At 73.1% G+C, this 115343-nt stretch carries 86 protein-coding genes, 1 tRNA gene, 1 rRNA gene and 1 other RNA gene (1 of these 89 running past the window's edge); 52 read left to right on the forward strand and 37 right to left on the reverse strand.

What is annotated here, in order from left to right:
- Window positions 1-95 (forward strand): 5S ribosomal RNA (rrf, locus tag ACFYU0_RS33980); the annotation flags it as partial.
- A gap of 93 nt (window positions 96-188) precedes the next feature.
- Here the strand turns inward: rrf and ACFYU0_RS33985 are convergent.
- From ACFYU0_RS33985 to ACFYU0_RS34005, 5 genes are read right to left on the reverse strand one after another with little or no spacing between them, the layout of a single operon-like run.
- Entirely contained in the window at window positions 189-1499 is a 1311-nt protein-coding gene (locus tag ACFYU0_RS33985) for a DUF58 domain-containing protein (RefSeq protein WP_389306200.1), read from the reverse strand.
- Window positions 1499-2488, reverse strand: coding sequence for an AAA family ATPase (locus ACFYU0_RS33990; RefSeq protein WP_389306307.1), 990 nt, complete (start codon window positions 2486-2488; stop codon window positions 1499-1501). Before ACFYU0_RS33990 ends, ACFYU0_RS33985 begins: the two co-directional genes overlap by 1 nt.
- On the reverse strand, window positions 2488-3684 hold the full coding sequence (locus tag ACFYU0_RS33995) for a DUF4350 domain-containing protein (RefSeq protein WP_389306202.1): 1197 nt from the start codon (window positions 3682-3684) through the stop codon (window positions 2488-2490). Before ACFYU0_RS33995 ends, ACFYU0_RS33990 begins: the two co-directional genes overlap by 1 nt.
- Window positions 3681-4466, reverse strand: a complete 786-nt coding sequence (locus tag ACFYU0_RS34000; RefSeq protein ID WP_389306204.1) for a DUF4129 domain-containing protein — start codon at window positions 4464-4466, stop codon at window positions 3681-3683. Before ACFYU0_RS34000 ends, ACFYU0_RS33995 begins: the two co-directional genes overlap by 4 nt.
- A gap of 4 nt (window positions 4467-4470) precedes the next feature.
- Window positions 4471-5835 (reverse strand): hypothetical protein, encoded by a 1365-nt coding sequence (locus tag ACFYU0_RS34005; RefSeq protein ID WP_389306206.1) that lies wholly within the window; start codon window positions 5833-5835, stop codon window positions 4471-4473.
- A 140-nt stretch (window positions 5836-5975) separates the two neighbouring features.
- Between ACFYU0_RS34005 and mtnA the strand changes: the two genes are divergently transcribed.
- The 7 genes from mtnA to ACFYU0_RS34040 all read left to right on the forward strand — a co-directional run bounded on the left by mtnA (window position 5976) and on the right by ACFYU0_RS34040 (window position 14888).
- On the forward strand, window positions 5976-7118 hold the full coding sequence (gene mtnA / locus ACFYU0_RS34010; RefSeq protein WP_351665394.1) for an S-methyl-5-thioribose-1-phosphate isomerase: 1143 nt from the start codon (window positions 5976-5978) through the stop codon (window positions 7116-7118).
- Between the two features lie 253 nt (window positions 7119-7371).
- Complete coding sequence (mtrA, locus tag ACFYU0_RS34015; protein ID WP_202485207.1) at window positions 7372-8061, forward strand: two-component system response regulator MtrA; 690 nt, start codon at window positions 7372-7374, stop codon at window positions 8059-8061.
- A 1-nt stretch (window position 8062) separates the two neighbouring features.
- On the forward strand, window positions 8063-10159 hold the full coding sequence (mtrB, locus tag ACFYU0_RS34020) for an MtrAB system histidine kinase MtrB (RefSeq protein ID WP_351665391.1): 2097 nt from the start codon (window positions 8063-8065) through the stop codon (window positions 10157-10159).
- On the forward strand, window positions 10149-11984 hold the full coding sequence (locus ACFYU0_RS34025; RefSeq protein ID WP_389306209.1) for an LpqB family beta-propeller domain-containing protein: 1836 nt from the start codon (window positions 10149-10151) through the stop codon (window positions 11982-11984). The genes mtrB and ACFYU0_RS34025 overlap by 11 nt, the downstream gene beginning before the upstream one ends.
- 79 nt (window positions 11985-12063) lie before the next feature.
- The gene (locus tag ACFYU0_RS34030) at window positions 12064-12930 is read left to right on the forward strand and encodes a ComF family protein (RefSeq protein ID WP_389306211.1); all 867 of its coding nucleotides are present in this window, start codon (window positions 12064-12066) and stop codon (window positions 12928-12930) included.
- Window positions 12931-13244: 314 nt separating this feature from the next.
- On the forward strand, window positions 13245-13937 hold the full coding sequence (gene hpf, locus ACFYU0_RS34035) for a ribosome hibernation-promoting factor, HPF/YfiA family (RefSeq protein WP_389306309.1): 693 nt from the start codon (window positions 13245-13247) through the stop codon (window positions 13935-13937).
- Window positions 13938-14141: 204 nt separating this feature from the next.
- Window positions 14142-14888: a response regulator transcription factor gene (locus ACFYU0_RS34040; protein WP_351665383.1), complete on the forward strand. Its 747-nt coding sequence runs from the start codon at window positions 14142-14144 to the stop codon at window positions 14886-14888.
- 6 nt (window positions 14889-14894) lie between these two features.
- Here ACFYU0_RS34040 and ACFYU0_RS34045 read toward each other — a convergent pair whose 3' ends face one another.
- A complete protein-coding gene (locus ACFYU0_RS34045; protein WP_389306213.1) occupies window positions 14895-16094 on the reverse strand; it encodes a winged helix-turn-helix domain-containing protein in 1200 nt (399 codons plus the stop codon).
- Between the two features lie 63 nt (window positions 16095-16157).
- The gene (locus tag ACFYU0_RS34050) at window positions 16158-16730 is read right to left on the reverse strand and encodes a GNAT family N-acetyltransferase (protein WP_351665379.1); all 573 of its coding nucleotides are present in this window, start codon (window positions 16728-16730) and stop codon (window positions 16158-16160) included.
- 252 nt (window positions 16731-16982) lie between these two features.
- Here ACFYU0_RS34050 and secA point away from each other — a divergent pair, with 252 nt between their 5' ends.
- Window positions 16983-19793: a preprotein translocase subunit SecA gene (gene secA, locus ACFYU0_RS34055; protein ID WP_351665377.1), complete on the forward strand. Its 2811-nt coding sequence runs from the start codon at window positions 16983-16985 to the stop codon at window positions 19791-19793.
- A 125-nt stretch (window positions 19794-19918) separates the two neighbouring features.
- Here the strand turns inward: secA and ACFYU0_RS34060 are convergent, their stop codons facing one another.
- The gene (locus ACFYU0_RS34060) at window positions 19919-20392 is read right to left on the reverse strand and encodes an Rv3235 family protein (protein WP_389306216.1); all 474 of its coding nucleotides are present in this window, start codon (window positions 20390-20392) and stop codon (window positions 19919-19921) included.
- Window positions 20393-20683: 291 nt separating this feature from the next.
- On the opposite strand from ACFYU0_RS34060, the gene ACFYU0_RS34065 reads away from it, so the two are divergent.
- Both ACFYU0_RS34065 and ACFYU0_RS34070 read left to right on the forward strand, forming a co-directional pair.
- Window positions 20684-21196, forward strand: coding sequence for a DUF6912 family protein (locus tag ACFYU0_RS34065; protein ID WP_351665373.1), 513 nt, complete (start codon window positions 20684-20686; stop codon window positions 21194-21196).
- 78 nt (window positions 21197-21274) lie between these two features.
- Window positions 21275-21940: an HAD family hydrolase gene (locus ACFYU0_RS34070; protein ID WP_351665371.1), complete on the forward strand. Its 666-nt coding sequence runs from the start codon at window positions 21275-21277 to the stop codon at window positions 21938-21940.
- A gap of 40 nt (window positions 21941-21980) precedes the next feature.
- Here the strand turns inward: ACFYU0_RS34070 and ACFYU0_RS34075 are convergent, their stop codons facing one another.
- Entirely contained in the window at window positions 21981-22547 is a 567-nt protein-coding gene (locus ACFYU0_RS34075; protein WP_351665369.1) for a DJ-1/PfpI family protein, read from the reverse strand.
- Window positions 22548-23187: 640 nt separating this feature from the next.
- Between ACFYU0_RS34075 and ACFYU0_RS34080 the strand changes: the two genes are divergently transcribed.
- Together ACFYU0_RS34080 and ACFYU0_RS34085 are read left to right on the forward strand one after the other, a co-directional pair.
- The gene (locus tag ACFYU0_RS34080; protein ID WP_389306219.1) at window positions 23188-28137 is read left to right on the forward strand and encodes an NAD-glutamate dehydrogenase; all 4950 of its coding nucleotides are present in this window, start codon (window positions 23188-23190) and stop codon (window positions 28135-28137) included.
- Window positions 28138-28312: 175 nt separating this feature from the next.
- Window positions 28313-29809 (forward strand): hypothetical protein, encoded by a 1497-nt coding sequence (locus tag ACFYU0_RS34085; protein ID WP_389306311.1) that lies wholly within the window; start codon window positions 28313-28315, stop codon window positions 29807-29809.
- Between the two features lie 410 nt (window positions 29810-30219).
- On the opposite strand, the gene ACFYU0_RS34090 is transcribed toward ACFYU0_RS34085, so the two are convergent.
- The 4 genes from ACFYU0_RS34090 to ACFYU0_RS34105 form a co-directional block, all read right to left on the reverse strand.
- Window positions 30220-31884, reverse strand: a complete 1665-nt coding sequence (locus ACFYU0_RS34090) for a glycosyltransferase family 2 protein (RefSeq protein WP_389306221.1) — start codon at window positions 31882-31884, stop codon at window positions 30220-30222.
- The gene (locus ACFYU0_RS34095) at window positions 31881-34076 is read right to left on the reverse strand and encodes a CDP-glycerol glycerophosphotransferase family protein (RefSeq protein ID WP_389306223.1); all 2196 of its coding nucleotides are present in this window, start codon (window positions 34074-34076) and stop codon (window positions 31881-31883) included. Before ACFYU0_RS34095 ends, ACFYU0_RS34090 begins: the two co-directional genes overlap by 4 nt.
- Before the next feature lie 152 nt (window positions 34077-34228).
- On the reverse strand, window positions 34229-35089 hold the full coding sequence (locus tag ACFYU0_RS34100) for an ABC transporter ATP-binding protein (RefSeq protein WP_389306225.1): 861 nt from the start codon (window positions 35087-35089) through the stop codon (window positions 34229-34231).
- Window positions 35082-35990 (reverse strand): ABC transporter permease, encoded by a 909-nt coding sequence (locus tag ACFYU0_RS34105; RefSeq protein WP_351665359.1) that lies wholly within the window; start codon window positions 35988-35990, stop codon window positions 35082-35084. Before ACFYU0_RS34105 ends, ACFYU0_RS34100 begins: the two co-directional genes overlap by 8 nt.
- A gap of 201 nt (window positions 35991-36191) precedes the next feature.
- On the opposite strand from ACFYU0_RS34105, the gene ACFYU0_RS34110 reads away from it, so the two are divergent.
- Complete coding sequence (locus ACFYU0_RS34110) at window positions 36192-36818, forward strand: TetR/AcrR family transcriptional regulator (RefSeq protein ID WP_389306227.1); 627 nt, start codon at window positions 36192-36194, stop codon at window positions 36816-36818.
- A 79-nt stretch (window positions 36819-36897) separates the two neighbouring features.
- Here the strand turns inward: ACFYU0_RS34110 and galE are convergent, their stop codons facing one another.
- The 3 genes from galE to ACFYU0_RS34125 all read right to left on the reverse strand — a co-directional run bounded on the left by galE (window position 36898) and on the right by ACFYU0_RS34125 (window position 40865).
- Window positions 36898-37878 (reverse strand): UDP-glucose 4-epimerase GalE, encoded by a 981-nt coding sequence (gene galE / locus ACFYU0_RS34115; RefSeq protein ID WP_389306229.1) that lies wholly within the window; start codon window positions 37876-37878, stop codon window positions 36898-36900.
- 61 nt (window positions 37879-37939) lie between these two features.
- On the reverse strand, window positions 37940-39550 hold the full coding sequence (locus tag ACFYU0_RS34120) for a glycosyltransferase (protein WP_389306231.1): 1611 nt from the start codon (window positions 39548-39550) through the stop codon (window positions 37940-37942).
- A gap of 43 nt (window positions 39551-39593) precedes the next feature.
- The gene (locus ACFYU0_RS34125; RefSeq protein ID WP_351665351.1) at window positions 39594-40865 is read right to left on the reverse strand and encodes a glycosyltransferase 87 family protein; all 1272 of its coding nucleotides are present in this window, start codon (window positions 40863-40865) and stop codon (window positions 39594-39596) included.
- Window positions 40866-41094: 229 nt separating this feature from the next.
- Between ACFYU0_RS34125 and ACFYU0_RS34130 the strand changes: the two genes are divergently transcribed.
- On the forward strand, window positions 41095-42555 hold the full coding sequence (locus ACFYU0_RS34130) for a glycosyltransferase family 39 protein (RefSeq protein ID WP_351665426.1): 1461 nt from the start codon (window positions 41095-41097) through the stop codon (window positions 42553-42555).
- Here ACFYU0_RS34130 and ACFYU0_RS34135 read toward each other — a convergent pair.
- Window positions 42503-43012 carry a MarR family winged helix-turn-helix transcriptional regulator gene (locus ACFYU0_RS34135; protein WP_389306234.1) on the reverse strand — a complete coding sequence of 170 codons (510 nt, stop codon included), beginning with the start codon at window positions 43010-43012 and terminating at the stop codon, window positions 42503-42505. The genes ACFYU0_RS34130 and ACFYU0_RS34135 overlap by 53 nt on opposite strands.
- 126 nt (window positions 43013-43138) lie before the next feature.
- Between ACFYU0_RS34135 and ACFYU0_RS34140 the strand changes: the two genes are divergently transcribed.
- On the forward strand, window positions 43139-43552 hold the full coding sequence (locus tag ACFYU0_RS34140; RefSeq protein ID WP_351665347.1) for an organic hydroperoxide resistance protein: 414 nt from the start codon (window positions 43139-43141) through the stop codon (window positions 43550-43552).
- Window positions 43553-43561: 9 nt separating this feature from the next.
- Here the strand turns inward: ACFYU0_RS34140 and ACFYU0_RS34145 are convergent, their stop codons facing one another.
- From ACFYU0_RS34145 to ACFYU0_RS34175, 7 genes are all read right to left on the reverse strand, one after another.
- A complete protein-coding gene (locus ACFYU0_RS34145; RefSeq protein ID WP_389306236.1) occupies window positions 43562-45802 on the reverse strand; it encodes a CDP-glycerol glycerophosphotransferase family protein in 2241 nt (746 codons plus the stop codon).
- Between the two features lie 3 nt (window positions 45803-45805).
- Window positions 45806-48007: a CDP-glycerol glycerophosphotransferase family protein gene (locus tag ACFYU0_RS34150; RefSeq protein WP_389306238.1), complete on the reverse strand. Its 2202-nt coding sequence runs from the start codon at window positions 48005-48007 to the stop codon at window positions 45806-45808.
- A gap of 143 nt (window positions 48008-48150) precedes the next feature.
- The gene (locus tag ACFYU0_RS34155) at window positions 48151-50406 is read right to left on the reverse strand and encodes a CDP-glycerol glycerophosphotransferase family protein (protein WP_389306240.1); all 2256 of its coding nucleotides are present in this window, start codon (window positions 50404-50406) and stop codon (window positions 48151-48153) included.
- A gap of 169 nt (window positions 50407-50575) precedes the next feature.
- Entirely contained in the window at window positions 50576-51487 is a 912-nt protein-coding gene (locus ACFYU0_RS34160) for a carbohydrate ABC transporter permease (RefSeq protein WP_389306242.1), read from the reverse strand.
- 91 nt (window positions 51488-51578) lie between these two features.
- A complete protein-coding gene (locus ACFYU0_RS34165) occupies window positions 51579-52922 on the reverse strand; it encodes a carbohydrate ABC transporter permease (protein ID WP_389306244.1) in 1344 nt (447 codons plus the stop codon).
- A gap of 7 nt (window positions 52923-52929) precedes the next feature.
- On the reverse strand, window positions 52930-54309 hold the full coding sequence (locus tag ACFYU0_RS34170) for an ABC transporter substrate-binding protein (RefSeq protein ID WP_389306246.1): 1380 nt from the start codon (window positions 54307-54309) through the stop codon (window positions 52930-52932).
- 164 nt (window positions 54310-54473) lie between these two features.
- A complete protein-coding gene (locus ACFYU0_RS34175; protein WP_389306248.1) occupies window positions 54474-58076 on the reverse strand; it encodes an FHA domain-containing protein in 3603 nt (1200 codons plus the stop codon).
- A 394-nt stretch (window positions 58077-58470) separates the two neighbouring features.
- On the opposite strand from ACFYU0_RS34175, the gene ACFYU0_RS34180 reads away from it, so the two are divergent.
- The 4 genes from ACFYU0_RS34180 to ACFYU0_RS34195 all read left to right on the forward strand — a co-directional run bounded on the left by ACFYU0_RS34180 (window position 58471) and on the right by ACFYU0_RS34195 (window position 63831).
- Window positions 58471-60156: a serine/threonine-protein kinase gene (locus ACFYU0_RS34180; RefSeq protein ID WP_351665333.1), complete on the forward strand. Its 1686-nt coding sequence runs from the start codon at window positions 58471-58473 to the stop codon at window positions 60154-60156.
- A 174-nt stretch (window positions 60157-60330) separates the two neighbouring features.
- Window positions 60331-61557, forward strand: a complete 1227-nt coding sequence (locus ACFYU0_RS34185) for a serine/threonine-protein kinase (protein WP_389306250.1) — start codon at window positions 60331-60333, stop codon at window positions 61555-61557.
- A gap of 91 nt (window positions 61558-61648) precedes the next feature.
- Window positions 61649-62755 (forward strand): peptide chain release factor 2, encoded by a 1107-nt coding sequence (prfB, locus tag ACFYU0_RS34190; protein WP_351665329.1) that lies wholly within the window; start codon window positions 61649-61651, stop codon window positions 62753-62755.
- Between the two features lie 290 nt (window positions 62756-63045).
- The gene (locus ACFYU0_RS34195) at window positions 63046-63831 is read left to right on the forward strand and encodes a hypothetical protein (protein WP_389306253.1); all 786 of its coding nucleotides are present in this window, start codon (window positions 63046-63048) and stop codon (window positions 63829-63831) included.
- A 92-nt stretch (window positions 63832-63923) separates the two neighbouring features.
- Here ACFYU0_RS34195 and ACFYU0_RS34200 read toward each other — a convergent pair whose 3' ends face one another.
- Window positions 63924-64115 carry a hypothetical protein gene (locus tag ACFYU0_RS34200; protein WP_351665325.1) on the reverse strand — a complete coding sequence of 64 codons (192 nt, stop codon included), beginning with the start codon at window positions 64113-64115 and terminating at the stop codon, window positions 63924-63926.
- A gap of 231 nt (window positions 64116-64346) precedes the next feature.
- Between ACFYU0_RS34200 and ftsE the strand changes: the two genes are divergently transcribed.
- From ftsE to ssrA, 5 genes are all read left to right on the forward strand, one after another.
- Window positions 64347-65036, forward strand: a complete 690-nt coding sequence (ftsE, locus tag ACFYU0_RS34205) for a cell division ATP-binding protein FtsE (protein WP_031159396.1) — start codon at window positions 64347-64349, stop codon at window positions 65034-65036.
- A 44-nt stretch (window positions 65037-65080) separates the two neighbouring features.
- A complete protein-coding gene (gene ftsX, locus ACFYU0_RS34210) occupies window positions 65081-65998 on the forward strand; it encodes a permease-like cell division protein FtsX (protein WP_351665323.1) in 918 nt (305 codons plus the stop codon).
- Between the two features lie 68 nt (window positions 65999-66066).
- Complete coding sequence (locus ACFYU0_RS34215; protein WP_351665321.1) at window positions 66067-67245, forward strand: S41 family peptidase; 1179 nt, start codon at window positions 66067-66069, stop codon at window positions 67243-67245.
- A gap of 56 nt (window positions 67246-67301) precedes the next feature.
- Window positions 67302-67781, forward strand: a complete 480-nt coding sequence (gene smpB / locus ACFYU0_RS34220) for an SsrA-binding protein SmpB (protein ID WP_143638372.1) — start codon at window positions 67302-67304, stop codon at window positions 67779-67781.
- A 136-nt stretch (window positions 67782-67917) separates the two neighbouring features.
- Window positions 67918-68304: a transfer-messenger RNA gene (ssrA, locus tag ACFYU0_RS34225) on the forward strand.
- 131 nt (window positions 68305-68435) lie between these two features.
- On the opposite strand, the gene ACFYU0_RS34230 is transcribed toward ssrA, so the two are convergent.
- The 3 genes from ACFYU0_RS34230 to ACFYU0_RS34240 all read right to left on the reverse strand — a co-directional run bounded on the left by ACFYU0_RS34230 (window position 68436) and on the right by ACFYU0_RS34240 (window position 71776).
- Entirely contained in the window at window positions 68436-69707 is a 1272-nt protein-coding gene (locus ACFYU0_RS34230; protein ID WP_389306257.1) for an amidohydrolase, read from the reverse strand.
- A 63-nt stretch (window positions 69708-69770) separates the two neighbouring features.
- The gene (locus ACFYU0_RS34235; protein WP_351665315.1) at window positions 69771-70439 is read right to left on the reverse strand and encodes a trimeric intracellular cation channel family protein; all 669 of its coding nucleotides are present in this window, start codon (window positions 70437-70439) and stop codon (window positions 69771-69773) included.
- A 77-nt stretch (window positions 70440-70516) separates the two neighbouring features.
- On the reverse strand, window positions 70517-71776 hold the full coding sequence (locus ACFYU0_RS34240; RefSeq protein ID WP_351665313.1) for an MFS transporter: 1260 nt from the start codon (window positions 71774-71776) through the stop codon (window positions 70517-70519).
- 97 nt (window positions 71777-71873) lie between these two features.
- Here ACFYU0_RS34240 and ACFYU0_RS34245 point away from each other — a divergent pair, with 97 nt between their 5' ends.
- From ACFYU0_RS34245 to ACFYU0_RS34300, 12 genes are all read left to right on the forward strand, one after another.
- Window positions 71874-72842, forward strand: coding sequence for a LysR family transcriptional regulator (locus ACFYU0_RS34245; RefSeq protein ID WP_389306260.1), 969 nt, complete (start codon window positions 71874-71876; stop codon window positions 72840-72842).
- Window positions 72843-73193: 351 nt separating this feature from the next.
- Window positions 73194-74072 (forward strand): hypothetical protein, encoded by an 879-nt coding sequence (locus tag ACFYU0_RS34250; RefSeq protein WP_389306262.1) that lies wholly within the window; start codon window positions 73194-73196, stop codon window positions 74070-74072.
- Between the two features lie 16 nt (window positions 74073-74088).
- On the forward strand, window positions 74089-76266 hold the full coding sequence (locus ACFYU0_RS34255; RefSeq protein WP_389306264.1) for a glycosyltransferase: 2178 nt from the start codon (window positions 74089-74091) through the stop codon (window positions 76264-76266).
- Window positions 76266-77630 (forward strand): acyltransferase, encoded by a 1365-nt coding sequence (locus ACFYU0_RS34260; protein WP_389306266.1) that lies wholly within the window; start codon window positions 76266-76268, stop codon window positions 77628-77630. The genes ACFYU0_RS34255 and ACFYU0_RS34260 overlap by 1 nt, the downstream gene beginning before the upstream one ends.
- 158 nt (window positions 77631-77788) lie before the next feature.
- Window positions 77789-79159, forward strand: coding sequence for a nitrate/nitrite transporter (locus tag ACFYU0_RS34265; protein WP_389306268.1), 1371 nt, complete (start codon window positions 77789-77791; stop codon window positions 79157-79159).
- An 85-nt stretch (window positions 79160-79244) separates the two neighbouring features.
- Entirely contained in the window at window positions 79245-80396 is a 1152-nt protein-coding gene (locus tag ACFYU0_RS34270; RefSeq protein WP_351665303.1) for a uroporphyrinogen-III synthase, read from the forward strand.
- A 132-nt stretch (window positions 80397-80528) separates the two neighbouring features.
- Window positions 80529-81122 carry a CGNR zinc finger domain-containing protein gene (locus ACFYU0_RS34275; RefSeq protein WP_351665302.1) on the forward strand — a complete coding sequence of 198 codons (594 nt, stop codon included), beginning with the start codon at window positions 80529-80531 and terminating at the stop codon, window positions 81120-81122.
- A gap of 278 nt (window positions 81123-81400) precedes the next feature.
- Window positions 81401-81985: a sigma-70 family RNA polymerase sigma factor gene (locus tag ACFYU0_RS34280; protein WP_037932079.1), complete on the forward strand. Its 585-nt coding sequence runs from the start codon at window positions 81401-81403 to the stop codon at window positions 81983-81985.
- 62 nt (window positions 81986-82047) lie between these two features.
- A complete protein-coding gene (locus ACFYU0_RS34285; RefSeq protein WP_389306271.1) occupies window positions 82048-82821 on the forward strand; it encodes a zf-HC2 domain-containing protein in 774 nt (257 codons plus the stop codon).
- Window positions 82822-82889: 68 nt separating this feature from the next.
- Window positions 82890-85217: a HelD family protein gene (locus tag ACFYU0_RS34290; RefSeq protein ID WP_389306273.1), complete on the forward strand. Its 2328-nt coding sequence runs from the start codon at window positions 82890-82892 to the stop codon at window positions 85215-85217.
- 353 nt (window positions 85218-85570) lie between these two features.
- Window positions 85571-86986: an NAD-dependent malic enzyme gene (locus ACFYU0_RS34295; RefSeq protein WP_351665299.1), complete on the forward strand. Its 1416-nt coding sequence runs from the start codon at window positions 85571-85573 to the stop codon at window positions 86984-86986.
- A gap of 272 nt (window positions 86987-87258) precedes the next feature.
- Complete coding sequence (locus tag ACFYU0_RS34300) at window positions 87259-87540, forward strand: HU family DNA-binding protein (RefSeq protein WP_067001509.1); 282 nt, start codon at window positions 87259-87261, stop codon at window positions 87538-87540.
- A 184-nt stretch (window positions 87541-87724) separates the two neighbouring features.
- Here ACFYU0_RS34300 and murA read toward each other — a convergent pair whose 3' ends face one another.
- Window positions 87725-89065, reverse strand: coding sequence for a UDP-N-acetylglucosamine 1-carboxyvinyltransferase (gene murA, locus ACFYU0_RS34305; protein ID WP_351665298.1), 1341 nt, complete (start codon window positions 89063-89065; stop codon window positions 87725-87727).
- Between the two features lie 264 nt (window positions 89066-89329).
- On the opposite strand from murA, the gene ACFYU0_RS34310 reads away from it, so the two are divergent.
- The 7 genes from ACFYU0_RS34310 to ACFYU0_RS34340 all read left to right on the forward strand — a co-directional run bounded on the left by ACFYU0_RS34310 (window position 89330) and on the right by ACFYU0_RS34340 (window position 98500).
- Window positions 89330-89902: a YqgE/AlgH family protein gene (locus ACFYU0_RS34310; RefSeq protein WP_389306276.1), complete on the forward strand. Its 573-nt coding sequence runs from the start codon at window positions 89330-89332 to the stop codon at window positions 89900-89902.
- A 29-nt stretch (window positions 89903-89931) separates the two neighbouring features.
- On the forward strand, window positions 89932-90210 hold the full coding sequence (locus ACFYU0_RS34315; RefSeq protein WP_143638399.1) for a DUF3039 domain-containing protein: 279 nt from the start codon (window positions 89932-89934) through the stop codon (window positions 90208-90210).
- A 219-nt stretch (window positions 90211-90429) separates the two neighbouring features.
- A complete protein-coding gene (locus ACFYU0_RS34320; protein WP_389306278.1) occupies window positions 90430-92055 on the forward strand; it encodes a beta-N-acetylhexosaminidase in 1626 nt (541 codons plus the stop codon).
- Window positions 92056-92334: 279 nt separating this feature from the next.
- Window positions 92335-93228, forward strand: a complete 894-nt coding sequence (locus tag ACFYU0_RS34325) for an FAD binding domain-containing protein (RefSeq protein WP_351665297.1) — start codon at window positions 92335-92337, stop codon at window positions 93226-93228.
- Window positions 93225-94835: a 2Fe-2S iron-sulfur cluster-binding protein gene (locus tag ACFYU0_RS34330; protein ID WP_389306281.1), complete on the forward strand. Its 1611-nt coding sequence runs from the start codon at window positions 93225-93227 to the stop codon at window positions 94833-94835. The genes ACFYU0_RS34325 and ACFYU0_RS34330 overlap by 4 nt, the downstream gene beginning before the upstream one ends.
- Window positions 94832-97144, forward strand: a complete 2313-nt coding sequence (locus ACFYU0_RS34335; protein WP_389306283.1) for a xanthine dehydrogenase family protein molybdopterin-binding subunit — start codon at window positions 94832-94834, stop codon at window positions 97142-97144. Before ACFYU0_RS34330 ends, ACFYU0_RS34335 begins: the two co-directional genes overlap by 4 nt.
- A 195-nt stretch (window positions 97145-97339) precedes the next feature.
- Entirely contained in the window at window positions 97340-98500 is a 1161-nt protein-coding gene (locus ACFYU0_RS34340; RefSeq protein WP_389306285.1) for an SUKH-4 family immunity protein, read from the forward strand.
- 1 nt (window position 98501) lies between these two features.
- Here the strand turns inward: ACFYU0_RS34340 and ACFYU0_RS34345 are convergent.
- Window positions 98502-98576, reverse strand: a tRNA-Cys gene (locus ACFYU0_RS34345).
- 182 nt (window positions 98577-98758) lie between these two features.
- On the opposite strand from ACFYU0_RS34345, the gene ACFYU0_RS34350 reads away from it, so the two are divergent.
- The 4 genes from ACFYU0_RS34350 (at window position 98759) to ACFYU0_RS34365 (ending at window position 104042) form a co-directional block, all read left to right on the forward strand.
- Window positions 98759-100198 carry an MFS transporter gene (locus tag ACFYU0_RS34350; protein WP_389306287.1) on the forward strand — a complete coding sequence of 480 codons (1440 nt, stop codon included), beginning with the start codon at window positions 98759-98761 and terminating at the stop codon, window positions 100196-100198.
- Between the two features lie 269 nt (window positions 100199-100467).
- The gene (locus tag ACFYU0_RS34355) at window positions 100468-102258 is read left to right on the forward strand and encodes a DEAD/DEAH box helicase (protein ID WP_351665292.1); all 1791 of its coding nucleotides are present in this window, start codon (window positions 100468-100470) and stop codon (window positions 102256-102258) included.
- Window positions 102259-102566: 308 nt separating this feature from the next.
- Window positions 102567-103208 (forward strand): helix-turn-helix domain-containing protein, encoded by a 642-nt coding sequence (locus ACFYU0_RS34360; RefSeq protein ID WP_351665291.1) that lies wholly within the window; start codon window positions 102567-102569, stop codon window positions 103206-103208.
- A gap of 42 nt (window positions 103209-103250) precedes the next feature.
- Window positions 103251-104042, forward strand: coding sequence for a S16 family serine protease (locus ACFYU0_RS34365; RefSeq protein ID WP_389306290.1), 792 nt, complete (start codon window positions 103251-103253; stop codon window positions 104040-104042).
- A gap of 83 nt (window positions 104043-104125) precedes the next feature.
- Here the strand turns inward: ACFYU0_RS34365 and ACFYU0_RS34370 are convergent, their stop codons facing one another.
- The 5 genes from ACFYU0_RS34370 to ACFYU0_RS34390 form a co-directional block, all read right to left on the reverse strand.
- Window positions 104126-105085, reverse strand: coding sequence for a glycine betaine ABC transporter substrate-binding protein (locus ACFYU0_RS34370; protein ID WP_389306292.1), 960 nt, complete (start codon window positions 105083-105085; stop codon window positions 104126-104128).
- Entirely contained in the window at window positions 105082-105861 is a 780-nt protein-coding gene (locus tag ACFYU0_RS34375) for an ABC transporter permease (protein ID WP_389306313.1), read from the reverse strand. The genes ACFYU0_RS34370 and ACFYU0_RS34375 overlap by 4 nt, the downstream gene beginning before the upstream one ends.
- A gap of 56 nt (window positions 105862-105917) precedes the next feature.
- A complete protein-coding gene (locus ACFYU0_RS34380; RefSeq protein ID WP_389306294.1) occupies window positions 105918-107159 on the reverse strand; it encodes a betaine/proline/choline family ABC transporter ATP-binding protein in 1242 nt (413 codons plus the stop codon).
- Window positions 107152-107799 (reverse strand): ABC transporter permease, encoded by a 648-nt coding sequence (locus ACFYU0_RS34385; protein WP_351665284.1) that lies wholly within the window; start codon window positions 107797-107799, stop codon window positions 107152-107154. The genes ACFYU0_RS34380 and ACFYU0_RS34385 overlap by 8 nt, the downstream gene beginning before the upstream one ends.
- Before the next feature lie 63 nt (window positions 107800-107862).
- Window positions 107863-108333 (reverse strand): Lrp/AsnC ligand binding domain-containing protein, encoded by a 471-nt coding sequence (locus ACFYU0_RS34390; protein ID WP_199210734.1) that lies wholly within the window; start codon window positions 108331-108333, stop codon window positions 107863-107865.
- A 123-nt stretch (window positions 108334-108456) separates the two neighbouring features.
- Here ACFYU0_RS34390 and hppD point away from each other — a divergent pair, with 123 nt between their 5' ends.
- The gene (gene hppD, locus ACFYU0_RS34395; protein WP_351665281.1) at window positions 108457-109602 is read left to right on the forward strand and encodes a 4-hydroxyphenylpyruvate dioxygenase; all 1146 of its coding nucleotides are present in this window, start codon (window positions 108457-108459) and stop codon (window positions 109600-109602) included.
- A gap of 9 nt (window positions 109603-109611) precedes the next feature.
- Here the strand turns inward: hppD and ACFYU0_RS34400 are convergent, their stop codons facing one another.
- Window positions 109612-111105, reverse strand: coding sequence for a tetratricopeptide repeat protein (locus tag ACFYU0_RS34400; RefSeq protein WP_389306295.1), 1494 nt, complete (start codon window positions 111103-111105; stop codon window positions 109612-109614).
- Between the two features lie 93 nt (window positions 111106-111198).
- Here ACFYU0_RS34400 and ACFYU0_RS34405 point away from each other — a divergent pair, with 93 nt between their 5' ends.
- Window positions 111199-112605: an FAD-binding oxidoreductase gene (locus ACFYU0_RS34405; protein ID WP_389306296.1), complete on the forward strand. Its 1407-nt coding sequence runs from the start codon at window positions 111199-111201 to the stop codon at window positions 112603-112605.
- Window positions 112606-112619: 14 nt separating this feature from the next.
- Here the strand turns inward: ACFYU0_RS34405 and ACFYU0_RS34410 are convergent, their stop codons facing one another.
- A complete protein-coding gene (locus ACFYU0_RS34410; protein ID WP_351665278.1) occupies window positions 112620-113033 on the reverse strand; it encodes an SsgA family sporulation/cell division regulator in 414 nt (137 codons plus the stop codon).
- Window positions 113034-113264: 231 nt separating this feature from the next.
- On the opposite strand from ACFYU0_RS34410, the gene ACFYU0_RS34415 reads away from it, so the two are divergent.
- Together ACFYU0_RS34415 and ACFYU0_RS34420 are read left to right on the forward strand one after the other, a co-directional pair.
- Window positions 113265-114767 carry an RDD family protein gene (locus ACFYU0_RS34415; protein WP_389306298.1) on the forward strand — a complete coding sequence of 501 codons (1503 nt, stop codon included), beginning with the start codon at window positions 113265-113267 and terminating at the stop codon, window positions 114765-114767.
- A 126-nt stretch (window positions 114768-114893) separates the two neighbouring features.
- On the forward strand, window positions 114894-115343 hold the 5' portion of the coding sequence (locus ACFYU0_RS34420; RefSeq protein ID WP_389306300.1) for an RDD family protein. The gene runs 324 nt beyond the window's last position; 450 of the gene's 774 nt are visible here — the first part of the coding sequence; it begins with the start codon at window positions 114894-114896; the stop codon falls past the right edge of the window.

Raw genomic sequence — 115343 nt, forward strand, 5'->3', positions numbered from 1 at the left:
AAACGCCCGGTTACATTCCGAACCCGGAAGCTAAGCCTCACAGCGCCGATGGTACTGCAGGGGGGACCCTGTGGGAGAGTAGGACGCCGCCGAACAATCATTGGGAAAACCCCCGCATCGAAAGATGCGGGGGTTTTCTGCGTTCCGGACCTTTTCAGGTCCCCGAGGGGACCGAAGAGATACGAGCGTCAGAGACGGCCGGCCGCCTTAAGAGCCAGATAGGCGTCCGCCAAGGCCGGGGCCAGTTCGTCGGGCGTCTCGTCCACTACGGTCACGCCGTGCCGACGCAACTGCTCAGCCGTGCGCTGCCGTTCGGCCTGCGCCTGCGCCCCGGCAGCGGCCTCGTACACGGCCTCCGCGTTCCCTCGGGCCTGCGCCATTCGCGCGATATGGGGATCGGCGACCGAGGCCACCAGAACCGTATGGCGCTGGGTGAGTTGCGGAAGCACCGGCAGCAGGCCCTGTTCCACAGGAGCCGGGTCGAGCGTCGTGAGCAGCACGATCAGGGAGCGGCGCGGGGCCGTACGCAGAGCGGTCGCCGTCAGACCGCGCGCATCCGTTTCCACGAGTTCCGGTTCCAGCGTGGCCAGCGCATTGACCAAGGACGGCAGGACGTCGCCAGCGGCGCGGCCCTGGACCCGGGCCCGTACTCGGCGGTCGTAGGCCAGGAGTTGGACGCGGTCGCCGGCACGGGAGGCGAGCGCCGCCAGAAGCAGTGCCGCGTCCATCGAGGCGTCCAGACGCGGGACGTCACCCACGCGGCCGGCCGACGTGCGGCCGGTGTCGAGGACCAGGAGGATGTGACGGTCGCGCTCGGGGCGCCAGGTGCGCACCGCGACCGCGGACTGCCGGGCGGTGGCGCGCCAGTCGATCGAGCGAGTGTCGTCACCGGGGACGTACTCCCGCAGGCTGTCGAACTCGGTGCCCTCGCCCCGGGTCAGCACGCTGGTGCGACCGTCGAGCTCGCGCAGTCGGGCGAGCTTGGACGGCAGATGCTTGCGGCTGGTGAACGGGGGCAGGACCCGCACCGTCCAGGGAACCTTGTGCGTGCCCTGGCGGGAGAAGAGACCGAGCGGGCCGTAGGAGCGGATCGTGACGCGGTCGGCCCGGCGGTCGCCGCGCCGGGTGGGGCGCAGTCGGGTCGTGACGCGGCGGCGTTCGCCGGCCGGCACGGTGACGCGGTGCCGTGAGCCCTCGCCCTCGGTCCCGGGCTGCCAGCTGCTGGGCGGCCATGCGTCCCTCAGGTGCGCCCGCAAAGGGCGGCTGGTCGGGTTGGTGACGGTGAGAGTGACGTCGGCGGTCTCGCCTAGGCGTGCGGAGGTGTCGCCGGAGCGGGACAGGCCGAGCCGTCGTACCGGAGCCGCCAGGGCGAAGTCGCAGGCGCAGGCCAGAGCGACGGAGCCGTTGACGGCGATGATGCCGGTCCAGCCCGGCTCCAGGATGCCGACGGGGATCGAGCCGAGGGCCGCCAGGAGGGCGGCGCGTCCCGTGACGGCCATCAGCGGGGGACCGGGACGTGGGCGAGGATGGCGTTGATGACGGAGTCGGTGGTCACGCCCTCCATCTCGGCCTCGGGCCGGAGCTGGATCCGGTGGCGCAGGGTGGGCAGGGCGAGGGCCTTGACGTCGTCGGGGGTGACGTAGTCGCGGCCGGTCAGCCAGGCCCAGGCGCGCGAGGTCGCCAGTAGGGCGGTCGCACCGCGCGGGGAGACGCCGAGGGTGAGGGAGGGCGACTCGCGGGTGGCGCGGCAGATGTCGACCACGTAGGCGGTGATCTCGGGGGAGATGCTCGTCTTGGCGACCGCGGCGCGGGCCGCCTCCAGGTCGGCCGGGCCGGCGACCGGGCGTACGCCGGCGGCGCGCAGGTCGCGCGGGTTGAAGCCGGCGGCGTGGCGGGTCAGGACGTCGATCTCGTCCTGGCGCGAGGGCAGCGGGATGGTCAGCTTGAGCAGGAAGCGGTCGAGCTGGGCCTCGGGGAGGGGGTAGGTGCCCTCGTACTCCACCGGGTTCTGGGTCGCGGCGACGAGGAACGGGTCGGGGAGCGGGCGTGGTGTGCCGTCCACCGTCACCTGGCGTTCCTCCATCGCTTCCAGGAGGGAGGACTGGGTCTTGGGAGGGGTGCGGTTGATCTCGTCCGCGAGCAGCAGGTTCGTGAAGACCGGGCCGGGCTGGAAGGAGAACTCGGCGCTCCGCGTGTCGTAGACCAGGGAGCCGGTGACGTCGCTCGGCATCAGGTCGGGGGTGAACTGGACCCGCTTCGTGTCGAGTTCCAGCGCGGACGCGAGTGCGCGGACGAGCAACGTCTTGGCGACCCCGGGCACTCCTTCCAGCAGAACGTGTCCGCGGCACAGGAGGGCGACGACGAGGCCGGTCACGGCGGGATCCTGGCCGACCACGGCTTTGGCGATCTCGGCGCGCAGGGCTTCCAGGGAGGCTCGGGCCGCGTCCGGGTCCCCGGTGGTCCCGGCGTTGTCAGTGGTCGGGTCCATCATGAACGGCGAACCTCTCTTTCGAGGGCGTCGAGTTGGTCGGTGAGTGCGATGAGGGCCGCGTCGTCGCCGGGGGGCGGTCCGAACAGCAGGGGGTGCAGGTTCTTCCCGTCGCCGTGGAGTTGGGCGGACAGGGCGGGGAGCAGGGCTTCGGGTGCGTGCGCCTGGGCGGCGGGGACGCCTACGAGCGGGGCGAGACGCGTGCGGGTGGCCGCGCGGAGCGCCGCGGCCGCGCGGTCGCGGGCGTCGGCCTTCCGGTAGAGGCGGGCGCGGCCTTCGGCGGTCTCGGAGGCGCGGATGGCCACGGGGAGGTTCTCGGGCACGAGCGGCCCGAACCGCCGTGCCCGCCAGAACGCGGCGAGCACGGCGGCGACGAACAGCTGCAGGGTGCCCCAGAGCCAGCCGGACGGAAGCAGGTCGAGGAACGTCTTCTGGTCGCCGGAGTCGGCGGCCGAGCCGTCGGAGAGCGAGGGGAGGTACCAGACCAGATGGGGACGGGAACCGAGGAGCTGGAGGGCGAGCGAGGCATTGCCCTGCTCGTCGAGGCGCTTGTTGTAGAGGATGTCGGGCGCGCCGAGCACCACGGTGTCGCCGCTTCCGGATTTCGCCGGGACGCGGAGCAGGGTGGCGAGGCGTTCGCTGGGGTAGCAGGAGTCGGCGCCCAGGTGGGTGGTGGTGTAGCGGATGCCGCCGGTGTCGGCGCTGCCCGCGCGCCGGGCTTCGGGAAGGGCGCAGCCGGGTGCGAGCGTCGAGTCCGTGCTGGTGGCGGGGTCCGCGGTGACCCCGGGCACGAGCCGTTCGACGGACCAGCCGCCGGCCGCGACGAGGACGGTGCGTCCGCCGGAGGCCGCGGTGGCGGAGTGCAGCCGGGTCTGTTGCCGGTGGGTCAGCAGGTCGGGTACGGCGACCAGGAGCGTGGTGTTCGGTCCGGCCGCGGCGCGTGCCGCGCCGAGTGTGGTGACGACGCGCGTGGAGACGCCCCGGTCGGCGAGGAGTTCGGCGACCGCCCGGCTGCCGTAGGGGTCGGCCGAGCGCGGGTCGAGCGCGCCGTGGCGGGTCTGGGAGCGGACGGCGGCGATCGCCACGGCCGCGACCAGGACCAGCAGCACGGCGAGTGCGATGCCTCGCGAGCGGGTCCAGACGTGGCGGGCGGTGGGCGATGCCGAGGTGGCCGGCAGCGAGGTCCCGGTACTCATTCGGCGACCCCCTGGCGGGCGCCGTGGGCCGTGCCGGTGGCGCTCTTCGTCAGGTCGGGCCTGCTGCGTTCCAGGTCGCGGTCGAGTTCGGCGATGCGCCGGTACGCCTGCTCGTCGGAACGGCGGCCGCCGTACGTGACGTCGTCGAACTCCCGGGCGGCGGAGCGCAGCCGGTCGGAGTGCGCGGGGAGGGTGCGGCCGGCCTCGGCGGCGGCCTCGTCCGCGGTGCGGCCGGGGCGCACGTCGAGCAGGGCCCGCTCCTCCAGGGAGCGGACGATGGCCCGCATGCGTTCCTGGACGGCCTGGCTCCAGTGGCCCTGGGCGGCGTGCGCCTCGCCGGCCGCCCGGTGTTCGGCGGCGCTGCGGGGGCGGTCGTCGAACAGGGCGGCGGCGGAGACGGGGGTGCGGCGCGGGGTGCCCAGGCGCCACCAGAGGGCGGCCAGGACGGCCACGACGACCACGACCACCACGACGAGGCCGAGCGCCCCGCCGGGCGTCGCGGACGCCGCGGTGTCCAGCAGGTGGCCGGCCCAGTCCCAGAAGGCGTTCAGGGCCCGCTGGACCAGCCCGGGATCGTTCTCGTGGTACATCCGCTTGGACAGTTCGCGGCGCGCCGCTTCCCGCGCCGGGTCGCGCGGGATGGTGACCGGCGGCTCGTCGCCCGAACCGCCGGCCGTCAGGACGCCGGCGCGGGCTGTGACGCCCAGCAGGCCGCGTACGGCCGATCCGGCGGCGCCCGGCAGCGCCGGTACCGCCGTGAGAACTCCCCCCGTCAGGTTCACCGCATCAGCTCCCCGGTACGGGGCCGGGGGCAGGGGTGGCGGGGCCGTCTCCCTGGACACCGGCGGCGCGGGCCAGCTCGATGTCGAGGGCCTCGCGGCGGATGCGCTGGTCGATGTACAGCAGCACGGTGACGCCGGCGGTGATCGGCAGCGTGATCATGGCGCCGATCACCGAGCCGATGCCGCTGATGATCAGGAAGGTCCAGCCGGCGTTCTGGGCGCCGGTGGTGAAGAACGTGGCCATGCCCCCGCCTGCGGTGGCGCCGGCGATGAGGGCGAAGGGGATGACGACGAGCGACGAGACGATGTTGGCGATGAGCCCGGCCAGCATCTGGATGCCCAGCACGCGCCACCACGAGCCGCGGACCAGCTTCGCGGAGCGGCTCATCGACTTCACGATGCCCTGCCGCTCCAGCATCAGCGCGGGCGAGGCGAGGGAGAAGCGGACGGTCAGCCAGATCGCGACGACGAGGGCGGCCAGCATGCCGAGGACCAGCAGGGCGATGCCGGCTCCCTCGTTCCCGCCGAGGGCGAGGACGATGATGCCGGGCAGCGCGCCGCCGAACATCACGCCGGCGGAGATGAGGCCGAGCAGGATGAGGAGGCCGAACAGCTTGGGCACCTGGGAACGGGCGTCCCGCCAGGCCTCGCCGGTGGTGACCGGCCTGCCGAGAACGGCGCGGCTGGTGACGGTCGTCAGCAGGGCGGTCGCGACGATGGAGCCGATGACGGAGATCACGGCGACGACGAAGGTGCCGGCCATGAGCGTGCCGAGCGCCCGGAGTATCTCGCTTCCGGAGGCGCTGGGGTCGCTGAGGGCGTCGGCGGTCGCGCTGTCGTTCAGCAGGAGGCCCTGCAGCAGGATCAGGCCGAGCTGGGTGACCACCGCGACCGTCAGCGAGATGCCGAGAACCGTGCGCCAGTGGGTGCGCATGGTGGAGACGGCACCGTCGAGGATCTCGCCGACGCCGAGCGGGCGCAGCGGGATCACGCCGGGCTTGGCCGCGGGCGGGGGCCCGCCCCAGCCGCCGCCCCAGGCCGCGCCGTAGCCGCCGGGAGCGCCGTAACCGCCGGGCGGGCCGCCGTACCGGCCTCCTCCGGGGCCGCCGCCCCAGCCCATGCCGGGCGGCGGCGGTGGCGGCGGAGCCTGGCCGGGACTCGATGCGCCCGTGGGCGCGGACCACTGGCCGGGCGGGGGCTGCTCGTTGGACCACTTCGCGCCCGGCGCCTGCGTGTCCGGGCCCGGCTGTGCGGTGGGCTCGGCGGGGCCAGGGCGGTCGGCGGGCTCGGCGGGGCCGGACGCGCCGGGTTCCCGCCCGTCGGGCGACGGGGCGGATCCGGGCGAGGCCCAGCCCGGAGTGTCAGTCATCGAAGCTCCTTCACGGTGCCCGTCCGCGGACGCGGCGGCAGGTTGGCAGACATCGTGCCATGGGGTGGTGATCGGACGACCGGCCGCGGTAGGCGCTGGACTCCTTCAATTGTCCGCCGGTTCCGGGGCAGACTGACCGCATGGCTGATCAGTACGCGCAATCCGGCGAGGACAAGCGGCCGGCCGAGATACCTGCGATCCGATGGGAGGAACCGCCGGAAGGCCCCGTGGTGGTCCTCCTCGACCAGACGAGGCTGCCGGCCGAGGAGGTCGAGCTGGTGTGCACGGACGCACCGGCGCTGGTGGAGGCGATCCGCTCGCTGGCCGTGCGCGGGGCACCGCTGCTCGGGATCGCCGGGGCGTACGGCGTCGCGCTCGCCGCCGCGCGGGGCTTCGGCGTCGAGGAGGCCGCGGCGGCGCTCGAGAGCGCCCGGCCCACCGCCGTGAACCTGTCCCTCGGGGTTCACAGGGCGGCGTCCGCCCATCGCGAGGCGCTCGCCACCACCGGCGACCCGACGGCGGCGGCGATGGCGGCGCTGGCCACGGCACGCCGCCTGCACCAGGAGGACGCCGAGGCCAGCGGGCGGATGGCGGTGCACGGGCTCGCGTTGCTGGACGAGCTGCTGCCCGGCGGCGGGCACCGCATCCTGACCCACTGCAACACCGGGTCGCTGGTCTCGGGCGGGGAGGGGACGGCGTTCGCGGTGGCCCTCGCCGCTCACCGGGAGGGGCGGCTGCGCAGGCTGTGGGTGGACGAGACGCGTCCGCTGTTGCAGGGCGCGCGCCTGACGGCGTACGAGGCGGCGCGGCGCGGGATGGCGTACACCCTGCTCACCGACAACGCGGCCGGGTCGCTGTTCGCGGCGGGTGAGGTGGACGCGGTGCTGGTCGGCGCGGACCGGATCGCGGCCGACGGTTCGGTGGCGAACAAGGTGGGGAGCTATCCGCTCGCGGTGCTCGCCCGGTACCACCATGTGCCCTTCATCGTGGTGGCGCCGGTGACGACGGTGGATCCCGGCACTGCGGACGGGGCGTCCATCGAGGTCGAGCAGCGCCCCGGGTACGAGGTGACCGACATCCTGGCCCCGCAGATGCCGGTGGCGGGAGCCGGTGGCGGCATCGCGGTGGCGCCCCTGGGGACCCAGGCGTACAACCCGGCGTTCGACGTGACGCCGCCGGAGCTGGTGACGGCGATCGTCACCGAGGAAGGCGTGGTCTCACCCGTGACGGCCGGGTCGCTCGCTGAACTGTGCGCGCGGTCGCGCCAGGTGACGTCCGGCTGAGCGACGGAGCGACCTGAGTGGCGGCCCCCTCCGCCCTGCCGTGAGGCGCGGGGCAGGGGGCCGGTACCGGCCGGGACCACCATGCCGGATCCGCCCCGCCCCCGACCGGGGGCCGGACGCCGACCGCGGCCCGATCGGCGGGTCCGGCCGCGGGAACGGCGGCGCCGGGGCAGACAGTGACGGTCGGGTACGACTATCGTCACGGGGCAGTGAGCTCCCTCACCTGCGCCTCTGTCGTCGTTACAAGAATGGGATGATGTCGTTTATGAAGGGACGAGTCCTTGTCGTCGACGACGACAGCGCACTGGCCGAGATGCTCGGGATCGTGCTGCGTGGTGAAGGTTTTGAGCCGTCTTTCGTAGCCGACGGCGACAAGGCGCTGGCCGCTTTCCGGGAGTCCAAGCCCGATCTGGTGCTGCTGGACCTGATGCTGCCCGGCCGGGACGGCATCGAGGTGTGCCGCCTGATCCGGGCGGAGTCCGGGGTGCCGATCGTGATGCTCACGGCCAAGAGCGACACCGTCGACGTCGTCGTGGGCCTGGAGTCCGGCGCTGACGACTACATCGTGAAGCCGTTCAAGCCGAAGGAGCTGGTGGCCCGTATCCGGGCGCGGCTGCGGAGGTCGGAGGAGCCGGCGCCGGAGCAGCTCACCATCGGTGACCTGGTGATCGACGTGGCCGGGCACTCGGTGAAGCGCGACGGGCAGTCGATCGCGCTGACCCCGCTCGAGTTCGATCTGCTGGTCGCGCTCGCCCGCAAGCCGTGGCAGGTGTTCACCCGCGAGGTGCTGCTCGAGCAGGTGTGGGGCTACCGGCACGCCGCGGACACGCGGCTCGTCAACGTGCACGTCCAGCGGCTGCGCTCCAAGGTCGAGAAGGACCCGGAGCGGCCGGAGATCGTGGTGACCGTCCGTGGTGTCGGATACAAGGCAGGACCGAGCTGACATGTCCGGTGACAGTGCCGCTTCGGCCCCCGGCCGGTCCGGGACCCGTCCGGAGCGGCCTGTCGGCCGGAAGACGGCGGGTTCGCGCTGGGGACGCCTCTTCGAGGGCGGGCTGCTGCAGGGCGGGGTCCAGGGCAGTCCGGTCCTCCGTTTGTTCATGCGCTGGGTCCGGCGTCCGCTGCTGCCCGTCATGCGGCTGTGGCGGCGCAACATCCAGCTCAGGGTCGTCGCCACGACCCTGCTGATGTCGCTGGGCGTCGTCCTGCTGCTGGGCTTCGTCGTCATCGGGCAGGTGCGCAACGGTCTGCTGGACGCGAAGGTCAAGGCGTCGCAGAGCCAGGCCACCGGCGGCTTCGCGGTGGCCAAGCAGAAGGCCGACGAGGCCGTCGGCGGCGCCGGCACGGCCCCGGCGTCCGGTGACGACGCCGACACCACCGACGGACGGCAGTCGCAGAACGTCATCCAGTGGATGAGCGACCTCGTCGAATCGCTGTCCAGTGGCGGAGCCGGCGCGTTCGACGTCGTGACGCTGCCCGTGGGCGACGACAGCGGGGGCGGTCGCAGTCCGCGCGGCTCCGGGAACGTCAACCCGTCCTCCAGCGTGCCCGCCGACCTGCGCGACCGCGTCAACAGCAGTACGACGGCCGCCCAGAGCTACACCCGGATCGTCTACTCCAACGCCAAGGACTCCCAGCCGGCGCTGGTCATCGGCAAGCAGGTCAACGACCCCAACGGCCACCCCTACGAGCTGTACTACCTCTTCCCGCTCACGCAGGAGGAGAAGTCCCTGAGCCTGGTCAAGGGCACGCTCGCGACCGCGGGCCTCTTCGTCGTCGTACTCCTCGGGGCGATCGCCTGGCTGGTGGTGCGGCAGGTCGTCACGCCGGTGCGGATGGCGGCCGGGATCGCGGAACGGCTGTCCGCCGGGCGGCTGCAGGAGCGGATGAAGGTCACCGGCGAGGACGACATCGCCCGTCTGGGCGAGGCCTTCAACAAGATGGCGCAGAACCTGCAGGTGAAGATCCAGCAGATGGAGGACCTGTCGCGGATGCAGCGGCGGTTCGTCTCCGACGTCTCGCACGAGCTGCGCACCCCGCTGACGACCGTGCGGATGGCCGCCGACGTCATCCACGAGGCGCGCGAGGACTTCGACCCGGTGACCGCCCGGTCGGCCGAACTGCTCGCCGACCAGCTCGACCGGTTCGAGTCGCTGCTCGCGGACCTGCTGGAGATCAGCCGTTTCGACGCGGGCGCTGCGGCGCTGGAGGCCGAGCCGGTGGACCTGCGGGAAGTGGTGCGCCGGGTGGTCGGCGGAGCCGAGCCGCTCGCCGAGCGCAAGGGCACCCGCATCCGCGTGGCCGGCGACCAGCAGCCCGTCGTCGCGGAGGCCGACGCCCGGCGGGTGGAGCGCGTCCTGCGCAACCTCGTCGTCAACGCCGTCGAGCACGGCGAGGGCAAGGACGTCGTCGTCCGGCTCGCCGCCGCGGGCGGGGCCGTCGCCGTCGCGGTGCGCGACTACGGCGTGGGTCTCAAGCCCGGAGAGGCGACCCGGGTCTTCAGCCGCTTCTGGCGGGCCGACCCGGCACGCGCGCGTACCACCGGCGGTACCGGCCTCGGCCTGTCGATCGCCCTGGAGGACGCCCGACTGCACGGCGGCTGGCTCCAGGCCTGGGGCGAGCCGGGCGGCGGCTCCCAGTTCCGGCTGACCCTGCCGCGCACCGCGGACGAACCCCTGCGGGGCTCGCCGATACCGCTGGAGCCCAAGGACTCGCGGCGCAACCGCGGACTCGACGACGCGGGCCTGTCCCGCGGGAGCGAGGAGAAGCGGGCGACCGTGCCGGTGCAGCCGGGCGGCGGCGGCCGGGTACCGCCGCTGCCCGCGCGCGCCTCGGGGCTCGCCACGGCGACGCCCGCAGTCGACCCGAGCGCGCTGCCCGGCAACGGCAACGGCGCGCGCGTGGTGCCCCGGCCGGCCGGGCCACCGCGTACCGAGGACAGGCGGGATCCGCGGCAGGCGGCAGACCCAGACGCGGGCCGTCCGGAACAGGCAGGGCCCGAGGACGCGACCGAGCCAGGGGAGGCATTTCGTGGGCGATGACCGCGAGGGGGGCGCCCGGCACCGGCCGGGACGCGCGGTGGCCTACGCAGTCTGCGGGGCCGTTCTGCTGTCCGGATGCGCGTCGATGCCCGACAGCGGGGATCTGCGGGACGTCGAGTCCACGCCGCGGCAGGACACCGGCGTGCGCGTGTTCGCCATGCCGCCCGCCGAGAACGCCGAGCCCAGCGAGATCATGCAGGGCTTCCTCGAGGCGCTGACCAGCGACGACCCGGAGTACGACACCGCGCGCAAGTACCTGACGACCGACGCCGCGCGCACCTGGCGGCCGGAGCAGTCGGCCACGGTCCTGGCGAACGGGCCGAGCGTGGTGGCCGACCACCAGCCGGCCGGCCGGGAGGCAGGGGACACGCTCACCTACGTCCTCGCGGGTACCCGGGTCGCCACCGTCGACGGAGAGCAGGCCTACGCGCCCGCCGACGGGGCCTACCGCAACCGGGTGCACCTCATCAAGGACGCCAAGAGCGGGGAGTGGCGCATCGACTCCCTGCCCCAGGGCGTCGTCATGGGCAAGACGGACTTCCAGCGCAACTACACGTCCGTCAACAAGTACTACTTCGCCTCTTCCACGACGGTCAGGACGACCGGGCAGCCGGTCGCGGTCGCCGACCCGGTGTTCGTCCGCAGCAAGGTGGACCCGATGACCCAGGTGGTCCGGTCGCTGCTGACCGGTCCCAGCACCTGGCTCAGGCCGGTCGTCAGGTCCAGCTTCCCGACCGGTACGGACCTGCGGAAGGGCGTGTCGGGGCTCGCGCCGGACGACCAGAACAGGCTGACGGTGCCGCTGAACGCCAGGGCCTCCAAGGTCGGGTCCGCCCGGTGCACGGAGATGGCGACCCAGCTGCTCTTCACGCTGCGGAACCTGACGCCGACGCTGGACGCGGTCGAGCTGCAGGGCCCGGGCGGACACCGGCTGTGCGACCTGCGGGAGGGGGACGCGGAGTCCGCCGCCTGGCACGCCTCGGCGCAGCGCCCCGACAACCTCTACTTCCTCGACGGCAAGCACCGGCTGGTGCGGCTGCCCACCCTCGGTACCGGGACCAGTGCCGTCCCGGTGCCGGGCCCGCTGGGCCGGGGCGAGCGGCAGCTGCGGTCGGTGGCCGTCTCGCGGGACGAGCGCACCGTCGCCGGGATCGGCGCCGACGGCAGGAACCTGTACGTGACCTCGCTGGAGCCGGACGGTTCGCTCGGCGGCCCGGTGGTCAGCAGCCAGGCGCTGAACGCGGACGACCGGCTCACCACGCCGAGCTGGGACGCCGGCGGCGACCTGTGGGTGGCCGACCGCGACCCGCGCGATCCCAAGCTGTACGTGGTGGAGCAGGGCGTCGGCAAACCGGTCCGGGTCACCGTCCCCGACCTGCCCGGACGCATCAGGGACGTGCGGGTGGCGGCCGACGGGGCGCGGGTCGCGCTGGTCGTGGAGAAGGACGGCAAGCAGTCGCTGCTCATCGGCCGGATCGCGCGCGACGAGGAGCCCGGGGAGAGCCCCGCGGTCGTCGAACTGCGTTCCGCCGCACCCGATCTGGAGCAGATCACCGCCATGGCCTGGGCGGGGGACAGCCGGCTGGTCGCCGTCGGCCTGGAACAGGGCGGTGTGCACCAGATGCGGTACGTGCAGGTCGACGGCTCCACCCTGGAGGGTCCCGCGCCCGCGGCCCTGTCCGGCGTGATGGCGATCGCCGCGTCCGAGGACGAGCGGGCGCCGCTGGTCGCGTACTCGGAGGACGACGGGGTCGTGCGGCTGCCGTCGGGCGCGCAGTGGCAAAAGGTGGACAAGGACGGGACGGCACCGGTCTACCCGGGCTGACGCGGGCCGTCCCGGGTTGTCCACAGGGCGTTGTCCACAGGGGTGGCGGGCGGTCCCGGACCTCGGCACAGTAGTGCCCATGCGGGGGTGGTGGCGGGACCTCACCGACCTGGTGCTGCCGACCGACTGCGCGGGCTGCGGGGCACCTCGTACGGCGCTGTGCCCGCGCTGCCGAAGCCTCCTGGGGGCGACCCCGCCACGCCGGGTGCGGCCGCTGCCCGAGCCGCCCGGGCTGCCGGTGGTGCACGCGGCGGCTCCCTACGGGGGAGCGGTGCGGGAGCTGCTCCTCGCCCACAAGGAGCGGGGCGCGCTCGCGCTCGCGGGGGTGCTGGGCGCCGCCCTGGCGGGAGCCGTGCGCGTGGGTCTCGGACCGGCCGGTCGCGGCGCCGGGCCGCCGGTGGGCGGGCCGGCGACCGTGCTGCTGGTGCCCGTGCCCTCCGCCCGCCGGGCCGTGCGGGCACGCGGACACGATCCGGTGCGGCGGACGGCGTTCGCGGCGGCCGGGGAGCTGCGGCGCACCGGGACACCGGCACGGGTGGCCGCCGTGCTGCGGCAGCGGCGTGCGGTGGCGGACCAGGCGGGGCTCGACGCGCGCCGGCGCCTGGCGAACCTCGCGGGCGCGCTGGAGGTGACCCCGGGCGGGGCCCGGCTGCTGGTGGGAGGCCGGGTGGTGCTCGTCGACGACCTGGTCACGACCGGTGCGAGCCTCGCGGAGGCGGCGCGGGCCCTGCGGGAGGTGGCCGTAATCCACCGCGATGGCGCAACCGCTGTGTACGCGGCCGCAACCCGGGAAGGTAGGGAGGAACGACGGATCGGAGCTCGATCGGAGAAGGAGCGGTGGGTGCATGATGCACCGGAAAATACGGCCTGGAACGCCGTCGGAGAGACGCTCCGCGCGGCCGTGATCGCCGCCCCTCGGGATTCTTTCGAAATAAGCCGGAACTGACCGCGAAGCTGCATCGTTGCAGGTAGTAACGGGGTTAATTCACCTGAACGGAGGTACGCCGCAGTAGAGGGTGACGACATCCGTCCGGGCGAGATATGTTCGGTTGTGAGGAAAGGCGCAGGCCACACCTCTTCAATCGGAATGCCGTGCAGCGGGTTTTCCGTATTGACCCGCGCCGGTGGGGTGGAGATCTCGCCCATGGGGGAGGAGGAGGTGGACGTCACCGAGTCCGAGGTTCCGGTGCTCACCGGGATCTGGTGCAAAAGGGAGATGCTCCGCCGATGGAGCGGAGCGATCCGGGAACGGAGTTCTGCGTGGACATCGTCGTCAAGGGCCGCAAGACCGAGGTGCCCGAGCGGTTCCGCAAGCACGTGGCCGAGAAGCTGAAGCTGGAGAAGATCCAGAAGCTCGATGGCAAGGTGATCAGCCTCGACGTCGAGGTGTCCAAGGAGCCCAACCCTCGTCAGGCCGACCGTTGCGACCGAGTGGAGATCACCCTCCGCTCCCGCGGTCCGGTGATCCGGGCGGAGGCAGCGGCCAGTGACCCGTATGCGGCACTCGATCTGGCGGCGGAGAAACTGGACGCGAGGCTGCGCAAGCAGCACGACAAGCGGTTCTCGCGCCGTGGCGCACGACGGATCCCGGCGGCCGAGGTCGCCGACCACGTCCCCGGCGCGGCGACGCTCAACGGCAACGGCATGCCCGTCCACGAGGAAGACACGGAAGGAGTGCCGACGAAGAGGATCGGCTCGCTCGAGGTCAAGGGCGAAGGCCCCCTCGTCGTCCGCGAGAAGACCCACGTCGCCTCCCCGATGAGCCTCGACCAGGCCCTCTACGAGATGGAACTGGTCGGCCACGACTTCTACTTGTTCGTCGACTCCGAGACGAAGGAGCCGAGTGTCGTCTACCGGCGGCACGCCTACGACTACGGCGTCATCCACCTCAGCACCGACCCGATGGTCGCTGAGGCGCAACCGCCCGCGGCGGGCGGCACGCTGGGTGGCTGATCCACCCGGCACAAGCTGAGCCGGTGCCCCTGGAAGCGCGCGTGCGCCCCCAGGGGCACCGGTGTGCGCCCACTGGGCGCCCCGCTCGTCACCTCGGTGACGTCCGGGCATGGAATCATGGCCGCACCGGCCCAACCGGTGGGCCGTTGCCTTGGGTTGGCGATGGCACAGGACCACAGGCCACAGCCTTCAGGGGGAGGAACGATGGCGGACACCTTCGGACCGATGCGGGGCGCCGACGCCCATGACGGTGTCGTCGGAACGGACCAGGACACGGACGCTCCGCGCAAGGAACCGATCAGGGTCCTGGTGGTCGACGACCACGCCCTGTTCCGCCGCGGCCTGGAGATCGTGCTCGCGGCCGAGGAGGACATCCAGGTCGTCGGCGAGGCGGGCGACGGCGCCGAGGCCGTGGACAAGGCCGCGGACCTGCTGCCCGACATCGTGCTGATGGACGTGCGGATGCCCAAACGCGGCGGGATCGAGGCCTGCACCTCCATCAAGGAGGTCGCCCCCAGCGCGAAGATCATCATGCTGACGATCAGCGACGAGGAGGCCGACCTCTACGACGCGATCAAGGCGGGCGCGACCGGATACCTCCTCAAGGAGATCTCGACGGACGAGGTGGCCACCGCCATCCGCGCGGTGGCCGACGGGCAGTCGCAGATCAGCCCGTCCATGGCCTCCAAGCTCCTCACCGAGTTCAAGTCGATGATCCAGCGCACCGACGAGCGCCGGCTGGTGCCGGCGCCCCGGCTGACCGATCGCGAGCTGGAGGTCCTCAAGCTCGTCGCCACCGGGATGAACAACCGCGACATCGCCAAGGAACTGTTCATCTCCGAGAACACCGTGAAGAACCACGTGCGCAACATCCTGGAGAAGCTGCAGCTGCACTCCCGGATGGAAGCGGTGGTCTATGCGATGCGGGAGAAGATCCTCGAAATCCGCTAGACGGCCTCAGCCGAGCAGAACGGCGAGCTCCCGGCTGAGGGGCTCGCGCAGCTCGGGCGCCTCCACGCGCTCCACCCGGACGTCCGTGCAGTCCACCCAGCTCGCCGCCTCGACCAGTGCCTCGGCCACCGCCGGGACCGCCTTCGCCCCGTCCAGCGTGACCTGCCGGGCCACCAGCGTGCGGCCCTCACGGGCCGGGTCGACGCGGCCGACCAGCCAGCCGCCCGCCAGCACCGGCATCGCGAAGTAGCCGTGGATCCGCTTCGGCTTGGGTACGTAGGCCTCGAGCCGGTGGGTGAAGCCGAAGATCCGCTCCGTGCGCGCCCGCTCCCAGATCAGCGAGTCGAACGGGGAGAGCAGGGTGGTGCGGTGCCGGCCGCGCGGCGGCGCGGCGAGAGCGGCCGGATCCGCCCAGGCCGGCTTGGACCAGCCCGCCACCTCGACCGGCACCAGACCCGAGTCGGCGATCACCGCGTCGACCTGCTCGCCCTTGAGACGGTGGTAGTCGGCGATGTCCGCGCGCGTGCCGACGCCCAGGGCCTCACCGGCCAGCCGGACCAGACGGCGCACGCACTCGGCGTCGTCCAGCTCGTCGTGCAACAACGCGGCCGGGATCGCCCGTTCGGCCAGGTCGTAGACCCGCTTCCAGCCGCGGCGCTCCACACACACCACCTCGCCGTACATCAGGGCGCGTTCGACCGCGACCTTGGTGCCGGACCAGTCCCACCAGTCGCTCGTCCGCTTCGCGCCGCCCAGGTCCGTGGCCGTGAGCGGGCCCTCCGCGCGCAGCTGCTTGACGACCTGGTCGTACACCCCGTCGGGCAACTGGTGGTTCCAGTGCGGGCGGTTGCGGTAGGCGCGCCGGCGGAACGCGAAGTGCGGCCACTCCTCGACCGGGAGGATGCACGCGGCGTGCGACCAGTACTCGAAGGCGTGGGGGGCCGCGGCCTCGCCCGCCGCGGATGTCTTCCAGTAGGCGGTCTCGACGGTCCCGCGGCCGACCGCGCCCAGGCGCGCGTACGGGATCAGCTCGTGGGAACGGGCGAGCACCGAGATGGTGTCGAGCTGGACCGCGCCGAGACGGCGGAGCACGCCCCGGACTCCGGCCCGCCGGTCGGGCGCGCCGAGGAAGCCCTGGGCCCGCAGGGCGATGCGGCGGGCGTCGTCCGCGGTGAGGGTGGTGGTGGGGCGCGGCAGGGTCGTCATGCTGCGGACGATAGAGGCCGCCACTGACAACGGGGCGCGAGCTGCGGTTTCGCCGGGGTGCGGTCAGCCGCGCGCGGGCAGGTAGGGAGCCGTCGACGGCAGGCCCAGGTCCGAGGGGAGCAGGGACCCCACCCAGCAGTCGCGCCGGACCCCCTTGTTGTTGACGCCCGAGCGCAGGGTGCCCTCGACGGTGAAACCGGCGCGCTCGGCCACCGCGCGCGAGGCCGCGTTGCCGACCTCCGCGCGCCACTCCAGGCGGTCGACGCACAGAGCGGTGAAGGCCCAGCGGGCTGCGGCGAGCGTGGCCTCCGTGACGTATCCGCGGCCGCGGTGCTCCCGGACGGCCCAGAAGCCGACCTCGCCGACGCCCAGCGCGCGCATCGTGATGGCCAGCATCCCCGCCAGCTCCCCGCCGGGAAGGAAGAGGCCGAAGGTGTACATCGAGTCGCAGGCCCAGCCGTCGGGCACCATCCGGCCGGTGAAACCCTCGGCGTGCTCACGCAGATAGGGCGACGGGAACTGGGAGATCCAGCGCTGCATGTCCGGATCCTGGGCGGCCCGGTACACCGCCTCGGTGTCGTCGGGACCGACAGTGCGCAGCAGGAGACGGTCGGTGGTGAGCGTGACGGGTTCCATCGGCCGATTCTGGGCGGACGGCACCCGACGCGCCAGCTGTTCGGCCGTGCGTGAGCGGACGGTCACATTTCGCGCAAATCTCTGACGCGGTGCGGCACTATCCGTGATGGCCGCCCGTTGTCCATGGTGAAGCAGCAGTCGCGCCGCCAGGCCTCCCGGCGCAGCCGGGTCCTCGCATACGATGGCCGTTGCTCAGTACGTCAGAAGGAAACCCGACCGTCCCAGGCCCGACCGGCAAGGAGACCAGCCCCCGTGTCCGTCCTCTCGAAGATCATGCGTGCAGGCGAAGGCAAGATCCTGCGCAAGCTGCACCGCATCGCGGACCAGGTCAACTCCATCGAAGAGGACTTCGTCGACCTCTCCGACGCCGAGCTGCGTGGCCTCACCGAGGAGTACAAGCAGCGGTACGCCGATGGTGAGAGCCTGGACGACCTCCTCCCGGAGGCGTTCGCCACCGTCCGCGAGGCGGCCAAGCGCGTCCTCGGCCAGCGGCACTACGACGTGCAGCTGATGGGCGGCGCCGCGCTCCACCTCGGCTACGTGGCGGAGATGAAGACCGGTGAGGGCAAGACCCTCGTCGGCACGCTGCCCGCCTACCTGAACGCCCTGTCCGGCGACGGCGTGCACCTCATCACCGTCAACGACTACCTGGCCGAGCGCGACTCCGAGATGATGGGTCGCGTCCACAAGTTCCTCGGCCTCGAGGTCGGCTGCATCCTCGCCAACATGACGCCGGCCCAGCGTCGCGAGCAGTACGCGTGCGACATCACCTACGGCACGAACAACGAGTTCGGCTTCGACTACCTGCGCGACAACATGGCGTGGTCCCAGGACGAGCTCGTCCAGCGCGGCCACAACTTCGCCATCGTCGACGAGGTCGACTCCATCCTCGTCGACGAGGCCCGTACGCCGCTGATCATCTCCGGCCCGGCCGATCAGGCCACCAAGTGGTACGGCGACTTCGCCAAGCTCGTCCTCCGCCTCAAGCGCGGCGAGGCCGGCAACCCGCTCAAGGGCATGGAGGAGACCGGCGACTACGACGTCGACGAGAAGAAGCGCACGGTCGCCATCCACGAGTCCGGTGTCAGCAAGGTCGAGGACTGGCTGGGCATCGACAACCTCTACGAGTCGGTGAACACCCCGCTCGTGGGCTACCTGAACAACGCCATCAAGGCCAAGGAACTGTTCAAGAAGGACAAGGACTACGTCGTCATCGACGGCGAGGTCATGATCGTCGACGAGCACACCGGCCGTATCCTCGCCGGCCGCCGCTACAACGAGGGCATGCACCAGGCGATCGAGGCGAAGGAAGGGGTGGACATCAAGGACGAGAACCAGACGCTCGCCACGATCACCCTGCAGAACTTCTTCCGCCTCTACAACAAGCTCTCCGGCATGACCGGTACGGCGATGACCGAGGCCGCCGAGTTCCACCAGATCTACAAGCTCGGCGTCGTCCCGATCCCGACCAACAAGCCGATGGTCCGCAAGGACCAGTCCGACCTGATCTACCGCACCGAGGTGGCCAAGTTCGAGGCGGTCGTCGACGACATCGCCGAGAAGCACGAGAAGGGCCAGCCGATCCTCGTCGGCACGACGTCCGTCGAGAAGTCGGAGTACCTGTCCCAGCAGCTCAGCAAGCGCGGCATCCAGCACGAGGTGCTGAACGCCAAGCACCACGAGCGTGAGGCGTCGATCGTCGCGCAGGCCGGCCGCAGGGGCGCCGTGACGGTGGCCACCAACATGGCCGGCCGTGGTACCGACATCAAGCTCGGCGGCAACCCCGAGGACCTCGCCGAGGCGGAGCTGCGGCAGCGCGGACTCGACCCCGAGGAGCACATCGAGGAGTGGGCGCACGCGCTGCCCGCCGCCCTGGAGAAGGCCGAGCAGGCGGTCCGGGCCGAGAAGGAAGAGGTCGAGGAGCTCGGCGGGCTGTACGTGCTGGGCACGGAGCGGCACGAGTCGCGCCGTATCGACAACCAGCTGCGCGGTCGTTCCGGCCGTCAGGGCGACCCCGGCGAGTCCCGCTTCTACCTCTCCCTCGGCGACGACCTGATGCGCCTGTTCAAGGCCCAGATGGTCGAGCGCGTGATGTCGATGGCGAACGTGCCGGACGACGTGCCGATCGAGAACAAGATGGTCACGCGGGCGATCGCGTCCGCGCAGTCGCAGGTCGAGCAGCAGAACTTCGAGACCCGTAAGAACGTCCTGAAGTACGACGAGGTGCTCAACCGGCAGCGCGAGGTCATCTACGGCGAGCGCCGCCGCGTCCTGGAGGGCGAGGATCTGCAGGAGCAGATTCAGCACTTCATGGACGACACGATCGACGCGTACGTCGGCGCGGAGACCGCCGAGGGCTTCCCCGAGGACTGGGACCTGGACCGGCTGTGGGGCGCCTTCAAGCAGCTCTACCCGGTGAAGATCACCGTCGAGGAGCTGGAGGACGCGGCCGGTGACCGGGCCGGTCTGACCGCCGAGTTCATCTCCGAGTCCATCAAGGACGACATCCACGAGCAGTACGCCTCCCGTGAGACGCAGCTCGGCTCCGAGATCATGCGTGAGCTGGAGCGGCGGGTCGTGCTGTCGGTCCTGGACCGCAAGTGGCGCGAGCACCTCTACGAGATGGACTACCTCCAGGAGGGCATCGGCCTGCGCGCGATGGCGCAGAAGGACCCGCTGGTCGAGTACCAGCGCGAGGGCTTCGACATGTTCACCGCCATGATGGAGGGCATCAAGGAGGAGTCCGTCGGCTACCTGTTCAACCTGGAGGTCCAGGTCGAGCAGCAGGTCGAGGAGGTGCCGGTCGAGGAGGCCGCGCCGGTCGCCGAGGGTGTCCAGGACCACGTGCCGGCTCAGGCGGGCGCGCGTCCGGAGATCCGGGCCAAGGGGCTGGACGTGCCGCAGCGGCGGGAGCTGCACTTCTCCGCGCCGACCGTGGACGGTGAGGGCGGCATCCTGGAGCGGGACCTCGAGGACGACGAGCCGGTTCGCTCCGAGTCGGACGGTCTTACGCGGGCGGAGCGGCGTCGGCAGGCCAAGGGCGGGCGGCGTCGTAAGAAGTAGGGGGTCCCTGCGGGGCTTCAGCTGAATGACTTGGGGCCAGGTTCCTTTCGGGAGCCTGGCCCCTTGTTCTTTGTGGCGCGCCTGCGGGGTGCGGCACGCATGCCCGCAGCTACGCGGCTCGGGGGCTAGGCGCGGGGCCTGGGGCCGAGTTCCACTGCTGTGCAGCGCCAGCGGTGGTCCGGGCCCTGTTCCAGGCGGAAGGCCATGGCGCGCAGGTGGTCGCCGGCGGCGATGCGGGCGAAGACCTCCAGGGCGCCGGCGCGGGGGACGTAGTAGCCGATGTCGCGGACGACGGGACGGGTGCCGCGGGTGCGCAGCGGTCCCCGTTCGGCCAGCCGGGCGAGCTCGTCGTAGGCGCGTCCCACGGTGTGCCGGAGCATCCAGTGGACGGGCCGCTGGCCGCTGAGAACGGCCAGCAGGCGGTCGGCGAAGACGTCGGTGGGGCGTGGTTGCGCCACGGCCGTCACGGGCGCTGTGGCGGCCCGGCCGCGGACCGGGTTGCGGGGCGGCGCGCCGCCCGGGCGACGGGAGTCGTGCCGGGTCGGGGGGCGGTGGCGTGGCCGGGGCTGAGCGGTGCCGCGGCTCATGACCTTGTTCATGGGTGTCCCCGTTCTGCGGGCCCGGAACGTACCGGGCGGTAACTCGCTGGTGGGGATCTTGTACGGGGGCGGAGGCCGGCATCGCAAGGAACGCCGGGGGCGTGGCGAGGGCCGCGCAGGTTCACTTATCCGGGTGATGCGGACCCCTGGGAAGCCGGTGGACGGGCGGTGCCACCGGGTGAGGTGCGAGGCGCCGGGTGGACGCCGCCGGGGGTGTGGGCGGGGACTCGAAAGGGGACGGGCGCACGTATCCTGAAGGCCCGTCGGACGACCAGGAAAGTGCGGCCAGCCATGCGCGTCTACGTCCCCCTGACCCTCCCCGGTCTCGCCGAGGCGCACAAGACCGGTGAGCTGGGGAGCGGCCCCTTCGTCGCGTACGGCGTCACGCCCGGGCTGCGCGAGTGGTACGTCTCGGACGACATCGAGGAGCTGGAGTACGCGGCGCTCAGCCGGGCCGCGCTGGCCTCGCTGCGACTGCTGGCGCGGGACTCCGGTGCCGCGCGGCGCCGGGTCGTGGTCGCGGTCGACGTGGCCGACGGCGCGGTCTCGGCGGACCCGGACCGTGCGCTCGACCAGGCCTCGCTCGGCGAGGTGACGGTGAGCGGCGCGGTGCCGCTCGCCAAGGCGGCCGCGGTGCACGTCGACGCCGGTGACGCGGAGGAGGACGTGACGGCCGCCGCGGCGGCGCTGGAGGCGGCCGACGGCGGGGACGACGACGCGCAGTTCGTCGTGGACGGGGCCGAGGACCACGAGCTGCTCTGGTACGCCACCCAGGAGATCCCCAACCTGGTGGACCGGGCCTGAGAAAGGCTGCCCGTACCCGGACCGTCCTTCATGGCCGGTGGGTCCTCATTGTCAGTGGGTGCGGGTACGGTCTTGGACATGGGGATGCACGCAGGCGCGCACATCGTCTGGGACTGGAACGGAACCCTCTTCCACGACAATGACGCGATCATCGGGGCGACGAACGCGGCCTTCGCCGAGCTGGGGCTGGCGCCGATCACGCTTGAGCAGTACCGGGCGCTGTACTGCGTACCGGTGCCGCGGTTCTACGAGCGGCTGCTCGGGCGGTTGCCCACGGACGCCGAGTGGGAGCTGATGGACGGCGTCTTCCACCGGTACTACACGGAGCACCGGGTGCGGTGCGGTCTCACCGAGGGGGCGGCCGAGCTCCTCGCCGGCTGGCGGTCCGAGGGGAACAGCCAGTCGCTGCTGAGCATGTACGGCCACGAGGAGCTGGTGCCGCTGGTGCGCGGCCTCGGCATCGAGGCGCACTTCCTGCGGGTGGACGGGCGCACGGGGCCGTCCGGAGGCAGCAAGGCCGAGCACATGGTGCGGCACCTGGAGGCGCTGACCGGGGTGCGGGCCACGCGGACCGTGGTGATCGGCGACGCGGCGGACGACGCGGTGGCCGCACGGCACGTGGGGGCGCGGGCGGTGCTGTACACCGGCGGGTCGCACAGCAGGGCCAGCCTCGAGGAGGCCGGGGTCCCGGTGGTGGACACGCTGGCCGAGGCGGTCGCGGAGGCGCAGCGAATAGCGGCGTGAGCGGAGCCGGCGGCGCCCCCGCGCTACGACGGGACGGTCGTCACGTCACCGGGGCCTTGGACCGCAGCACCGTGATGAACTCCCGCATCCAGGCCGGGTGGTCCGGCCAGGCGCGGGCCGAGACCAGGGTGCCGTCGACCACCGTCTCGGCGTCCTCGAAGTGGGCCCCGGCGGCCTGCATGTCGAGTTCCAGTGCGGGATAGGCGGTGACCCTGCGGCCGCTGAGGCTGTCGACGGCGGCGGTGAGCAGCGGGCCGTGGCAGATCTGCGCGACCGGCTTGTCCGCGTCGAAGAACGCCTTGAGGATCTTGCGCAGCTCGGGATCGTTGCGCAGATACTCGGGAGCGCGGCCGCCGGGGATGACGAGGGCCGCGTACTCACCGGGGTCGACCTCGGCGAAGGCGAGGTCGGCGGGCCAGGTGTAGCCGGGTTTCTCGGTGTAGGTGTCGAAGCCGGGCTCGAAGTCGTGGACGACGAAGCGGAGCGTCTTGCGGGTCGGGGCCGCGACGTGGACGTCGTAGCCTTCCTCGCGCAGACGCTGGTAGGGGTAGAGGACCTCGAGGGACTCCGCTGCGTCGCCGGTGATGATGAGGATCTTCGCGGGCATGTCGGCCTCCTGGGCGGGCACGGCCCCCCTGCGCGGGGACGGGCGCTGTCCTGGGCAAGGTGCCCGTACCCGGCGCGCTTGCCAAGAGGGCCCGTCGCTTTCAGGGTGCGGCCCGCCGGACCGCGACGCGACCCGGTGCGCCCGGCCCGCCGGTCCCGCGCCGGCGCGGCGCCACGCCCGGCCGCCGGATACGTCACCTGTCCCCGGCCCACCCCTGTGCAGAACGTCAAACTTCACCCCCCGGTTTTGTACACATACGGCTCATGACGACCCCCGGGTAAGGAGCGATAGCCTTGTGGCGTGATCAGCGCGATAGCTCGCGGGGGCGACGTTGCCCCTGCCCCGCGCCCGGGTTGCACGGAGCACCTCCGTGACCGGGCGGCGGTCGCTGGTCTTCGCGGGCGGGCCGGGGGCGCCGAAGCCCCCGGGATGCCGAGCACGGCCCACGAGCCGGCGGCGCCGAGAGCGGCGTCACACCCGGCGGGCGTGTCGAAAATGGCCGAATACCCCCCGCTCTTCTCACCTCGCGGCATAGCGTCGGATCGGACCGGACACCCCGGGCCGTGGCGTCGAGCCGGAGGGAAAGAGACCGTATTTCCTTCTACGTCACGCAACGGCGCGCGACAGGAGCCAGAGGACAATGCAGACCAAGCTGGACGAAGCCAAGGCCGAGCTGCTCGAACGGGCGGCCCGGGTAGCTGAGAACAGCCCGGTCGGGGGGCACCTACCGACCGGGACGACGGCGACGGGCGAGGGCGCGGCCGGCATCCCCGACAGCGAGGCCGGGCACGCGTTCCTCCAGCGCTACTACCTGCACACCGCCCCGGAAGACCTGTCGGACCGCGACCCGGTCGACGTCTTCGGCGCCGCGGTCTCGCACTACCGGCTCGCCGAGAACCGGCCGCAGGGCACCGCCAACGTCCGGGTGCACACCCCGACCGTGGAAGAGAACGGCTGGACCTGCAGCCACACCGTCGTGGAGGTCGTCACCGACGACATGCCCTTCCTCGTCGACTCGGTCACCAACGAGCTGACCCGGCAGGGCCGCGGCATCCACGTCGTCATCCACCCGCAGTTCGTCGTCCGGCGCGACGTCACCGGCAAGCTGATCGAGGTCCTGCCGACCTCGCCCACCGGCGACCTCCCGCACGACGCGCACATCGAGTCCTGGATCCACGTCGAGATCGACCGGGAGACCGACCGCTCCGACCTGAAGCAGATCACCGCCGACCTGCTGCGCGTCCTGTCCGACGTCCGGGAGGCCGTCGAGGACTGGGAGAAGATGCGCGACGCGGCCGCCCGCATCGCCGACGGCCTGGAGAGCGAGCCGCTGCCGGGCGACCTGCCCGCCGCCGAGGCCGAGGAGGCCCGCGAGCTGCTGCGCTGGCTCTCCTCCGACCACTTCACGTTCCTCGGCTTCCGCGAGTACGAGCTGCGCGGCGACGACTGCCTGGCCGCCGTGCCCGGCACCGGTCTGGGCATACTGCGCGCGGACCCGCACCACTCAGCGGACGACCAGCACCCCGTCAGCCCCTCCTTCGAGCGGCTGCCCGCCGACGCCCGCGCCAAGGCCCGCGAGCACAAGCTGCTCGTCCTGACCAAGGCCAACAGCCGCGCCACCGTGCACCGGCCGTCGTACCTGGACTACATCGGCGTCAAGAAGTTCGACGCGGACGGCAACGTCGTCGGCGAGCGCCGCTTCCTCGGCCTGTTCTCCTCCGCCGCCTACACCGAGTCGGTCCGCCGGGTCCCGGTCATCCGGCGCAAGGTCGACGAGGTCCTGCAGCGGGCCGGCTTCTCGCCGGAGAGCCACGACGGCCGCGACCTGCTCCAGATCCTGGAGACCTACCCGCGCGACGAGCTGTTCCAGACCCCGGTCGCCGAGCTGCAGGCCATCGCGACGAGCGTGCTGTACCTGCAGGAGCGCCGCCGGCTGCGGCTGTACCTGCGGCAGGACGAGTACGGCCGCTACTACTCGGCCCTCGTCTACCTCCCGCGCGACCGCTACACCACCGGCGTCCGGCTGCGGATCATCGACATCCTGAAGGAGGAGCTCGGCGGCATCAGCGTCGACTTCACCGCCTGGAACACCGAGTCGATCCTGTCCCGGCTGCACTTCGTCGTCCGGGTCCCGGCGGGCACCGAGCTGCCCCAGCTCTCGGACGCGGACAAGGAGCGCATCGAGGCGCGGCTGGTGGAGGCCGCCCGCTCCTGGGCCGACGCGTTCGCCGAGGCGCTCAACGCCGAGCTGGGCGAGGAGCGCGCCGCCGAGCTGCTGCGCCGCTACAACAACGCCTTCACCGAGGGCTACAAGGCCGACCACAGCCCGCGCGCGGCCGTCGCCGACCTGGTCCACCTCGAGCGGCTCAGCGAGGAGAAGGGCCACAACTTCTCCCTCAGCCTGTACGAGCCGGTCGGCGCCGCCCCCGACGAGCGCCGCTTCAAGATCTACCGCAGGGGCGACTCGGTCTCCCTGTCCGCGGTCCTGCCGGTGCTGCAGCGGCTCGGCGTGGAGGTCGTGGACGAGCGCCCGTACGAGCTGCGCTGCGCGGACCGCACCACCGCCTGGATCTACGACTTCGGCCTGCGCATGCCCAAGTCGCCGGCCGGCACCGACCACTTCGGCGACGACGCCCGTGAGCGCGTCCAGGAGGCCTTCGCCGCCACCTGGACCGGCAAGGCGGAGAACGACGGCTTCAACGCCCTCGTGCTGAGCGCCGGGCTGACCTGGCGGCAGGCCATGGTGCTGCGCGCGTACGCCAAGTACCTGCGGCAGGCCGGCTCCACCTTCAGCCAGGACTACATGGAGGACACCCTCCGCGACAACGTCCACACCACCCGGCTGCTCGTCTCCCTGTTCGAGGCGCGGATGTCGCCGGACCGGCAGAAGGCCGGCTCGGAGATCACCGACGCCCTGCTGGAGGAGCTGGACGCGGCGCTGGACCAGGTGGCGAGCCTCGACGAGGACCGCATCCTGCGCTCCTTCCTGACCGTCATCAAGGCCACGCTGCGCACGAACTTCTTCCAGGAGGCGCAGAGCGGCGAGCCGCACGACTACGTCTCCATGAAGTTCGACCCGCAGGCCATCCCCGACCTGCCCGCGCCGCGCCCGGCGTACGAGATCTGGGTGTACTCGCCGCGGGTGGAGGGCGTGCACCTGCGCTTCGGCAAGGTCGCCCGAGGCGGCCTGCGCTGGTCCGACCGCCGTGAGGACTTCCGCACCGAGATCCTCGGCCTGGTCAAGGCGCAGATGGTGAAGAACACCGTCATCGTGCCGGTCGGCGCCAAGGGCGGCTTCGTCGCCAAGCAGCTCCCGGACCCGAGCGTGGACCGGGACGCGTGGCTGGCCGAGGGCATCGCGAGCTACAAGACGTTCATCTCGGCGCTGCTCGACATCACCGACAACATGGTGGCCGGCGAGGTCGTCCCGCCGCGCGACGTCGTACGGCACGACGGCGACGACACCTACCTGGTGGTCGCGGCCGACAAGGGCACGGCGACCTTCTCGGACATCGCCAACGAGGTCGCCGAGAAGTACCACTTCTGGCTCGGCGACGCCTTCGCCTCCGGCGGCTCGGCCGGTTACGACCACAAGGGCATGGGCATCACCGCGCGCGGCGCCTGGGAGTCCGTGAAGCGGCACTTCCGCGAGCTGGGCGTGGACACGCAGAGCGAGGACTTCACGGTCGTCGGCATCGGCGACATGTCCGGTGACGTCTTCGGCAACGGCATGCTGCTCTCCGAGCACATCCGCCTGGTCGCCGCCTTCGACCACCGGCACATCTTCATCGACCCGAACCCGGACGCGGCCACCTCCTACGCCGAGCGCCGGCGCCTGTTCGAGCTGCCCCGCTCGAGCTGGGCCGACTACGACACCGCGCTGCTGTCGGCGGGCGGCGGGATCTTCCCGCGCACCGCGAAGGCGATCACGCTCAACGCGCACATCCGCCAGGCCCTGGGCATCGAGGAGAAGGTCTCCAAGATGACGCCGGCCGACCTGATGAAGGCCATCCTGCACAGCCCGGTGGACCTGCTGTGGAACGGCGGCATCGGCACGTACGTGAAGTCGTCGGCCGAGTCGAACGCCGACGTCGGCGACAAGGCCAACGACGCCATCCGCGTCGACGGCAGCGACCTGCGGGTCAAGGTCGTCGGCGAGGGCGGCAACCTGGGCCTGACCCAGCTCGGCCGCATCGAGTTCGCGCTGCACGGCGGCCGGATCAACACCGACGCGATCGACAACAGCGCCGGCGTGGACACCTCCGACCACGAGGTGAACATCAAGATCCTGCTCAACGGGCTGGTCACGGACGGAGACATGACCGTCAAGCAGCGCAACAAGCTGCTCGCCGAGATGACCGACGAGGTCGGCAGCCTGGTGCTGCGCAACAACTACGCGCAGAACACGGCGATCGCCAACGCGCTCGCCCAGTCCAAGGACATGCTGCACGCACAGCAGCGGTTCATCCGCCACATGGTCCGCGAGGGCCACCTCGACCGGGCGCTGGAGTTCCTGCCCACCGACCGCCAGATCCGTGAGCGCCTCACCCAGGGCCAGGGCCTGACCGGCCCGGAGACGGCCGTGCTGCTGGCGTACACGAAGATCACGGTCGCCGAGGAGCTGCTGCACACCTCGCTGCCGGACGACCCGTACCTGCGCACCCTGCTGCACGCCTACTTCCCGGCGGCGCTGCGCGAGCGGTTCCCCGAGGGCATCGAAAGCCACCCGCTGCACCGCGAGATCACCACGACCGTGCTGGTCAACGACACGGTCAACACGGGCGGTACGACGTACCTGCACCGGCTGCGCGAGGAGACCGGAGCCTCGCTGGAGGAGATCGTCCGCGCCCAGACCGCGGCCCGCGCGATCTTCTGCTCGGCGCCGGTGTGGGACGCGGTGGAGGAGCTGGACAACAAGGTCGAGGCGGCCGTCCAGACCCGCATCCGGCTGCACTCGCGCCGTCTGGTCGAGCGCGGCACCCGCTGGCTGCTCAACAACCGGCCGCAGCCGCTGCAGCTCGCCGAGACGGTGGAGTTCTTCGCCGAGCGGGTCGAGCAGGTCTGGCAGCAGCTGCCGAAGCTGGTGCGCGGCGCGGACCAGGAGTGGTACCAGCACGTCTTCGACGAGCTGTCCGCCGCCGGGGTCCCGGACGAGCTGGCCACCCGCGTGGCCGGGTTCTCCTCCGCCTTCCCGGCGCTCGACATCGTCTCGGTGGCCGACCGCATGGGCAAGGAGCCGCTGGACGTCGCCGAGGTGTACTACGACCTCGCCGACCGGCTCGGCATCACCCAGCTCATGGACCGCATCATCGAGCTGCCGCGCAACGACCGCTGGCAGTCCATGGCCCGCGCGGCGATCCGCGAGGACCTGTACGCCGCACACGCCGCGCTGACCGCCGACGTCCTGGCCGTCGGCAACGGCACCTCCACGCCGGAGCAGCGCTTCGACCTGTGGGAGCAGAAGAACGCCGCGCTGCTCTCCCGTGCGCGCACCACCCTGGTGGAGATCCGCGGTTCCGACGAGTTCGACCTCGCCAACCTGTCGGTGGCGATGCGGACCATGCGGACGCTGCTGCGCTCGCACTCGTAGCCACGGCGTCAGCCGTACGGCTGTGGAAGGCGCCCCGGGCCGGCCCAGGCCCGGGGCGCCTTCGTCCCTGCCCATTGGGGCGAATAGTCCGATTCCGGGCTTTCAGGACATTTCCGATAGGGTCTGGCCTGTGACAGCGACCTCACCGAGAACCGCCCGGCAGTGGTCGCGCGGGATGCGCCCCTGCCCGCCCGGCGCCGCCCGGGCCGGGCGGGCACTGCCCTCGGTCGCCGCGGCGCTCGTGCTGGTCCTGATGCTCCTGGTGATCGTCCGCCTGCCCTGGGCGGGCGATCTCGGCATGCACGCGGCGACCGTGCAGCGCCTGCGGCACAGCCTGCTGCACCCGGGCAACCCGCTGGTCGACGCCGACACGACGAGCCCGTACTACTCGCCCTGGATGCTCCTGCTGGGCTGTCTCGCCCGGGTGACCGGGCTGCCGGTGTTCCACGTGCTGCGGGTCGGCGCGCTCGTGGGGCTGGGGCTGCTGGCCACAGGCGTGTGGCGCTACGTCCGCACCCTCAGCGCCCACCGCGCGGCGCCCGCCCTGGCGTTTCTGAGCCTGGTCCTGCTGTGGGGCCCGCTGCTGTTCAACTGGAGCGGTTTCCTCGGCCTCAACTCCCTCGCGCTGACGGTGGCGTACCCCAGCGTCCTGGCCCTCGGGCTCTCGTTCCACTTCTGGGCGTGGCTCACCCGGGCGCTGCGCGCCGGGGCCGGCTGGGGCGGGTGGCTGGGCCTGGGCGCGCTCTGGGCGCTGATCCTGCTGTGCCACCAGTTCACCGGGGTCGTGGCCTCCCTCGGGGCGCTGGCCACGGTGATCGCCGCGCGGCCGGGCCGCGCCGAGTGGCCCCGGCTCGGCGCCGCGGCCGCCCTCGGCCTGGTGCTGCTGTGGGTGTGGCCGTACTACGACTTCTTCGCGCTGTTCGCCGCGGGCGCCGACCTCGAGGCGATCCACCGGTCGCTGTACGGGCATCTGGCCGGGCGGTTCGGGCTGGTGCTGCTCGGGGTGGCGGCCCTGGGGGCGCGGTGGCGGCGGGACCGCCGGGATCCGCTGGTGCTGTTCTTCCTGCTCGGCGTGGTGGTGTTCGCCGCGGGCGGGCTGACCGGGCACTACTCGTGGGGCCGGGCGCTGCCCGCCGCGCTGATCCCGGCCCAGCTCGCGGCCGCGCTGGAGGCCGTGTCGGCGGGGAGGCGGGCGGTGCGGGCCGGCTGGGCCTGTCTGCTGGGCGCCGCGCTGCTGGTGGGGGCGTGGACGCAGGTGGGGACGGTCGGCTACGTGACGGGGCGGGACGCGCTGCCGGGGCCCGTCGCGGCGAAGTACCGGACGCCTTGGGCCGGGTACCACTGGATCACGCCGTGGGTGAGGTACGGGGACGTGGTGATGGCGCGGACGATGGCCTCGCGGCAGATTCCGGCGTACGGGGCGTACACGGTGGCGCCTGGGTATCCCGACGTGTTCCTGCCGTCGGCGGGGGCTCGGGAGGCTGCGGAGCGGCGGTACTTCTCCGAGGGCTCCAGGGGCTCGGGGGGCTCCGGGGCTGCGGCTGTGCGGCGGGGTGTGTTGCGGGAGTACGGGGTGCGGTGGGTTGTCGGGGGGCGGGGGGATGCGGAGCCGTGGTTGCGGCGGGTGGCTGGGGGGCCTGGGGGGCAGGTGCTGTACGAGGTGGTGCGGTGAGGGTGTTGCTGGCCGGGGGGAGGTGAGCGGTGTTTCCGGGTGAACGGTGTTGGTGCGAGCCGGGGGCGTTTCGCTTGCCCGCGCTCGCCGGGTGCCTCCCCCACTCTCGACTTCGCTCGAGCGGGGGACCCCCACCGCCCACCCGTGCCGTCCTTAGCGGCACGCATTGCCCGCAGCTAGGAGCCCTGTGGCTGGGCGGGCGCGCGTGCCCGCCGTTGGGCGGGCCTGGTGCCTGTGGCTGGGCGGGCGCGCGTGCCCGCAGTTGGGCGGGCCCGGTGTCTGCGGTCGGGTGGGCGTGCGTGCCCGCGGCTAGGGGCGGCCGGTGTCTGCGGCTGGGCGGCTCGCCGCCTGCAGTTGTGCGCGCGCCTGCCCGCCCTTGGGCTAGCCAGGGCGGGCGTGGCTGTGGGGCGTTACTTCAGGAGGCTGGCGGCCAGGCGGGCTGCGTTTCGGAGTTTGGGGTGGGCGAGTTTCCGGGTCAGGGGGCGGACCACGTGGGCCGTCAGGGAGCGGGGGCTCCAGCGGATCTGCAGGCGGCCGGGGTTGCGGCCCTCGGGTTCGATGGTGAGTTCGTGGGCCGTGAGGCCCGCGCGGTGATCGACCCGGGCCCGCGCCGAGGGGAAGTCCAGCGGGGCCAGCAGCAGGCCCGAGTTGGCCAGGCCCTGCTGTGACAGGCGGAGCAGCGGGTGGCGCACTCCGTCGAAGCCCTGCACGGGCAGCGGTGCCGCCGCCAGGTCCAGTCGGACCCGGCCCTCGAAGACGCCCGGCCGCACCGGGTCCAGCCGGAACGGGACGGTCAGACGGCGCCGGCCGGGGCTCAGCACCAGGCTCGCGCGCTGCGGCCCCACCGGGAGCCGCAGGCCGGGGTCGAACGTGCGGATGGTCAGGTCGATACAGGCGCCCGGGCCCCGGGTGAGCTCGGTGATCTCGTGGCGGAACTGGGCGCTGGTGAACGGCTTGGTGTCCAGTTCCAGGTCGGAGATGTCCAGTTCACGGCGGCCCCGGTCGGTCGCGGGGAGCGTGTCGCCCCAGTAGGCGGCGCCGGACGGGCCGGCGGTGACGTGCCGCGGGGCCACGTTGTGGCCGAGGCCGCGCGCCGCCAGCCGGACGTCGGACAGGCGCCCGTCGCGCAGCAGTTCGAGCACCACCCGCTCCGCGCGGGGCAGCCGGACGAAGGCGCCGTCCGCGAGCGTGTCCAGGTACGGGTTCATGACCTGCGCGAACTCCCCGAGCCACGCGTCCTCCCGGTACGGCAGGTCGCCCGCGTACATCCGGAAGTCGTGCTTGAGGAACTTGAAGTCCTTGTCCTCGCGGAGCACCGCGTGCCCGCTCTCGACCAGGAAGTCGTCGATCAGGCGCTGTACGTGCACCCGGTCGCGGACGTTGGAGATCTTGTGCCGCTGGTTGGAGATGGACGCCGCCGCCTGCTCGGCGAACGGCTCGATGTACCAGACGTACACCGGGTCCGGGATGATCGTGAACGCCTTCGCCAGGCAGTAGGCCTGCGCCGAGAAGAGCTGGTCCTCGTAGTGGATGCCCTCGGGGAAGCGGAGTTCGTGGCGGTCAAGGAACGCCCGCGCGTACATCTTGCTCGTCGACAGGTGCTCGAACAGCAGCCGCGGGTCGGCCTCGATGCCGTCCAGCGTGCGGCGCTCGGCGACCAGGTGCGGCATCCAGGTCGAGCGGCGCCCGTTGTCCACCCGGACCCGCCGCACCGCGCCCATGGCGAAGTCCACCTCGCGTTCGCGGTGCGCGGTGAGCAGCGACTCGACGGCGCGGGGCGGGAGTTCGTCGTCGCTGTCCAGGAACATCAGGTACGGCGCCCGGGCGATCTCGATGGCCCGGTTGCGCGGTGCGCTGCAGCCGCCGCTGTTCTCCGGCAGGCGGAGGTAGCGGATGCGGTGGTCGCGCGCGGCCAGCTCCCGTGCCACGGCGGGCGTGTCGTCGGTGGAGTGGTCGTCGCTGATGACGATCTCGATGTTGGCGTGGGTCTGGGCGCGCAGCGAGGCGACCGCGCGGGGGAGGCGGGCCGCGTCGTTGTAGACGATGACGGTGACCGTGACGTCGGGGAGCGTCATGCGCCGGCCTCCTCGGGGCTCGGGGCGGGGGTGCGTCTCTCCAGCGGGATCACCGGGGGCAGCGCCTCCTCGGGTTCGCCGAGGAAGACGCGTCGTACGACCCGCTCGGCGGCGCGTCCGTCGTCGTACTCGCAGAACCGGCGCCGGAAGGCGGCCCGCGCCTTCGCCGCGCTCTCGTCGCGCCAGGCGCCCGACGTGAGGATCTCGGTCAGCTCCTCCTGGGTGCGGGCGACCTGGCCCGGGTGGTCGGCCATCAGGTCGAAGTAGACGCCCCGGGTGGTGCGGTACGTCTCCCAGTCGTCGGCGTGGATCACGATCGGCCGGTCCAGGTTGGCGTAGTCGAACATGATCGACGAGTAGTCCGTGACCAGCGCGTCGGCGGCCAGGCACAGCTCCTCGACCGGGTCGTAGGAGGAGACGTCGATGATCCGGCCGGACCGGCGCAGACCGGTGAGCGGGGAGGCCGCGCCGCCGTAGAAGTAGTGGGCGCGCACCAGCAGGACCGTGTCACCGCCGAGCCGGTCGGCCAGCGCGGCGAGGTCGAGCCTCGGGGTGAAGCCGGCCTCGTAGTCGCGGTGCGTGGGGGCGTAGAGGACGGCTCTCGCGCCGGGGGCGATGCCCAGCCGCTCACGGGCGGCGCGGACCTCGGCGGCGCCGCTCGTGTAGAAGACGTCGTTGCGCGGATAGCCGTGGTCCAGCGAGGTGTAGCGGGCCGGGTACGCGCGCTCCCACATCCGGGTGGAGTGGCTGTTGGCGCTGACGCTGTAGTCCCACTTGTCGACGCGGGCCAGCAGGGCGGCGAAGTCCAGGCCCTTGGCGGCGGCCGGGTGGTCGCGCTGGTCCAGGCCCATGCGCTTGAGCGGGGTGCCGTGGTGGGTCTGGAGGTGGACCGCCTCGGGGCGCTTGACGACCGCGTTGGGGAAGTTGACGTTGTTCGTCAGGTACTTGGCGGTGGCCAGCGTCTCCCAGTAGCGGCGGGTGCCGGGGATCACGTGGTCGGTGCCGGGGGGCAGCAGGGCCGCGTTCTCCTTGCTCACCACCCACACCCGGCGGATGTGCGGGGCGAGTTCGCCGAGCCGGGCCGCGATCGCGGCCGGGTTGCAGGCGACCCCGCGCTCCCAGTAGGCCGCGAACACGGCGAGTCCGGGGTCCACCGGGCGGCTCAGCGCCCTGCGGTACTGCTGGTCGCGGACCTTCGCGCCCAGTTGCCGCTTGCGCTCGCGTACCGCCTTCCGGGCGGCGCGCCGGGTGCGGTTGGCGGCCTGGAAGGCGCGGTACCTGGTGTAGGCGCCGTCCTCCAGCAGGGTGTGCCGGACGCCTTCCAGGCCGGCCGGGCGGTGGTGGTTCTCGGGGCGCCAGCGGACCGCGGCCAGCGAGGCCCGGCGGAAGAACTCGCGGGCCACCGCATCGGGCAGGTCCTCCCGGGCGAAGGTGCGCAGCAGGTCGCGGACCATCAGGTCGTACAGCACCGCGCGGGCCGCGCGGCGGTCCCGGGTGAGCGGGAGCAGGGACTCGTAGCGGTCGACGAGCGCGTACCGGTCCTCGGGGGCGAGGGGCGGCAGGCTCTCGGGGCGCAGCCGGCGGTCGTCGTACGCCACCTGGTTCAGGCAGGCGACGCGGCCGGCGCGCAGCAGGGCCGCGTAGGCCGCGTACGGCTCGTCGTCGGTGGTGAGCAGGTCCTCGTGCGCCCGCCAGAACTCGGCGCGCAGGGCGCGGGTGCCGAGCAGCGGGGCGAGGCGCAGCAGGTCGGCCGCGTCGTCCAGGGCCAGGGCGGCGCGGCCGGCGGCGGCGAGGTGACGGCCGCCGGAGGACGGGGCCGCCGCGGTCCGCCAGGTGGTGGTGACGTGGTCGAAGAGGAGCACGTCGACCGTGTCGTCCAGCTCCGCGGCGCGCTCGGCGACCGTCCGGGACGCCCCGGCGGGCAGACCGTCCTTGGCGTGCACGAAGTGCAGCCAGCGGCCGGACGCCCGGGCCGCTCCCGCGGCCCGGGCCGCGCCGTCGCCGGTGCCCTCCGGCAGCGGCACCACGATCGTCTCCGGGGCGTGCTCCTCGGCCGTCTCCCGGGCCCAGTCGCCGACGGCGGCGACGATCACCTCGATGTCCGGTAGTGGGCGGGTCTCCAGCGCGGCCAGCAGCTCGGTCAGGTGTCCTTGGGTGTTCGGCCCGTGGACGATGACGCTGAGGTGTGGCATCGCGGAGGCTCCTTGCGCTCGCCGTCTCTGGTGGGCACCTTTCATAACATACTGTCACTAGCGGTATGAAAAGGATAACCACGCCCGAGGTAAGGGCGTCCGCGAGCGCGGCCCCACTGGGAGAACGAGCGTCCGGGGCCGGGGTTTCGGCGTTACGGCGTGGTCGCGGGCGCCTTGGGGGCCGCCTTCTTCGCCGGCCTGCGGGCCGGCTTGTCGCTCTTGTCGCCGGTGAAGGCCTCGTACTCCTTCAGTACGTCGTCCGTCGCCCCGTCCATGCGCAGCTCACCGCGTTCGAGCCACAGCACCCGCTCGCAGGTGTCCCGGATCGACTTGTTGTTGTGGCTGACCAGGAAGACCGTGCCCGCGTGCTTGCGCAGCTCGCGGATGCGGGCCTCGGAGCGCTTCTGGAAGGAGCGGTCGCCGGTGGCCAGGGCTTCGTCGATCAGCAGGACGTCGTGGTCCTTGGCGGCGGCGATGGAGAAGCGCAGCCGGGCCGCCATGCCGGAGGAGTACGTGCGCATCGGCAGGGTGATGAAGTCGCCCTTCTCGTTGATCCCGGAGAACTCGACGATCTCCTCGTAGCGCTGCTTGACCTCCTCGCGGGACATGCCCATGGCCAGGCCGCCGAGGTGGACGTTGCGCTCGCCGGTGAGGTCGTTCATCAGCGCCGCGTTGACGCCGAGGAGCGAGGGCTGGCCGTCGGTGTAGATGTGCCCGTTCTCCACGGGCAGCAGGCCGGCGACCGCCTTCAGCAGCGTCGACTTGCCCGAGCCGTTGGTGCCGATGAGGCCGATGGCCTCACCCTTGTAGGCGACGAACGACACCTTCTTGACGGCGTGCACCTTGCGCACGCCCGCCGCCTTCTCGGCCTGCTGGCGCCGCAACATGCGGTTGAGGGCCGCAGTGGCGGTGCCGCGCCCCGCACCGGTGCCGTTGACCCGGTAGACGATGTCGACCCGGTCGGCGACGACGGTGGGGATCTGCTCGCTGGTGGTCCCGGTCTGCTCAGCCACGGCCGTAGGTCTCCTCAGCCTTCCAGAAGTAGATGAAGCCGCCGACCCCGGCGAGCAGGGCCCAGCCCGTCGCGACCGCCCACACGTGCGGGGGCAGGGTGTGGAAGCTGTCGATCAGCGCGAACCGCATCAGGTCGATGTAGACGGCCGCCGGGTTCAGCTCCAGCAGCAGCTTGACGATGTGCGGCAGGTGGTCGTTCTTGTCGATCTTGTCGATGCTCCACATCACGCCGGACACGTACATCCAGGTCCGCAGCACGAACGGCATGAGCTGCGCGATGTCGGGGGTCTTGGCGCCCATGCGGGCCATGACCATCGACACGCCGGCGTTGAACGTGAACTGGAGCACCAGGGCGGGGATCGCCAGCACCCAGGAGGCGGCGACCGGGACGCCGAAGCAGAGCAGGATGACGACCAGCGCGGCCATCGAGAACAGCAGCTGCTGGAGCTGCTGGAGCGCGAAGGAGATCGGCAGCGCGGCGCGCGGGAAGTGCAGGGCGCGGACCAGGCCGAGGTTGCCGGCGATGGCCCGGGTGCCCGCCATGATCGAGCTCTGCGTGAACGTCCAGATGAACACGCCCGTGACCAGGAACGGCACGTAGTCGGGGACGTTGTGCTTGGTGCCGAGCAGCACGCCGAAGATGAAGTAGTAGACCGCCGCGTTCAGCAGCGGGGTCATGACCTGCCAGACCTGGCCGAGCTTCGCCTGGCTGTACTGGGCGGTGAGCTTGGCGGTGGCGAAGGCGGTGATGAAGTGGCGGCGAGCCCAGAGCTGCCGGACGTACGCCGGCAGGGAGGGGCGGGCGCCGCTGACCGTCAGACCGTGCCGGGCGGCCAGCGCCGCGAGGTCGTCCTCGGCCGGGACCTGGGTCGGGGGCGGTGTGTGGAGGACCTGACTCACATCCGCTGCTTTCGCTCGGGGGAGGGGGGTGCGTCCGGCGTTCGCCGGGCCTGAGCGGTCCCCGTCCGTCGTCCGGCGTTTCCTTACGCTTCTCTTCACGTTCTCTTACGTCGGGACGGGACCGTATCGTCGCAACGTGAGAGTAGAACCATCGAACGTCGGAACGCAACCGTTTCGTCGTAACGCCCTATGCTGGTCCGTATGACGACGAACGCCGACGAGACCCCGAAGCGTCCGCGCCGCCGGGCCCCAGCGGGGGCCGCCGTGCTCCGGGAGGACGTGACCGAGGCCATCCGGGCGGCCGTCTTCGAGGAGCTGGCGGCCGTCGGGTACGCCAGGATGTCCATCGAGGGGATCGCGCGGCGGGCCGGCGTCGGCAAGACGGCGGTGTACCGCCGGTGGCGTTCCAAGCTGCACCTGGTGCTGGACGTGGTCTCCGCGCTGGCCGTGCTGGGGCTCCCGGTCCCGGACACCGGCTCGCTGGAGGGCGACCTCCGCCTGCTCTACGGCTTCACGTCCCGCGCCCTGCGCCACCCCGTCGCCTCGCAGATCATCCCCGACCTCCAGGCGGAGGCGGCCCGCAGTCCGGAGATCGCCGAGGCGCTGCAGAAGGCGGTGCGGGACGGCCAGGACTCGGTGGCCAGCAGGATCGTGGCCGCGGCGGAGCAGCGCGGCGAGGTGCGGTCCGGAGTGGACACCGACCTCGCCCTCGACCTGATCTCCGGGCCCCTCTACTGGCGCTCGGTGGTGATCCGTTCCCCCAAGCTCCCGAAGAACTACCTGGACGACCTGGCCCGCGCCACCGCGGCGGCCCTCACCGCGCTGTGACCGGGTCCGGAGGCCGGCGGACCCGGAGGCCTGCGGGCCCGGAGGCCTGCGGGCCCGGCGGCCCGCTCCGCGGGGCGCCCTAGGAGCGCGCCGCCTCCGGGTGCAGATGCGTCCAGCCCTCCCAGGCCGAGGCGATCATGTCCTGGACGTCGCGCTTGGCCCGCCAGCCCAGTTCGGTGCCGATGCGGTCGGCCGACCCCACCACGCGGGCGGGGTCGCCGGGGCGGCGGGCGGTGACGGTCGGGGGCCGGTCGTAGCCGGTGACCGCGTTGACCCGGTCGATCATCTCGCGCACCGACACGCCCTCGCCGCGGCCGATGTTGAGGGTCAGGTCGCGGCCCGGATCGGACTGCAGGGCGCGGGCGACCGTCACATGGGCCTCGGCCAGGTCGGCCACGTGGATGTAGTCGCGGACGCAGGTGCCGTCGGGGGTCGGGTAGTCGTCGCCGAAGATCCAGGGCGGCGCGCCCGCGGTGAGCTTCTCGAAGATCATGGGGACGAGGTTGGAGACGCTCGTGTCGGCCAGCTCGGGGGCGGCCGCGCCCGCGACGTTGAAGTAGCGCAGGGACGCGGTCGCGAGTCCGGTCGCCCGGCCCGTCGCGCGGACCAGCCACTCGCCGGCGAGCTTGGTCTCGCCGTAGGGGGAGAGCGGGCGGCAGGGGGTCTCCTCGGTGACCGGGTCCACGTCCGGCGTGCCGTACACCGCGGCGGACGAGGAGAACACGAAGGACGTGACCTCGGCCGCCACCGCGGCCTCCAGCAGGACGCGCAGACCCTCCACGTTCTCCCGGTAGTACCGCAGCGGCTGCTCCATCGACTCGCCCACCTGCTTCTTGGCCGCCAGGTGGACGACGCCGGTGATCTCGTGCGCGGCGAGCGTACGGGCCAGGGCCGCGGTGTCCAGGACCGAGCCCCGCACCAGGGGCACCCCGTCCGGCACGCGCGCCGCCGCGCCGGTGGACAGGTCGTCGTAGACCACCGTCCGCTCGCCCGCCTCGGCCATCGCGCGGACGACGTGCGCCCCGATGTAACCGGCGCCGCCGGTGATCAGCCAGGTCATAGCGACCGTCCCCTCGTCAGTGGCCGGCCGGTGGCGGCCGGCGGCTGTTGACTGCTGGACGTCAGTGAAGCAGGCGGCGCAGCCGGTCGCGGGCCACTGTGGCGACTCCGTGTGTCCCGGCCGCCACGCGCAGTGCCAGGGCGCCGGAGTGCGTGGCGTACGGCTGGACCAGCAGCAGGCCGTGCCGGGCGCTCGGGACGACACGGCGGCGCAGCCGCCCGGCGCCCGCGAGGGCGTGCGCGGTGAGGTCGCGTGCCGTGCCGTCCGCGAACCGCACCGTCAGGCGCAGGTCCCAGGTGCCCGCTCCGAGCGCGGCCAGGTCGACGGGCGCCTCGGCCGACCAGCCCTCCGCTCCGGCGGGCGCGAGGGCCGTCGTGACGCGCTGGGCGGGCCGCCCGTCCTGCCGGGACCGCCACTCCACGTCCAGCTCCCGCGGTCCGGCCGCGGCCAGCCGTCCGTACAGCTCGTGCAGCCGCAGGCGGAGCCGGCTGTCCCGCGCGCGCGGGCGCAGTTCCGCGTCCAGCGCGAGGGGGAGGACGCCGGCGGGCCGGGTGAGCAGGGGCGCGAGGGTGACCTGGGGCAGCTCGGGTGACCAGACGGGTGTGCCGTCGGCGGTGCGGGCGTAGGGCGGCAGCAATCGGGCGGGGCGGGCGGCGAGTTCCCTGAGGCGTGGCAGGTCGCGCGGCTCGGGCGACTCCAGGACGACCCGGCCCAGCAGCCGCCCCGGGGCCGCCGGGTTCAGCTCCCAGTCGGCGGCGTCGTAGCGCGCCAGGTACTCACGGGTGTGCGCCCACCACGCGCGCCGGTAGTGCGCGTCGCGCAAGCCCAGTTCGCGCGCGTACATGCGCAGCTCGTGGTCGAGGAACTTGGCCCGCGCGGCCCGCGCCAGCACCTTCTGCCCGGCGCTCAGCAGGATGTCGTACGCCAGCGCGCACGCCTGCGTGCGCGCCTGCCAGTTGCCGATGTCCTCGCGGTCCAGGGAGAGCGAGAGCCGCTCGGCCGACCGGCGCACGTGCCACACGTACACGCGGTCCGGCACGAGCGCGACGCGCGGCGCGGCGGCCAGCACGCGCGCGGTGAAGACGAAGTCCTCGTAGAGGAAGCGGCCTTCGGGGAAGCGGATGCCGTGCTCGCGCAGGAAGCCGGTCCGGTACAGCTTGTTGACGCACAGGGTGTCGTGGACGAGCCGGGGGCGCTGGGAGGGGCGCGCGAGGACGGCGGGCGCCGTGTAGAGCGCCGCCTGCCACGGCTGTTCGCGCCCGGAAGGCAGCTCCCGGCGCACGCAGAGGCCGCCCGCGACCTCGGCGCGCGCCTCGGTGGCGGCCGTCAGCAGCGCGTCCACCGCGCCGGGCGGCAGCACGTCGTCGCTGTCGAGGAACATCACGTACGGCATCGTCACCGCCTCGATCCCGGTGTTGCGCGGGGTGCCGCAGCCGCCACTGTTCACGCCCCGGCGCACCACCCGCAGCCGGGGCTCCCCGGCGGCCAGCCGTTCCAGCAGCTCGGCGCTGCCGTCCGTCGAGCAGTCGTCCACGGCGACCACCTCGCCGACGGACGGTCCCTGGGCGAGCGCCGAGCGTACGGCGTCGGCGACGTGCGCGGCGTCGTCGTAGCCGATGACGACGACACCGACCTGGGGTGCCGGATGCGGGTCGTGCGGTTCTGTACTCATGGGGTCCACGGGCCGGAAACGTAGGAAAGTCTGTATTACCCCATTACAGGCCGCTCAGTGCTGGATCCGGGAGACGGTCGGAGTCCGGGCGGAGCCGCGTCGGGGGAGCCTGCTCTCCGGCCGGCGGCCTCGCCGAGCGCCACAGCCGGACGAAGGACAGCACCGCGGCCGCCGCCAGCAGCGCGTTGCGGGCCAGCATCAGCAGACAGCCGGTCCAGGTGCCGCCCACGACCTCGCGGTAGAGCATCGGGTAGGCCAGCGAGCTGAGCGCGCTCGCCGCGAGCAGCAGCACGGCCACCGGCCGCTGGCTGGTGTGCCGGGACGTCAGGCACACGGCGGCCAGGCCCAGCAGCCAGATCAGGTACTGCGGGCTGATGACCCGGCTGGTGACGGTGAACAGCAGCACCGCGGCGAGCGCGGCGTCGTACGGGGTGGCCGGACTCCAGTGCCGGGCCCGCAGCCGCCACAGCACCAGCAGCCCGAACGCGGCCGCCGTGAGCCCGAGGGAGAGGGTGGCCACGGCGTGCACGTACGGGCCGACCAGCTCGATCGCGCCGTACTGGTAGCGGGGCCGGCCGGGCCAGCCGGCATGGCGCGCCAGGTTGAGCGCGGTGCCGCCGAGCGACTCGATCTGCACGCCCCGGCCGCCCTGCTCCCGCAGGAACGCCAGCGGACGGCTGAACGAGACGGCGAGGAGGGCGAGGCCCATACCTCCGCCGGCCGCCGCCCAGCCCCACGACCGGCGGGTCGCGTCACCCCGGGGCGTCCCCAGCAGCACCAGCGCCGGCCACACCTTCACCAGCGCCCCCAGCGCCGCGAGGACGCCGCCCGCGCGCGGGGAGCGCCCCGACGCCAGCAGGGCGGCCACGGCGAGCGCGGTCACCTGCACGTCGTACCGGGCCAGCGGGATGTGCAGCAGCAGCGGCAGACCGCAGGTCCACAGGGCCGCGCCGAGCAGGCTCCCGCCGGGCCGAGCCCCGGCCCGGACCAGCGCCGCCGCGACGAGCGCGTCCGCGGCCAGCGCCAGCGCCACGAACGACTGGAAGTACGTCAGCCACGGCAGCGCACCCGGCGCCAGCAGCACCACGCCCGCGCCCGGCGGGTACTGCCAGGTGCTGTCATGGGCCGGGAAGGCGCCGTGCGACAGCACGCCGTACCAGTGGAAGTACAGCCGCCACACCTCGCGCGGCACCGCGCCCCCGCCCAGCAGAGGCGAACTGTCGTGCGTGAGCAGCCACGACATCAGGGCGCGGGTGACGAGCCAGACGGCGGAGAGGGCGAGGACCGGGCCGGGGGTGACACGGAGACGGTTCATCACGCGCGAGCCTAATCCGGGCGGATGGTGTATTTGTGCCGATACGCCGTCATTCCCCGGCAAAGATTGGCTAATCGCAAAAGATCGGGCCGTGGTCAACCTCGGGTCTCCTCTGAAACCGCAGCCGCACGGCGAGACGCAAGCGGCGGCCGCCGTCCCCGTGGCCGGGCCCGCCCGGGTGCCGGGACGCGTCCGGCGGGCCGCCGCCGTCGGCGTGCCGGCGCTGGTGATGCTCGCGGTCGGCTGCTGGCGGCTCGACCGGGGCGGGATGTGGCGCGACGAGGCCGTCACCTTCCAGGTGGCCCGCCGTACGGTGCCGCAGATCTGGCGGTTGCTGCACGACGTGGACGCGGTGCACGGCCTGTACTACCTCCTCATGCACGCCGTCCTGGCCGTGCACCCCGGCGAGGTCGTCCTCAGGCTGCCGTCGGTGTGCGCGGCGGCGCTGACCGCCGGCCTGGTCGCCGCGCTCGGCGCCCGGCTCGCGCGCCCGCGCGTCGGGCTCTGGGCGGGGCTGCTGTACGCCGTCTCGCCGATGGCCGGTCACTACGCCCAGGAGGGCCGCTCGTACGCGCTGGTCGCGGCCGGGGCCACGGGCGCGACCCTGCTGCTCGTGCGGGCGGTGCGCGGCGGCACCTGGTGGGCGTACGGCGCGGTCGTCGCCCTGACCTGCTGGCTGCACGAGTTCGCGGTGCTGCTGCTCCCGGCCCACGCGCTGTCGCTGGCGCTGACCCGGGTGGCGCCGCGGGTGTGGCGGGGCTGGGGGTGCGCGGCGGCGGCGGCCGGGCTCGGGCTGCTGCCGCTGGTGCTCGTGTCCCGGACCCAGTCGGCGCAGGTGGCGTGGCTGCGCACGCCGACGCGGGCGACGGCGCGGGGGCTGCTGCGCACCTTCCTCGGGCCGACGGACGGGGTGTTCTGGGTGTGCCTGGGTCTGGCCCTGGTGGGGCTCCTGGCGCTGGCCGGGCGGCGGGGGGAGCCGACGTGCGCGGGGATCGCCGCGCCGCTGGCCGTGGTGCCGCCGGCCGTGCTGATGCTGGTGTCGCAGGTGTCGCCGCTGTACGTCGACCGGTACGTGCTCTACGCCCTGTCGGGGGCGCCGCTGCTGGTGGCCGCCGGTGCCGACCGGCTGCTGCCGCTCCGCACCCGCACCCCGCTCGCCGCCCTGGCCGGCGCCGTCGCCGTCCTCCTGGCCCTCACCCACCAGCTCCCGCTGCTCCGCGCCGACCGCGACCCGGCCCGCCGCCCCGACGACCTCGCCGCCGTCGCCCGGGCCGCCGACCGGAAGCTGCGCCCGGGGGACCCGGTGCTGTTCCTGCCGGCGCGGACGCGGAACGCGGCCCTGGCCTACCCGGCGGCCTCCCGCGGCGCACGGGACCTGGCGCTGGCGGAACCGGCCGCCGGGTCCGGGACCCTCTACGGGCGGGAGGTGGGACCGCTCGACCTGCGGCGCCGGATGGCCCAGTTGAAGCGCGTCTGGGTGGTTGCCGACCGGGGGCTGCTGGCCGGGCGGTGGACGCCGGGCAGCCCGGTCGAACGGACCAAGGCCGCCCTGCTGGCCCGGGATTTCGCGGTGGCCGAGGAGTCCGTGCGGGACGAGGTGGCCGTACGGCTCTACGTCCGCCGGGCCCGTCCCGGCCTCAGCGGGGCCCCGGAGCCTGCGCCGGCACCGCCGCGTCCAGCGCGCCGGTGAGCCGGTCAAGGCGCTCGCGCAGCTCGCCGATCTCCGCCAGGTCGAAGCCCGTGGCCGTCGCGATGCGGCGCGGCACCTCCAGGGCCCGCTCACGCAGCGCCGCGCCCTGCCCGGTCAGCCGTACCGACACCGAGCGCTCGTCCCGCGCGCTGCGCTCACGCGTGACGAGTCCGGCCGCCTCGAGCCGCTTGACCAGCGGCGACAGGGTCCCGGAGTCGAGCCGCAGGTGCTCCCCGAGCTTCTTCACCGGCAGATCGCCGTGCTCCCACAGCACGAGCAGCACCAGGTACTGGGGGTAGGTGAGCCCGAGGTCCTTGAGGATCACGCGGTACACGCCGTTGAAGGCGCGGGAGGCCGCGTGCAGGGAGAAGCAGATCTGGCGGTCCAGCCGCAGCCACTCGGAGTCCGGGGCGGCTTCGGTGGCCGGCGGGGTCGACGGGGTCGGCGAGGCGCTCATGGCTCCAGGGTAGCTCTCTCCCGCCATTCAGTTGTGCACAATTTAATTGTGTGCTCTACTTGCAGCCGTGAGGCGGCCCCGACCGGAGCCGCCGGAACGCAACCGACTTCCAGAGGGATGGTCTTCATGGACGCGCTCTACACCGCTGTCGCCACCGCCACCCACGGCCGCGACGGCCGTGCCGTCTCCTCCGACGGCAAGATCGACGTCAAGCTGGCCCCGCCGGTGGAGCTGGGCGGCGACGGCCAGGGCACCAACCCGGAGCAGCTCTTCGCCGCCGGTTACGCCGCCTGCTTCGGCAGCGCCCTCGGCCTCGTCGGCCGCCAGGCGAAGGTCGACGTCACCGACGCCGCGGTGACCGCCGAGGTCGGCATCGGCAAGCAGGGCGAGGGCTTCGGCCTGAAGGTGACGCTGCGCGTGGAGCTGCCCGAGAGCCTGGACGAGGCGACCGGCCGCAAGCTGGTCGAGACCGCCCACCAGGTCTGCCCCTACTCCAACGCCACCCGCGGCAACATCGAGGTCGACCTCGTCATCGAGTAGCCGGACCCGTCACCGGCGGCCGGCCGGCCTCGTCTCAGGGGCCGGCAGCGGGCCGCCGACCGCCTGGCCGGGGATCCGCACGGACCCCGGCCCGGCCGGCATGCTCTCGCCGAGCAGCAGCGTCCGCACCACCCGCTCGGCGGCCCGCCCGTCGTCGAACTCGCAGAACCGGGCGCGGAAGTCCGCCCGCAGCCGCCGCGCCTCCTCGTCCCGCCACGCACCGGACGTGAACAGCCGGGCCAGTTCCCGCTCGGAGCGGGACACATGGCCCGGCGCCTGCGCCGTGACGTCGAAGTACGCGCCCCGGCTCGCGGTGAACGCGGCCCAGTCGTCGGCGTGCACCACGATCGGCCGGTCCAGGACGGCGTAGTCGAACATGATCGCGGAGTAGTCCGTGACCAGCGCGTCCGAGGCGAGCATCACCTCCTCGACGTGCGGCTCGTCCGTCGCGTCGACCAGCACCCCGCGCCGGGCCAGCTCGGTCAGGCCCATGCCGCGCGCCGGACCGGCCGCCAGCGTCGGGTGCAGCCGGACCACGAGGGTGCTGCCCTCGCCGAGGTCCGCCGCGAACCGGGCCAGGTCGATCCGGTCCACGTGCCCGCCGCGCCGGTAGTCCCGGCGGGTCGGCGCGTACAGCACCACCGTGTGGTCCGCCGGGATGCCGTGCCGCTGCCGGAAGCCGGAGCCCGCCCCCTCGGCCGCGCCGGCCAGCACGTCGTTGCGCGGGCTGCCGGTGCGCACCGAGGTGAAGTGGCAGGGGTAGGCCCGCTCCCAGACCAGCTCCGAATGCCGGTTGGCGACCAGGCTGTAGTCCCAGCGGTCGGCCCGGCGCAGCATCTGCGGCACGTCGAAGCCCAGCCGGGCGCCGGGCTTGCCCAGCAGATCGGCCCCCATGTACTTCAGCGGGGTGCCCTGGTGGGTGTGGATGTGCACGCTGCCGGGCCGTTTGACCAGCGCGCCGGGCCAGTTGACGTCGTTGACGAAGAACCTGGCGCGCGCGGTGATTTCCAGACAGCGCCGCGAGTCCACGAGCACGTGCTCGACGCCGGCCGGCAGCCGCGCGGCGGCCTCCTCGTCGCGCACCACCCACACCCCGCGCAGCCCCGGGGCGATCTCCAGCGCCTTGCGGTAGACGGCGGCCGGGTCGCCCAGCACACCCCGGTGCGAGGACGCCGAGTACACCACCAGGTTCTCGTCCAGCGGCCGGTGCGCGTGCAGCCGCGCCCAGCCGCGCCGGGCCCGGGCCCCGACGGCCCGCCGGGCCGGCGCCGCCCGCCGCACGGCCTCCCGCCCGGCCCGACCCGCCTGCCGCTTCAGCAGGTACCGCGCGTAGCCGCCCTCCAGCACCGCGACCTCACCGTCCACGAGGGCGCCCTCGGGCCGGTACCGGCGGAACATCTCCGCCGTGCGCCGGAAGAACTCGGCCCGGTCCGCCGGGGGCAGCCGGTCCGGCTTGGCGAGGACGTCCAGGCAGTGCTCGCCCATCTTGCGGTGCAGGTACGGCCGCCAGGCCGCCAGCTCGGGGCGCCCGTCCACGAAGGCGAAGACCCGCTCGTACTGGTCGTGGATGTCGAAGTGCTTGCGGCTGGTGGTGGACAGGATGTTGCCCTGCCTGCGCTGCCGGTAGTTCAGGCAGATCCGGTCCAGCGCGGCGATCCGCCGGGCGCTGAGCATCACCGGGAAGGTCCAGGGGGTGTCCTCGTAGTACCCGGGCGGGAACTCGAAGCCGTTCTCCTCGACGAAGCCGCGCCGGTAGACCTTGTTCCACACCACCATCAGCAGGTCCAGGATCTCCGGCCGGCCGGCGGCCGTGAACGCCTGCGCGCCGGCCTCGGCCAGCACGTGCGCCAGGGCGTTGCGCCGGGTGCCGCCCCACCAGTAGGTGCGCGCGTAGTCGAAGACCAGCACGTCCGGGTCGTCGGCCTCCGCCAGCCGGTCGGCCATGGCGCCCAGCGCGCCCGGAGTCAGCGTGTCGTCGCTGTCCAGGAAGAACAGGTAGTCGCCGGTGGCGTGCGGCAGTCCCGCGTTGCGGGCCCGGCCCAGACCGGCGTTCTCCGGCAGGTGCAGCACCCTCACCCGCGGGTCGCGGGCCGCGTACTCGTCCAGGATCGCGCCGCAGCCGTCCGGGGAGCGGTCGTCCACGGCGATCACCTCGAAGTCGCCGAAGGACTGCTCCAGCACCGAGTCCAGGCACTCGCGCAGGAAGCCCTGCACCTTGAAACAGGGGACGATGAGACTGAAGCGGGGCACGGGTCAGCTCCTCACGAGGGTCGCGGCGGCGGGGGCGGGGACGCGCTCGGCGAGCGGGGTCACCGGTGCGATCGCCTCCGGCGGCTCCCCGAGCAGCACCCGCCGTACGACGCGTTCGGCGGCCCGCCCGTCGTCGAACTGGCAGAACCGCTCACGGAACGCGCTCCGCAGCGCCGTGGACTCCGGGCCCGCCCAGGAGCCGTCGCGGAAGATCCGGGCCAGCTCGCCGGGGGTCCGGGCGACCGGCCCCGGCGGCCCGGCCGGCAGGTCGAAGTAGACGCCCCGCGTCTCCCGGTAGACCTCCCAGTCGTCGGCGTACACCACGATCGGCCGGTCCAGGTTGGCGTAGTCGAACATGATCGACGAGTAGTCCGTGACCAGCGCGTCCGCCGCCAGGCACACGTCCTCCGAGGAGCGGTGCGCGGTGACGTCGATGACCCGTCCGGAGCCCGCCGGGCGCCCCACGTCGTAGAAGTAGTGGGCGCGCAGCAGGACGACGACGTCCTCGCCGGCCGCCTCGCAGAACGCCTCCAGGTCCAGGCCGGGTTCGAACCCCGTGTGGTGGTCGCGGTGGGTCGGCGCGTACAGCACGGCCGTCGCGCCCTCGGGCACGCCCAGCTCCCGGCGGACGCGGGCGACGTCGTCGGCGGTCGCCGTGTAGTAGACGTCGTTGCGCGGATAGCCGTACTCCAGGTGCTCGTACGAGCCGGGGAAGGCGCGCTCCCACATCTGGGTGGAGTGGCTGTTGGAGGACAGGTTGAAGTCCCAGCGGTCCACCCGGCCCAGCAGCTTGGTGTAGCTGCCGGACCGCGCCGCCACCACCGGGTACGTCGACTGGTCGACCCCCATCGTCTTCAGCGGGGTGCCGTGCTGGGTCTGCAGGTGCACGCTGCCCGGCCGCTTCACCACGCCCTCCGCGAAGTTGGCGTTGTTGACCAGGTACGTGGCCCGGGCCAGCACCTCCCAGTAGCGGCGGGAGCCGATCACCGCGTGGTCGACGCCCTCCGGCATCGCATGGACGTGGTCCGCCTCGACCAGGAACACCGAGCGGATGTGCGGGGCGAGCTCCCGGGCCTTGGCGTGGACGGCGGCCGGGTTGCAGGCGTATCCCCGCCCCCAGTAGGCGCAGAACACCGCGAGCCGGGGGTCGAGGGGCCGGCGCAGGTCGCGTGCGTAGCGCAGCCGGGTGCGCACCATGCGCGGGCGCGGCAGCCGCTCGGCGGCCCGGGAAGCCACCCGGTTGGCGCCCCGCAGCGCCCGGAACGCGGTGTACGCGCCCGCCGCCAGCAGCCGGTGCTGCACCCCCAGGCTGCCCGCGGGCCTGCGGTGCCCGGCCGGCCGGTGCGTCCGGTGGAGCCGCCCGGCCCGGCGGAAGAAGGCGCGGTGCCCGGAGGGCAGCCGCTCCGGGCGCGACGCCGTCTTCAGCACGTGCGCGAAGAGCTGGTCGAACAGGGGCCGCGCCCGCTCGGCGGACAGCCCCGCCACGGCGGCCCGGGTCAGCACCAGTTCCACCTGGTCCAGCAGCGTGTGCTGGTGCGGCCCGGGCAGGTTGAGCCGGCTGCCCTGGCGGCGCGACCGGTGCCGTACGACGGCCCGGCGCAGCACCGCGATCCGCCCGGCGGCGATGCCGGTCAGCCCGCTCCAGCCGAGGTCGGTGAAGTGGCCGTCGGGGAAGAGCAGTTCGTGCTCGGTGAGGAAGGCCCGGCGGTAGGCGGTGCCCCACACCGGCAGCCGCACGCCGGTCAGCTCCGGGCACCGGTCCGGGGGGAAGGCACCCTTCGGCGCCTTCGCGAGCAGCGGCGCGGCCGGGTTGGCCGGCTCGCCCTCCCACCAGGGCGTCCGCTCGTGCTCGGTGTACATCACGTCGACGCCCGCGGTCTCGGTCAGCCGCGCGTCGAGGGCCGCCAGCGCACCCGGCAGCAGCAGGTCGTCGCCGTCGAGGAACAGCACGTACGCGCCGCCCGCCGCCCGCAGCCCGGTGTTCCGCGCCCCGCTCAGACCGGCCGACGGCGGCGAGTGGACCGGGTTCACCCGCGAGTCCCGCTCGGCGTGCGCCGCGGCCACCTCGGCGGCCGGGGAGTCCGGTGCGTCGCAGACCGGGATCAGCTCGAGGTCGCCGAAGGACTGGCCGAGGACCGAGTTCAGCGCCTGGGACAGCCGGCCGGCGACCCCGTGGGACGGGACGATGATGCTGAAGCGGGGCATTCTGCTCTTTTCGTTGGCTTACCGACACGCGTCTGCCCGCCGACGCGACTCGGCCGTCCGGCGGGACGCCAGGTGGACGGCCGGACGGGAGTGGGCCGCGTCGTGCCGAGGGGCATGGGAACTCCCGGAATGACCAACGCTGTTCAGCGGCTCTCGGTGACGGGGTGCGGGCCGGAAGGTTGCGGCACGGTGACGAGCGGGGAACGCGGCGGCGCCGCCGCGGCCGACGGCGCCGGCCTGCGTTCGGCGAGCGGGATGAACGCCGGCAGCCCCTCCGTCTGGCCCAGCACGACCCGCCGTACGACCCGTTCGGCGGCGTGCCCGTCGTCGTACGGGCAGAACCGCTCCCGGAAGGCCGCCCGCAGCCGGCCGGAGCCGGAGTCCCGCCACCGGCCGGTGGCGAAGACGTCGATCAGCTCGTCCTCGCCGGCGGCGACCGCGCCCGGCGGGAAGGCGCGCAGGTCGAAGTAGACGCCCCTGGTCGCCGCGTAGGTGTCCCAGTCCCCGGTGTGCACGACGATCGGCCGGTCGAGGCAGGCGTAGTCGAACATCAGCGACGAGTAGTCGGTGAGCAGCGCGTCCGAGGCCAGGCACAGGGACGCCACGTCCGGGTGCCCGGAGACGTCGATGATCCGGCCGTCCGCCACCGGGGAGCCGGCGTGCGGGGCGGGGGAGCGGTCGAGGACGACGAAGCGCGGACCGAGCCGGCGCTGGATCAGCTCCAGGTCGAGCAGCGGACGCTGGGTGCGGAGGTGGTCGCGGTGCGCGGGCGCGTACAGGACGGCGACCGCGCCCTCCGGGACGCCCAGCGACTCGCGCAGCCGGGTGACGTCCGCGGAGGTGGCCCGCTGGAGGACGTCGTTGCGCGGGGAGCCGTACTCCAGCGTGGTGTAGCGGCCCGGGTACACCCGCTCCCAGGTCAGGGTGGTGTGCCGGTTGCCGGACAGTACGTGGTCCCACTGGTCGACGCCCCGCAGCAGCTCCTCGAAGTCGGTGCCCCGGGCGGCCGCCGGGCGCTCCTGCAGATCCAGGCCCCGGTGGCCGAGCGGGGTGCCCTGCTCGGTCTGGACGAAGACCTGGCCCGGGCGCTTGCGCAGTCCGGGGCCGAAGTGGGCGTCGTGCACCAGGTACTTGGAGCGGGCCAGCGCCGTCCAGTAGCCGGCCGTGCCCGGGAGCAGCCGGCCCGCACCCGGCGGAACCGCGTGCCGGTGCTCGGGGCGGGCGACCCAGGCCGTGCGGATGTGCGGAGCGTGCGTGCGGAACGCCTCCTCCAGCGCGCCCGGCCCGCCGCCGGGCCCCTCCTGGGCGGCGAACACCGCGCGGTCGGCGCGCAGCGGCAGGCGGAGCTGGACCCGGTAGTGCAGCCGGAGCGCACCGGCCCGGAGGGCGCGGGTGAGCCTGCGCGCGTGCGTCAGCGAGCGGCGCCGGAGGGCGGCGGCCAGGCGCAGGGCGCGGAAGGTGCGGTGCAGGCCGAAGCGGACCAGGGCGTGCCGCAGCCGGGAGCGGGCCGGCACCGCGGCGCCGGGGACGCGGTAACGGCGGTAGTGGGCCCGGGCGCGGCGCAGGAACTCGGCGCGGCTGCCGCGCGGCAACCGGTCCCGGCGGGAGAGGACCGTGACGTAGTGGTCGATCATCCGGCCGAACAACTCCGCACGCCAGCGGTCCAGTTCCGGATGCCGGTCGACGTGGGCGAACACCCGGTCGTACTGCTCGAAGACGTCGAAGTGCCTGCGGCTGGTGGTGCCCAGGATGTTGCCCTGCCGGCGCTGCCGGTAGTGCACGCACACCCGGTCCAGGGTGGCGATCGACTCCGCCGCCATCAGGGCCGGGAAGGTCCAGGGAGTGTCCTCGTAGTAGCCGGGCGGGAACGACAGGCCCCGCTCCTCGACGAAATCCCGCCGGTACGCCTTGTTCCAGGCGACCATCAGCACCCGCAGCAACCCCGGACGGTCCTCGAGGCGGAACGGCGCCGGGCCCCGCTCGGTCAGCTGGGCGGCCACCTGGTTGCGCACCGCCTCGCCCGTCCAGAAGGTGCGCGCGTAGTCGAAGACCAGGAGGTCCGGGTCGCCGGTCTCCTCGATCCGGTCGGCGATCGCCCGCAGCGCGCCCGGGGTGAGGGTGTCGTCGCTGTCGAGGAAGAGCAGGTAGTCGCCCGTCGCCCCGGCCATGCCGGCGTTGCGGGCGCGGCCCAGGCCCTGGTTCTCCGCCAGGTGCACGACCCGCACGCGGGCGTCGCGGGCCGCGTACTCGTCGGCGATCGCGCCGCAGGCGTCCGGCGAGCAGTCGTCCACGACGATCAGTTCGAGATCGGGGTACGACTGGGAGAGCACCGAGTCCAGGCACTCGGAGAGGTACGCCTGGACCTGGTACGCGGGGACAATCACAGTGAACCTGGGCACGGGACATCCATGGGTCGGTCGGCACGGGCGTCTGGCCCGGGAACGGCCGATGGAGTGAATTGGTTACGGCGTGTACGGCGTTCGGGGGACACCGCGAACGCACGCACCGGCCGCACGCCGAGGGGCGGGCCCCGGCGGGCCCGCCCCAGGAAAACCGTGCTGTCGGTGACTACTTGACCGCGCCCGCCATCACTCCGGACACGAACTGCCGCTGGAACGCGAAGAACACCGCCAGCGGGATCACCATCGAGATGAACGCGCCGGGCGCCAGCACGTCGATGTTGTTGCCGAACTGCCGTACCTGCGTCTGCAGGGCGACCGTGATCGGCTGCGAGCCGGACTTGGTGAACACCAGGGCGACCAGCATGTCGTTCCACACCCACAGGAACTGGAAGATGCCGAGGCTCGCGATCGCGGGCCCGCCGAGCGGCATCACCACCCGTGTGAACAGCCGCAGTTCACCGGCGCCGTCCAGCCGGGCCGCCTCCAGGAGCTCCCTGGGGATCTCCGCGAAGAAGTTGCGCAGCAGGAACACCGCGAACGGCAGGCCGAAGCCGACGTGGAACAGGATCACCCCGAGGATGGTCCCGAACAGCCCTATCTTCCCGAACAGTTCCGCGATCGGGATCAGCGCCACCTGCACCGGGACCACCAGCAGGCTGACCACGCCGAGGAACCACCAGTCCCGGCCGGGGAACTCCATCCACGCGAAGGCGTAGCCCGCGAGCGAGCCGATCACCACGACCAGGATCGTCGCCGGGACCGTGATCAGCACGGTGTTCACCAGGGAGTTGGTGATGTCGCCGTTCTCCAGCAGCTTCTGGTAGCTGTCGAGGGTCAGCTGGGACGGCTTGGCGAACACCTGCCACCAGCCGCTCGCGCTCATGTCCTCCGGCGCGCGCAGCGAGGAGATGAGCAGACCGATGGTCGGCACCAGCCAGAACAGGCCCACGAGGAGCAGGAAGAAGCGGACCAGTCCGCCGCTGAGCCGCCCGGTGATCCGCGCGGCCCACGACTGCCGGGCCCGCACGGCCGTGTCGGTGGGTGTCACCTTCCCGATCCTTCCGGCAGTCGCCGTCATCCCCGCACCTCCCGCCTCAGCCGGCGGATGTCGCTGTGCCCTCCCGGGGGACGACCCCCGGACCCCCGGCCGTGCCGAGGCGCACGCGTCCTCATCGCCGCACCTCCCGCCTCAGCCGGCGGATGTTGAACAGCATCACCGGGATCACCAGCAGCAGCAGGAACACCGCGATCGCGCTGGCGATGCCGGGCTGGCCCTCCGCGAAGCCCTTGCGGTACAGCTCCAGGGCCAGCACGTTGGCGTCGTCCTGGGAGGAACCGGGGGCGATGATGTAGACGAGGTCGAAGACCTTCAGCACGTTGATCATCAGCGTGACCACGACCACCGCGAGGACCGGCGCGAGCAGCGGCACGGTGACCTTGCGGAACACCTGCCACTCGTTGGCGCCGTCCACGCGCGCCGCCTCCAGCAGCTCCCGGGGCACGCCCGCGAGCCCCGCCGCGATCAGCACCATCGCGAAGCCCGCCCACATCCACACGTACGACCCGATGACCGCCGGGGTGACCAGCGCCGGGCCGAGCCAGTCGACGCCGTTGTACGGCTCCTTGAAGTTGCTCGCCGGCAGCCGCAGCAGCGCCCCGTCGGCCGCCGCGGGCAGTGTGAAGGTGCCGTCACCGGCCGCCTCGGTGGAGGCCACCACCTTGCCGTCCTTCACCGCCTCGATCCGCATCCCCGCGTAGCCCAGTTCGGACGGGTCCGGCGAGCCCAGCCTGCCGACGCCCTTGCCGCGCGTGAAGTCCTGCCAGGCGGTGCCGGTGACCTTCCCCGGCTCGGCCCCGGCGGCCGCGGCCTTCTTCGCGCCGTCCGGCATCTGGTCCGGCGCCACCCCGACGAGCGGGAGCGTGACCGGCTGCCCGGCGCGCACGGGGGCCGAGGTGACGAACCCGCCCGCGTCCGCCTTCAGCGGCGAGTCACGGCCCGGGTGCGCCTTCGGGAACGCCGACGACTGGGCGAAGGTGTCGTGCACCCCCACCCACACCGCGTTGGCGACGCCCTTGTCCGGGTCCTGGTCGTACACCAGCCGGAAGATGATCCCGGCCGCCAGCATCGAGATCGCCATCGGCATGAAGACGACCAGCTTGAACGCCGTTCCCCAGCGGATCCGTTCGGTCAGCACCGCGAAGATCAGACCGAGCGCGGTGGAGACCGTCGGCGCGAACACCACCCAGATGATGTTGTTCCTCAGGGCCGTGCGGATGCCGTCGTCCGTGAACAGCGCCTTGTAGTTGTCGAACCCGGCGAAGCCGTCGCCGGAGGCGTTGTAGAAGCTGCGGACGACCGAGTACCCGATCGGGTAGACCACGAGCGCGCCGAGCAGCACCAGGGCGGGCAGCAGGAACAGCGCTGCCACGGCCCTGCGGGTGCCGGTCACGCTCTTGCGGCTCTTGGGCGCGGCCGGGCCCGGTGGGGCCCCGGCCGCCGCTGCCGACGCCATGGCCGGATCAGCTCCCGTTCCCGTACGCGGCCGCCGCGTCCTTCTCGAGCTGTGCCTGGGTGCCCGCCACGTCCTTCGGGTTCTTCAGGAAGTCCTGCAGGTCCTTCCACTCGCCCTTGCCGGGGGTGCCGCCGAACGCCTGCGGGGCCTGGTCGGACATGTCGAAGCGGAAGTCGTCGCCGGAGGCGATCAGCGCCTTGGCAATGGTGCGCTGCACCTCGTTCGGGTACGCCAACTCCGCCACGTTCTTGTTCGGCGAGAGGTAGCCGCCGAGCTTGGCCTGGATGGTCGCCGCGTCCGGGGAGGCCAGGAAGGTGGCCAGGGCCTGCGCCGCCTTGGAGTCCTTCAGCACGACGGCCGCGTCACCGCCGGAGACCACCGGCGCGGTGGAGCCCACGGCGGGGAACGGGAACACCTTCGCGTCCGTGCCCACCTTCGCCTTGGTGTCGCCGATGTTGACCTGCGCGAAGTCGCCCTCGTAGACCATGGCGGCCTTCGGCTGGTCGCCGCCGGTGAAGGTCTGCGTGACGGAGGCCGGGAACTCGGTCTGCAGCGCGCCGTCCGCGCCGCCCGCCACGTAGTCCTTCTTGCCCCAGATCTGGGCGAGCGTGGTGAGCGCCTGCTTCACCGACGGGTCGGTCCACTTGATCTTGTGCTGGGCGAGCTGGTCGTACTTCTCCGGGCCGGCCTGGGAGAGGTAGACGTTCTCGAACCAGTCCGTCAGCGTCCAGCCGTCGGCGCCGCCGACCGAGAACGGGGTGACCCCGGAGTCGTACACCGCCTGCGCGGTGGTCAGCAGGTCCTGCCAGTTCTTGGGCTCCTTGGCGCCCGCGTTCTCGAAGGCCTTGGCGTTGTACCAGATCAGCGACTTGTTGGCGGCCTTGTAGTAGACGCCGTAGCTCTTGCCGTCGACCTTGCCGATGTCCTGCCAGCCCTGCGAGTAGTTCTTCCGCAGCTCCTTGAGCGCGTCCGCGCCGAGCGGCTTCGCCCAGCCCTTCTGCACGGCCTGCTTGATCGCGCCCGGCTGCGGCAGCAGCGCCACGTCCGGCGGCTGACCACCCGCGATCTTGGAACCCAGGAAGTTGATGATCGGGTCCTGGGCGGGCACGAACGTCACCTTCGCGCCGGTGCGCTTCTCGAACTCCGCGAGGACCTTCTTGAAGTTCGCCTGTTCGGTGCCGGTCCAGACGGCGGCGACCTCGAGCTTCTCGCCGTTCAGCTTCGGCAGGGTGAGGGTGGAGCCGGTGGCTCCGCCGCCCGTGTCGCCGTCGCCCTTCTTGTCGCTGTCGCCGCCGGAGCAGGCGGACAGCGCGAGGGCTCCCGCGACCAGTGCGGCGAGTGTGGTGACGGCCCTGTGTGTCCGGATGGTGCCGCTGTTGCTGCGCATCACTTCCCCGTTCGTCGTTCTCCGTTGAACGTCAGAACTCTGTCCCGTCCGGTCCGGTCTACGCCGGGCCGGACGGGGGCGGCAAGAGCGCCTGCGCCGTCCAGCGGTCCATCGTGACCGGCTCGTGATCAACGGGGTATGCGCGGCCGCCCCGGGGCGGTCCGTCAGAGCAGCGAGGGCACCTCCGCCGCGGCGACCTCGCGGGCCGCCCGCTGCACCGCGCTGGCCAGCAGGGCCAGGTCGGTCGGGCCGTTGCCCAGTTCCCGCACCGGCCGGCGGGCCGGCGGATCGCCCATGCGCTGCCACTCCAGCGGCACCACCGTGGGCCGCTGGGTCGCGGTGCGCGGGATACGGCCGGTGACCCGGCCGCCCTGGAAGCCGACCGCCCGTCCGTCCGGGTACGTCAGCCGGCCCCGCCCCGGCGCCGGCTCCCCGCCGGGCTCGCCGGCGCGCTCGGCCGCGGCGGAGCCCGTGCGTCCGGCGGCCGGCGCGTCCAGCGTGATGCGCAGGGTGGCCCTCCTGGCCGGTTCCGTCTCCGCCGTGCGGCCGCCCGTGCCGGCCGTCGCCACCAGGTGCACCCCGAGCCGCTCGCCCTCCCGGGCCACCGCCTCCAGCGCCCGCAGCACCGAGCCGGCGGCCGGCCGGCCCGGCGAGCCGAGCGCGGGGGACACCAGCGCGTCGAGGTCGTCGACGACCACCACGAGCCGGGGCAGCGGCGGCGCGGCCTCGGCGCGCTGCCGCGCGGCGGCGCCGGGCCGCAGCCGCAGCGTGGAACTGGGCGGCGTCTCTATGTCCCCGGCCGCGTCCGCCGTGCCGGAACCGGCGGCGGCGGTGCGGCCGTTCGGCCCGCGCTGCGCGACGATCCGGCCCGGCATCTCGCGCCCGGTGTGCCACTGGACGAAGTCCGCCAGGCCCAGCAGCTCCGCACGCCGCTTCAGCTCCGCAGTCAGCGACTGCGCGAACTCCCGCATGCGCACGGGGTCGTTGGCGATGAGGTGGGTCGTCACATGGGGTATGTCGGTGCAGACGCGCAGTCCTTCGCCGCGCCCCGCGCCGGTGCCGACGCCGTCCCGGCCGTCGATCAGCACCATGCCCAGCCGGTCGGGCCGTTCGGCGGCGGCGAGCGAGGCGGCCACCGTCCGCAGCAGTTCGGTACGGCCGCTGCCGGCCGGCCCCTCGATCAGCAGATGCGGCCCGTCGGCGACCAGGTCGACGGTGAGCGGTCCGTGCGGCCCGGCGCCCAGCACCGCCCTGGCCCGGCCGGCCGGGGACGCCGTGTCGTCGGCCGCGTCCGCCCAGCGGGCCATCAGCGAGGCCGGGGTGGCCCGGGCCAGACCCAGTTCGTCCAGCAGCCGCGCGGACGTCGGCAGCGGTACGGCCACGCGCGCGTGCGGCTCGGCGAGCGGGCCGTCCGGCCGCAGCGGAGCCAGCGCCCGCGCGAACCGCTCGGCCCAGGCGGGGGAGACGGCGTCGACGGTGGCGAGGGTGCCCGGGCCGACCGGACCGGTGGGCGCGACCCGCATCAGATGGAGGGCGCCGGCGACGTCACCGCCGAGCAGGGCGACGGCCCCGCAGTGCCGGAAGGTGGGCGTGGCCTCGCAGGCGGTCTCGTAGGTCCGGGTGACGGGGGAGGCGGCGGAGGCGGGCTCGGTCTCGGCGAGGCACACCACGTGGATCCCGGCCCGCGGCCCGGCCACGGCCAGCCGCGCCAGGGACTCCCGCAGGGCCGCGCCTCCGGGATCCCCGTCCACGACCACGACCGTGTACGGCCCCGGGAAGCCGCCGGTTCCGGCCGGGCCGGCGTCCTCCCTGGCCCACGAGGGGCGGCGGGCGGCCGTCGGGGCGTCCGCGGGTCCGGTGGCGGCCGGCGGCGGGACCGGGGTGGCGTCGCCGGCCGTGTCCGGTCGGGCGCCGCCCGCCGGTGCGGTGAAGGCGGCCGCCGTGCCGAGCACCGTGCCGGTGGCGGAGGCCGGTCCGGCGGGGAGGGCCGGGTCCGGGCCGGGGTGGTGGCCCGGGCCGGGGTGGGCGTCGTGCCGCCGCTGACCCGGTACGGAGGCGGCGCCGGGGTGCGCGATGCCGCCGCTCCCGGGGACGCCGTGCTCGGTCGAAGTCGAAGTCGAAGCCGAAGCCGTCCGGGGCGGGGCCGGCTGGGCCGTGCCGCGGCCCGTCGCCGCGTACTCCTCGACCCGGCGCAGCAGTTCCTCCGTGCGGGCCGCGGCCTGCTCGCGGTCGTGGGCGAGCAGCAGCCGGCAGTCCTGGCCGTGGCCGGGGCGGACGTGCGGCAGCCAGCCGAGCCAGGACCACTCGGCCGTGCGCTCCTCCACCGGGCGGGCGCGGTCCGCGCTGATCAGCACGATCTCCAGCAGGTCGGGGGAGTGCAGCGCGGCGAGCTGGGCCAGCACCGCCCGGGCCAGCCCGGACAGCCGCGGGCGCGGCCCGGCCAGGCCCAGCGCGCCCGCCTCGCGCAGCGCGGCGGTCACCGGCACGGCGGGCAGCACGCCCGAGCCGTCCGGCGCGCCCCGGTCCGCCGTGCCGAGCCGCACGGTCAGCGCCTCCGGGTGCCCGGGGCCCCGCTCCCACAGCCGGGGGCCCGGACCCAGCGCGGTCAGCAGCAGCGCGGCCGGGTCCGGCCAGGTCTCGGGCCGCTGGGGGGCGCCGGTGTGCGCGGCGGCGGTCCCGCCGCCCGCCGCGCCGTACTCCTCCGGCGGGCCGGCCGGCTGCTCGCCGCGCCCGCCCGCCAGCCGGCGCGCCCAGGCGCCGAGCCCGCCGCGCCGCCGCACTCCCGGCGGCACGTCGGTGCCCCGCAGGGGCGTGCCCTTACGGGTGCCGTGGCCGGCGTCCTCGGGGAACTCCGGACCGCCGGGCAGGCCGACGCCGTGCGGTCCGGCGTGCGTGTCGCCGCCCGCGCCGTACGGAGCGTCCAGGCGCTCCGCGCTCGGCGCCTCCGCCTGCCCGGGCACCAGGGGCTCGACCCGGGTGTGGTCGTGGCCGACGGCGTGGTCCGCCGTGCCGTACGCGTGCCGGGTGGGCCCGTCCGGGTCCGGGCCGCCCGCGGCGGCCGGCGGCTCCACGCGCGCGTGCTCCTCCGGGCCGCCCGGGAGCACCCGCAGGCACCCCTCCCCGTCCGGCACCGTCGCCGTGCGCGCCCCGGGTCCCCCGGACGGCGTAACGCGCAGGGCGGACTCGCCGATCCGCAGCAGCGCGCCCGCGGGGAACCGCACCGGGCGCTCGCCCACGCGCGTGCCGCCCAGGGTGGTGCCGTTCGTGGAGCCGAGGTCGGTGACCGAGACCCGGCCGTCGGCGCCGACCGTGACCGCGCAGTGCAGCCGGGAGACGTCCGGGTCGTCCAGCGGGACGTCGGCGTCGGCGGAGCGGCCGACGGTGATCCGGCCGCCGTGCAGCAGATGGACCCCGCCCGCGTCCGGCCCGGCGACCACGTGCAACTGGGTCGGGGCGTCGTCCAGTTCGGGATGCGGCTCGGGGGCCGCCGGGGCGCCCAGGGACAGCACGGCGCCGTCGACCAGCGGGGGCTCGCCCAGGACGCGGCGGCGCGCGTCCAGCCGCTCCGCGCCCGCGTACAGCACCACGGGGGCGCCGCCGGTGTCCCGGCCCGCGCCGCCCTCACCGGCGACCGCCGCGGCCAGTCCCGACGCCACCGCGGCCAGATCCGTGCCCGCGGGCGCCGTCACCAGCACGTCGCGGCTCACGGCGCGGCCCCGCTGCGGGGACGGGCCCAGCGGATCTACGACGGTCAGCCGGATCTGCATCGCCGTCAGCGGTCCCTTCTGCCCGGGCGCGGACTACCCCACCCCCCGCACGAGCACGTCGGCCAGTACTGCACGCATCCTCGCACCTGTCACTGACAACGTGCCCACGACCCGGTACCAAGTGATCTTGATTGGTCAGCTCTGCCCCCAAAAGTGCCTGACCAGTGGTGCGCCGATGATCTGTTGAGATCGGTCACGTGCGGCGCCCGGCAACCAGGAAGCGGAGGCGAGCGTCTTCCCTTGGAACCAGGAGCCCTGGGCCGGACCCCGACAGGCGGGGTCCGGGCGGACCGGCGAACATCGTCGGGAACGCTTACGTAGTGCCCAGTGGACCGGCACTACAGTGGGCCGGAACACCAGAACACCGGCAAGCAAGCAGCAGGGAGCGCGTGACGTGCGGCCAGTCGGCAGCAAGTACCTGCTCGAGGAGCCGCTCGGACGCGGCGCCACGGGCACCGTCTGGCGTGCCCGCCAGCGCGAGACGGCGGGTGCGGAGGCGGCCGTGCCCGGCCAGCCGGGCGAGACGGTCGCGATCAAGGTCCTCAAGGAGGAGCTGGCGAGCGACCCGGACATCGTGATGCGCTTCCTGCGCGAGCGGTCCGTCCTGCTCCGGCTCACCCACCCGAACATCGTGCGGGTGCGCGACCTGGTCGTCGAGGGCGATCTGCTGGCCCTGGTCATGGACCTCGTCGACGGCCCCGACCTGCACCGCTACCTGCGCGAGAACGGCCCCTTCACGCCCGTCGCCGCCGCGCTGATGACCGCGCAGATCGCCGACGCCCTCGCCGCGAGCCACGCCGACGGCGTCGTCCACCGCGACCTGAAGCCCGCCAACGTGCTGCTCCAGCAGTACGAGGGCCGCATGCACCCGATGCTGACCGACTTCGGCATCGCCCGCCTCGCCGACTCCCCGGGCCTGACCCGCACCCACGAGTTCGTCGGCACGCCCGCGTACGTCGCGCCGGAGTCCGCCGAGGGCCGCCCGCAGACCTCGGCCGTCGACGTGTACGGCGCCGGCATCCTGCTGTACGAGCTGGTCACCGGCCGTCCGCCGTTCTCCGGCGGCAGCGCCCTCGAAGTGCTGCACCAGCACCTGAGCGCCGAGCCGCGCCGCCCCTCCACCGTCCCGGACCCGCTGTGGACGGTCATAGAGCGCTGCCTGCGCAAGAACCCCGACGAGCGGCCCAGCGCCGAGAACCTCGCGCGCGGGCTGCGGGTCGTCGCCGAGGGCGTCGGCGTGCACGCGAACGCCGCCCAGATCGCCGCCGCCGAGGGCGTGGGCGCCCTGCTCGCCCCCGACCCGGCCCCGGCCGCCGTCCCCGGGGTGCCCGGCGCCGCCGACCCCACCCAGGTGCTGCCGACGAACGCGCCGCAGGGCGGGTACGACCCCAACTCCGCGACCAGCGTCCTGCCCCACACCGGCGGTCCGGCCGGCGCCGCCGACCCCACCGCCGTACTGCCGAACACCGGCGCCGCGGACCCCACGGCGGTGCTGCCGAACACCGGCCCGCAGGGACAGCGGCCCGACCAGCCGCACCCCTGGCAGAACCAGCTCCGCGCCGCCCGGGACCGCAACGAACAGACGCAGGTCCAGTACCTCGGCCCCGACGAGGACCCGCTGCGCCGCCGCCCCCAGCGCCAGGTCGCCCGGCCGCAGCAGCAGCCGCGCCAACCCCAGCAGGGGCGCCCGCAGCAGCCGCAGCAGCGCGGCCGGCAGCAGCCGCACGCCGGATACGGCTACCCGGACCAGCCCCAGCAGTACGCCCCGCAACGGCAGCCGCAGCGGCAGCCCCAGCGTTACGCGCCCCCCGCCCCCGAGCCGCAGCGCCCCGCGCGCGAGCCCCGGGCGCCGCGGCAGCGCAGCGCCAACCCGATGAAGATCCCCGGACTCGGCTGCCTCAAGGGCTGCCTGTTCACGATCGTCATCCTGGTCGTCGCGAGCTGGCTGGTCTGGGAGCTGACCCCGCTGCACACCTGGGTCGGCCAGGGCAGGGGCTACTGGTCCCAGCTCAGCGACTGGGCCGGGCAGGTGGGCGACTGGATCAAGCAGCTCGACAGCTCCTCCGGCGGCGGCAACTGAACGCGAGTTTGGGAATTTGTCGACATCCGGCGGGTGATTTCCGCCTCGGCGGTGAAGGTTGGCTCGCTCGACGCGTAGTTTTGTCGCCCGGGGGTCCCGGTCTGTCGGCCGGGGGCCCGGGGGTCGTCCCCCGGAGTGGCGCAGGGGCGACAACACGCGTCGGTAGGAGCAGTCTTGGCACGGAAGATCGGCAGCCGGTACACCGCCAACCAGATCCTGGGGCGGGGCAGCGCCGGCACGGTGTGGCTGGGCGAGGGACCGGAGGGGTCCGTCGCGATCAAGCTGCTGCGTGAGGACCTGGCGTCCGACCAGGAACTCGTCGGGCGTTTCGTGCAGGAGCGCACCGCGCTGCTCGGCCTTGAGCACCCGCACATCGTCTCCGTACGCGACCTGGTGGTCGACGGCAACGACCTGGCCCTGGTCATGGACCTGGTGCGCGGCACCGACCTGCGCACCCGCCTGGAGCGCGAGCGGCGGCTCGCGCCGGAGTCGGCCGTGGCGATCGTCGCGGACGTCGCCGACGGGCTCGCGGCCGCCCACGCGGCCGGGGTCGTCCACCGGGACGTGAAGCCCGAGAACATCCTGCTCGACATGCAGGGCCCGCTCGGCCCCGGCGGGGCCCACCCGGCGCTGCTCACCGACTTCGGCGTGGCCAAGCTGATCGACTCTCCGAAGCGGACCCGCGCCACGAAGATCATCGGCACCCCGGACTACCTGGCCCCGGAGATCGTCGAGGGCCTGCCCCCGCGCGCCGCCGTGGACATCTACGCGCTGGCCACGGTCCTCTACGAACTCCTCGCCGGCTTCACGCCGTTCGGCGGCGGCCACCCCGGCGCGGTGCTGCGCCGGCACGTCACCGAGACCGTCGTACCGCTGCCCGGCATCCCCGAGGAGCTGTGGGCGCTGCTCGTGCAGTGCCTGGCCAAGGCGCCCGCCTCCCGGCTGCGCGCCTCGGAGCTGGCGGCACGGCTGCGGGAGCAGCTCCCCCTGCTGGCCGGCATGCCCCCGCTGGACGTGGACGAGCCGGACGCGGACTCCGCCGACGAGACCGAGGACCAGACGGCCCAGGACCCGGGCGCGGGCGAGCCGGTGCGGCGGCGGGGCGCGGTGTCCCTGGTGCAGGGCGTCCGCCCCGACTCCAACCGGGACACCCACACCTCGATGCGGGTGCCGGCGCCCGACGAGCTGGCGGGCGGGGCCCACGGCACGGCGCGGGTCCCGCGCGCGCCGGGAGCGCCCCGGCCGGGCTCGGCCCGGCACCGGGCCGCGCTGCGCCGGCGCCGGATCACGCTGGGCGTGGCCGGGGTGGTGCTGGCCGCGGCCGTCGGCGTGGGGGCCTGGGCGGCGACGTCGGGCGACGACGAACCCCCGGCGGGCACCCACAGCACCTCGACGCCGTGACTTCCGGCCGGGCGGGGGCGGCGCCGGTCGCCCACAGGTTCGGCCGGGCCGTCCTGCTCTGGCCGCTCGGCGGAGCCGTTACGCTGGATGCGTGGCAGTCGTCGATGTATCCGAAGAGCTGAAGTCCCTCTCCTCGACCATGGAGTCGATCGAGGCCGTCCTGGACCTCGACAGGATGAGGGCAGACATCGCCGTGCTCGAGGAGCAGGCGGCCGCGCCGTCCCTGTGGGACAACCCGGACGAGGCGCAGAAGATCACCAGCAAGCTCTCCCACCTCCAGGCCGAGGTCAGGAAGGCGGAGGGGCTGCGCGGCCGGATCGACGATCTCGCCGTCCTCTTCGAGATGGCCGAGGAGGAGGACGACCCGGACACCCGCGCCGAGGCCGAGGCCGAGCTGGTCCTCGTCCGCAAGGCGCTGGACGAGATGGAGGTCCGGACGCTGCTCAGCGGTGAGTACGACGCCCGTGAGGCGCTCGTCAACATCCGCGCCGAGGCCGGTGGCGTCGACGCCGCCGACTTCGCCGAGAAGCTCCAGCGCATGTACCTGCGCTGGGCCGAGCAGCGCGGCTACAAGACCGAGGTCTACGAGACGTCGTACGCGGAGGAGGCGGGCATCAAGTCCACCACCTTCGCCGTGCAGGCGCCGTACGCCTACGGCACCCTCTCCGTCGAGCAGGGCACCCACCGCCTGGTGCGCATCTCGCCCTACGACAACCAGGGCCGCCGCCAGACCTCCTTCGCGGGCGTGGAGATCCTCCCCGTGGTCGAGCAGACCGACCACATCGAGATCGACGAGTCCGAGCTGCGGGTGGACGTCTACCGCTCGTCCGGTCCCGGCGGCCAGGGCGTGAACACCACGGACTCCGCGGTGCGCCTGACCCACATCCCCACCGGCATCGTCGTCTCCTGTCAGAACGAGCGGTCGCAGATCCAGAACAAGGCGACCGCGATGAACGTCCTCCAGGCCAAGCTGCTGGAGCGGCGCCGGCAGGAGGAGCAGGCCAAGATGGACGCCCTCAAGGGCGACGGCGGCAACTCCTGGGGCAACCAGATGCGCTCCTACGTGCTGCACCCGTACCAGATGGTCAAGGACCTGCGCACCGAGTACGAGGTGGGCAACCCGGAGGCCGTGTTCAACGGCGAGATCGACGGGTTCCTGGAGGCCGGTATTCGCTGGCGCAAGCAGCAGGAGAAGTAACTTTGTCGACATAACAACTGCCGCCCTGGAGGCGGCAGTTGTCTTATGTCTGGGTTTTACATCACACTCACGGGTTCCAAGTCACGGCAAACGCCGCCCCATCGGACATCGCGCCCGCAACGGCCTTGACGATGCTTTGAAAACTCGGAAGGGTGAAGCGTGGCATGCGTATCTCTGGGGCGCATGTGAACCGGGGGAATTGACGCAGATCTCGTCACGGCTGCCTCCGTCGATCACGGCAAGCCCCACGCGCCGCCTCATTGACGACAGCTACTGGGGGTAGCAAACACATGACGAAGAAGACGCGGATCCGGGTCGCGCGGATAGCCGCCGGCGCCGTGATCGCGGCCGGCGCCTCGCTCACCGCAGCGGGCGCCGCCTCGGCCCTGGACCTCGGTGTCCAGGCCGGGCCGATCACGCTGGGCGTGAGCACGGAGGGTGGAGAGGACCAGGGCGCCACGGAAGGCACCGAGGGCACTACGGAGGGGACCACGGAGGGCACCATCGCCGGCGCCATCCAGGGTTCCACCGAGGGCACCTCTCTGGGCGTGACCGAGGGCACCACCGAGGGCACCATCGCGGGCGCCGTCCAGGGCACGACCCAGGGCACCACGGAAGGCACGACCCAGGGCACCACGGAAGGTACGACCCAGGGCACCACGGAAGGTACGACCCAGGGCACTACCGAGGGCACCACTCAGGGCACCTCGGAGGGTACGACCCAGGGCACCACCGACGGGTCCACCCAGGGCAACGGCAACGGTGGCGGCAACGGCAACGGTGGCGGCAACGGCACCGGCGGCGGCAGCTCCACCGGTGGCAACGGCGGCGGCTCCACCACCGGCGGCGACGCCCCCCAGGGCGGCGGCAACGACAACGCCGCCCAGGAGGAGGGTTCCTCCGCCCTCACCGACACGGGCTCGGACACCACGGCCCAGGGCGGCGACAAGCAGCTCGCCGAGACCGGTGCCGGACAGACCGCGTTCCTGCTGGTCGGCGCCGCGACGATGATCGCCGGCGGCATCGGCTTCCGCTTCCTGCCGCGGCTCGTGAACGGCCGGGGCGCCGCCGCCTGAGCGTAGCCGCACGGCGACGCTGAGCACGCGACACGCACCACGAAGGGCCCGGAGCCTTGCTCCGGGCCCTTCGGCCGTCTTCGCGGTACTTCCTACGCGGTCTGGTGGGCCAGCAGCGCCACCGCGGCGATCAGCACCGCGAGCAGCGCGATCAGCGCCATGGGGTTGATCCCCGCGAGGAAGCCCTCCTGCTGCAGTCGCTGGCGGTTGGCACGGCACACCGGGCACCGGCCCTCGCTCACAGGCGACGCGCAGTTCGCGCACACCAACCGGTCGTACGTCATGCGCTCGCCCTCCTCGCGCCGGCCATCACCCGTAGAACGCGCACGGGAACCAGAACGTTCCCCCTCCACTGTGCCAGGTTCCCCCGCAAAGAGCGCGGGCTCCGGGAGAAGCCCGAATCCCGCCTGTACAAAAACGCACAAGCCGCAACCAACCGCGACCGGGCCCTGCGCTCGCACTCCCGGTTCGCGTATGGTCACGCTCATCTACCCCCGGCGACCCGTGGTGCATCCGTGATCCGATTCGACAACGTCTCCAAGGTCTACCCCAAGCAGACCCGCCCCGCCCTCAGGGATGTCTCCCTGGAGGTCGAGAAGGGCGAGTTCGTCTTCCTCGTGGGGTCCTCCGGCTCCGGCAAGTCGACCTTCCTGCGGCTGGTGCTGCGCGAGGAGCGGTGCAGCCACGGCCAGGTGCACGTCCTGGGCAAGGACCTCGCGCGCCTCTCCAACTGGAAGGTGCCGCAGATGCGCCGCCAGCTCGGGACGGTGTTCCAGGACTTCCGCCTGCTGCCCAACAAGACCGTCGCCGAGAACGTGGCCTTCGCGCAGGAGGTCATCGGCAAGTCGCGCGGCGAGATCCGCAAGTCCGTGCCGCAGGTGCTCGACCTCGTCGGACTCGGCGGCAAGGAGGACCGGATGCCGGGCGAGCTGTCCGGTGGTGAGCAGCAGCGCGTGGCCATCGCGCGGGCCTTCGTCAACCGGCCCAAGCTGCTGATCGCGGACGAGCCCACCGGCAACCTCGACCCGCAGACCTCCGTCGGCATCATGAAGCTGCTCGACCGCATCAACCGGACGGGCACCACCGTCATCATGGCGACGCACGACCAGAACATCGTGGACCAGATGCGCAAGCGCGTCATCGAGCTGGAGAAGGGCCGCCTCGTCCGCGACCAGGCCCGCGGCGTCTACGGCTACCAGCACTGACCCGCCGCCTCAGTCACGTCCACGGAAAGGCTTGATCCGACGCCATGCGCGCCCAGTTCGTCCTGTCGGAGATCGGTGTCGGTCTCCGCCGCAACCTGACGATGACCTTCGCCGTCATCGTCTCCGTCGCCCTGTCCCTGGCCCTGTTCGGCGGCTCCCTGCTCATGAGCGACCAGGTGAGCACCATGAAGGGCTACTGGTACGACAAGGTCAACGTCTCGATCTTCCTGTGCAACAAGAGCGACGCGCAGTCGGACGTCAACTGCGCCAAGGGCGCGGTCACCGAGGACCAGAAGAAGCAGATCCGCACCGACCTCGGCAAGATGGCCATCGTCGAGAAGGTGACCTACGAGTCGCAGGACCAGGCGTACAAGCACTACAAGGAGCAGTTCGGCAACTCCCCGCTGGCCGGCTCGCTGACGCCGGACCAGATGCAGGAGTCGTACCGCATCAAGCTCAAGGACCCGCAGAAGTACCAGGTGATCGCGACCGCGTTCAACGGGCGCGACGGTGTGCAGTCGGTGCAGGACCAGAAGGGCATCCTGGACAACCTCTTCCAGTTGCTGAACCTGATGAACCGGGCCGCGCTCGGCGTGATGGCGCTGATGCTGCTCGTCGCGCTGCTGCTGATCGTCAACACCGTGCGGGTGTCCGCGTTCAGCCGTCGGCGTGAGACCGGGATCATGCGCCTCGTCGGCGCCTCGGGCTTCTACATCCAGGCGCCGTTCATCATGGAGGCCGCGGTCGCCGGACTCATCGGCGGCGGACTCGCCTGCGTCTTCCTGGTCGTCGGGCGGTACTTCACGATCGACCACGGCATGGCCCTGTCCAACAAGCTCACGCTGATCAACTTCGTCGGCTGGGACGCGGTGTTGACCAAGCTGCCGCTGATCCTCGCCACCAGTGTGCTGATGCCCGCTCTGGCGGCGTTCTTCGCGTTGCGCAAGTACCTGAAGGTGTGACGCATCCCAAGAGGGTCGTACGGGCGTCCGTCCGTACGGCCCTTCGCCGTTGTCCTAGACTCACCGCCATGTCAGGCCGTGACCCGTTCTGTCAGCCCCGCCGCACCGGCCGTGGGGCCGCCCTGACATTGGTCTTCGCCTGCGCCCTGGTCGCCGGCGCCGCAACCGGCTCCTTCCCGGACACCGGCCAGGGCGCCCGCTCCGGCCCCAAGTCCGCTTCCGCGCCGGCGCCTTCGGCCACCCGCCACGAGGCCGTGCGGCGGGCCGCCGCCAAGGCGATGGCCGACGGCAAGTCGCCCATGGAGGCCGCCGAACGGGCCGTCAGCCGCAGCGGGGACCGCTGGGGAGCCGTCTACTCCGAGGGCGAGTACCAGGAGTTCCGGGAGGCCCTGGACGGCGAGTACACCGGCACCGGGCTGTTCGCGCGGGCCGAGCCGGACGGCCGGATCGAGGTGTCCCGGGTGCAGCCCGGCTCGCCCGCGGCCGACGCAGGGATCCGCACGGGCGACCGGCTGCGCAGCGTCGACGGCACGGACGTGGCCGGACGGCCGGTCACGGAGGTGGTCTCGTTACTCCGCGGCGACGCCGAGGACGCGGCCGCGGGCACGACCGTGACGCTCGGCCTCCAGCGCGGCACGCGCGCGTGGACCGAGACCCTGCGCCGGGCCAGGCTGTCCACGGACCCGGTGACCGTCCACAGGCTGCCCCACAGGATCACCGTGATCAAGGTCGCCGCCTTCACCAAGGGCTCCGGCGACTCCGTGCGCGCCGCGGTGCGCCGCGCCCCGTCCGGCGCCGGCATCGTCCTGGACCTGCGGGGGAACTCCGGCGGTCTGGTCACCGAGTCCGTGGAGACCGCCTCCGCCTTCCTCGACGGCGGCCTGGTCGCCACCTACGATGTCGACGGCGCCCAGCGCGCCCTGCACGCCGACTCCGGCGGCGACACCGGCCGGCCCCTGGTCACCCTGGTCGACGGCGGCACGATGAGCGCGGCCGAGATGCTCACCGGCGCGCTGCAGGACCGCGGCCGCGCGGTCGTGATCGGCACCCGCACCTTCGGCAAGGGCTCCGTCCAGATGCCCACCGAGCTGCCCGACGGCTCGGTGGCCGAGCTGACCGTGGGCCACTACCGCACCCCGTCCGGCCGCGCGGTCGACGGCCGGGGCATCACCCCGGACCTGGACGCGGGGCCGCAGGCGCTGCGCCGCGCCGAGACGGTCCTGGGCGGTCTGGGCGACCCCTCGTAGCGCCCTGTTAATGCGCTTCCCCCGCACCCCCTCCGTGGTGCGAAAATGGGCGCACTATGGCTAAGGAAAAAGGGCGCAAGCTGATCGCGCAGAACAAGAAGGCGCGGCACGACTACCTCATCCTCGACACGTACGAGGCCGGTCTCGTGCTGATGGGCACCGAGGTGAAGTCACTGCGCCAGGGGCGGGCCTCGCTGGTCGACGGGTTCGTGCAACTGGACGGTCACGAAGCGTGGCTGCACAACGTGCACGTCCCCGAGTACAGCCAGGGCACCTGGACCAACCACAGCGCCCGGCGCAAGCGGAAGCTGCTGCTGCACCGCGACGAGATCGACAAGCTGGAGGCGAAGTCCCAGGAGACGGGTCACACGATCGTGCCCCTCGCCCTGTACTTCAAGGACGGCCGCGCCAAGGTCGAGATCGCGCTGGCGAAGGGCAAGAAGGAGTACGACAAGCGCCAGACCCTGCGCGAGAAGCAGGACCGGCGCGAGGCGGACCGCGCGATGTCGGCTGTGCGGCGCAAGCAGCGGGCCTAGTCACCGGACCGGCGCGACCGGCGGGAATAGGCTGGCACCGGACCGCGTTGGTCACGTACGATGGCAGCGCACCCCACAGAGGGTGCGAGCCCCCTCTCCGGAGGGCCCTCCTCGGAGGGGTTTGAAAAAACAACATGGGGATGATCGGTTTCGACAGCGGATGTCGAAGCAGGGGAAGCGTGTCGAGGAAGCGGCCATGATCTCGTAAACCACAGGCCGAAAACAATAATCGCCAACACCAAGCGCGATTCCTCCCACTTCGCCCTCGCTGCCTAATTAGCAGCTAGCGAAGCTCTCAAGGGAGTGTCAGCCCGGGCTTGTTCCCGTCCCGGATCCTGGCATCGACTAGGGAACTAAACCTTGATCCCGGTCACGGGGTGAAGAGGGAAACCAAACAGTGACTGGGCCCGTCGGCGACTTGTTCGCGTGATCGCCGGGGCCGAGAAAAGCGAAGCGAACTGCACACGGAGAAGCCCTGGTTCCGCACCGTTGGACGCGGGTTCGATTCCCGCCATCTCCACGAGACGGTGGTGGACCGTGCTCGCAGCGAACGCGAGCCCAGTCCGTCCCGTCGGGATCTCCGGGGGCATGACCCCCGGACCCCCTCATCCCATGTGGGCAAGGCCCCGTCGCTCCGGAGCGACGGGGCCTTTGTCATGCGGTCCGCCGGGCGAGCCGCGAGAGCGAGGCCGTGACCAGGGCCAGGACGCCGGTGTCCAGGGTCGGCTGGAGGACCGGCGCGAACCGGGAGCTGTGGTTGACCGGGATGTCCTGCGCCACCGTGCCGCGCCGCCGGGCGGTCGCGTAGACGTCGGGGTCGACGCAGCCGAGCGCCCAGTAGGTGTACGGGACGCCGAACGCGTCCGGGATGCGGCTGAAGTCCTCGCTCGCGCTCTGCAGTTCCACCGTGCCCGTCCGGTCCCCGAAGACCTCCTCGAAGGCGGCCGCCACCTCCCGGGTCACCGCCGCGTCGTTGACGGTCGGCGGGAAGCGGGTGCCCTCCTCGATCTCCGGTTCGCGGGTCGCTCCGGAGGCGGCGCACTCGGCCGTCACGATCCGCCGCACCGCGGCCAGGACGGCCGTCCGGGTCCCCTCGTCGTAGGTGCGCGCGTTCAGCAGCAGTTCCGCTGACTCCGGGATCACGTTGCCGCTCGTGCCCGCCTGCACCGAGCCCACCGTGAGCACCGCGGGCCAGGTGGCGGCCAGCTCGCGCGAGACGATCGTCTGGAGCCGCACGACGATCATCGACGCCATCACCACCGGGTCGATCGCGGCCTGCGGCGCCGAGCCGTGCGCACCCCTGCCGTGCACGGTGACGCGGATGTTGTCCGCCGCGGACAGGAAGGAACCGGCGCGGGTGCCGACCCGCCCGGCCGGATAGGGCAGCACATGCTGGGCGAACGCCACGTCCGGCCGCGGCACGAGATCGGTGAGTCCGTCGGCGAGCATCCGGTCGGCGCCGTCACCGGGCTCCTCGGCCGGCTGGAACAGGGCCACCAGCGTCCCCCGCCACGCCCCCCGGGCGGAGGCCAGCAGCCGGGCCGCGCCCAGCAGACAGGTGACGTGCATGTCGTGACCGCAGGCATGGGCCACCGGCACCTCGCGGCCCGCCGCGTCCTTGCCGACGGCCTTGCTGGCGTACGGCAGGCCGGTCTCCTCGCGGACCGGCAGCGCGTCCATGTCGGCGCGCAGCAGCACCGTCGGCCCGTCCCCGTTGGCCAGCACGCCGACCACGCCGGTGCCGCCGATCCCGTCCTGCACCCGGTAGCCGCAGCTCCCCAGGCGTTCCGCCACCCGGGTCGCGGTCCGGTGCTCCTGGTGGCCCAGCTCCGGGTGGGTGTGCAGGTCCTCGTAGAAGCCCTCCAGCTCGGGCCGGATGTCACCGAGCCCGGCTACGACCTCGTCCACGCGATCCCTGAGGCTCATGACTGTGCGGTGCTCCTCGTTCCTCGGCGGGTGGTCCCCCCCCCGGTGAGTCCCCCGTCCGGGTCACGAGCCGCGGCCGCGGGACGACCTGGGCCGCCAGTCGCGGCTGCCCGGCAGGTGCCAGCCCCGGACCAGCGCGACCATCCGCAGCGAGACGCCCAGCAGGAGCCCGGCCGCGATGCCGACGGTGGGCACGCCGAGCCGGCTGCAGAGCACCGTCACCCCGCTCACCAGCACGGCGACGGTCGCGTACAGGGGATTGCCGCCGAAGATGGAGGGAGTGTGGGCCAGCAGCAGGTCCCGGATGGCGCCGCCGCCGACCGCTGTGATCGTGCCCAGCAGCACGGCGGGCAGCCAGCCGAGGCCGACGGAGAGGGTCTTCTGCGCCCCGGCGATCGCCCAGACGCTGAGCGCCAGCGCGTCGAGCAGGTTGAAGGTCCAGCCGGAGGTGTGACGGCTCAGGTCGGCCAGGAACGCCAGCAGCGTCCCGGCGGTGGCGACGGTCAGATAGGTGTAGTCCGTCAGGGCGACGGGCGTCCCGTGCTGCAGGAGGGTGTCGCGCAGGATGCCGCCGCCGAGACCGGAGACGATGCCGATGACCAGGAAGCCGAAGAGGTCCAGCCGGCGGCTCCGGGCCAGCACCCCGCCGAGTGTCCCGTTGGCGAACACCCCGCTCAGGTCCAGCACCCGGGTCACCTCCGTGACGTTCTCCGGGGACAGCCAGCCGGCCACGCATCAGCACCTCCGCCCTCACCGTCGCCCCGACCATCGAACCAGCCGGAGCGGGCCCCCGCCCGGTGAGCGCCCGCCTACCGGGCCGCCGGCCGCCCGGCCGCCCCCGTCCGGAGCCGCGACGCGCCGATCACCAGAGCCACGGCCGCCGCGAGCGCCGGCACCGCGAAACCCGTGGCCGGCGAGCCATGCTCGGCCGCCCAGCCGCCGGCCGCCGAACCGCAGGCGATGCCGGTGAGCAGGCCGGTGACGACGAGGCTCATGCCCTCGTTGAGCCGGTCGGCCGGGGTGCGGGACTGCACCAGGGTCATCGCGGTCACCATCGTCGGCGCCGTCGCCATGCCCGCCACCAGCAGCGCGCCCGCCAGGGCGACGAGGGAACCGGTGGTGGCGGCGGCCAGCCAGGGCAGGGTCATCAGGGCGGCCATCGCGAGCAGGCAGCGGGGCAGGCCGAGACCGGCGGGCTTCAGGGCCCCGTACAGCAGACCGGCCGCGCACGAGCCCGCCGCCTGCAGCGCGAGGACCAGGCCCGCCGCCGCCCGGTGCCCCTGGGCGTCGGCGTAGGCGATCGTGACGACCTCCATCGAGCCGAACACCGAGCCGGTCGCCACGAAGCAGGCCAGCAGCGCCGGAATACCCGGGCTGCGCAACGGGGACCGGGCCTTGGACCGGGCCAGCGGCGGCGGCTCGGTCGCCCGCTGCGCGGTGAACAGCAGCACGCCGGCCAGCAGCAGCACGGTCCCGGCGAGCGTGCCCGCCTCCGGGAAGAACGTGCCGGTCAGGAAGGCGGCCAGCACCGGGCCCAGCATGAAGCACAGCTCGTCGGCGGCCTGCTCGAAGGAGTTGGCGGTGTGCAGGGCCGCGGGCTCGTCGCGCAGCAGGTGGGCCCAGCGGGCGCGGGACAGACCGCCGATGTTGGGGGTGGCGGCGGTGGCGGCGTAGGCGGCGAACAGGGTCCAGTTGGGGGCGCCGAAGCGCACGCACAGCAGCAGGGCGAGGCTACCCAGCACCGCCGTGAGGGTGGCCGGCACGACGACCCGGGCCTGCCCGTGCCGGTCGACGAGCCGCGCGATCCACGGCCCGGCCACCCCGGTCGCCGCCAGACCGGCGGCGGTGACGGCGCCGGCGAGCGCGTAGGAGCCCCGGGCCCCGGCGATCATCACGACCGCGCTCACGCTGAACATGCCCATCGGCAGCCGTGCGACGAGGTTGCCCGCGGTGAAGGCGAGCGTGCCGGGGCGGGAGAAGAGCCCCCGGTATCCGCGGGGCCGCCCCGTCCCGCGCTCCTCGCACTGCTCGTCCGGTATCCGGCTGTCCTCGGTGGTCTGTGGCGGCATGGCTCAACGGTGGCCCGCGGTGGATCACGCGGTCCAACACCTTCTCGGCGCCGACTCACGCACATGCGTTGTGAATCGGGGCGGTAGATTCGCCGCCATGCCCGCTCCCGCCGCCATAGAACCGCGCCTGCTGCGCGCCTTCGTCGCCGTCGCCGAGGAGCTGCACTTCACCCGGGCCGCGGCCCGCCTGTACGTGGCCCAGCAGGCGCTGAGCCGTGATGTGCGGCGGCTGGAGCGCGAGTTGGACGCCGAGCTGTTCGTGCGGACCACCCGGCAGGTGACGCTCACCGCGGACGGCGAGCGGCTGCTGCCGCACGCCCGGCGGGTACTGGCCGCCCAAGACGACCTGCTCGCCGCCTTCGGCCAGGCCCGGCCGCTGCTGGTCGACCTCAACTCCGCCGGCCTGCTCACCGGCCGCCGGGTGCTGCACCGGGCCCGGGAACTCGCCCCCGATTGCGAGCTGATGGCCCGCTACGAGAGCGGTCTGACGGGAGCGGCGGCCGAGGTGCTCGCGGGCCGGCTGGACGTCTCCTTCGGGCGTTTCGCGGGCCTGGACCCGGCGCTGCGGTCCGGTCTCGAACAGCAGCCGGTCCGCTACGAGCCGATGGCCGTCGTCCTGCCCGACGACCACCCGCTGGCCGCCCTGCCGGAGGTCCCGCTGGGGGCGCTGGCCGGGGAGACGGTGTACGCCGGAGCGGGCAACCCGCGCACCCGGGAGTGGACCGACCTCGCGCTTCACCTCTTCGAGGGACGCGATATCCGGCTCGCACCGCCCCATCCGCTGCCGGTGGGCGACGAGGAGTTCGAGCGGATCATGGCCAAGACCCGCAACGCGATCCTGGCCGTGGTGGACTTTCCGGCCATGCCCCGTTCGGTGCTGCGGCCGCTCGTCGACCCGGTCCCGCTCTCACCCGTGTCCCTGGTCTGGCGCAAGGGGCTGGTCCACCCCGGGCTGACGGCGCTCCGCAGGGCCGCGAGCGAGATCGCGGGAGCCGAAGGGTGGCTGCGACGGCCGGTCGACCGATGGATTCCAGCCGTGGATGATGATGTGATGAGCGCCCGTTAGGCGGCACATGGCGAACACGGCACCTGCGCATGCGCTACATTCGGGGCCCGAGCACGGTGTGGTAAAGGGGGCGCTCGGGCTGGGTGGGGGCCTGGTTCGAACGACGGGTGCTCGGTGTCGATGCGCACCCGGAACTGTCCCGTGGGGGGATGTGCGCACGTGAAAGAGTGGCGAGAAGACGCCCAACCGGTCCGGCCCGAAGTGCCGTCCGCGCCCGTGCAACGCCGGGTGGCGGAAAGTCACCCGCAGGTGTTCCCGGAGACCGGTGACGTCCCCGGCACCGGGTCCCTCCCGGCGGCCGGAATATCCCGGGGCGGTCGAGCCGCCCGGACCGAGGCCGACGGGACGGCCGTGATCCCACGGCCCCGCAACGACCGCAGAGCCGCGGACTTCCGCCGGGCCCCGGGCCGCGCCGCGGCCCCCGCCACGGACCCCGAGCAGACCACCGTGCTGCGCCGGGTGCGGGCCGGCGGCCACCCCGGAGCCGGCGCCGCCGAGCCCCTCCGCGACCCCTGGGGCGAGCCCCTGCCCGCCATCCCCGCCCAGCCGGCCGCCCACGACCCCACGCACGACCCGCACGAGGTCACGGTCCAGATGAACGCCGTCCAGCTCGGCGACGGCCGGCTGGACCCGGCCGCGGGCGCCGCGCACGGCGCCGGCCGCGAGAACGCCGACGGCCCCGTCTTCGTCGACGCGTCCGGCCGCCGCAGCCGTACCTTCCGCCGCCTCGGCGTGATCGTCGGCCTGGCCTGCGCCGTGTACGCCGTGATCATCGTGGTGACGCTGTTCTCGGGCAGCTCGGACGCGCCCTGGGTCCCGGTGCCCGGCCAGGACGAGAACGCGCCCGCCGGCCAGGTGGACACCCCGCCGCTGCCCAGCGTCTCGGCGGAGCCGACGCCGGAGAGCAGCGGCTCCGCGGCCGCACCCGTCGCGTCCCCGACCGGGCGCGCCGGCGCCGTACCGGGCTCCGGTCCGGCGCCGAGCTCCGCCCCGGGCGCCTCGCACACGTCCGCCGACGCGGCGCCGACGGCCGGCACGCCCGCCGGCTCCAGCGTGGTCGGCGGCACCAGGAACCCGTCCACCGCCCCGGCGACCCCGGCCGGCTCCTCCCCGGACCCGTCCGCGTCGAGCACCGGCGCGTCCCCCGCCCCGTCACTCTCCCCCGCCGGCGGCACGGGCCCCGAGGCCCAGGGCGCCGCCGGCCCGACCGCCCCGCGTCCGCGCCTCTGATCAGCGAAGCCGCCCCATGCCGTCACTTTCCAGTCCCCGTTCCTCCCCGCCCGCCAGGCGCAGATGGCTCCCGCTGCGCTATCTGCTGTCCGTCCTGGTCCTGGTCGCCACGCTCGCGATGCTCATGCTGCGCGGGCACGTGCACAACGAGATCCTCGCGGACTTCCGCGTGCGGCCCGAGGCGGCCAACGACAAGGTGCCCGAAGCGGTCCTCGAGGGCGGTCCGGTCATCGACACCCGTGGCGGCCGCACCGGCAGCCTGCGGGTGCCGGACCACCGCATCGTCCTCACCTTCGACGACGGCCCGGACCCCACCTGGACGCCGAAGGTCCTCGACATCCTCAAGAAGCACCGCGCGCACGCCGTCTTCTTCGTCACCGGCACCATGACCTCCCGCTACCCGGACCTGGTCAAGCGCGTGGTCGACGAGGGGCACGAGGTCGGCCTGCACACCTTCAACCATCCCGACCTGTCGTACCACTCCGAGCGGCGCGTCGACTGGGAGCTCTCCCAGGGCCAGCTCGCGCTGGCCGGAGCGGCCGGCATCCGCAGCTCCCTGTTCCGGCCGCCGTACTCCTCGTTCGCCGACGCCATGGACGACAGGTCCTGGCCGGTGACCGAGTACATCGGCGGCCGGGGCTACCTGACCGTCCTCAACGACACCGACAGCGAGGACTGGCGCAGGCCCGGCGTGGACGAGATCGTCCGCCGGGCGACGCCCGAGGGCGGCAAGGGCGCGATCGTCCTGATGCACGACTCCGGCGGCGACCGCCACCAGACGGTCCAGGCGCTGGACGAGTTCCTGCCCCGGCTGCAGGAGCGCGGCTACCGGTTCCAGAACCTCACCGAGGCACTGGACGCGCCGAGCGCCGGCACCCCGGTCACGGGCCTCGACCTCTGGAAGGGCAAGGCCTGGATCTTCCTGGTGCAGGCGTCGGAGCGGGCCACCGGCGCGCTGGTCGTGTGCCTCGCGGTCATCGGCACCCTGGTACTCGCCCGCTTCGGCGGGATGCTGCTGCTGTCCGCGGTGCACGCCCGCCGCACCCGCCGGCGCGGATTCCGCTGGGGCCCGCGGCCCGTCACGGAACCCGTGTCGGTGCTGGTGCCGGCCTACAACGAGGCCAAGTGCATCGAGAACACGGTCCGTTCGCTGATGCGCAGCGAGCACCCCATCGAGGTCCTCGTCATCGACGACGGCTCCACCGACGGCACGGCCCGCATCGTCGAAGGGCTGGGACTGCCCAACGTACGGGTGATCCGCCAGCTCAACGCGGGCAAGCCCGCCGCCCTCAACCGCGGTATGGCGAACGCCCGGTACGACCTGATCGTGATGATGGACGGCGACACCGTCTTCGAGCCGGCCACGGTCGGCGAACTGGTGCAGCCCTTCGCCGACCCCCGGGTCGGCGCCGTCGCCGGCAACGCCAAGGTCGGCAACAAGGACACCCTCATCGGCGCCTGGCAGCACATCGAGTACGTGATGGGCTTCAACCTCGACCGCCGGATGTACGACGTCCTGCGCTGCATGCCGACCATCCCGGGCGCGGTCGGGGCCTTCCGCCGCTCGGCCCTGGAACGGGTCGGCGGCATGAGCGACGACACCCTCGCCGAGGACACCGACATCACCATGGCGATGCACCGCGACGGCTGGCGCGTGGTGTACGCCGAGAAGGCCCGGGCCTGGACCGAGGCCCCGGAGTCCGTCCAGCAGTTGTGGTCCCAGCGCTACCGCTGGTCGTACGGCACCATGCAGGCGATCTGGAAGCACCGCCGTGCCGTCGTCGAACGCGGTCCCTCCGGGCGCTTCGGCCGGGTCGGCCTGCCGCTCGTGTCCCTGTTCATGGTCGTGGCCCCGCTCCTGGCCCCGCTCATCGACATCTTCCTCGTCTACGGCCTGGTCTTCGGGCCCACCGAGAAGACGGTCGTGGCATGGCTGGGCGTCCTCGCCGTACAGGCCGCCTGCGCGGCCTACGCCTTCGCCCTCGACCGGGAACCGCTGACGCCGCTGATCTCGCTGCCCCTGCAGCAGATCCTCTACCGCCAGCTCATGTACGTCGTGCTGCTCCAGTCCTGGATCACCGCGCTCACCGGCGGCCGCCTGCGCTGGCAGAAGCTGCGGCGCAACGGCGGTGTGTCGGCCCCGCCGACCGCGTCCGTCCCCGACCGGCGGGCGATGGACGGGAGGCCGGCCTGATGACGACGCCGCCCTTCGGCTCCGTGCCGCGGCCGGGCGCGGAGCCGCCCGGGGCTCCCCACGGGCCCTTCGCCGCACGGCCGCCCCGACCGGCCCCTCCGCTCGCCCCGTCGGCGCCCTTCCCGACGACGACCCAGGAAGCCCCAGCAGTGACCGTACCCACCCTCCCGTCCGGCACGGACGAGCCGACCCGGCCCGCCGAGCCCGAGCAGCGCCGGGCCCCGGCGCGCGACCGGTACTTCGACCTGCTGCGCGCCGTCGCGCTCTTCCGGGTGGTCTTCTACCACCTGATGGGCTGGGCCTGGCTGCCGGTGGTGTTCCCGTCCATGGGCGTGATGTTCGCCCTGGCCGGCAACCTCATGGCCCGCTCCCTCAAGCGCCCGGCGGCGCAGGTCGTCCGGAGCCGCCTGCGCCGCCTCCTGCCGCCCCTGTGGCTGCTCGGCGCCCTCGGCGTGACCGGCATGGTGCTGCAGGGCTGGAGCCCGGGCGACGACGGACACCCCGGCTGGTGGTGGCTGCACCTCGGCTTCTGGATCCTGCCGCTGAGCGACCCGCCCTACGCCGAGGGCCTGCGCGGCATCCACGGCGTCCTCGGCGAGGACTGGGGAGGCGAACTCGCGGGCCCGCTCTGGTACATCCGCGCCTACCTCTGGTTCGTCCTGCTGTCCCCGTTCCTGCTGAAGGCGCTGCGGGCGCTGCCCTGGGCGACGGTCCTGTCGCCGATCGCGCTCTCCGCGGCCTTCGAGTTCGGCTACCTCAACCTGCCCGGCGAGCGCATCCCCTCCGCCCTCACGGACTTCAGCACCTTCGGCGCCTGCTGGATCCTGGGCATGGCGCACCAGGAGGGCGTGCTCCGGCGCATGCCCCGCTACGTCGTCCCGTCCGTCGCTCCGGCCATCGCGGTCCTGGGCCTCTGGTACGCCCTGACGCACGGCTTCAGGGAGGGGCACGACCTGGACGACATCCCGTTCGCGCAGTCCCTGTGGTCCTTCGCCACCGTGCTGCTGCTCCTGCACGTGAGCCCCTCGTGGACGGACTGGCCCCGCTGGCTGCGCCCCTTCGACCGGCTGATCACCCTGCTCAACTCCAGAGCGGTGACGATCTACCTCTGGCACAACCTCTGCATCCTCGTCGCCGCCACCCTGTGGGACCAGCTCTGGCAGTTCGACGTGATGTACCTGCACTTCTCCTGGCTGCTGGAGAGCCCCTGGCCGGTGCTGGCGATCACCTGGATGTTCATCGCGAGCTGCGTCGTCTGGTTCGGCTGGATGGAGGACATCGCGGCCAAGCGCGCACCACGGCTGTGGCCGGACGGCTCGGCGCCGAGGAACCGCGGGCTCCGCGCCGGGGCGCACCGGGGCTGACGGGTTTTCGCCGGACCGGCCCTCACGGCCCGCCCGCGCGGTGAGTGAGAGCGAAGTTCCCTACCGGTCACCCACAGCCACAGCCAGGAAACGCGCCCTCCCTACCGTCGGGACTCATCACCGCGAACCACCGAGTCCCGGAGCACCGTGGAGGCGTCATGACAGGTCCGGACCCAATCCGTCGCAGCGGTCGCTGGATCGAGCACTGGGATCCCGAGGACGAGGGGTTCTGGAGGGCGACCGGGGAGCGGGTCGCCCGGCGGAACCTGTGGTTCTCCGTGCTGTCCGAGCACATCGGGTTCTCGGTCTGGACCCTGTGGTCCGTGCTCGTGCTCTTCATGGGGCCCGAGTACGGACTCACCCCCGCCGACAAGTTCCTGCTGACCTCCGTGGTCACGCTGGTCGGCGCGGTCGTGCGGGTGCCGTACACGTTCGCCGTCGCCGTCTTCGGCGGGCGCAACTGGACGATCGTCTCGGCGAGCCTGCTGCTCGTCCCGACGGTCGCCGCGTTCGCGGTGATGGAGCCGGGGACCTCCTTCTCCACCTTCCTGCTGGTCGGACTGCTGGCCGGCATCGGCGGCGGCAACTTCGCCTCCTCGATGACCAACATCAACGCCTTCTTCCCGCTGCGCCGCAAGGGGTGGGCGCTCGGGCTGAACGCCGGGGGCGGGAACATCGGCGTGCCGGTCATCCAGCTGATCGCCCTCGCGATCATCGGGGCGAGCGGCGGGCCGCGGGTGCTGCTCGGGATCTACATCCCGCTGATCGTGGTCGCCGCCGTCCTCGCCGCGCTCTTCATGGACAACCTCGCCGCGGTGAAGAACGACACCGGCGCCGCCAGGGACGCGGCGAGGGACGGCCACACCTGGATCATGGCCTTCCTCTACGTCGGCACCTTCGGCTCGTTCATCGGCTACAGCTTCGCCTTCGGGCAGGTGCTGACCAACCAGTTCGGGCGCACCCCGCTGCAGGCCGCGTACCTCACCTTCATCGGCCCGCTGCTCGGCTCCCTGATCAGGCCCGTCGGCGGATGGCTCGCCGACCGGTACGGCGGGGCGCGGATCACCCTGTGGAACTACGTCGGCATGGCCGCCGCCACCGCCGTCCTGGTCGTGGCGAGCATGGCGAAGTCGCTGGCGCTGTTCGTGCCGGTCTTCGTGGTGCTCTTCGTGCTCAGCGGGCTCGGCAACGGGTCGACGTACAAGATGATCCCCGGCATCTTCCAGGCCAAGGCCCTGGCCGGGGGACTCACGGGGGAGGCGGCGGCCGCCCACGGGCGGCGGCTGTCCGGGGCCGCCATGGGGCTCATCGGGGCCGTCGGCGCGCTCGGCGGGGTCGGCATCAACCTGGCCTTCCGCCAGTCCTTCCTGTCCTACGGCTCCGGCACCGGCGCCTTCGTCGCCTTCCTCGTCTTCTACGGCGCCTGCTTCGCGGTGACCTGGGCCGTATACCTTCGCGGTCCGGCCACCCGGGCCGTACCCACCGCCGCCGCCGAGACGAAGCCGCAGCTCAGCTACGCCGAGGTGTGACGTAACACCGCGGACATCGAGCCGAACCGAGCCTGTCACGCGCCGTTGACAGGCTCGTTCGGCATGCGGGTCAGCTAGGAGAGCCATGGACGACGAACAGCAGCACCCCGAACACGGACCCCTCGCCGGGTTCACCGTCGGCGTCACCGCCGCGCGCCGGGCCGAGGAGCTGGGCGCGCTGCTCCAGCGGCGCGGCGCCGTCGTGCTGCACGCGCCCGCCCTGCGCATCGTGCCGCTCGCCGACGACGGCGAACTGCTCGCCTCCACCAAGGAGCTCATCGACCAGGCGCCGGACGTCGTGGTGGCCACCACCGCGATCGGCTTCCGGGGCTGGATCGAGGCCGCCGACGGATGGGGGCTCGGGCAGCCGCTGCTGGAGCGCCTGCGAGGCGTCGAACTGCTGGCCCGCGGGCCCAAGGTGAAGGGCGCGGTGCGGGCGGCGGGGCTGACCGAGTCGTGGTCGCCGACGAGCGAGTCCATGGCCGAGGTGCTGGACCGGCTCCTGGAGGAGGGCGTCGACGGGCGCCGGATCGCCGTGCAGTTGCACGGGGAGCCGCTGCCGGGGTTCGTGGAGGCGCTGCGGGCCGGGGGAGCGGAGGTCGTCCCGGTGCCGGTGTACCGGTGGATGCCGCCGGAGGACATCGGCCCCGTCGACCGGCTGCTGGACGCCGTCGCCGCGCGCGCGGTGGACGCGCTCACCTTCACCAGCGCGCCCGCCGCCGCGTCCCTGCTGGCGAGGGCCGAGGAGCGCGGGCTGCTCGACGAGGTGCTGGCCGCGCTCGGCCATGACGTCCTGCCCGCCTGCGTGGGGCCGGTGACCGCGCTGCCGTTGCAGGCGCGGGGCGTGGACACGGTGCAGCCGGAGCGGTTCCGGCTCGGGCCGCTCGTGCAGCTGCTGTGCCAGGAACTGCCCGCGCGCGCCCGGGCCTTGCCCGTCGCCGGGCGCCGGGTGGAGATCCGGGGGCACGCGGTGCTGGTGGACGGGGAGCTGAAGCCCGTGCCGCCGGCGGGCATGTCGCTGCTGCGGGCGCTGGCACGGCGGCCGGGCTGGGTGGTGGCCCGCGCCGAACTGCTGCGGGCGCTGCCGGGCGCGGGACGCGACGAGCACGCGGTGGAGACGGCGATGGCCCGGCTGCGCACGGCCCTCGGCGCCCCGAAGCTGATCCAGACGGTGGTCAAGCGGGGCTACCGGCTGGCGCTCGACCCGGCCGCGGACGCCAAGTACGCGGACGACTGAGGCGGGGCGGGACCCGGTTCCGCCGGGGAAGCCGCCGCGAAGACCGTCCGAAGGGTTCCGCGCGCCGGGCGGCACGGGCACTGTGAAGGGGAGCGACGCAACTGTTCCCCTGTCCTAGGCGGTGGCAGGCACATGACGCTGAGTACGGCCCCGGCCCCGAACGAGCCGCGGTTCGACGCCGGTCGGATCTGCCTGGACCTCCTCGCGACCGCGTATCCGGCCGAACGGCTGGACTCCGTCCGGTCGTTGCGGGTCTGGATCCACGGTGCCGCACTGGTGCCGCCCGGCACCCCGCTGGAGCACGCCGACGCCTCCTGGCCGCAGCGGTTCCGGGAACTGCGCGCGGACGTCGAGCAGTTGCTGCGCGGCACCGCGGCCGCGGACCCCCGGCCGTACGACGGCGCGCTCGGCCGGCTCAACGAGGCCGCCCGCGCCGCGCTCCCGGTCCCGTGCGCGGTGCGCCGCGCGGACGGCGTCCTGGAGCGCGAACTGGCCCGGGCGCCCGAGTGCGCGGCGCTGCTGGCGCTCCTGGCGCGGGACGCCGTGGAGCTGCTCACCGACCCCGTGGCGCGGGCCGCGGTCCGCGAGTGCGAGGGCGACAACTGCCCCCTGGTGTACCTGGACACGTCCCGCGGACGCCGGCGGCGCTGGTGCTCGAGCGAGGTCTGCGGCAACCGGGAGCGGGTGGCCCGGCACCGGCGACGGGCGGCGCTCGCCCGGGCCTGACCGCCCGTTACAACCCTTCCGCCGGATAACCGAGGAAACTCCCCTGGCGCGGGTCGAGTGATTTGCGTAACAGCCGGTTTGCCGGTCCCTGCGCACGGGCAGCGCGGACCGCCCCGGCGATGTGTCGGAAATGTGGACACCGCGCGGTGGGAATGTGTGCGCATGTCCCGGTCGTGACGTCACTCCCGGGAAAACCGTCACTTCCGTTTGAACGGTGGGCCGCCCCTGTCCGTACGGGTGGGCGAGCGACCGACTGGGGGAACCCCCGGACACCGGAGGTGGGCGTGCGCAAGGATGCGGCCGTGGCCAATGAACGTGGATCGAGGGCCCGACATCGCATGTCCTCACAGCCCTCGGAACCTGATGAGGAGCTGATGCGTGCGCTGTACCGCGAGCACGCCGGACCTCTGCTCGCGTACGTCCTCAGGCTGGTCGCCGGAGACCGGCAGCGCGCCGAGGACGTCGTGCAGGAGACGCTCATCCGTGCCTGGAAGAACGCCGGTCAGCTCAATCGGGCGACCGGTTCGGTACGCCCCTGGCTGGTGACGGTCGCGCGCCGCATCGTCATCGACGGCCACCGCAGCCGGCAGGCCCGGCCGCAGGAGGTCGATCCGTCGCCGCTGGAGGTCATCCCCGCGGAGGACGAGATCGACAAGGCGCTGTGGCTGATGACGCTGTCCGACGCGCTCGACGACCTGACCCCGGCGCACCGGGAGGTCCTCGTCGAGACGTACTTCAAGGGACGTACGGTCAATGAGGCGGCCCAGACGCTGGGCATCCCGAGCGGCACGGTGCGCTCCCGGGTGTTCTACGCCCTGCGGTCGATGAAGCTGGCACTGGAGGAGCGGGGGGTGACGGCGTGATGAGCGGTGGATTCCGAGGAATGCAAGGATTCGGCCCGGGTGGTCCGGGTATTTCTGGACCCATGAGCCCCAGCGAGGGATCTTCGGTGCCGAGCGAGCACGAGACCGTGGGCGCCTACGCCCTCGGTCTGCTCGACGACGCCGAGGCGACCGCTTTCGAGGCGCATCTCGCCACGTGCGAGTGGTGCGCCCAGCAACTGGACGAGCTGGCCGGGATGGAGCCGATGCTGGCCGCGCTGGCCGATCTGCCGGGTTCCGGCAGCACCCCGGCGATCGGCGAGTCGCTGTCCGCCAGGCCGAGCCCGCGGCTGGTGGAGAAGCTGGTCGACGAGGTCTCCGAACGCCGTGCGCGAAAGCGGCGCAAGGGCTTCTACCTGGTGGCGGCCGCCGCCGCGCTGGTCATCGGCGGCCCGGTGGCCGTCATGGCGGTGAACGCGGGCGGCGACTCGGGGCAGACGGCCACGCCGCTCGCGGCCACCGCCCAGACCACGTTCCAGCAGCTTCCGGACAAGGTCAGCGGGAGCGACAGCACGACCGGCGCCAGCGCGACCGTCGCCATGGGCGAGAAGGACTGGGGCACCTCGGCCGTCCTGGAGCTCAAGGGCGTGAAGGGGCCGCTCAAGTGCTCGTTGGTTGCCGTCGGCAACAACGGCGACCGCCAGACCCTGGGTTCCTGGTCCGTCCCCAAGTGGGGCTACGGCATCCCGGACGCCAAGACCCCGGAGTCCCGCAAGCCGCTGTACATCGGCGGCGGCACCGCCCTGAAGCCCGACGAGATCGACCACTTCGAGGTGACCACCTTCGACGGCAAGAAGCTCGTGCAGGTGGATGCGTAGTCACGTAGCTTTGCCGGGTCCCCTTCGCGTACGGTTGACGGCTGCCCAGCACGTCAGAAGGGGGCCCGGTGGCCGCTCAGGTTCAGCAGTCCGCGGTCGGCTCGGTACACGGCGCACAGGACTCCGTGCGTGACCGAGAGATCAGCGTCGAGCAGGAACATCTGGACCGGGTGTACCGGCGCCTCGAGGAGAAGATCCACGAGGCCGAGTTCCTGATGAACGACGCCGCCCAGCGCGGCCAGGTCGGCACGCCGGGCGCACTGGCCGAGCGGGACGCCCAGGTCTTCCGGGCCGGCATCCATCTGAACCGGCTCAACAACGAGTTCGAGGACTTCCTCTTCGGGCGGATCGACCTGCTGCCCGGCAAGGACGGCAAGAAGGGCCCCGACGGCGCCTACACCGCGGTCGAGCCCGCCGAGGGCGCGGTACGGCCCGACAACACCGCCGACGTCGCCGAGACCCTGCACATCGGGCGGATCGGCGTGCTCGACGCGGACTACGCCCCGCTGGTCATCGACTGGCGGGCCCCGGCCGCCGCCCCCTTCTACCGGTCCACCCCCAGGGACCCCGGCCGGGTCGTGCGCCGCCGGGTCATCCGCTCCAAGGGCCGCCGGGTCCTCGGGGTCGAGGACGACCTGATGCGCCCCGAGCTGCGGGCGTTCCTCGACGGGCGGGAGCTGCCCGTCATCGGCGACGGCGCCCTGATGGCCGCCCTCGGCCAGGCCCGCAGCCACACCATGCGGGACATCGTCTCCTCCATCCAGGCCGAGCAGGACCTGGTCATCCGCGCCCCCGCCGCCTCCGTCACCTACGTCGAGGGCGGCCCGGGCACCGGCAAGACCGCGGTCGCCCTGCACCGTGCGGCGTATCTGCTCTACCAGGACCGCAGACGCTACGCGGGCGGCATCCTGATCGTCTCGCCGACCCCGCTGCTGGTGGCCTACACCGAGGGCGTGCTGCCCTCGCTCGGCGAGGAGGGCCAGGTCGCGATCCGCGCCATCGGCTCGCTCGTCGACGGGGTCGAGGCCACGCTGTACGACTCCCCGTCGGTGGCCCGCGCCAAGGGCTCGTACCGGATGCTGAAGGTGCTGCGGAAGGCCGCCCGCGGCGCCCTGGAGCTGAACGATTCTCCTGAGCGGCTCCGGGTCGTCGCCTTCGGGCGCCGCCTCGAACTCGAAGCCGGCGAACTGGCCCACATCCGCCGTACCGCCCTCGGCGGCACCGCCCCCGTCAACCTGCTGCGCCCGCGCGCCCGCAAGCTGCTCCTGGACGCCCTGTGGGCCAGGTCCGGCGCGGCCGGCCGGCACAGCGACCCGGAGCTGGCCGCCGAACTGCGCTCCTCCTTCGACGAGGACGTGTCCGGCGAGGACCCGTTCATCGCCTTCCTGGACGCCTGGTGGCCCGAGCTGACCCCGAAGGGGGTGCTCGACGCCATGGCGGACGAGAAGCGGCTCGGCCGCTGGGCCCGCCGGATCCTCAACCCCGGCGAGGTCCGCAAGGTCGCCCGCTCGCTGCGCCGGGAGGGCTTCTCGGTGCACGACACCGCCATGCTGGACGAGCTGCAGGCGATCCTCGGCGCCCCGGCCCGGCCGCGCAGGAAGCGCGAGCTGGACCCGCTGGACCAGCTCACCGGCCTGGAGGAGCTGATGCCGGTGCGCGAGGAGACCCAGCGCGAGCGCGCCGAGCGCCTCGCCCAGGAGCGCACCGAGTACGCGCACGTCATCGTGGACGAGGCCCAGGACCTCACGCCGATGCAGTGGCGGATGGTCGGCCGCCGCGGCCGGCACGCCACCTGGACGGTCGTCGGCGACCCGGCCCAGTCCTCCTGGTCCGACCCGGACGAGGCGGCCGAGGCCCGCGACGAGGCCCTCGGCACCCGCCCCCGGCGCCGCTTCCAGCTCACCGTCAACTACCGCAACCCCGCCGAGATCGCCGAGCTGGCCGCCAGGGTGCTCGCCCTGGCCATGCCGGGCTCCGAGGCGCCCTCGGCCGTACGGTCCACCGGGGTCGAGCCGCGCTTCGTGACGGCGGCCGACGCGTCGGGCGGGGCCGCCCGGGACGGTCTGGAGAGGACGGTCCGCGCGGAGTCCGAGCGGCTGCTGGGCCTCGTGGACGGCACGGTCGGGGTGGTCGTCGCCATGAACCGGCGCGAGGAGGCCCGACGCTGGCTGGCCGGGCTCGGCGACCGGGTGGTGGCGCTCGGCAGCCTGGAGGCCAAGGGGCTGGAGTACGACGCCACGGTCGTCGTCTCGCCGGCGGAGATCGCCGACGAGTCGCCGGCCGGCCTGCGGGTGCTGTACGTCGCGCTGACCAGGGCGACCCAGCAGCTCACCGTGGTCTCCGGCGAGCGGGACGAGCCGGACCCGGCGGGGGTGCCGGATCTGCTCAGGGACTGAATTCCGAAGAAGTCCCCGCGTCAGGAATGGCGTCCGGCATCCGTTTGTTAGCCTTGACGTGGCACCGGCCCGATCCAAGCCCCCGGGCCCAACCTTCGTCCCTCAGAGGGACCACTTGCCGCGAGGCGAGCATGGCGGGTCGGTGTCATGAACGTGAGAGAGGCCCACGTCCTGTGTGACGTGGGCCTCTTTATTTGCCCGATCAACTCTCGTATGGTGGAAGTTGTTTTCCAAAAGGGCGTGCCGTCGTGAACACAACGTCCGCAATCCGGGGCGACTACCACGTACTCGGTGGTAGGTGCGACGATCGGACGGCACTACACGCGACACGGTGAAAGCAGAGGAAGTCGGCCATGGCAACGGCGCCCAGCGTCTCCTACTCGATGACCATCCGGCTGGAGGTGCCCGCGAGCGGAACCGCAGTCTCGCAGCTCACCAACGCCGTGGAGTCCTCCGGAGGCTCGGTCACCGGCCTCGACGTCACCGCGTCCGGCCACGAGAAGCTCCGTATCGACGTCACCATCGCGGCCACCTCCACGGCCCACGCCGACGAGATCGTGGGCAAGCTCCGGGGCATCGAGGGCGTCACCCTCGGCAAGGTCTCCGACCGTACGTTCCTGATGCACCTCGGCGGCAAGATCGAGATGGCGTCCAAGCACCCCATCCGCAACCGTGACGACCTGTCGATGGTCTACACGCCCGGCGTGGCCCGCGTCTGCATGGCGATCGCCGAGAACCCCGAGGACGCCCGCCGCCTCACGATCAAGCGCAACTCCGTTGCGGTCGTGACGGACGGCTCCGCCGTGCTGGGCCTGGGCAACATCGGCCCGAAGGCCGCGCTGCCCGTGATGGAGGGCAAGGCGGCCCTCTTCAAGCGCTTCGCCGGCATCGACGCCTGGCCGATCTGCCTGGACACCCAGGACACCGACGCCATCGTCGAGATCGTCAAGGCGATCGCCCCCGGTTTCGCCGGCATCAACCTCGAGGACATCTCCGCCCCCCGCTGCTTCGAGATCGAGGCCCGGCTGCGCGAGGCCCTCGACATCCCCGTCTTCCACGACGACCAGCACGGCACCGCGATCGTCGTCCTCGCCGCCCTGACCAACGCGCTGCGCTGCACGGGCAAGGCGATCGAGAACATCCGGATCGTGATGTCCGGGGCCGGCGCGGCCGGTACCGCCATCCTCAAGCTGCTGATCGCCGCCGGCGCGAAGAACGCCGTGGTGGCCGACATCCGCGGTGTCGTCCACTCGGACCGCGACGACCTGGTGGACGCCCCGGCCGACTCGCCGCTGCGCTGGATCGCCGACAACACCAACCCCGAGAACCTCACCGGCACCCTGAAGGAGGCCGTGCGCGGCGCGGACGTCTTCATCGGCGTCTCGGCCCCGAACGTCCTCGACGGCGACGACGTGGCCGCCATGGCCGACGGCGCCATCGTGTTCGCGCTCGCGAACCCCGACCCCGAGGTCGACCCCGCGATCGCCCGGCAGACGGCCGCCGTCGTGGCCACCGGCCGCTCGGACTTCCCGAACCAGATCAACAACGTGCTGGTCTTCCCGGGTGTCTTCCGCGGCCTGCTGGACGCGCAGTCGCGTACCGTCAACACCGAGATGATGCTCGCCGCCGCGAAGGCGCTCGCCGACGTGGTGACCGAGGACGAGCTGAACCCCAACTACATCATTCCGAGCGTTTTCAACGACAAGGTCGCGGGCGCCGTGGCAGGCGCGGTGCGCGAGGCCGCCAAGGCGGTGGGCGCGGCGTCCTAGCCGCCGTACCGTATGGTGCAGGGGCTGTGAGGATGGACACGGCAGCCCCCCGCACCGGCGCGTCGCGGAACCCTCCACCGGCGGACGCCCTCTAGGGTGACGGCCGAGCAGGCGCTTCTCGTGTGACTCCCTAGGGTGTTCTCACGACTCCTACGGGTGCCGGATTGGCATTACCGCCGCAGGTAGGGGCAGGATGCGTCTTTGGGCGCGAGCGCATCGGCATCGATCTCACCCTCACGCCTCAACGGCAAGAAGAACACGGGAGTAACAACATGAACCGCAGTGAGCTGGTGGCCGCGCTGGCCGACCGCGCCGAGGTGACCCGCAAGGACGCCGACGCCGTGCTGGCCGCGTTCGCCGAGGTCGTCGGCGACATCGTCTCCAAGGGCGACGAGAAGGTCACCATCCCCGGCTTCCTGACCTTCGAGCGCACCCACCGTGCCGCTCGTACCGCGCGCAACCCGCAGACCGGCGAGCCCATCAACATCCCGGCCGGCTACAGCGTCAAGGTCTCCGCGGGCTCCAAGCTCAAGGAAGCGGCCAAGGGCAAGTAAGCGGAAGCCGCTCCGCTGGGTGGCGCCGGGTGACTGGAGCGCCGTTCTGACTCAGCGCCGCGGGTGACCGCGGGTTCGCTGTGGCTGGTCGCGCAGTTCCCCGCGCCCCTTGGGGCGCCTCAGCCAAAGACGCCGAAAGGGCGGCCTCCCTCATTCCGAGGGAGGCCGCCCTTTCGGTTGCCGTCTAGCCGAGCGCCTTGCCCGGCAGCTCGACCTTCGCGCCCAGTTCCACGAGCTTCTCCATGAAGTTCTCGTAGCCGCGGTTGATCAGCTCGATGCCGTGGACACGGGAGGTGCCCTCGGCGGCCAGGGCCGCGATGAGGTACGAGAAGCCGCCGCGCAGGTCGGGGATGACCAGGTCGGCGCCCTGCAGCTTGGTCGGGCCGGAGACGACCGCGGAGTGCAGGAAGTTGCGCTGGCCGAAGCGGCAGTCGGAGCCGCCCAGGCACTCGCGGTAGAGCTGGATGTGGGCGCCCATCTGGTTCAGCGCCGAGGTGAAGCCGAGCCGGGACTCGTACACCGTCTCGTGGACGATCGACAGGCCCGTCGCCTGGGTCAGGGCGACCACCAGCGGCTGCTGCCAGTCGGTCTGGAAGCCCGGGTGCACGTCCGTCTCCAGCGCGATGGACTTGAGCTGCCCGCCGGGGTGCCAGAAGCGGATGCCCTCGTCGTCGATCTCGAAGGCGCCGCCCACCTTCCGGTAGGTGTTCAGGAACGTCATCATCGAACGCTGCTGGGCGCCGCGGACGTAGATGTCGCCGTTGGTCGCCAGCGCCGCCGACGCCCAGGAGGCGGCCTCCAGGCGGTCCGAGAGGGCGCGGTGGGTGTAGCCGCCGAGCTTGTCCACACCGGTGATGCGGATCGTGCGGTCGGTGTCCATCGCGATGATCGCGCCCATCTTCTGCAGCACGCAGATGAGGTCCTCGATCTCCGGCTCGACGGCCGCGTTGGACAGCTCCGTGACGCCCTCGGCCAGCACCGCGGTCAGCAGCACCTGCTCGGTCGCGCCGACGGACGGGTACGGCAGCCGGATCTTCGTGCCGCGCAGCCGCTGCGGCGCCTCCAGGTACTGCCCGTCGGCCCGCTTCTCGATGGTCGCGCCGAACTGCCGCAGCACGTCGAAGTGGAAGTCGATGGGCCGGCCGCCGATGTCGCAGCCGCCGAGGCCCGGGATGAACGCGTGGCCCAGCCGGTGCAGCAGCGGGCCGCAGAACAGGATCGGGATACGGCTGGAACCCGCGTGGGCATCGATGTCAGCGACGTTGGCGCTCTCCACGTGCGTCGGGTCGAGCACCAGCTCACCGGGCTCCTCACCCGGGCGGACGGTGACCCCGTGCAGCTGCAGCAGGCCGCGCACGACACGCACGTCACGGATGTCCGGAACGTTGCGCAGTCGACTCGGCGCACTGCCCAGCAGGGCGGCGACCATGGCCTTCGGCACGAGGTTCTTCGCACCGCGGACACGGATCTCGCCCTCCAGCGGGGTTCCGCCGTGGACAAGCAGGACATCGTCGTTGACGGTCATGAATCTCGCGTTCCGATGAGTCGGGCAGGGGCCGGCCGATCACTTTGCGCAGGGGCCGGAGAGACAGGGTAATCGCCTATTACCCCCGTCCTGTAAGCCCAAGTACCGCCCAGCCGCGTCATAGCTGTGTCACAACACGATCCGTTCACCGCCGGGCACGTGGGGTCACCGGCGCGGGCGCGCCACCGTGCGCCCTGAGCTGCGTTCACTCGCGCACCCCGATCGGCTCCCCACAGTCGGCGAAGATGCGGGATCATGTCTGGCATGACCGAGGTGTCCTCGCTCACAGGGCGGCTGCTCGTGGCAACCCCCGCCCTGGCGGACCCGAACTTCGACCGTGCGGTCGTGCTCCTCCTCGACCACGACGAGGAGGGCTCGCTCGGCGTCGTCCTCAACCGCCCCACCCCGGTGGGCGTGGGCGACATCCTGGAGGGCTGGGCGGAGCTGGCCGGTGCCCCCGGGGTGGTCTTCCAGGGCGGCCCGGTCTCGCTGGACTCGGCGCTCGGCGTCGCGGTCATCCCGGGCGGCGCGAACGGGGAGAGCGCCCCGCTCGGCTGGCGGCGGGTGCACGGCGCGATCGGTCTGGTCGACCTGGAGGCCCCGCCCGAGCTGCTCGCCTCGGCCGTCGGCTCGCTGCGGATCTTCGCCGGTTACGCCGGCTGGGGCCCGGGCCAGCTCGAGGACGAGCTGGTGGACGGCGCCTGGTACGTCGTGGAGTCGGAGCCGGGCGACGTGTCCTGCCCGGAGCCGGAGACCCTCTGGCGCGAGGTGCTGCGCCGCCAGCGCAACGAGCTGGCGATGGTCGCCACGTATCCCGACGACCCGTCGCTCAACTGATGCCGGCGAGCGCCAGTACCCTTGGCGATATGAGCACTCTCGAGCCCGAGCGCGGGACTGGTACGGGAACCCTCGTAGAGCCGACGCCACAGGTGTCCCACGGCGACGGCGACCACGAGCGCTTCGCCCACTACGTCCAGAAGGACAAGATCATGGCGAGCGCCCTCGACGGGACCCCCGTCGTGGCGCTGTGCGGCAAGGTGTGGGTGCCGGGCCGCGACCCGAAGAAGTACCCCGTGTGTCCCATGTGCAAGGAGATCTACGAGTCCATGGGCAGCGGCGGCGACGACAAGGGCGGCGACAAGTAGGCGCCCGTCCATCGCCCGCCTGAAGACCCTCGGGCCCCCGGGACGCGCCGCGGACGCGGGCCCGGGGGCTTTCGCGCTTTTCGGCCACCGACTGGTCCAGACCTCTTGTCGGCGTGCCCGCCCCGCCATAGCCTCCTCGAAGCCGTGTACGGCGACGAACGGGCCGCCCCGCGGTGCGCGGTTCCCCCGTAGGAACGCTTTTCTTCACCGAGGACCGATGTGACCGACAAGGCGGATCTGATCCCGGCTCCGGCGCGCTGTTCGCGGAACGCCGCCGGGCACACGAGCATCGGCGCCGGCACGGGGCTGCGGGCGGGACCCGGCACCGAGGGCGTCGCACGCTGGCTGCGGGCCACCGTCGGAGCGGCGACCGGCCTGCCGCTGCCGGAGGCGGACGGCGGGGACGACCGCGTCGAGCTGAGCATCGAGCCGGGCCTGCCCCCCGAGGGCTACCGCCTCGTCGCCGACGGTCTTCCGGTGCGCATCCAGGGTGGCGGCGCCGCCGGCGTCTTCTGGGGGGCCCAGACCTTCCGGCAACTGCTCGGCCCCGACGCGTTCCGCCGCGCGCCCCTGCGTCCGGGCCGGGACTGGGACCTGCCCCGCGTCACCGTCGAGGACGCCCCCCGGTTCGGCTGGCGCGGTCTCATGCTGGACGTCGCCCGGCACTTCATGCCCAAGGAAGGCGTGCTGCGGTACCTGGACCTGATGGCCGCGCACAAACTCAACGTCTTCCACTTCCATCTGACGGACGACCAGGGCTGGCGGATCGAGATAGGGCGGTATCCGAGGCTGACCGGGATCGGCTCCTGGCGGGCGCGGACGAAAATCGGCCACCGCGCCTCACCGCTCTGGGAGGAGAAGCCGCACGGGGGCCACTACACCCAGGACGACATCCGGGAGATCGTCGCCTACGCCGCCGAACGGCATATCACCGTCGTCCCCGAAATCGACGTACCGGGCCACTCGCAGGCCGCCATCGCCGCGTATCCGGAACTCGGCAACACCGACGTCGTGGACACCGCCGCGCTCACCGTCTGGGACAACTGGGGAATCTCCGCCAACGTACTGGCTCCCACCGACACCACCCTCCGTTTCTACGAAGGGGTGTTGGAGGAAGTGCTGGAACTGTTCCCCGCCGAGTTCGTGCACATCGGCGGCGACGAGTGCCGCAAGGACCAGTGGCGCCGGTCGGCGGCCGCGAAGAACCGGATCGCGGACCTCGGGCTCGCCGGCGAGGACGAGTTGCAGTCCTGGTTCATCGGCCACTTCGACACCTGGCTCGCCGCGCGCGGGCGCCGCCTCATCGGCTGGGACGAGATCCTGGAGGGCGGGCTCGCGCCGGGCGCCGCGGTGTCCTCGTGGCGCGGCTACGGGGGCGGCGTCGCCGCCGCGCGAGCCGGGCACGACGTCGTCATGTGCCCGGAGCAGTACGTCTACCTGGACCACCGGCAGGCGCCCGGGGGCGACGAACCCGTGCCGATCGGCTTCGTGCGCACCCTGGAGGACGTCTACCGGTTCGAGCCGGTGCCGGCCGAACTCACCGCCGAGGAGGCCCGGCACGTGCTCGGCACCCAGGCCAACGTGTGGACCGAGGTGCTGGAGGACGCCGCACGCGTCGACTACCAGGCCTTTCCCCGGCTCGCCGCGCTCGCCGAGGTCGCCTGGAGCCGGCTGCCCGCCCCCGCCGAGCGGGACTTCGCGGACTTCGAACACCGGATGGCCGCCCACTACCGGCGACTTGACGCCCTCGGTGTCGGCTACCGGCCGCCCACCGGGCCCCGGCCCTGGCAGCGGCGCCCCGGCGTCCTCGGCCGCCCGATCGACGGCACGCCCCCGAACCGCTAGGTAGGCCGGCCCCCGCGCCCGGTCCGCCGGTGGAACGTGTGCTCGTGGAACGAACGACGGAAAACGCCGCCAAGTCACCGGAGAGTGGCAATCGCCGTGTACCGGCGATGCCGTGCGAAAACGGAATATGTCGCCGATGAGGTGGGCGAATGCCTCCTAGCGGACCCCCGCGTCCGGCCCTTGCGAAGATGTGCCAGAGTTGCCACGTCCGCCCTGTGAGCACGTACCGTACGGCCACACAGGTGGGACCAGGTGGGGCAGCGGGAAGGGGCAGCCGGTTTGACCACGCACGCACCGCAGGCGGCGCAGGCCGTCACGCTGCCCACGACACTGGACGAGGCCGTGGCGGCCCTCACCGCCATGCCCGCCGCCGTCCCCGTGGCCGGCGGCACCGACCTCATGGCCGCCGTCAACTCCGGCCAGCTCAGGCCCGCCGCCCTGGTGGGCCTCGGACGGATCAGCGAGATCCGCGGCTGGCAGTACCAGGACGGCCACGCCCTGCTCGGCGCGGGCCTCACGCACGCGCGCATGGGCCGTCCCGACTTCGCGGCCCTGATCCCGGCGCTCGCCGCCGCCGCGCGCGCCGCCGGCCCGCCGCACATCCGCAACGCGGGCACCCTGGGCGGCAACATCGCCTCGGCCGCGCCCACCGGCGACGCGCTGCCGGTGCTGGCCGCCCTCGAGGCGACCCTGATCATCGCCGGCCCGAACGGCGCCCGCCGGGAGATCCCGGTCTCGCACCTGCTGGCCGGCGTGGAGATGCTGCGCGGCGGCGAACTGATCGGCTTCGTGCGCGTGCCGCTGCTGCACGCCCCGCAGGTCTTCCTCAAGGCGACCGGACGGACCGGCCCCGGCCGGGCGCTGGCCTCGGTGGCCGTGGTGCTCGACCCGGCCCGGCGCGGGGTTCGCTGCGCCGTCGGCGCCATAGCGCCGATGCCGCTGCGCCCCCTGGACGCCGAGCAGTGGGTCGCCCAGCTCATCGACTGGGACAACGACCGCGCCCTCGTGCCCGAGGCCCTGCACGCCTTCGGGGAGTACGTCGCCGCGGCCTGCATCCCGGACCCGGTACCCGAACCGGACGGCTCCGTGGTCCCGCTGCCGCCCGCCGTACTGCACCTGCGGCGCACCGTCGCCGCGCTGGCCCGACGAGCACTGGGGAGGGCGCTGTCGTGACCGACGACCAGCACGGAGAGGGCGCTCCGCAGAGCGGCGGCCGCTGGGACCCGCTGCCCCAGGGTGACTACGACGACGGCGCCACCGCCTTCGTCAAGCTCCCCGAGGGCGGCATCGACGCCCTGCTGTCCGGCGACAGCCCGCTGGCCGCCCCCGGACACGGCTACGTCCCGCCGCGGATAACGGCGGCGCTCCCCGACGGCCCGGCGGACGCGTGGCCCGCGCCCGACGGCGACGGCCGGTGGCCCGACCCGAACGCCGTGCCCCAGCAGCCGGACACCGGCGACCGGTTCACCTACCAGCCCGCCGCGACCCAGCAGTGGACCTTCGAGGAGCCCCCGGCCCCGCCCGCCCCCGGACACGACGTCACCGGGCAGTGGTCCATCCCGGTCGCCGGCGGCGACCTCCCGGACGAGTCGGGCGAGTTCACCACCTCCTCGCTGGTCGAGCAGTGGGGCGGCACCCCGCCGGCCACCCTCCCCGGCGGCGCGCCCGCACCCTGGGCGACGGAGACCGCCGGGCAGCCCTGGGGGGAGCCGGAGCAGGACGCCGCGCCCCGCTCCGCCGAGGCGTCCGCGGCGCCCGAGTTCGCGCCCGCGCCGCCCTACGACCCGACTCCGGCCGCACAGGCCCCCGAAGGCCCCGCCGGCGGCCCGGAACGGCACGACGGGCCCGCCGGTCACCAGCCCGCCCACGAGGCCCTGGAAACGCCGGACACGGCCGCGACGCAGGCCGCCGCGGACCCCGCGGCCCCGGCCGGCGAGCCGGAGGCCCCCGAGGCGCCGGCGGACGAGCCCGGCGCACCCGAGGACACCGCCGCCGAAGCCGCAGCGGACGGGGCCCGGGCGGCCGAGGACGCGGCGGCCGACGAGGACCCGGCGGCCGGGCCGGCGGACCAGGACGACGCGCCCGGCGACGAGCCCGCCGCCCTCCCGCCCCACGACGACCACCCCCTCGCCTCCTACGTCCTGCGGGTCAACGGCGCCGACCGGCCCGTCACCGACGCCTGGATCGGCGAGTCCCTGCTGTACGTCCTGCGCGAGCGGCTCGGCCTCGCCGGGGCCAAGGACGGCTGCTCGCAGGGCGAGTGCGGCGCCTGCAACGTGCAGGTCGACGGCCGCCTGGTGGCCTCCTGCCTGGTTCCGGCCGTCACCGCGGCCGGCAGCGAGGTGCGCACCGTCGAGGGCCTGGCCGAGGACGGACGGCCCTCCGACGTGCAGCGGGCGCTCGCCCGGTGCGGCGCCGTGCAGTGCGGCTTCTGCGTGCCCGGCATGGCGATGACCCTGCACGACCTGCTGGAGGGCAACCCCGCGCCGACCGAGCTGGAGACCCGCCAGGCCCTGTGCGGCAACCTGTGCCGCTGCTCCGGCTACCGGGGCGTCCTGGACGCCGTCAGGGAGGTCGTCGCCGAGCGCGAGGCGCACGGCGGGGCCGACGACGAGGGACCGGACGCCGACGCGGCACGCATCCCGCACCAGGCGGGCCCGGGCGCCGGCGGCGTCAACCCGGCGGCCTTCGAGTCACCGGGCCTCTTCGACAGCCCCGGCACCTTCGGCGCGCCGGGACCGCACGACCAGCAGTACGGCCAGGACGGAGGCCAGGCGTGACCAACGAAGCCGCCACCGCGACCGCCACCGCGGCGGCGGTCGCCGCCGACCCCGAGCCGCTGCCGCACGGCCTCGGCGCCTCGCTGCCGCACGCCGACGCCCGCGCCAAGACCGAGGGCACCTTCCCCTACGCGGCCGACCTGTGGGCCGAGGGGCTGCTGTGGGCCGCCGTGCTGCGCTCCCCGCACGCGCACGCGCGCATCGTCTCCATCGACACCACCCACGCGCGCGAGATGCCCGGCGTGCGCGCCGTCGTCACCCACGAGGACGTCCCCGGCACCCCCCGCCACGGCCGGGGGACGCCGGACCGCCCGGTGTTCGCCTCCGAGGTCGTACGCCACCACGGCGAGCCCATCGCCGCCGTCGCCGCCGACCACCCCGACACCGCGCGGATGGCCGCCGCCGCCGTCATCGTCGAGTACGAGGTGCTCGACCCGGTCACCGACCCCGAGCACGCCTTCGAGGCCGAACCGCTGCACCCCGACGGCAACCTGATCCGGCACATCCCGCTGCACCACGGCGACCCGGAGGCGGCCGGCGAGGTCGTCGTCGAGGGCCAGTACCGCATCGGCCGCGCGGACCCGGCCCCCATCGGCGCCGAGGCCGGCCTCGCCGTGCCCCGCCCCGACGGCGGCGTGGAGCTGTACCTGGCGTCCACCGACCCGCACACCGACCGCAACACGGCCGCGGCCTGCTTCGGCCTGTCCCCGGAGCGGGTGAAGATCGTCGTCACCGGGGTGCCCGGCGCCACCGCCGACCGCGAGGACCAGGGCTTCCAGCTCCCGCTCGGCCTGCTCGCCCTGAAGACCGGCTGCCCGGTGAAGCTCACCGCCACCCGCGAGGAGTCCTTCCTCGGCCACGCCCACCGCCACCCCACCCTGCTGCGCTACCGCCACCACGCGGACGCCGACGGCAGACTGGTGAAGGTCGAGGCGCAGATCCTGCTCGACGCGGGCGCCTACGCGGACACCTCCGCCGAGGCCCTCGCCGCCGCCGTCTCCTTCGCGTGCGGCCCGTACGTCGTCCCGAACGCCTTCATCGAGGGCTGGGCCGTACGCACCAACAACCCGCCCTCCGGCCATGTGCGCGGCGAGGGCGCGATGCAGGTGTGCGCCGCCTACGAGGCGCAGATGGACAAGCTGGCGCGGAAGCTCGGCCTGGACCCCGCCGAAGTGCGCCTGCGCAACGCGCTCGCGACCGGTGACGTCCTGCCCATCGGGCAGACCGTGACCTGCCCGGCCCCGGTGGCCGAACTCCTGCAGGCGGTCCGCGACTTCCCGCTGCCCGAACTGCCCGTGGACACCCCCGAGGAGGAGTGGCTGCTGCCCGGCGGCCCCGAGGGCGCGGGCGAGCCGGGCGCGGTGCGCCGGGGCGTCGGCTACGGCCTGGGCATGGTGCACATGCTCGGCGCCGAGGGCGCCGACGAGGTCTCCACGGCGACGGTGAAGGTGCACGACGGCGTGGCCACCGTGCTCTGCGGGGCCGTGGAGACGGGCCAGGGCTTCACCACCCTCGCCCGCCAGATCGTCCAGGAGACGCTCGGCGTCGACGAGGTGCACGTGGCGCCCGTCGACACCGACCAGCCCCCGGCCGGCCCGGGCTGCCGCGGCCGCCACACCTGGGTGTCGGGCGGCGCGGTGGAGCGGGCGGCCAAGATGGTCCGCACCCAGCTCCTGCAGCCCCTGGCCCACAAGTTCGGCATGTCCACCGAGCTGCTGCAGATCACCGACGGCAAGATCACCTCCTACGACGGCGTGCTGTCGACCACCGTCACCGAGGCGATGGACGGCAAGGAGCTGTGGGCCACCGCCCAGTGCCGTCCGCACCCCACCGAGCCGCTGGACGCCGCCGGCCAGGGCGACGCCTTCGTCGGCCTCGCCTTCTGCGCGATCCGCGCGGTGGTGGACGTCGACATCGAGATCGGCTCGGTCCGGGTGGTGGAGCTGGCGGTCGCCCAGGACGTCGGCCGGATCCTCAACCCCGCCCAGCTCGCGGCCCGTATCGAGGCGGGCGTCACGCAGGGCGTGGGCATCGCCCTCACCGAGAACCTGCGCACCCCGCGCGGCCTGATCCGCCACCCCGACCTCACCGGGTACGCCCTGCCGACCGCCCTGGACGCGCCGGACATCCGGATCGTGAAGCTGGTCGAGGAACGGGACGTGGTCGCGCCCTTCGGCGCCAAGTCGGTCAGCGCGGTCCCGGTGGTGACGTCCCCGGCGGCGATCGCGTCCGCCGTCCGCGCGGCGACGGGCCGCCCGGTCAACCGCCTCCCGATCCGCCCGCAGGCGGCCGTGGTGACGTCCCAGTGACCTCGTTCCCGCGCACGGCGACGGCCGTGCGCGGGAGACGCGGGCAACGGACCCCGCCCTTCCGGCGTCCTCCCTGCTGCAAGGCCGTTGTCAGTGGTGCGGCGTAGTGTGCTGAGCAGTCGGGGGCGCCTGCCCGGGCACGGCGCACGACTTCGCACGCACACAGGCACGCACGGGGACGATCGCGGGGGAGCGATGAGCACGACCGACGCCGGTATCGCGGCGATCACACTGACCGAGGCGGAACTGGGCCGTCACATCACCCACGCCCCGACCCGCGGACTGCTCACGGGCGCCGGACTGCCCGCGGACACCGCCCTGTTGACCTTCTCGCCGCTGCGCGCGCACGGCCTGCGCACCGTCGGCGACGCCACCGACGGCCCCTTCCACCTCGCGGAGGAACTGCGCGGCCGCCTGGTGATCGGCGAACTGCTGAACCCGGCCGGCATGGAGCGCGAGTCGATCCTGCTGGACGGCGACACCGGCGAGCTGACGACGGCCCACCTCGTCGGCCGGTCCGATCCGCGCCCGTTCGCGCCCTCGCTGGCCACCCTGCTGCGCTTCGCCGCGGTCACGGAGGAACTGGCGGGCCTGCGCGGCCGGTTCGCGTCCCTGGCGGGCAAGTACGGCCCGAGGACGGTGACCGAGGCGTCGCGCCGCCTGCTCGCTCTCTTCGCGGAGGGCACGGACGGCCGGATCCCGCCCTACTGGAAGGCCGCGGCCCTGATCCGCCCGCTGGCCCTCGTCGCCGGACCGGGCGTCACGTCCGGACTCACCCTGGACGTCCCGGCCCGCCTGCTGGAGCAGGAGTTCGGCCAGGGCCGGGTGGCCCGGTTCGAGGAGGTCGACTTCCCCGCCACGCTCACCCACGAGCCGACCCGCCGCTTCCTGCGCGAGACGGGCCTGCCGGAGGAGGCGGTCGTCTTCCACGCCGACACCGACGTCCCGCTGCCGACGCTCACCGAGTACTTCACCGCGGAGCGCTGCGACGACTACCCCCTGGACGCCCTCCCCGCCCACGCCGGCCACCTGATCCGCCTCGGCCACCTCGTCGAGGACAACAGCCTGGTGGTCGACGGCAGAACGGGCGCGGTGCTCACCTTCAGCGAGCCCGAGGCGACGCTCCACCCCCTGAACACCGACGTGTCCACCCTGGCCTTCACCCTCTGGCTCCTGCACCACGAGCGCACCATCGACGAACACCTGTCGAACGAGCTGAGCACCGAGGCCTACGACCAGCTGGCCGCCACCATGATCCACACCCTCACCGCGGTGGACCCCACGGCCACCCTCCCGGACACCGCCTGGCACTACTGGACCCAGCAGTTCCAGGACGAGACGGGCGGGGTGCTGTAGCTGGAGACCGTGGCGGGAATCGAACCCGCGTAAGTCGCTTTGCAGGCGACTCCCTGAACCACTCGGGCACACGGTCGTGTGTTGCTGAGAAGAACGTAGGGCGGGGCCGGCGGCCCGCTCAAGGGAAACCGCGGCCGTGCAACGGGACTGCCACACGCCGTTCACGAAGTGCGGGACCGGGGTCTACGACCAAGGTCGGAGCGAGGGCGGGACCACCGACAGGGGTCAAACCGGTCTGTGGACCTTACTCTGTCGACCATGAGTGCCCTCGAGTCCCGTGACACCGTTGTGGTGAGTGATGCCGTCGACCAGGACGGCGGTGGTGTGCTGAGCCGGGAACACCGGGCGCTCAGCGTCGGAATCGTCTCCGTCGTGCTGCTGATCGCCTTCGAGGCGACCGCCGTCGGCACCGCGATGCCCGTGGCGGCGCGCGAGCTGGACGGGCTGGCGCTGTACGCGTTCGCGTTCTCCGGGTACTTCACGACCAGCCTGTTCGGGATGGTGTTCGCCGGTCAGTGGTCCGACCGGCGCGGTCCGCTCGGCGCGCTGACCTCGGGGATCGCCGCCTTCGCCGCCGGGCTCGTCGTCGCCGGGACCGCCGGGGCCATGTGGGTCTTCATCCTGGGCCGGGCCGTGCAGGGCCTCGGCGGCGGTCTGGTCATCGTGGCGCTGTACGTCGTCGTCGGGCGCGCCTACCCCGAGCGGCTGCGGCCCGCGATCATGGCGGCCTTCGCCGCCGGGTGGGTCGTGCCCTCCATCGTCGGCCCGCTCGCCTCCGGCGCCGTGACCGAGCACCTCGGCTGGCGCTGGGTCTTCCTCGGCATCCCCGTCCTGGTCGTCTTCCCGCTCGCGCTCGCGCTGCCGCAGATACGCCGCCGGGCGGCCGGCCCCGTGGACGACGCCGAAGGCGCCGCCTCCTTCGACCGGCGCCGCATCCGCCTGGCCCTGGCCATCTCCCTCGGCGCTGGCCTCCTGCAGTACGCCGCCCAGGACCTGCGCTGGCTCTCGCTCGTCCCCGGCCTCGCCGGCGCTGCTCTGCTCCTGCCCGCCGTCCTCGGACTGCTGCCGCGCGGCACCTACCGCGCCGCGCGCGGTCTGCCCTCCGTGGTGCTGCTGCGCGGGGTGGCCGCCGGGTCCTTCATCGCCGCCGAGTCCTTCGTCCCGCTGATGCTGGTCACCCAGCGGGGACTGTCACCGACGCTGGCCGGGTTCTCGCTCGCGGCCGGAGGTCTCACCTGGGCGCTGGGTTCGTGGGTGCAGTCACGGCCGCGCATGGAGGCGCACCGGGAGCGGCTGATGACGGCGGGCATGGTGCTGGTCGCCGCCGCGATCGTCGCCGCGCCGAGCGTGCTGCTGCACTCCGTGCCCGTCTGGACCGTCGCCGTCGCCTGGGCCTTCGGCTGCTTCGGCATGGGACTGGTGGTCTCCTCCACCAGCGTGCTGCTGCTCAAGCTCTCCGCGCCCAGGGAGGCCGGCGCCAACTCCGCCGCGCTCCAGATCTCCGACGCCCTGTCCAACGTCGTCCTCCTCGCGGCGGCCGGCGCGGCCTTCGCGGCCCTGGGCGGCGGCAGCGCGGCGGCCACGTCCGCCACGGCGGCCGGCGGCTCCCACCCCGCCGCCTTCGCCGCCGTCTTCCTGCCGATGGCGGCGGTCGCGCTGGCCGGGGTGTGGGTGACGCGGCGGCTCCACGAGGCGTGAACCCGGGAGTGCCGCCTCGCCGGTACCGTCGCGCCGCATCGCCGGTACCGGCACGACGAAGGGGCGGCCGTCCGCGCCGACTGTGACGTGAGTCCCACCCGGGGGCGGCCCGGCCCCGTCGGCGCGTCGGCGCCGCCGGTGCGCCGGTAGGGTGGCCCGGTTGTCATACGTAGCCGAGCCGCCCTACCCCCTGATCCACGGAGACCGTGACTACCGCCCGCCCGTCACCCGCCGCCACCCTCAACGGAGGGCCCTCCGGGCCCGCACCCATGACTGCTTCCTCCGCACCCTCCCACCACCTCTCACCGGCCTTCCCCGGCCGGGCCCCCTGGGGCACCGCCAGCAAGCTGCGTGCCTGGCAGCAGGGGGCGATGGAGAAGTACATCCAGGAGCAGCCGCGTGACTTCCTCGCGGTCGCCACGCCCGGCGCCGGCAAGACGACCTTCGCGCTGACCCTCGCCTCCTGGCTGCTGCACCACCACGTCGTGCAGCAGGTGACCGTGGTCGCGCCGACCGAGCACCTGAAGAAGCAGTGGGCGGAGGCCGCGGCCCGGATCGGGATCAAGCTCGACCCCGAGTACAGCGCGGGCCCGCTCGGCAAGGACTACGACGGCGTCGCCGTCACCTACGCGGGCGTCGGCGTCCGCCCCATGCTGCACCGCAACCGCGTCGAGCAGCGCAAGACCCTGGTGATCCTCGACGAGATCCACCACGCCGGCGACTCAAAGTCCTGGGGCGAGGCGTGCCTGGAGGCCTTCGAGCCCGCGACCCGGCGGCTCGCGCTGACCGGTACGCCGTTCCGCTCGGACACCAACCCGATCCCCTTCGTCGTGTACGAGGAGGGCCAGGACGGGATCCGCCGCTCCGCCGCCGACTACACCTACGGCTACGGCAACGCCCTCGCCGACCACGTCGTCCGGCCCGTCATCTTCCTCTCCTACAGCGGCAACATGCGCTGGCGCACCAAGGCCGGCGACGAGATCGCCGCCCGGCTCGGCGAGCCGATGACCAAGGACGCGGTCAGCCAGGCCTGGCGCACCGCCCTCGATCCGCGCGGCGAGTGGATGCCCAGCGTGCTGCGCGCCGCCGACCAGCGGCTGACCGAGGTCAGGAAGGGCATCCCGGACGCCGGCGCCCTGGTCATCGCCTCCGACCAGGACTCCGCCCGCGCCTACGCCAAGCTCATCCGGGAGATCACCGGCACGAAGGCGACCCTCGTGCTGTCCGACGACGCCGGCGCCTCGAAGCGGATCGACGACTTCAGCGGCAGCGACGACCGCTGGATGGTCGCGGTGCGCATGGTGTCCGAGGGCGTCGACGTGCCCCGGCTCGCGGTCGGGGTCTACGCGACGACCATCTCGACCCCGCTGTTCTTCGCGCAGGCCGTCGGCCGTTTCGTGCGGTCCCGGCGGCGCGGCGAGACCGCGTCCGTGTTCCTGCCGACCGTCCCGGACCTGCTGACCTTCGCCAACGAGATGGAGAAGGAGCGCGACCACGCCCTCGACAAGCCCAAGAAGGAGGGCGAGGAGGACCCGTACGCCGAATCCGAGAAGGAGATGGAGGAGGCGAACAAGGAGCAGGACGAGGACACCGGCGAGCAGGAGCAGTTCTCCTTCGAGGCGCTGGAGTCCGAGGCCGTCTTCGACCGGGTCCTCTACGACGGCGCCGAGTTCGGCATGCAGGCCCACCCGGGCAGCGAGGAGGAGCAGGACTACCTCGGCATCCCGGGCCTCCTCGAACCCGACCAGGTGCAGATGCTGCTGCAGAAGCGGCAGGCCCGGCAGATCGCGCACAGCCGCAAGAAGCCGGACACCGAGGCCGACCTGCTGGAACTGCCCGCCGAGCGCCGGCCGGTGGTCAGCCACAAGGAGATGATGGAGCTGCGCAAGCGGCTCAACACCCTGGTCGGCGCCTACGTCCACCAGAGCGGCAAGCCGCACGGCGTCATCCACACCGAGCTGCGCCGGGTCTGCGGCGGGCCGGCCAGCGCCGAGGCGACGGCGGGGCAGCTGCGCCAGCGGATCGCCAAGGTGCAGGAATGGGCCACGCGCATGCGGTAAAACCTGGGGTACGGGCGTGCCGTAAAAGCCTGGGGCATGGGCGTATGGGGACGAATGCAGGCAGTCCGGATCCGGCCATGACCGGATTCTGGACGGAGGCTTCCGCTCAGCGAACCGGCTTCGCTACTGTCCGGCTACGCACACGCCCCGTGGCAGCGCCGCCGCGGAGCGCAGCCGTGAAGCGACATGGCCCGGAGCCGCCGGGCGCCTTGCCGATCGGCGGCCTCTGAAGCGCGTCGCCGTCGGGACTCGGTGTCGCATCCGTCGCTCCGGGGTCCGCCGACCTCACCGCCGAAGGAGTGGGCGTCGTGACCGCGGAGACCTCCCAGACGCTCGACCGGGGACTGCGTGTCCTCAAGCTGCTGGCCGACACCGACCACGGGCTGACCGTCACCGAGCTTTCCAACAAACTGGGCGTCAACCGGACCGTGGTGTACCGGTTGCTCGCCACGCTGGAGCAGCACGCGCTGGTACGGCGTGATCTGGGCGGCCGCGCCAGGGTCGGGCTCGGGGTGCTGCGGCTCGGCCGGCAGGTGCATCCGCTGGTACGGGAGGCGGCGCTGCCCGCGCTGCGGTCGCTCGCCGAGGACATCGGGGCGACGGCGCATCTGACCCTGGTCGACGGCACCGAGGCGCTCGCCGTCGCGGTGGTCGAGCCGACCTGGACGGACTACCACGTGGCCTACCGGGCCGGTTTCCGTCATCCGCTGGACCGGGGGGCCGCGGGCCGGGCCATCCTCTCCGCCCGGCAGTCGCCGCCGGCCGACCCCGGGTACACCCTGACCCACGGCGAGCTGGAGGCCGGCGCCTGCGGGGCCGCGGCGCCCCTCGTCGGGGTGACGGGGGTCGAGGGCAGTGTGGGCGTGGTCATGCTGGCGGACTCGGTGCCGGAGCGGGTCGGGCCGCGGGTGATGGACGCGGCCCGCGAGGTCGCCGAGGCGCTGCGCTGAGCTGTGGTGGGCCGCCACCGAGGGGTCACGTAGATTGATTGCGTGCTCTCACGTCTCACGCGTACCCAGGCCGTCGCCGTCTGCGCCCTGCCCGTCGTGGCCCTGCTCGCCACGGCGGTGTTCGCGCCGCTGCCGTTCTCGGTGGCGCAGCCCGGGATGACGGCGGACGTACTCGGCAAGAACCGGAGCACCCAGGTGATCACCGTCTCGGGCGCGCCGGCCCGGGACACGAGCGGCCAGCTGCGGATGACGACCATCGAGGCGACCGGCCCGGACACCCGGGTGTCGCTCGCGGACGTGCTCGGCAACTGGTTCCGCACGGACCGGGCGGTGATGCCCCGGGACGCGGTCTACCCGAGCGGGAACAGCGTCAAGGAGATCGAGAAGTACAACGCCAAGCAGATGCGGCAGTCCCAGGACGCGGCGACCCAGGCGGCGCTGAAGTACCTGGGGCTGAGCCCCGACAAGGTCAAGGTGCGGCTGAAGCTCGCCGACGTGGGCGGGCCCAGCGCGGGGCTGCTGTTCACCCTCGGGATCATCGACACGCTGGAGGGCGACGGCCGCGGCGGTGACCTCACGGGCGGCCGCACCGTCGCCGGCACCGGCACGATCGACGCGTCCGGCAAGGTCGGCGCGGTGGGCGGGGTGGCCCTGAAGACCCAGGCCGCCCGGCGGGACGGGGCCACCGTGTTCCTGGTGCCGAAGGCGGAGTGCGCCGACGCGAAGTCCGAACTGCCGAAGGGCCTGCGGCTGGTCCCGGTGACCACGCTCCAGGGCGCGGTGGACTTCCTGGTGGCGCTGGAGAAGGGCAAGGGGAAGGTCCCGAGCTGCTAGGGCGTGCCGGGCGTCGTGACGCAGACGCGACTTTGCGGACACGGCCCAGGCCGTGTCCGGCGGCGGCCGGACCGGGGGAGCGGCTACTTCACGAAGCCCTCCGCCTTCATCCAGTCCAGTGCCACCTGGTGCGGATCCTGCCCGTCGACGTCGACCCGGGCGTTCAGGGTCTGCGCCACCGAGTTGTCCAGCCGGGCGTTGACCGGTTCGATGACCTTCGCGATGGCCGGCCACTCCTTCAGCACCCGGCTGTTGACCACCGGCGTCGCGTTGTAGTTGGGGAAGAACTTCTTGTCGTCCGCCATCACCACCAGGTTCATCGACTTGATGCGCCCGTCGGTGGTGAACACCTCCCCGTAGGTGCAGGCACCCTTCTCCACCTGCGTGTAGATGATCCCGGTGTCCATCTGCGTGACGTTCTTCGCCGGCACGCTCATCCCGTACGCCTTCTCCATGCCGGGCAGCCCGTCCGCCCGGTTGGCGAACTCCGACTCCACGCACAGCGTGACGGCCCCCGGGTCCCGCTCGGACAGCGCGGCCACCTCGGACAGCGTCCGCGTGCCGTACTTCTTGAAATTGGCCTGGTTCATGGCGAGCGCGTAGGTGTTGTCGAGCTTCGACGGCTCCAGCCAGGTCAGCCCGTTCCTCAGGTCCGCGTCCCGCACCGCCTGCCACTGCTTGCGCGGGTCGGGGATGGGCCTGCTGTTGCCCAGGTAGGTGATCCAGCCGGTGCCCGTGTACTCGTACTGCGCGTCCGCGTCCCCGTTCTTGACCGCCTCCCGCGACCCGATGGAGCCCTGGATGCCGGTCCGGTCCAGGACGTCCGCGCCGGCGGCCTGGAAGGCGATCCCCATGATCGCGCCGAGGATGAGCTGCTCGGTGAACTCCTTGCTGGTGACGGTGAGATGGGCGCCCTTCAGCGGCTCGCCGGCCCCGATGGAACCCGGCCGGACGTCGTCGACCATCGGGGAGCCGCTGGTCAGACCGCAGCCCGACGGCACGACGAGCAGCGCGGCCAGCAGCAGCGGCGCCCGGCGCCTCATGTCCCCGCCTCCAGACCGCGCGGCCGGAGCATGACCTCCGCCAGCAGCGCCAGCCAGTCGACCAGCAGGGCGAGGGCGATGGTGAGGAGGGCGCCGAGCACCAGCACCGGCATGCGCTGGGTGGTGATGCCGGTGGTGATCAGCACCCCGAGGCCGCCGCCCCCGCCGAAGGTCGCCAGGGTCGCCGTGCCGACGTTGAGGACCAGCGCCGTGCGGACACCGGCGAGGATCAGCGGGACGGCGAGGGGCAGTTCGACGCGGGTGAGGACGCCGAGCGGCGACATCCCGATGCCGCGGGCGGCCTCCAGCAGGGTCGGATCGTTGGCCTTCAGACCGGCGATGGTGTTGGCCAGCACGGGCAGCACGGCGTAGACGATGATGCCGATCAGAGCCGCCTTCGTGCCCGTCCCCAGCACGATCACCAGCAGCGCGAGCAGGCCGATCGCCGGGGTCGCCTGCCCCATGTTGGCGATCGTCATCGCCAGCGGGGTCGCCTTCCGCATCGCCCCGCGGGTGAGCAGGATGCCCAGCGGGATCGCGATGATCAGGACGAAGAACGTCGAGATCACCGTCAGCTGCACGTGCTGCCACAGCGCCTTGGAGACCTGGCCGCCCGAGAGGGCGTTGCGCGAGATCGTGTCCAGGTCCGCCTGCTGGAACCACAGCCAGGTCGCCAGCAGCAGCAGGACGAGGAACGAGGGCAGGACGGTCAGCCGCTGCCAGGTCAGCCGGCGCGCGGGCGGCCGCCGGGGCGGCGGGGCCTCCTGCTCCGCCACCTCGGGGAAAGGCGGCTCCTCGGCCTCGTGCCCGCCCCCGGGCCGCTGCTCGGTGCTCACGCCTTCGGCTCCCCTCCGTGTCCCTCCTGCTCCAGATGGGTCTGCTGGCTGCGGGCCTCCTCCAGGTCCGCCTGCGCCTCCATGGCCTCGAGCCGGTCGGCCTCCAGCAGTTCGTGCACGGAGTTCATCAGCGTCTCCATGTCCACCACGCCGATGTACTCCCCGCGCCGCCCGGTCACGGCCACCCGTCCGGCGTTGTCCGTGAGCACCGCCTCCAGCGCGTCCCGCAGGGTCGCGTCCCGGGTCACCGTGTCGTGCACCAGCGTGCCCGCGCGGGCCAGCGAGCCGCGGGCCCGCATCAGGTCGCCGCGCCGCAGCCACTTGTAGGGGCGGCGCCGCTTGTCGAGCAGCAGGATCTCGTTGGTGCCGCTGCCGCGCAGCAGCCCGAAGATCTGCTGCAGCGGGGTGTCCACGGTCACCGTCGGGTAGTCCCGCATCTCCACGTCCCGGACCCGGGTCAGGTTGAGCCGCTTCAGGGCCGCGCCCGCGCCGACGAAACCGGAGACGAAGTCGTCGGCCGGGTTGGTCAGGATGGCCTCCGGGGTGTCGAACTGGGCGATGTGCGAGCGCTCGCGCAGCACGGCGATCCGGTCGCCCAGCTTGATCGCCTCGTCGAAGTCGTGGGTGACGAAGACGATCGTCTTGTGCAGCTCGCGCTGGAGCCGGATCAGCTCGTCCTGGAGGTGGTCGCGGGTGATCGGGTCGACCGCGCCGAACGGCTCGTCCATCAGCAGCACCGGGGGATCGGCGGCCAGGGCCCGGGCCACGCCGACGCGCTGCTGCTGGCCGCCGGAGAGCTGGCGCGGATAGCGGTCGCGGAACTCGCCCGGGTCCAGCCCGACGAGGTCCAGCATCTCCTCGACCCGCTCGCGCACGCGCCCCTTCGGCCAGCCGGCCATCTTCGGCACCAGGGCGATGTTCTGCGCGACCGTCATGTGCGGGAACAGGCCCGAGGACTGGATGGCGTAGCCGACCTTGCGGCGCAGCCGCACCGGGTCGATGCGGGTGACGTCCTCGCCGTCGATGCGGATGCGCCCGCCGGTCGGCTCGATCAGCCGGTTGATCATCTTCAGCGTCGTGGACTTGCCGCAGCCCGACGGCCCGACGAAGATCACCGTCTCGCCGGCCCTGATCTCCATGGTGACGTTGTCCACGGCCGGCTGCGGACTGCCCGGGTAGACCTTGGTCAGGTTCTCCAGCTCGATCGTGGCGCCGTGTGTGGAGGCCGTCTCAGCCACGGATCCCCCTGGGGATGGTCAGCCGGCCGAGCAGCACGTACGCGGCGTCGAACAGCAGGGCGAGGATGACGATGCCGATCGTGCCGGCGAGCACCTGGTTCAGGGCGTTCTTGCTGCCCAGCGAGGCCAGCCCGCGGAAGATCTCGTTTCCCAGGCCGGGGCCGGAGGCGTAGGCGGCGATGGCCGCGATGCCCATCAGCATCTGGGTGGCGACCCGGATGCCGGTCAGGATGGGCGGCCAGGCCAGCGGCAGCTCGACGCGCAGCAGGCGCGCCGCCCGCGACATGCCGATCCCGCGGGCCGCGTCGACCAGCGCCGGATCGACCCCGCGCAGGCCCACGATGCAGTTCCGCACGATCGGCAGCAGCCCGTACAGGGTCAGCGCGATCACGGTGGGCGCCACCCCGAGGCCCACGATCGGGATGAGCAGGCCGATCATCGCGAGCGAGGGGATGGTCAGGAAGGTCGCCGTGGTGGTGGTCGCCAGGTTGCCCGCCCACTCGGAGTGGTAGGTGGCGACCCCGATCAGCACGCCCAGGACGGTCGCCACGACCATGCACTGGAAGACCGCGCTGGCGTGCTGGTAGCCGTCCGCGAGCAGTTGCTGGTGCCGGCTGCCCAGGTACTCCCAGAAGCTCACGCGCCTCACCCCGGTTCGTCGGACCCTTCCCGGCCGTCCGAGCCGCGCTCGCCCGCCCCCGGCTCACTCGCCGTCGGCGGCCTGCTCCACCAGCGGGATGATCCGCAGCGGAACGGGGTTCTCCATGACGATCGCCGTGGAGGCCCGGACGATGCCATCAAAACCGACGACCCGGTCGATCACCCGCTGGAGATCGGCGTTGGACCGGGCCACCAGCCGGCACAGCATGTCCCCGCTGCCGGTGGTGGTCAGCAGCTCCAGCACCTCCGGCACGGTCGCCAAGTGCGCCCGGACGTCGGCCCCTTGGCCCTGCCGGATCTGCAGTGTGGCGAACGCGGTGACCGGGTAGCCGAGGGCCGCCGGATCCACCTGGGGCCCGAAGCCCCGGATGACTCCGTTCGACTGAAGACGGTCCAGACGCGCCTGCACCGTCCCCCGGGCGACCCCGAGCCGGCGGGACATCTCCAGCACGCCGATCCGCGGCTCCCGCGCCAGCAGCACGATGATCCGGCCGTCCAGGCGATCGATCGCCACAGCACCTCCCGGGGATGGTCATCCTGTACAGAAAGCCCGGCCGCACGGCCATTGCGCTGAACACAATGCCCAGTGAATACGCGAACTATTGCGCACCTTGCAGACCCGGTCCACCCTTCCGCTATGACGCAGACCACAGACCTCACTCCCGACACCGCACGGCAGGCCGACCCCTTCCCGGTCAAGGGAATGGACGCGGTCGTCTTCGCCGTGGGCAACGCCAAGCAGGCCGCGCACTACTACTCCAGCGCCTTCGGCATGAAGCTGGTCGCCTACTCCGGACCGGAGAACGGCAGCCGCGAGACCGCGAGCTACGTGCTGGAGAACGGCTCGGCACGGTTCGTCCTCACCTCGGTGATCAAGCCGAGCAGCGACTGGGGCCGCTTCCTCGCCCAGCACGTGGCCGACCACGGCGACGGCGTCGTCGACCTGGCCATCGAGGTCCCGGACGCGCGCGCCGCACACGCCTACGCCGTCGAGCACGGCGCCCGCTCGGTCACCGAGCCGTACGAGGTGAAGGACGAGCACGGCACCGTCGTCCTCGCCGCCATCGCCACCTACGGCGAGACCCGCCACACGCTGGTCGAGCGCACCGGCTACGACGGCCCGTACCTGCCCGGTTACGTGGCGGCCGAGCCGATCGTCCAGCAGCCCGCCCAGCGCACCTTCCAGGCCGTCGACCACTGCGTCGGCAACGTCGAACTCGGCCGGATGAACGAGTGGGTCGAGTTCTACAACAAGGTCATGGGCTTCACGAACATGAAGGAGTTCGTGGGCGACGACATCGCCACCGAGTACAGCGCGCTGATGTCGAAGGTCGTCGCGGACGGCACCCTCAAGGTGAAGTTCCCGATCAACGAGCCCGCGGTCGCCAAGAAGAAGTCCCAGATCGACGAGTACCTGGAGTTCTACGGCGGCGCCGGTGTCCAGCACATCGCGCTGAACACCAACGACATCGTCCAGACCGTGCGGACCATGCGCGCGGCCGGCGTCCAGTTCCTCGACACCCCGGACTCCTACTACGACACCCTCGGCGAGTGGGTCGGCGACACCCGCGTGCCCGTGGACACCCTGCGCGAGCTGAAGATCCTCGCCGACCGCGACGAGGACGGCTACCTGCTGCAGATCTTCACCAAGCCGGTCCAGGACAAGCCGACCGTGTTCTTCGAGCTGATCGAGCGGCACGGCTCGATGGGCTTCGGCAAGGGCAACTTCAAGGCCCTGTTCGAGGCCATCGAGCGCGAGCAGGAGAAGCGGGGCAACCTGTAGCGGCGCCGCTCAGGACATGTCGTCCGGCGGGGGCTCGTCGGGAACCTCCCCGAGCCCCCGCAGGGCATTCCGCGCCGCCGCGGCCCCGAGCGGCGAGAAGTACGGGTTGATCCGCAGCGCCTCCTCCAGGTGCCGCCGGGCCGGCCCGTCGAGCTGCAGCTCGCGCTCGATCACGCCCCGGTGGTACGCGTACGGGGCACTGATCACCCCGCCGCCCTTCGCCTTGTCCGTCGCGACCGTGGCGTAGGTCAGCGCCTCGGTGTCCTCGCCCGCCCGGTGCAGCGCCCAGCCGAGCGCGTCGGCCACCTCGATCCCGGGCTGGCGCCGCCACTCCTCCCGCAGCCGCTCCACCGCGTCCTCGGCGTCGCCGTGGTCCGCCTCGAACCGCCCGATCAGCAGCTCCTCGTCGACCCCGCCCGCCACCGACCGCTCGACCCGCCGGCGCAGCAGGGCGTAACTCCCCTCGGCGTCCTCGTACCGGCCCAGCGACTCGTACAGCTCGCCCAGTTCCAGCGCGTCCGCCGCGTCCGGCTGCCGGTCCAGGGCCGCCCGGTAGGCGGCCACCGCCTCGTCGGTCCGGCCCAGCGCGGCCAGCGCCCGGCCCTTCCCGGCCAGCGCCGCCCGCCGGCCGGGGTCCAGCCGCACGGCCGCCTCGAAATGCCGCAGCGCGTCCTCCCGGTCGCCCCGCTCCCAGGCGAGCTGCCCCACCCCGGTCAGATACACGGCCTGCTCCGCGGGGGTGCGGGCGGCCGCCGCCGCGTCGGTGAGCTGGGCCACGGAGTCCTCGCGCCAGCCCCGGTCCCGGTAGACGGCCGAGGCCCGTGCCATCACCGCCGGCCGGTCGGACGCCCCGGTGCGCAGCCCCAGCAGCTTGTCCAGCGCACCCCGGGCCGCCTTGTAGTCGCCGAGCCCGGTGTAGGCGTCGATCAGCGGCGGATACGCCGACCAGCGCTTCGGGGTCAGCTTCAGCGCCTGCTCGCCGTACCGCTTCGCCGCCGGGAAGTCCCGTCGCGCGTTCGCCAGCGCGGCCAGGCCGCCCAGCGCCTCCGCCCGCCGGGCCGGGCCGGTGCCGGCCAGCTCCAGCGAAGTCCGCAGCGCCCGCTCGGCCTTCGGGAAGTCCGCCGCGTCGGCCGCGCTCCGCCCCCGCTGCACATACGCGGCCCCCAGCACCGCCCAGGCCCGCGCGTCCTGAGGCCGGGCCCGCACCGCGCCCTCCTGCACCCCGATGAGCGCCGACAGGTCCGGCAGCGCGGCCGGGACCCCGGAGGTGACCGCGGCGGCCGTCAGCGCCGGCGACTGGGCCCGCGGGCCCGGGGCGGGCGGTGCCGCCCGGTGCCGGGCCGGCTCCGGCGGCAGCAGCATCAGCGCCGCGCCCGCGGCGGCCGAGCCCGCCAGCACCGTGACCAGCAGGCGCCGCAGCAGACGCCGGGTGCGGCGCGGCGGGGGCGGCTCGGCCACCAGGGACGTTCCGGGGGCGGAGCTGCCGTACGGTCGGATCTCCATACCGCTCACTGTGCGGCAGCGCACCGGGCACATCCGGGTGGCCCAAGGACGGCACGGACGGGGTTCACACCGATGGCCCCCGAGTGTCACGCTGTGATCGTGAGCCGTATCGAAGCGCCCCGCGACGAAGTGACGAGCAACCTCACCGACCGGCTGCTGGCCGGCCTGCCGCCCGAGGCCGTGCTGACCGATCCCGACGTCACGGCCTCCTACGCCAACGACATGGCGAGCTTCTGCCCCTCCGGCGCCCCGGCCGCGGTCGTGCTGCCGCGCACCGTCGAAGAGGTGCAGCACGTCATGCGCACCGCGACCGAGCTGCGCGTCCCCGTGGTCCCGCAGGGCGCCCGCACGGGCCTGTCCGGCGGGGCCAACGCCGTCGACGGCTCCATCGTGCTGTCGCTGACCCGGATGGACCGCATCCTGGAGGTCAGCCCGGTCGACCGGATCGCCGTCGTCGAACCGGGCGTCGTCAACGCGGCGCTCTCCCGCGAGGTGGAGAAGCACGGCCTGTACTACCCGCCCGATCCCTCGAGCTGGGAGACGTGCACCATCGGGGGCAACATCGGCACGGCGTCCGGCGGCCTGTGCTGCGTGAAGTACGGGGTGACGGCCGAGTACGTGCTCGGCCTGGACGTCGTCCTCGCCGACGGCCGGCTGATGTCCACCGGCCGGCGCACCGCCAAGGGCGTGGCGGGCTACGACCTGACCCGCCTCTTCGTCGGCTCCGAGGGGTCCCTCGGCATCGTCGTACGGGCCGTGCTGGCACTGAAGCCGAAGCCGCCCCAGCAGCTCGTGCTGGCCGCCGAGTTCGCCTCGTCGGCCGCCGCCTGCGACGCCGTCTGCCGGATCATGGAGGGCGGCCACGTGCCGTCCCTCCTCGAACTGATGGACCGTACGACCGTCAAGGCGGTCAACGACCTCGCCCACATGGGTCTGCCGGAGACCACCGAGGCGCTGCTGCTGGCCGCGTTCGACACCCCGGACCCCGCCGCCGACCTCGCCGCCCTCGGCGCGCTGTGCGAGGCGGCCGGCGCCACCCAGGTGGTCCCCGCCGACGACGCCGCCGAGTCCGAACTCCTGCTCCAGGCCCGGCGGCTCTCGCTGACCGCGCTGGAGGCGGTCAAGGGCACGACGATGATCGACGACGTGTGCGTGCCCCGCTCGCAGCTGGGCGCGATGCTGGAGGGCGTCGAGCGGATCGCCGCGAAGTACGGCCTCACCATCGGCGTCTGCGCGCACGCCGGCGACGGCAACACCCACCCCACCGTCTGCTTCGACGCCCAGGACGTCGACGAGTCCCGGCGGGCCCGCGAGTCCTTCGACGAGATCATGGCGCTCGGCCTGGAACTCGGCGGCACCATCACCGGCGAGCACGGCGTGGGCGTGCTCAAGAAGGAGTGGCTGGCGCGGGAGATCGGGCCGGTCGGCGTGGAGATGCAGCGCGCGGTGAAGGGCGTCTTCGACCCGCTCGGCATCCTCAACCCGGGCAAGCTCTTCTGAGCCGCCGCCGGGCCTCACCGGGCGAGCAGCTCGTCGAGCGCGTCGTCGATGCCGAGCCGCCCGTCCTCGGTTCCCGGCGGCACCGCCCGCAGCGTCCGCTCCAGCCAGGCGGACACCGGCGTGGCCGGCAGCTCCAGCAGGGCGTCGCCGTCCGGTGAGCTCAGCGCGATCAGGACGACGCCGCGGCCCTCGGCCTTCGTCGGCCACACCCGGACGTCCCCGTGTCCGCACGGCCGGAACACCCCGTCCACCAGAAGCTCCCGGGCGAACGTCCACTCGACGGGTTGCTCGGAAGTGGTGTGGAAGGTGAGGTGCACGGCGTAGGGGTCGTCGGACCGGTAGCCCAGCCGGGCCGGCACCGGGACGCTCCGCTCGGGCGACAGGACGAGCTGGATCTCCAGCTCCCGTTCCACCACGGTCTGCTGCATGACCTGTGTTTCCTCTCTTCCGGGGCCGCTCGGCACGGGCCCGCACCGGGGGAGAGGGGGCAGGGGCACGATCATTACGCGGGTCCGGGGAAGTTTCTCCGGCCGGGTGCGGGATCCGTGGACGGCGTAGCCCGGAAAGGGGTGGGTACGGCGGGACTGGCGGTACGGCATGCCCCGGTCTGATAGATGTGGAGCCCCTTACCACCCCCGAGCAGATACGGGACGACGGACATGAGCGCCCCAACCCCGGCCCCCGGTGACGACAGGCCCCGCGAGGGCTACTACCCGGACCCGTCCATCCCCGGCTACGTCCGGTACTGGAACGGCGCCTCCTGGGTGCCGGGCACCAGCCGGCCGGCGCCGCGGGACGGCGAACCGCTCAACCCGCCGCCCGGGTTCCAGGCGGCGGTTCCGGCGGTGGAGGAGACGGGCCCGCACTTCTTCGACGAGGACCCGCCGCCGGGGCCTGCCGCCGAGGAGCCGGGCCGGCGGCAGGCGTCCGCCTGGGGAGCCGATCCGAGGGTCCCCGCGGACCGGCCGTCCCAGCCGGCCGGGCACGCCGCCCGGACCGACGGCACGGCGTCGATCCCGCCGGCCGAGGACGAGCCCGACCCGAGCGGCACCTTCCTCTTCCGCCGTCCGGTCCCGGGTCCCGCCGCCGTCCAGGACTCCGGCACCATGACGTTCGGCCCGGTCCGGGACCAGGGGGGACAGGGGCAGGACCCGGCCCGGGGCCGGCCGTCCGGCGCGCCCGCGGCCTCCGGCCCCGAAGCGGGCGGCACGCCGGGCGCCTCCGGCACCCCTGGGTTCGGCCCGGCCGCCACGGGGTCCGGCGGCCGGGCTTCCGGGGGCTTCGCCGCCCAGGGCCCGGCCGAGGGCCCCGGCTTCGGCGCCGGGAAGGCCGCCGCAGCGCGCGCGGCGGGCGCTCAGACCCCGCAGGCTCCGCCGGCCTCCGCCGTACCCCCGCAGGCCGGCCCCCAACAGGCCGCGCCCCAGCAGTCCGTGCCTCCGCAGGCCGCTCCCCGGCCGGCCGCGCCCCAGGCGGCCGCGTCCGCGCAGGCCGTGCCCCAGCAGTCGGCGCCCCGGCAGACCGGTGGTCCCGGCACCCCGCTGACCGCCGGGCCGGGTGGCGGCCAGGCGTCCTGGGCGCAGCAGGTGCACCGGCTGGCCGGGGGAGCGGACGAGCAGCCGGTCACACCGTGGAAGCCGCCGGTCGAGGACCCGTTCCAGGCGGTGGCCCGCCGGCAGGCCGCGGCCCGCCCGGCCGGCCTCGGCAAGCGGTTCGCCGCCCGCCTGATCGACAACCTGGTCATCGGCGCCGTCACCGCGGCCGCCGCCGTCCCGCTCGGCACCCAGGCGGTCGGCCACATCCAGGACAAGATCGACGAGGCGCGGCTGTCCGGCCGCACCGTCACCGTCTGGCTGATCGACGGGACGACCGGCACCGCGCTCGGCATCGTCCTCGGCGTCCTGCTGGTCTTCGGCGTCCTGTACGAGGTGCTGCCCACTGCCAAGTGGGGCCGCACGCTGGGCAAGAAGCTGTGCGGGATCGAGGTCCGCGACATCGAGGGGCACGAACCGCCGGGGTTCGGTGCGGCCCTGCGCCGCTGGCTGGTCTACAGCGTTGCGGGCCTGCTCGGCATCGGCCTGCTCGGGGTGCTGTGGTGCCTGTTCGACCGGCCCTGGCGCCAGTGCTGGCACGACAAGGCGGCCCACACCTTCGTCGCGGCCTGACGCGCACTCACGCGCACCGACACGGCCTGACGGGGACGAGCCGGCCGTCCGTGCCGCCGGGGCCCCGTGACCCGTACGGCCGCCCGCCGGATGCGGAGCCGGCGCGTTCGCGGTCCACTCGGGCACATGAGCAGTGAACCGCCCCCCGGCTCCGGAGCGGAGCCCCCCGAGGACGACCCGTTCAGGAAGCGGCCCCCGTCGGAACCGGGGGCGGGCTCGCCGTACGACAGCCCGTACGCCGACCGGCAGCCGCCGCCCGGCGAGGGCGGGCAGCCCCCGCCGCCCCCAGGAGGCCAGCAGCCGCCTCCCCATGGCGGTGGTGAACCCCCCGGTGCCGGCGGCCCGTACGGGGGCGGCCCCTACGGCGGCGGGTCCCAGGGCGGCGGTCCCTACGGTGCCGGCGGCCCCTACGGCGGCGGTCCGTACGGCGGCCCCGCCGACCCGCTGGCCGGCATGCCTCCGCTCGCGGAGAACGGCAGGCGCACCATCGCCCGCATCATCGACATGATCCTCGTGGGCATCGTCGTCTGGCTGGTGACCTGGCCCCTCGGGGTGCAGCAGTACGACGTGAACGGC

Origin of the sequence: Streptomyces sp. NPDC003720 (assembly GCF_042875075.1) — a bacterium.
GTDB lineage: Bacteria > Actinomycetota > Actinomycetes > Streptomycetales > Streptomycetaceae > Streptomyces.

Coding starts and splice junctions, on each gene's coding strand:
- ACFYU0_RS34270 (WP_351665303.1), top strand. CDS start 79,245: ATGGACGACGAACAGCAGCACCCCGAACACGGACCCCTCGCCGGGTTC.
- ACFYU0_RS34125 (WP_351665351.1), bottom strand. CDS start 40,865: ATGAACCGTCTCCGTGTCACCCCCGGCCCGGTCCTCGCCCTCTCCGCC.
- ACFYU0_RS34160 (WP_389306242.1), bottom strand. CDS start 51,487: ATGACGGCGACTGCCGGAAGGATCGGGAAGGTGACACCCACCGACACG.
- ACFYU0_RS34200 (WP_351665325.1), bottom strand. CDS start 64,115: ATGACGTACGACCGGTTGGTGTGCGCGAACTGCGCGTCGCCTGTGAGC.
- ACFYU0_RS34355 (WP_351665292.1), top strand. CDS start 100,468: ATGACTGCTTCCTCCGCACCCTCCCACCACCTCTCACCGGCCTTCCCC.
- ACFYU0_RS34090 (WP_389306221.1), bottom strand. CDS start 31,884: ATGACGCTCCCCGACGTCACGGTCACCGTCATCGTCTACAACGACGCG.
- ACFYU0_RS34050 (WP_351665379.1), bottom strand. CDS start 16,730: ATGGAACCCGTCACGCTCACCACCGACCGTCTCCTGCTGCGCACTGTC.
- ACFYU0_RS34070 (WP_351665371.1), top strand. CDS start 21,275: ATGGGGATGCACGCAGGCGCGCACATCGTCTGGGACTGGAACGGAACC.
- ACFYU0_RS34240 (WP_351665313.1), bottom strand. CDS start 71,776: ATGCCGCCACAGACCACCGAGGACAGCCGGATACCGGACGAGCAGTGC.
- ACFYU0_RS34165 (WP_389306244.1), bottom strand. CDS start 52,922: ATGGCGTCGGCAGCGGCGGCCGGGGCCCCACCGGGCCCGGCCGCGCCC.
- ftsX (WP_351665323.1), top strand. CDS start 65,081: ATGCGCGCCCAGTTCGTCCTGTCGGAGATCGGTGTCGGTCTCCGCCGC.
- ACFYU0_RS34085 (WP_389306311.1), top strand. CDS start 28,313: ATGCGCCCCTGCCCGCCCGGCGCCGCCCGGGCCGGGCGGGCACTGCCC.
- ACFYU0_RS34150 (WP_389306238.1), bottom strand. CDS start 48,007: ATGCCCCGCTTCAGCATCATCGTCCCGTCCCACGGGGTCGCCGGCCGG.
- ACFYU0_RS34065 (WP_351665373.1), top strand. CDS start 20,684: ATGCGCGTCTACGTCCCCCTGACCCTCCCCGGTCTCGCCGAGGCGCAC.
- ACFYU0_RS34170 (WP_389306246.1), bottom strand. CDS start 54,309: ATGCGCAGCAACAGCGGCACCATCCGGACACACAGGGCCGTCACCACA.
- ACFYU0_RS34265 (WP_389306268.1), top strand. CDS start 77,789: ATGACAGGTCCGGACCCAATCCGTCGCAGCGGTCGCTGGATCGAGCAC.
- ACFYU0_RS34350 (WP_389306287.1), top strand. CDS start 98,759: ATGAGTGCCCTCGAGTCCCGTGACACCGTTGTGGTGAGTGATGCCGTC.
- ACFYU0_RS33985 (WP_389306200.1), bottom strand. CDS start 1,499: ATGGCCGTCACGGGACGCGCCGCCCTCCTGGCGGCCCTCGGCTCGATC.
- ACFYU0_RS33995 (WP_389306202.1), bottom strand. CDS start 3,684: ATGAGTACCGGGACCTCGCTGCCGGCCACCTCGGCATCGCCCACCGCC.
- ACFYU0_RS34340 (WP_389306285.1), top strand. CDS start 97,340: ATGAGCACGACCGACGCCGGTATCGCGGCGATCACACTGACCGAGGCG.
- galE (WP_389306229.1), bottom strand. CDS start 37,878: ATGACCTGGCTGATCACCGGCGGCGCCGGTTACATCGGGGCGCACGTC.
- ACFYU0_RS34175 (WP_389306248.1), bottom strand. CDS start 58,076: ATGCAGATCCGGCTGACCGTCGTAGATCCGCTGGGCCCGTCCCCGCAG.
- hppD (WP_351665281.1), top strand. CDS start 108,457: ATGACGCAGACCACAGACCTCACTCCCGACACCGCACGGCAGGCCGAC.
- ACFYU0_RS34415 (WP_389306298.1), top strand. CDS start 113,265: ATGAGCGCCCCAACCCCGGCCCCCGGTGACGACAGGCCCCGCGAGGGC.
- ACFYU0_RS34315 (WP_143638399.1), top strand. CDS start 89,932: ATGAGCACTCTCGAGCCCGAGCGCGGGACTGGTACGGGAACCCTCGTA.
- ACFYU0_RS34370 (WP_389306292.1), bottom strand. CDS start 105,085: ATGAGGCGCCGGGCGCCGCTGCTGCTGGCCGCGCTGCTCGTCGTGCCG.
- ACFYU0_RS34295 (WP_351665299.1), top strand. CDS start 85,571: ATGGCAACGGCGCCCAGCGTCTCCTACTCGATGACCATCCGGCTGGAG.
- ACFYU0_RS33990 (WP_389306307.1), bottom strand. CDS start 2,488: ATGGACCCGACCACTGACAACGCCGGGACCACCGGGGACCCGGACGCG.
- ACFYU0_RS34310 (WP_389306276.1), top strand. CDS start 89,330: ATGACCGAGGTGTCCTCGCTCACAGGGCGGCTGCTCGTGGCAACCCCC.
- ACFYU0_RS34120 (WP_389306231.1), bottom strand. CDS start 39,550: ATGAGTACAGAACCGCACGACCCGCATCCGGCACCCCAGGTCGGTGTC.
- ACFYU0_RS34005 (WP_389306206.1), bottom strand. CDS start 5,835: ATGACTGACACTCCGGGCTGGGCCTCGCCCGGATCCGCCCCGTCGCCC.
- ACFYU0_RS34410 (WP_351665278.1), bottom strand. CDS start 113,033: ATGCAGCAGACCGTGGTGGAACGGGAGCTGGAGATCCAGCTCGTCCTG.
- ACFYU0_RS34215 (WP_351665321.1), top strand. CDS start 66,067: ATGTCAGGCCGTGACCCGTTCTGTCAGCCCCGCCGCACCGGCCGTGGG.
- ACFYU0_RS34110 (WP_389306227.1), top strand. CDS start 36,192: ATGACGACGAACGCCGACGAGACCCCGAAGCGTCCGCGCCGCCGGGCC.
- ACFYU0_RS34300 (WP_067001509.1), top strand. CDS start 87,259: ATGAACCGCAGTGAGCTGGTGGCCGCGCTGGCCGACCGCGCCGAGGTG.
- mtrB (WP_351665391.1), top strand. CDS start 8,063: ATGTCCGGTGACAGTGCCGCTTCGGCCCCCGGCCGGTCCGGGACCCGT.
- ACFYU0_RS34040 (WP_351665383.1), top strand. CDS start 14,142: ATGGCGGACACCTTCGGACCGATGCGGGGCGCCGACGCCCATGACGGT.
- ACFYU0_RS34030 (WP_389306211.1), top strand. CDS start 12,064: ATGCGGGGGTGGTGGCGGGACCTCACCGACCTGGTGCTGCCGACCGAC.
- ACFYU0_RS34130 (WP_351665426.1), top strand. CDS start 41,095: ATGCTCGCGGTCGGCTGCTGGCGGCTCGACCGGGGCGGGATGTGGCGC.
- smpB (WP_143638372.1), top strand. CDS start 67,302: ATGGCTAAGGAAAAAGGGCGCAAGCTGATCGCGCAGAACAAGAAGGCG.
- ACFYU0_RS34135 (WP_389306234.1), bottom strand. CDS start 43,012: ATGAGCGCCTCGCCGACCCCGTCGACCCCGCCGGCCACCGAAGCCGCC.
- mtrA (WP_202485207.1), top strand. CDS start 7,372: ATGATGTCGTTTATGAAGGGACGAGTCCTTGTCGTCGACGACGACAGC.
- ACFYU0_RS34260 (WP_389306266.1), top strand. CDS start 76,266: ATGACGACGCCGCCCTTCGGCTCCGTGCCGCGGCCGGGCGCGGAGCCG.
- ACFYU0_RS34255 (WP_389306264.1), top strand. CDS start 74,089: ATGCCGTCACTTTCCAGTCCCCGTTCCTCCCCGCCCGCCAGGCGCAGA.
- ACFYU0_RS34095 (WP_389306223.1), bottom strand. CDS start 34,076: ATGCCACACCTCAGCGTCATCGTCCACGGGCCGAACACCCAAGGACAC.
- ACFYU0_RS34195 (WP_389306253.1), top strand. CDS start 63,046: ATGACGAAGAAGACGCGGATCCGGGTCGCGCGGATAGCCGCCGGCGCC.
- ACFYU0_RS34140 (WP_351665347.1), top strand. CDS start 43,139: ATGGACGCGCTCTACACCGCTGTCGCCACCGCCACCCACGGCCGCGAC.
- murA (WP_351665298.1), bottom strand. CDS start 89,065: ATGACCGTCAACGACGATGTCCTGCTTGTCCACGGCGGAACCCCGCTG.
- ACFYU0_RS34245 (WP_389306260.1), top strand. CDS start 71,874: ATGCCCGCTCCCGCCGCCATAGAACCGCGCCTGCTGCGCGCCTTCGTC.
- ACFYU0_RS34400 (WP_389306295.1), bottom strand. CDS start 111,105: ATGGAGATCCGACCGTACGGCAGCTCCGCCCCCGGAACGTCCCTGGTG.
- ACFYU0_RS34080 (WP_389306219.1), top strand. CDS start 23,188: ATGCAGACCAAGCTGGACGAAGCCAAGGCCGAGCTGCTCGAACGGGCG.
- ACFYU0_RS34060 (WP_389306216.1), bottom strand. CDS start 20,392: ATGAACAAGGTCATGAGCCGCGGCACCGCTCAGCCCCGGCCACGCCAC.
- ACFYU0_RS34275 (WP_351665302.1), top strand. CDS start 80,529: ATGACGCTGAGTACGGCCCCGGCCCCGAACGAGCCGCGGTTCGACGCC.
- mtnA (WP_351665394.1), top strand. CDS start 5,976: ATGGCTGATCAGTACGCGCAATCCGGCGAGGACAAGCGGCCGGCCGAG.
- ACFYU0_RS34285 (WP_389306271.1), top strand. CDS start 82,048: ATGAGCCCCAGCGAGGGATCTTCGGTGCCGAGCGAGCACGAGACCGTG.
- ACFYU0_RS34230 (WP_389306257.1), bottom strand. CDS start 69,707: ATGAGCCTCAGGGATCGCGTGGACGAGGTCGTAGCCGGGCTCGGTGAC.
- ACFYU0_RS34075 (WP_351665369.1), bottom strand. CDS start 22,547: ATGCCCGCGAAGATCCTCATCATCACCGGCGACGCAGCGGAGTCCCTC.
- ACFYU0_RS34045 (WP_389306213.1), bottom strand. CDS start 16,094: ATGACGACCCTGCCGCGCCCCACCACCACCCTCACCGCGGACGACGCC.